This window comes from Streptomyces sp. NPDC002835 (assembly GCF_053591995.1).
In genome coordinates, this window is record NZ_JBSFUW010000020.1 from 1 (window position 1) to 112,169 (window position 112,169).

Consider the following 112,169-nt stretch of genomic DNA (forward strand, 5'->3'; position numbering starts at 1 on the left):
CGGGGGGCGGCCCCCCCCCCCGGGGGGCTGGGGCCCCGCCCCCCCCCCCCGGGCCCCCCCCCCCCGCCGGGGGCCCCCCCCCCCCCGCCCGCCCCCCCCCCCCCCCCGCCGGCGATCGAGGCGCGGGGGTCCGGGGGTGGAGCCTCCGGGAACAGGTCCGGGCGGAGCCCGGTTCGGGAAGGGGCGGGGTGGGGAAGCGGCTCCGCGCAGCACCCCCCCGTACCCCCCGGTAACCGCAAAACGCGCTCAAGCTCACCATCTCAAGCTACGGCCCCGCGTCCCGCCTCCCGTCAACAAGTGCGAAGATGGGTTCCCGGCAGGACAGGGCCCCCACCACAGGGCCGAAGAATCAGCGGCCGAACACCAGCCGACCGGCCGGCCATCTCCCGAGACGGGGGCCCGGCGAACGGCGCAGATGCATGGAGGACGTGACGTGGCGAACGACGCCAGCACCGTTTTCGACCTAGTGATCCTCGGCGGTGGTAGCGGCGGTTACGCTGCGGCGCTGCGCGGAGCTCAGCTGGGCCTGGACGTCGCACTGATCGAGAAGAACAAGCTGGGCGGCACCTGCCTGCACAACGGTTGCATCCCCACGAAGGCGCTGCTGCACGCCGGCGAGATCGCCGACCAGGCCCGCGAGGCCGACCAGTTCGGCGTCAAGACCTCTTTCGAGGGCATCGACATCGCGGGCGTGCACAAGTACAAGGACGAGGTCGTCTCCGGCCTCTACAAGGGGCTGCAGGGTCTGGTCGCCTCCCGCAAGGTGACCTACATCGAGGGTGAGGGCCGGCTGTCCTCCCCGACCTCCGTCGACGTGAACGGCAGCCGCGTGCAGGGCCGCCACGTCCTGCTGGCAACCGGTTCCGTGCCGAAGTCGCTGCCGGGCCTGGAGATCGACGGCAACCGCATCATCTCCTCGGACCACGCGCTGACACTGGACCGCGTCCCGCAGTCGGCGATCATCCTGGGCGGCGGCGTCATCGGCGTCGAGTTCGCCTCCGCGTGGAAGTCCTTCGGTACCGACGTCACGATCGTCGAGGGCCTCAAGCACCTGGTCCCGGTCGAGGACGAGAACAGCTCGAAGCTGCTGGAGCGCGCGTTCCGCAAGCGCGGCATCAAGTTCAACCTGGGCACCTTCTTCGAGAAGGCCGAGTACACCCAGGACGGCGTGCGGGTCACCCTCGCCGACGGCAAGACCTTCGAGGCCGAGGTCCTCCTGGTCGCCATCGGCCGCGGTCCGGTCTCCCAGGGCCTCGGCTACGAGGAGCAGGGCGTCGCGATGGACCGCGGCTACGTCGTGGTCGACGAGTACATGCAGACCAACGTGCCCACCGTCTCCGCCGTCGGCGACCTGGTGCCGACCCTCCAGCTCGCGCACGTCGGCTTCGCCGAGGGCATCCTGGTGGCGGAGCGGCTGGCCGGTCTGAAGACCGTCCCGATCGACTACGACGGTGTGCCGAAGGTGACGTACTGCCACCCCGAGGTCGCCTCCGTCGGCATCACCGAGGCCAAGGCCAAGGAGATCTACGGTGCGGACAAGGTCGTCGCCCTGAAGTACAACCTCGCGGGCAACGGCAAGAGCAAGATCCTGAAGACCGCGGGCGAGATCAAGCTCGTCCAGGTCAAGGACGGCGCCGTGGTCGGCGTCCACATGGTCGGTGACCGTATGGGCGAGCAGGTCGGCGAAGCTCAGCTGATCTACAACTGGGAGGCTCTGCCGGCCGAGGTCGCGCAGCTCATCCACGCGCACCCGACGCAGAACGAAGCCCTCGGCGAGGCCCACCTGGCCCTGGCCGGCAAGCCGCTGCACTCCCACGACTGATCAGTCACGGGCGCGACAGACCACTTCCGCACATCGTTAAGGAGCAACTGAAACCATGGCGGTTTCCGTAACCCTTCCGGCGCTCGGCGAGAGCGTCACCGAGGGCACTGTCACCCGCTGGCTGAAGGCCGAGGGAGAGCGCGTCGAGGCTGACGAGCCGCTGCTCGAGGTGTCGACCGACAAGGTCGACACTGAGATCCCCGCCCCTGCTTCCGGCGTGCTGGCGTCCATCAAGGTCGCCGAGGACGAGACCGTAGAGGTCGGCGCCGAGCTGGCCGTCATCGACGACGGCTCCGGCGCTCCGGCCGAGGCTCCGGCCCCGGCCGCCGCCGAGGCTGCCGCCCCCGCCCCGGCCCCGGCCCAGGAGGCGCCGCAGGCTGCGCCCTCCACCGAGGCCGCCGCCCCGGCACCCGCCCCGACCGCGGAGGCCGCCGCAGGCGGTGGTTCCGCCGAGGGCACCGACGTCGTCCTTCCCGCGCTCGGCGAGAGCGTCACCGAGGGCACCGTCACCCGCTGGCTGAAGGAGGTCGGCGAGGAGGTCACGGAGGACGAGCCGCTGCTCGAGGTCTCCACCGACAAGGTCGACACCGAGATCCCCGCGCCGGCCTCCGGCGTGCTGCTGGAGATCGTTGTCGCCGAGGACGAGACGGCGGCGGTCGGCGCGAAGCTGGCCGTCATCGGTGCGAAGGGTGCGGCCCCGGCCGCCGCCCCCGCCCCGGCGGCGCCCGCCCCTGCCGCCGAGCCCGCGCCGGCTCCGGCTGCCGCTCCGGCCCCCGCGCCGGCGGCACCGGCTCCCGCGCCGGCGGCTCCCGCGCCCGCCGCCCCGGCCCCTGCCCCGGCTGCCGCTCCGGCTCCGGCCGCCCCTGCCCAGGCCCCGGCGGCTCCCGCCGCTCCGGCCGCGCCCGCCGCCCCGGCTCAGGTCGAGTCGAGCGACGCGTACGTGACCCCGCTGGTCCGCAAGCTCGCCGCCGAGAACGGCGTCGACCTCGGCTCGGTCAAGGGCTCCGGCGTCGGTGGCCGCATCCGCAAGCAGGACGTCATCGCGGCCGCGGAGGCTGCCAAGGCCGCCGCACCGGCACCTGCCGCTGCCGCCCCGGCTGCGGCGAAGGCGCCGAAGCTCGAGGTGTCCCCGCTGCGCGGTCAGACGGTCAAGATGACCCGGATGCGCAAGGTCATCGGCGACAACATGATGAAGGCGCTGCACGACCAGGCCCAGCTGACCTCGGTCGTCGAGGTCGACATCACGAAGCTGATGAAGCTGCGCGCCCGTGCGAAGGACGCGTTCGCGGCACGTGAGGGCGTCAAGCTCTCCCCGATGCCGTTCTTCGTCAAGGCCGCCGCCCAGGCGCTGAAGGCCCACCCGGTCATCAACGCCCGGATCAACGAGGGCGAAGGCACCATCACGTACTTCGACTCGGAGAACATCGGCATCGCCGTGGACTCCGAGAAGGGTCTGATGACGCCGGTCATCAAGGGCGCGGGCGACCTGAACCTCGCCGGCATCGCCAAGAAGACCGCCGAGCTCGCGGGTGCGGTGCGCTCCAGCAAGATCACGCCGGACGACCTCGCCGGCGGGACCTTCACCATCAGCAACACCGGCTCGCGCGGGGTGCTGTTCGACACGATCATCGTCCCGCCGAACCAGGTCGCCATCCTGGGCGTCGGTGGCACGGTCCGCCGCCCCGTGGTCGTCAACCACCCGGACCTCGGCGAGACGATCGCGATCCGCGACATGACGTACATCGCGCTCTCCTACGACCACCGCCTGGTGGACGGCGCCGACGCCGCCCGCTACCTGTCGACGGTCAAGGCGATCCTGGAGGCCGGTGAGTTCGAGGTCGAGCTCGGCCTCTGAACCACGCGGCTGTAACCAGCCTCACCTGCTGCGCCCCTGCTCGGGAGTACTTCCGGGCGGGGGCGCAGCCGTATTGTCTAAGGGCCACAGGTCGACGCGGCTTTAAGGAGCGCTCCATGACCATCCCCGTCGTCCACTCGCTGCGCGATCAGATCCGCGAGCACATCGTGGAGGGGATCGTGAGCGGCCGCTGGAAGCCCGGGGAACGCATCGTCGAGCGCCGCATCGCCACCGAACTCGAGGTCTCCCAGACCCCCGTGCGCGAGGCGCTGCGCGAGCTGGAGTCCCTGCGGCTGATCGAGTCGGCCCCCAACAAGGGCGTACGGGTACGGAATCTGACGGCCGCGGACCTGGAGGAGAGCTACCCGGTCCGGGCCGGCCTGGAGCAGATCGCCGCGGAGCTCGCGGCGGCGCGGCTGGCGGCCGACTGCTCGGCCCTCTCGCCCCATGTCACGGCCCTCTACGAGGCCGACCGCACCGGCGACTCCGCCGGCCAGGTCCGCCACACGGTCGCCTTCCACCGGGAGCTGGTCCGCGCCGCGGGCAACGCGGTCCTGCTGCACACGTGGGAGGGCCTGGGCATCGAGGTCTTCACGGCGCTGTCGATCCGCTGGCTGGGGACGGTGCAGAAGTCGTACGCGGAGGAGCACCAGGACCTGGTGGAGGCGTTCCGGCGGTCCGACCCGGAGATCGGCGCGCTCGTCAAGGCCCACGTCCTGGGCTGCGCGCCGCGCGCCTGACGGCGCGGTCTCCGGGCGTGGCCCGGTCCCGGTTGCGTCCCCCGGCCCGGCCCCGCCCGGACCGTGTCGCCTGGCGCCCGGGCGGAGCCCGGTCCGGTTGCTCGGGCGTCCGGGTGCCGCTCCGGTGGCCGTGTCCGGGACTGCTGTCCTCACCGCGCTTCGCGCGAGTTGCGACGCTTTACGTCCCGGACACGACCCCCTGCGCGTCCCCCTCCCTCGGGCCGACCCGTGTGCACCCGCCGGTGGGCAAGTGCAGGTAGGAGAAGTCCCCCACCCCGCCCCTTCCCGAAACTGGGGCTCCGCCCCAGACCCCGACGAGACGCGCCGGGAGCGGCCATCCGGTCCCGAACCGGGACTTCGCCCCAGACCTCGTCAGTGCGCCGGGAGCGATCATGCGGTCCCGAACCGGGGGCTCCGCCCCAGATCCCGATGAGCGCGCCAAGGGCAGCCGTGCCGGCCCCGAACCGGACCGAGGGAGGCGCGCGGGACGGCAGCCGGCCCTGCGGGCACCGAACGGGCCTCGCCCGGAACCCAACAAGAACGCGCCGCGCGGGCGGCCGCCCTGCCGGCCCCAACCGGGGACCTGCCCAAGGGACACGGGGCAGCAGCCCCGGCCGATGGCCACACACCGGCGTCCCCACCCAGCCCCCGCCAGCGGATCCGGCTCTACCGCGCGGACGATCAGTCGCCGGAGCGGGCACCAGCCCTGGCGGCAAGGGCCACCCGCCTGTGGGGCGACCACCGGGCGGGACGGGCCCCACGCGACAGGAGGGGGGCGGGGTCGGAGGAGGGGGGTGACCGGACGTAAAGCGACGCAACTCGCGCGAAGCGCGGTGAGGACAGCAGTCCGGGATCCCCCCTCCGGAGGCCCCGACCCCCGCACCCACCACCGGGCGGTGGCCCGGACCGGCCCCGGGCGACGCCGCACCCACCACCGGACCACCACGGGTCACGCCGCGCACGCCGCGCCCCACCGCAGAAGACGCCCGGAACACACCCCTTTGCACCGGCACCGCGTGCCCACTTTTGTGGCACCGGATGCCAATTTCTCCCCAGGCTTTGATCGATCATCGATCAGACACTTACAGTTCGGCCAAGGGCGTCACCCGCCCTTCGCCCTGTCCTGCCAGACACGGCAAACCCCCTTCTCCACCCCCCTCCTGTCCGGAAGGCGGCGATCATGACCGACCCCGTAGGCAAGCTTCCGAGCGAGCTCGACCAGCTCCCGGACCGCGACGCCGAGGAAACCGCCGAGTGGGCGGCGTCCCTCGATGCCGTCGCGGAGCACGCAGGCCCGCACCGCGCCGCGTACCTGATGCGCCGCACGCTCGAGCACGCCGAGAAGGCCGGTGTGGCCCTGCCCCGCCTGCTGGAGACGGACTACGTCAACACCATCCCGACCCCCGCCGAGCCCGCCTTCGACGGCGACGAGGCGATGGAAGCCCGCATCACGGCCTGGAACCGCTGGAACGCGGCCGCCATGGTGACCCGCGGCTCCAAGCACGGCGTCGGCGGCCACATCGCCACGTTCGCGTCGGCGGCCTGGCTGTACGAGACGGGCTTCAACCACTTCTTCCGCGGCAAGGAGGGGGACGGCTCCGGCGACCAGCTCTACATCCAGGGCCACGCCTCCCCCGGCATCTACGCCCGCGCGTTCCTCGACGGCCGCCTCACCGAGGAGCACCTGGACAACTTCCGCCAGGAGGCCGGCGGCAAGGGCCTGCCCTCGTACCCGCACCCGCGCCGGCTGCCCTGGCTGTGGGAGTTCCCCACCGTCTCGATGGGGCTCGGCCCGCTGTCCGCGATCTACCAGGCGCGCTTCAACCGGTATCTGCACAACCGCGGGATCAAGGACACGGCCAACTCGCACGTGTGGGCGTTCCTCGGTGACGGCGAGATGGACGAGCCGGAGTCGACGGCGGCGCTCGCACTGGCCTCGCGCGAGCAGCTCGACAACCTGACCTTCGTGATCAACTGCAATCTGCAGCGTCTCGACGGCCCGGTCCGCGCCAACTTCAAGATCGTGCAGGAGCTGGAGTCCCAGTTCCGCGGCGCCGGCTGGAACGTCGTCAAGTCGCTGTGGGGCTCGGCCTGGGACGAGCTGTTCCAGCTCGACACCACGGGCGCGCTGGTCCGCCGGCTGCGCGAGGTGCCGGACGCGCAGTTCCAGACGTACGCGACGCGCGACGTGGCGTACATCCGCGAGCACTTCTTCGGCGCGGAGCCCGCGCTCGTCGAGCTCGCCAGGCTGCTCTCCGACGCGAAGATCGCCGAGTGCTTCTACACCTCCCGCGGCGGCCACGAGGCCCGCAAGGTGTACGCGGCTTACCGCGCGGCGCTCGCCCACAAGGGCGCGCCGACGGTGATCCTGGCGCAGACGGTGAAGGGCTACACGCTCGGCAAGGGCTTCGAGTCCAAGAACGCCAACCACCAGATGAAGAAGCTGACGACCGACGAGTTCAAGGGCATGCGCGATCTGCTCGGGCTCCCGATCGCCGACAGCGCCTTCGAGGACGGCGTGGTGCCGTACGGCCACCCGGGCGCCGACTCCCCGGAGGTGCGCTACCTCCAGGAGCGCCGTGCCGCTCTCGGCGGCCCCGCGCCGGCCCGCCGGATGCACGCCTCGGCCCCGCTGCCGCAGCCGGAGGAGCGCGCGTTCCAGGCGCTCTACAAGGGGTCCGGCAAGCAGGAGATGGCCACGACCATGGCGTTCGTCCGCCTGGTCAAGGACCTGATGCGGGACAAGCAGACCGGTCGCCGCTGGGTGCCGATCGTCCCGGACGAGGCCCGCACCTTCGGCATGGAGTCGCTGTTCCCGTCGGCGGGCATCTACTCGCCGCTGGGCCAGACGTACGAGCCGGTCGACCGCGACCAGCTGATGTACTACAAGGAGGCCAAGGACGGCCAGATCCTCAACGAGGGGATCACCGAGGCCGGCGCCATGGCCGACTTCATCGCCGCCGCGACGTCGTACGCGACGCACGGCGAGACGATGATCCCGTTCTACATCTTCTACTCGATGTTCGGCTGGCAGCGGACCGGCGACCAGATGTGGCAGCTCGCCGACCAGCTCGGCAAGGGCTTCATCGTGGGCGCGACCGCGGGCCGTACGACGCTGACCGGTGAGGGTCTGCAGCACGCCGACGGCCACTCGCACCTGATCGCGGCCACCAACCCGGCGTCGCTCAACTACGACCCGGCGTTCGCGTACGAGATCGCGGTGATCGTCAAGGACGGTCTGCGCAGGATGTACGGCCCCGACGCCGAGGACGTCTTCTACTACCTCACGGTCTACAACGAGCCGAAGGTGCAGCCCGCGATGCCGGAGGGCGTCGAGGAGGGCATCGTCAAGGGCCTCTACCGCTTCAACGAGGGCTCGGCGGGCGCGGACGCGCCGCGTCTGCAGCTCCTCGCCTCGGGTACGGCCATCCACTGGGCGCTCGAGGCCCAGCGGCTGCTGGCCGCCGACTGGAACGTGGCGGCCGATGTGTGGTCCGCGACGTCGTGGGGCGAGCTGCGCCGCGACGCCCTGGAGGCCGACGAGGCCCTCCTGCGCGGAGAGCAGCGCACGCCGTACGTCACGCAGGCGCTGGAAGGCGCGCCGGGCCCGGTGCTGGCGGTCTCCGACTGGATGCGGCAGGTGCCGGACCAGATCAGCCAGTGGGTGGAGCAGGACTGGTCCTCGCTCGGCACGGACGGCTTCGGCATCTCGGACACGCGTGACGCGGCCCGCCGCCACTTCGGCGTCGACCCGCAGTCGATCACGGTCGCCGCGCTGGCCCAGCTCGCCAGGCGCGGTGAGGTCCCGGCCTCGGCCGTGAAGGAGGCGCGCGAGCGCTACGGCCTGTAGGACCGGCCGGGTGAACGAAGGCGTGGCCCCTGCCGTACGGATGCGTACGGCAGGGGCCACGCCTTTTTCTGATGGTGCGCCGGACCGGCGCCTCACTCGGCCGGACGGACTCCCGGCGGCGGCTCCTCGGGCTCGGGGGCGTGCCGCCGCAGCCGGACGATGGCGGCGACCAGACCGCCCCACACGACCGCGATGGCGATGATCATCATGATGACGGCGCCGGTCGACATCAGCGCTCCTTCCTGTCGGCGGGTGACTCCATGTCGAGGTCGATGTCCTCACCGCCGGCCTTCCAGGGCAGCAGGGTGAGGATGACGGCGACGACGAGCGCGCCGATGGCGACACCCCATCCGGCGGTGAGCAGGAAGCCGGTCGAGTAGCCCTCGTAGTTCTCGTCGAATTCCGTGCGCAGGCTGTCGACCATCATCCAGCCCAGGACCAGGGGGGTGATGATGCCGAGGCAGATGCGCCACCAGTGGCCGAGGCGGATGGCGGACGTGGCGTCCGCGTTCTGCTGGAGCTCCGGCAGCTTCCGCAGCAGCCAGGCGATGACGACCAGGGCGACCAGGGCCGCCAGCGCGATGCCGTACTGGTTGATGAAGTGGTCGGAGGCGTCCAGCAGGAACAGCCCGTCGTCGGTCGGGAACAGCAGGATGGAGACCAGGGCCACCAGGCCGCCGATGCCGAACACGGCGGGCATCCGGCGCATCCCGGTGCGGTCCTGCACCGCGGAGACGACCACCTGCACGATGGAGATCAGCGAGGAGAGACCCGCGATCACCAGGGAGCTGAAGAACAGCACTCCGAAGAGGCCGCCGAGCGGCATCTCCGAGATGACCGCGGGGAACGCGACGAACGCCAGTCCGATGCCGGCGCTCGCGACCTCGCCGACCGGTACCCCCGCGGCGGTGGCCAGATAGCCGAGCGTCGCGAAGACGCCGATGCCCGCGAGGATCTCGAAGGAGCTGTTGGCGAAGCCCGCGACCATGGCGGAGCCGGTGAGGTCCGCGCGCCGCCCCAGGTACGAGGCGTACGTGACCATGATGCCGAAGCCGATCGACAGCGAGAAGAAGATCTGGCCGTACGCGGCGACCCAGACACTTCCGTTGGTCAGTTCCGACCAATCGGGTGAGAACAGGGCGTCCAGCCCGCTCGCCGCGCCGTCCAGGGTGAGGGCCCGGATCACCAGGGCCACGAAGAAGATCACCAGCAGCGGGATGAAGACCTTGTTGGCGCGTTCGATGCCGCGCCGGATGCCGAACGCCAGGATGGCCAGCACGACCACCCACACGGCGATCAGCGGCCAGAGCACGCCGGGCACATAGCTGGAGATGGCTCCGGGGGTTTCCGCGGTCTCGAGGAAGTCGCCGAAGAGGAAGCTCTCAGGGTCGTCGCCCCACTGCTGCCCGACGGAGAAGCCGACGTAGCGGATCGCCCACGCGATGATGACGGCGTAGTAGGTCGCGATGACGAAGGAGATGACGACCTGCCACCAGCCGATGACCTCGGCGGGCCTCGACATCCGGCGCAGCGCGGCCGGCGGTGACAACCGGTACTTGCGGCCGATCGTGTACTCCATGATGAGCAACGGGATGCCGGCGGTCAGGAGGGCGATCAGGTACGGCAGCAGGAAGGCGCCGCCGCCGTTCTCGTAGGCGATGGCCGGAAAGCGCCAGATGTTGCCGAGCCCGATGGCCGAACCGATGGCGGCCATCAGGAACCCGGCACGCGTGGCCCACTGTTCACGTGGCTGCTGCGTCATATGCGTTCCTCGGGTCTGCTGATGGGGACGTGCTCCAGAACTGGCCTGTTTTGCACGGTAGCCCGCGAAGCACATCCCGGCGACAGCGTCGCAGGGTCCTCACGGGTGATGCTTGACCCTGACACCGTGTGAAGCCGTGCACTGGGAGACGTCATGTTCACCATCGGAGACTTCGCCAGGCACGGCCGTGTGTCCGCCCGGATGCTGCGTCACTACGACGCGGTCGGGCTGCTCCGGCCGGAGCACACCGACCCGTTCACCGGCTACCGCTACTACTCCGCGGCGCAGCTCGCCACGCTCAACCGCGTCATCGCCCTCAAGGACCTCGGCTTCACCCTCGCGCAGGTGCGGCAGATCCTCGAGGAGCGGGTGACCACGGAGGAACTGCGCGGGATGCTCAAGCTGCGGCAGGCGGAGCTGGAGGAGTCGATGGCCGCGGCGGCCGCCAGGCTGGCCCAGGTCGAGGCGAGGCTCCGGTCGATCGAGAGCGAGGGCCACATGCCCACCCAGGACGTCATCGTCAAGAGCACTCCGGCCGTACGGGTCGCCGTGCTGTCCGCCGTCGCGGCCAGTTACGCCCCCGAGCACATCGGACCGGTCATCAGCCCGCTGTACGACCAGCTGTTCACCCGGCTGACGGCCGCCGGGGTCACCCCGGCGGGTCCCGGCATCGCCTATTACGAGGACGCGCCGGACGGCGGCGGCGCGGTTCTGGTGCACGCCGGGTGCACCGTCGCGGCCGACCAGCGGCCCGTCCCCGGCGAGGACTTCGAGATCGTCGAACTGCCCTCCGTCGAACGGGCGGCGACGATCGTCCACCGCGGCCCGATGGACACGGTCATGCCCACCGAGCAGACCCTGGCCCGCTGGATCGACGCGGGCGGCCACAGCTCGGCCGGCTACGCCCGTGAGGTCTATCTGGAGTGCCCTCCGGACAAGGAGAAGTGGGTGACGGAACTCCAGGTACCGCTGCGCCCGCCTGCGCGATGATGAGGTAATGCGCGCTGCCCGGCTGATCAAGATGGTGCTCCTGCTGCAGGCCCGGCCCTCGATGACCGGGGCGGAGCTGGCCCGGGAACTCGAGGTGTCCGAGCGGACGGTCACCCGGGACGCGCTCGCCCTGTCGGAGGCCGGTGTCCCGGTCTACGCCGACCGGGGGCGGGCCGGCGGCTACCGGCTGGTCGGCGGGTACCGGACCCGGCTCACCGGGCTGGGCCGCAGCGAGGCGGAGGCGCTGTTCCTCTCCGGGCTGCCGGGAGCGCTGCGCGACATGGGGCTCGAGGACGCGGCGTCCGCGGCACGGCTGAAGGTGTCCGCGGCGCTGCTCCCCTCGCTCAGCGACGCGCCGGAGTCCGCGGCCGGGCGCTTCCATCTGGACGCGCCCGGCTGGTACCAGGAGCCGGAGACACCGGCGCTGCTGCCGGTGATCGCCGAGGCGGTGTGGGAGGACCGCCGTGTCCGGGCCGTGTACCGCCGCCGGGACGCGGAGGTGGAGCGGGAGCTGGAGCCGTACGGGCTCGTACTCAAGGCGGGCGTCTGGTACCTCTGCGCGCGGCCGGAAGGCGGCTTCCGGGTGTACCGGATCGACCGGTTCACCTCCGTGACCGGGGACGGTGAACTCTTCGAGCGGGACCCGGAGTTCGACCTTCCGGCCTTCTGGGCGGAGCGGGCCGCGCAGTTCGCGCGGTCCATCCTGCGCGCCGAGGTCGTCGTCCGTCTGACCGGGGACGGGGCGCGCCGGCTGCCGCATGTCACGGACCGGGCGGCGGCCGAGGAGGCGCTGGCCGCCGCGGATCCGCCCGACGCCGCCGGACGGGTGACCTGCACGCTGCGGGTGGAGTCGCCGGACGTGGCGTACGGCCAACTCCTCGCGCTCGGCCCCGAGGTGGAGGTCCTCGCCCCCGCGGAGCTGCGCGAGCGCTTCGCCCGGACGGCGGCCCGGCTGGCCGAGGTGTACGCCGGGACCGGCACGGGGCCGGACCCGGCGTAGGCCCCCGGCCCGGGGTCAGCGGTGGTCCTCGATCCGCGGGGTGCCGCCCGCCTGCTCCGCCATCATGTATCCCCACACGTCGGGCCTGCTGCCGTCCGCGTCGGTGACGCCGTACTCCCTGGCCAGCCGGCCGCTGTCGAGGGAGCGGCCGTTCCAGCGGGCCCGGTCCGGGTCGGCGGCGAGGGCGGCGACGCCCCGGCCCACGTACACGGGTGACTCGGACAGTGCCCAGTGCTTCTGCTTCGTCACACCGTCGCGCCAGTTCTCCTCGGTGAGGCCGAAGATGTCGAGCATCTCCTCCGACCGGAGGAAGCCGGGGGTGACCGCGACCGCCGTGCAGCCGACGTGCTTCAGCTCCTCGCCGAGGGTGAAGGCCATCCGGATCGGGCCGTTCTTGGCCAGGTCGTAGTAGAAGTTCTCGCGGAAGCCCTTGTTCGTCTCCGCGGTGCCGTCCGTGACCTCGACGACCAGGCCGCCGGGCTGCCGGACCAGCAGGGGCAGCGCGATGCTGCTGGTGATGATGTGGCTCTTCACGCCGAGGTCGAGCATCCGCAGCCCGCGCTCCAGGTCGACGTCCCACATCCGGGTGTCGAAGTCGAGCAGGAAGTTCCCGCCCCAGATGTCGTTGACGAGGATGTCGAGACGGCTCTGCTCGCGGTCGATCCGCTCCACCAGGGCCCGTACCTGTTCCGGCTTCAGATGGTCGGTGGGGACGGCGATGCCCTCGCCGCCCGCCGCGGTGACCAGTTCCGCGGTCTCCTCGATCGTCTCTGTGGCGCGGCCGACCTCGCTGACGTGTCCGCGGGTGGTGCGCCCCGTCACGTACACCGTCGCCCCCTGGACGCCGAGTTGTACGGCGATGGCGCGGCCCGCTCCCCGGGTGGCGCCTGCGACCAGTGCGATGGAGCCGTCGAGCGGCTTGTTCTCCGTCATGGACCGACCGTCGCACGGAAACCGGACACCTTCTGTCCGGCTTGCGCGGCCGTGTTCCGTGCGAAGGCCCCGGATTGCGAAACAGCCGCTTTTCGGCTGCTCCGCGTGCGCGGGCCGGTGCCAGCCACGATGCTGGACCCGTGATGGACGAGACGGAGTTCTGGGAGATCATCGACAGCACCCGCGAGGCCGCCGAGGGCGACCCCGAGGACCACGCAGAGCTGCTCGTGGAGCGGCTGCTGCAGCTCGACCCCGACTCCGTGCTCGACTTCGCACGCCACTTCGAGTCCCGCTACAACCGCGCGTACACCTGGGACCTGTGGGGCGCGGCGGCGGTTCTGCTGGGCGGGGCGAGCGACGACGCGTTCGACTACTTCCGGTGCTGGCTGATCGGCCAGGGCCGGGAGGTCTTCGAGGGCGGGGTGCACGACCCGGACTCGCTGGCCGAGCTGCTGGACGAGTTCGACGAGGACATCGACGGCGACGGCGAGGAGCTCGGTTACGCGGCGGACGAGGCGTACGAGCAGCTGACCGGCGCCGACTCTCCCGATCTGGGCATCCCCGTGCAGTCTGCCGAACCGGCCGGCACGCCGTTCGACTTCGACGACGACATGGCGCTGGCGGCGCGCTTCCCGAAACTGTGGGAACGGTTCGGCGGTCTCTGACGGGCCGTCGGCGAGCCTACCGGTCCGCTTCGGCGGGCCCGAGGGAGCGACCCATCAGCACGTCGTCCACGTACCGCCCGTCGAGGTGGAACTCGCCCGGCAGGACTCCCTCGACGGTGAAGCCCTCCGCCTCGTAGAGCGTCCGCGCCGGGGTGTTGTGGGCGAGCACCCGCAGGGTGATGCGCAGGGCGCCCTGCCGCCGCGCCTCGTCGCACGCCGCCCGAACCAGGGCGCGCCCGACGCCGCGGCCGCGGGCCCGGTCGTCCACGGCGAGGCCCTGGATCTGGCGGACGTGCCGGTTGCAGGCCAGCGGGGTCGGCGGGACGAGGCGGACGTAGCCCACGACCGTGCCGTGGGCGTCCTCGGCGACGAGGAACTGGTCGGGGTGGTGTTTCTGGTCGAAGAACGGGTCGTACGGCGGCTGCGGCCGGGGCGTCACAGCGTGCAGCGGCGACCAGGCGGCGCGGTCGAGTTCGCCGAGTTCCGCCTCGTCGGAGCGGCGTGCGGGACGTATGTGCGATTCGGGCATGGCGTCACTGTGCCATGAAGGCGGCCGGGGGCAGGATGGGGCCCATGCAGAGATCTCGAATCGCCGTCACCGGCGCCTCCGGCCTCATCGGCAGGGCGCTGACGCACTCCCTGCGCGTCGACGGGCACGAGGTGGTGCGCCTGGTGCGGCGAGCCCCAGAGGCCGCGGACGAGGTCCGGTGGGACCCGGCGCGGCAGTACGTCGACGTGGCCGGCCTGGCCGGCTGCGACGCCGTCGTGCACCTGGCGGGGGCGGGGGTGGGCGACCACCGGTGGACGGAGGCGTACCGCAAGGAGATCCGCGACAGCCGCGTCCTCGGCACGGCCGCGATCGCGGAGGCCGTCGCCGCCATGGAGGTGCGGCCGCGGGTGCTGGTGAGCGGCAGCGCGGTCGGCTACTACGGCGACACCGGCGGCCGGGCCGTCGACGAGAGCGCGCCGCCCGGGGACGGCTTCCTGCCCGACGTGTGCGTCCAGTGGGAGGAGGCCACGGCCGCCGCGCAGGAGGCGGGGGTACGCACGGCCATGGCGCGCACGGGGCTCGTGGTGGCGCGGCACGGGGGTGCGTGGGGGCGGATGTTCCCCCTGTTCAAGGCGGGGCTCGGGGGGCGGCTGGGCAGCGGCCGGCAGTACTGGAGCTTCATCTCCCTGCACGACACCGTGGCGGCGCTGCGGCACATCGTGGACACGGAGTCCTTGTCGGGGCCGGTGAACCTGACGGCGCCGGAGCCGGTGACCAACCGGGAGGTCACCGCGGCGATGGGCCGGGTGCTGCGCCGCCCGACACCGTTCGCGGTGCCGGAGCCGGCGCTGCGGGTGGTGCTCGGCGGACTGGCGGAGGACGTACTGAGCAGCGCGCGGGTGCTGCCGGGGGCGCTGCTGGGGTCGGGCTTCTCGTTCGCCTTTCCCCGTATCGACGACGCGGTCGGGGCGGCGCTCGTCTAGCGGTGGGGGGCGTGGTCCTTCCGCCGGGCGGGGCATGGCCGGGCAGCGGGTGGTGTGCGCCCCCGCGCTCCGGTGCTCCGCAATGTGCGCTACCTCCACGGGCCGCACATCTCTTTAGTCTCGAACCGAACTCGGGTATTCCTCGGTCCTGTTGGGGGCATGAGCTTCCCACCGGCCGCGCCGACCTCGGGGAGGGGCACGTGCTCAGCACCGCTCATGATGCGGACGTCGTCATCGTCGGGGGCGGCCTCGCCGGCCTCTCGGCGGCCCACCGGCTGACCGGCGCGGGGGTCACCGTCAGCGTCCTGGAGGCCGCCCCCGCGATCGGCAGAACGGCCACCGCACAGCTCGACGGCTTCCGGCTCGACCGTACGGGCCGGCTGCTCTGCACCTCGTACCCGGAGCTGCGCCGCACGGCGGTGCTCCGGGACGCGGATCTGCGGATGTTCTCCCCCGGTGTGCTCGTCCACAGCGCGGGCCGGCTGCAGCGGACCGGCGAGGTCGGCGCGCGGTGGGGCTCCGTCCACGGCCGCCGGAGCGTGGGACGGGGATCGCCGCCGGGCGCCCAGGGCGCGGGGGTCGCGTTCAGTGTGGCGCGTGCTCTCGCGAGCGCCCCTCGGCCCCGGCAGCTCGACCAGGCCCGGCTGGGGGCCTGTCTGGCCCGCCTCGCCGCGACGCCCGTGGACCGCGTCCTCGCCCGGCCGGAACGTTCCGCCGCGGAGGCGCTGTACGGGCGCGGGCTGTCCCCGCGTACGGTGCACGGCTTTCTGCGCCCGCTGCTGTCCGCGCTGCTGGGCGACCCGGAGCTGACCGGCACCTCCAGCCGGTGCGCCGACCTGGCGCTGCTCGGGTACGCACGCGGCCGCCTGTGCGTGCCGGCGGGCGGCGCGGCGACCCTGCACGAACTGCTGGCGGCCGCGCTGCCGGTGGGCTCCGTACGGACGGGGGTCCGCGTCACCGACGTCTCCACGACGTCCGTGACCACGGAGGAGTTCGGGCAGATCCGCTGCCGGTCCGTACTGCTGGCCACCGGGGCGCGGGCGGCGGCCGCGCTGCTGCCGGGGCTGCGGGTGCCGTCGTACCACCCGGTGACGGTCCTCCACCACACCGCGCCCGAATCCCCGCTCAGGGAGCCGGCGCTGGTGCTGGACGCCGACCGAAGCGGGCCGGTGTCTCACACGGCGGTGATGAGCGAGGTCGATCCGTCGCGGGCGTCGGACGGACGGGTGCTCATCTCGTCCACGGTTCTCGGCTCGCCGCCGGACGATCTGGACCGCCGGGTGCGGCGGCAGCTGGCAACGCTGTACGGCCGGCCGACGGACGCCTGGGAGCTGCTCGCCGTCCACCACGCCCCGGATGCGATCCCCGCGATGCCGGCCCCGCACGACCTGCGCCGCCCGGTCCGGGTCCTCTCCGGCCTCTACGTCTGCGGCGACCACCGCGACACGGGCACGGTCCAGGGCGCGCTCTTCTCTGGCCGCAGGGCGGCGCACGCGATCCTGAACGACTTCGGCATCCGGGTGGGGCCGCCGGCGCCCTTGGCGGCGGCGGCCTGATCCCTGGCAGGCGGGGCCGTTCCCCCACCCCGCCCCTTCCCGAAACCGGGGCGGGCCCCGGACCCCGGGCCCGCGCGGTGCCGGCCGACCCTGCCCTGCACCGTCGCCGAGGCCAAGCCTCCGGGATCGCCCGGCAGGGCACGTCCCAGGCCCGTCGCCGGCGGAACGCCCGTACCCGGCGGGGCACGTGCGAAGCCTGTCGGCCGCAGTCCCCCAGGGAGTCACCCGCCCGGGTTCCCCGCCGACGTACCCCCAAGCGCACCGTGCCCACGAGGGAGCCGCCCCGAGCCCCGCCAAGCCCGGCAGGTCGACGTGCCAGGTCCACCGGCGACAGACCCCCGGCGGCACCGTGCCGGCAACAGGACCACCCCAGCCCCGCCGGCGCTTGAGGCGCAGGACTCGGGACAGCGCCCCGACGCGAGGGCCGCGCCTCAACCCGGGCCAACAACAGGACCACCACCGAACCGCGCTCGACGCCCCCCGGCCGCCAGGCCATAGGGGGAACTCGGGGACGGCGCCCCGACGGGCCGTGCCCGGCAGGGCACCCACCCAGACCCCGGCCGCACCCGTGCCCACGGCAACCCCGTTGCCCTTTTCGTGGGCCTGACGACTCCACCGTCCTTACCCTCCAGGCCCCATCACGCCCGCGCACCGGCAAGGCCACTCCGGCCCTGCCGGCCACCGGGCTGCCCATCAGCCACCCGATCCGCCGGGAACGTCCCGCGAAGCGGGACGTTCCCGAAAACCAGGATCAACCCCTACAAGCCGACCCGACCGGGGTTGACGAAACAGATAGGGGCACCCCCCGGGCCCGGCGCCCGAACAGCCCGTGTCGGGGCACAAACCACCTGGGCAGGGCCGTAAGACCCAACCGGCCGAGGGTAGTTGGGTTCGCCCGGCAGCAGGGGTGGAGGTCACGGCCTCAGTACAGGCGGTGAGACCGCACACGTACCCCTGTTCGGATTCGTTACGCGCCAGTACGCTGCTCCGCGTCACGGACTGTCGCGGAGGCGCGCATGGGGGAGCCGACGTTCGGAGTGCTGGGGGCACTCCAGGTGCGGGCGGGGGTCGTGAGCGTACGCGTCGGCGGACCCAAGCCCCGGGCCGTCCTCGCCACCCTCCTCCTTCAGCCGGGCGGCTTCGTCTCGCTCGACCTCCTGACCGAGGTGCTGTGGCCCGGCGGCGCTCCCCGGTCCGCAGTCGCCAACGTTCGTACATATGTACGCATGCTGCGAAGTGCCTTGTCGACTGCGGGAGTCGACACCAGCGGGCTGTTCACGCGGCCCTCCGGATATGCGCTGGACGTCGGCCCCGAGGACGTAGACACGCTGCTCTTCGAGCGGCGTCTGGACCGGGCCCGCGCGGAGCGAGACCGGGGCAGGGACGCGGCGGCGCTGCGCGCCTACGAGTCGGCGCTCGGCCTGTGGCGCGGCAGCGTGCTCCAGGACGTGCCGTCCAGCGTGGTGTGGGACCCGGTCGTCACCCGCCTCGAGGAGCTGCGCTCGGTCGCGGTCGGCGAATGCCTCGAAGTACGGCTGCGTCTTGGGGACTTCGCGCCGTTGGTCGCCGAGCTGAGGGCCCGGCTGACCGAGGACCCGCTGCGAGAGGACCTGTGGCAGATGCTGGTGCGCGCACTGCACGGCTCGGGCCGCACCACTGAGGCCAGGTCCGCGTACACCGAGGCCGAGCAGGTCCTCGCCGCCGAGCTCGGCATCGAGCCGAGCGCACCGCTGCGCGCCCTGGGGGAAGAGCCGGGCGGGTACGGGTACGTCGGCCGGAGCCGGGCGGCGGCGCCTGCGCCGGTGTGCCAACTCCCCATGGACATCTGTGACTTCAGTGGCCGTACCGAGGAGATCGGGGTACTGGAGGGGCTGCTGTCGGGGACCCGGCGGCAGCCGGTCGTCGCGGTGCTCTCGGGTCCACCGGGCTCGGGTAAGTCCACGCTCGCGGTCCATGTCGCGCACCGGGTGCGCGAGGCCTTCCCTGACGGGCAGCTCTTCGTGGACCTGGGCGGGCTGAGCGGCCAGCCGCGTGAGCCCGGTGACGTCCTGGCGGAGATGCTGCGCGGCCTCGGCGTCCTGGACAGCGCCGTCCCGGTCGAACTCAGCGAGCGGGCCGCGCTGTTCCGCTCGCGCCTGGCGCAGCGACGGTTCCTGGTCGTCCTGGACGACGCCGCGGGTGCCGCCCAGGTGCGCCCGCTGCTCCCGGGCACCGGCGGCTCGGCCGTGCTTGTCAGCTCACGTCGCCGGATGCCGGGCCTTCCCGCGTACCACTGCCCGCTCGGCCTGATGAAGCACGAGGAGGCCCGCGCGCTGTTCGGCGCGATCGTCGGGGCGGACCGGCTGCGCAATGAGGGCGCGGACGCCGACCGGGTCCTGGCCGGCTGCGGCTCACTGCCGCTGGCCGTACGGATCGCCGGCTCCCGCCTGGCGAACCGGCCAGGCTGGACCGTGGGCACCCTTGCCGACTTCTTGGACGACGAACGCGGACGCCTCGACCAGCTCCAGGCCGGGGAGATGGAGGTACGGGCGAGCGCCGAGCTCAGCCACCGGCATCTGCCTGTGTCGGCGGCGACCGCCTTCCGGGCGTTCGGCCGCCTTGCCGACGAGGCGGTGGCGGGCTGGCTGGTCGCGGTGGCGGCGGGCCTTTCCGACGGCGCTGCCGCGGAGCTGGAGACGCTGCTCGACGAGCACCTGGTCGAGGTGGTGGGCACCGACGTCCTGGGCCTTCAGCGGTACCGCATGCACGACCTGCTCCGCAGCTACGCCCAGGAGTTGTCCGAGGCGGACGACCCCGGGGTGCGCCGCGCGAGTCGCCTTCGGGTGGTCGACGCCCTGATCGCGCTGGCCCGGTTCGCAAACTCGGCGATGCCGACGCGTTTCCTCGGCGTCCTCGGCGAGCCGGTCCGCCCGGCCGGACCTGCCGCTGCCCTCGTGCCCCTGGTGCGGGCCCGGCCGGTGGAGTGGTTCGAGACCGAACGCCGCACGCTGGTCGCCGCGGTGGAGTCCGCGCTGCGGCTCGGCTCCGTCGCCGGCGCCGCCGACCTGGCGATCGAGCTGGCCGGCTTCTTCGACATGCGCTTCTACTACGACGACTGGCTGCGCACCCATCAGCTGGTGCTCGAAGCGATGCCCGACCCCTCCGACGCGCGCGCCGCCGCGCTGCTGCGCAACCTCGGCCAACTCCACCTCTACCAGGCCCGGTACGCCGACGCGCTGGCCTGCTTCGACCGGGCCCGTGGGATCTTCGCGTTGCTCGGGCACCTGTCCGGCGAGGCGGTCGCCGGGCTCGGCGCCGGGTCGGTGTACCGGATGGTGGGCGAGCCCGAAGCCGCCCTGGAGGTGTTCGCCGACGCCCTGCAGCGCTTCGGCAAGGCCGGTGACCGGCACGGCGAGGCGGTCGCCTACAACGCCATCGCCTCGGTGTGGCTCCAGCGGCAGGACCCTCAGGCGGCGGCGCCCTGGCTGGACGGTGCGCTTCAGCTGGCCCGCGAGGTGGGCGACCGGCACCGGGAGGCACAGGTGCGCCGCAGGATCGCCGTACTGCACGAGCAGCGGGGCGAAACGCACCGTGCACAGGCCGAGTTGGAGCAGGCCCTGGGCATCTTCGACGACCTTGGCGACATGCACTGCGCGGCCTATGTGCGGCAGGCGCTCGGGGAGCTGTTCCTGCGGCAGGGCATGGCCGGACGGGCCTCGGCGCCGCTGGTCGACGCGCTCGCGGTGCAGCAGCAGCTCGGTGACCGCCCCGCCGAGGCGCGCGTCGCCTGCCTGCTCGGCGAGGTGCACCGGGCGACCGGCCGGGAGCAGACCGCGCTGCGCTACTTCCATCGTTCCCTGTCCACCTGGCGCCGCCTGGGAGCCCGCGACCAGGCCGAACTCGTGGGCGCCAGGCTGCGGTCACCGCGCTGAACCGCCACCGCGCGGACGGCATGCAGCGGCCGGGGCGGGTACGCGGAGGTCCGTCGGGCCCGCCCCGGCCGTGCTGCGTGGTCAGTGGACCCGCAGGTGGTTGCTGTCGATGTTGAGCGTGTAGCCGCCGTGGGTCTCGTTGTGGTCGCCGCGGTACTGGTGCACCCGCTGCCGCGCGTCCCGCTGGCCGTCGGGCATGTACGGCTTGAAGTCCACGTTGCGCTCGCCGTTCCACCAGGCGGCCCAGATGTGGTTGGGCCGGGTCAAACTCGTCGAACCGTAGGTGTCGGAGAGGTCCGAGATACCCGAGCTGATGCTGGAGTAGACGCCCGGCCGGTAGCCCGCCTCGCGCAGCTCGTTGGTCCAGCCGCTCAGGAAGTTGAGTACGGCCTTGCGGCACCGGCTGTTGATGTTGTCGTATCCCTCGATGTCGTAGTAGACGACCGAGCCGCGCCCGATGGCCAGCGACTGCGCCTTGTTGACGGCGGCTCCGGCCGCACTGCGGCCCTGGCCGCACGCGGACGCGGCGTCGCCGGACCGGGTGTGTGCGAAGCGGTCTGCCTCGCAGGGAGCCTGGAGCCCGACATAGATCGGCAGCGGGTGCCAGCCGCCGGCCACGCGGTGGCGCACCCAGTCCACGGTGAGGTTCGGCTGGGCGCAGGCCCGGCTGATGCCGCCGATGCAGATGCCGACCGAGCGGAAGTCGGAGTGCTGCCGCCAGGCGCTCATCGCCCCGCCGCCAGGCGCCGTGCAGGTGTCGAAGCCGTGGCCGGTGAAGGCGCCAGGCACCTCGACCGCCGCGGTCGCGGTCGGTACGGTGTCGGCGGTCGCCCGCGTGTCGGCGGTCGCGGGGCGGGCGTCGGTGGTGAGTCGGGCCGAGCCGAGGACGTCGGCGGCTTCCCTGCCGCCGAAGGACGACGCCTGGACTCCGGCTGGCCGTACGACGACATGGCCCTCGCCGTCGGCGTCTGGGGTCACCGAGGCCGCGGCCCCCGGTCGAGGACCCGGGCACCGGCCGGCGCCACGGAGTCCAGCGGGCGGATCCAGACGCCGGGCCCCGCCGACGGCGTACGCCGGGCAGTCCTGCTGGCTGCCGGGCCGGCCGACGTACACCGACGGAGTGTCGAAGATGACGCAGGCCGTGGGGTTGCGCTCCAGGCAGACCACGCGCCAGGAGGCGGGCACCGTGACCGCGTACCCGCGGTGCACCACCTACTGTGTCGTCGGCTGCGGTGGGACCGGGGCGGCGGACACCGAGGGGACGGCGGCGGCCGCGGCCGCGGCCGCGGCTGCCGTCACCGGCTTGAGGCGCCGCATCTCAGCACCTGTTGTTGCTGGTCTGGTACCGCACGGTGAAGTCGGGGTACGACAGGCCCTGGACGACCGCGACCACGACCGAGCCATCGCGGATCTGCTCGTAGTGCAGGTGCGGGGACAGGTCGTAGATCGCGGACGAGGCGCCGACCTCGCCAATGACCTGGCCCTGGCTGACGTGGGCGCCGCGCTGGACGGTGCGGGTCTTCAGGTGTGCGTAGCGGGTGCGCCAGCCGTTGCCGTGCGCGATCACGATGGTGTTGCCGTAACCGGTGTTGGTGGCATAGTGCGAGGCGACGACCTCGCCGCCCGCGCTGGCGAGCACCCGGCGCCCGAAGTCGTCAGGGTTGCCGTTCGCGTCGTAGTGGTTCCAGTCGATCGAGTGCGCCGGGCTGTGTCCGTTCCAGTTGCTGCCGCGCCACTTCTGGCCGCAGCGGAACGGGAGCTTGAAGTTGGGACGGCTCGCGATCAGCGCGGCGTCCGACGTGCTGTCCTGCGGCGCGGCGACAGCGACCGGAGCCGTGACGGCGAAGGCCGTGGCCATACCGATGGCGGCCAGAAGCCGGCGTGAACGTCTCTGCATGGTGCTCCCCTTGTCCTCGGATGTCCTCGGTGACCGAGCGATTCAAGGCGGCGGGCATACAAAGCGGATACAAACCGCGGCGGCCCGCTCCGGGCGGCCGCTCCCTGAGCCGCCCGCGGACGAGCCAGGGCATGCTGCTGATGAGGGCGAGGCGGCGCCCCTGGGTGTGCCGTACGCGCTCAACGGCGGCGGGCAGGGCGGGCGGAGCTGACTCGCGGCCTGCGCCCCCGCCCCGCCGCTGATCGACACAGCGCCCGAGACGCGGACATCCCCCGGATTGTCGAGGCCCTGCACGGCCACGGTCACTGCTCCAGCAGCTACTTGGTCAGCTGCTGGAGCAGCCCGCTCTCATCGATCGACTGCAGGCCCTCGACTTGGGCCCCAGTTCGTCGATTCGGTCGTCAGGTAGCCACCCCAGGTCGGACCGGCTCGTCAAACCAGGCGCGTGTGACTCGTCGGCAGAATTGGCCGGCCCCGGTCCTTACGGGGCGGCCGCTCCCCGCCGGCAATCGAGGCGCAGGACTCGGAACAGCGCCCCGACAAGAAGGCCGCGCCTCAACCCGGGCCAACAACAGGACCACCACCGAGCCGCGCTCGAGCCTCTCCCATCGCCGCCAAGCCGTAGGGCGTGAACGCACGGGCTTGGGCAGGGCGCCTGCCCACGGCCAGAACCACCCCCAGCCCGCCGGCGATTGAGGCGCAGGGTTCGGGGCGGTGGCGCCCCGGGACAACGGGTGGGCTCAGTTCAGGGCCGAGACGCGGTCGCGGTACGTGCGGACCGGCGGTGCGTCCCGGTAGGGCTCCAGGCGGCGTTCGAACTCGCGGACGTACTCCGTCGCCCGCGCCGACCGCATCTCCGACGCCTGGAGCGCCGCCTCCGCCCCCAGCGCGCACGCCTGGTCCAGCTCCCCCAGCCCGAGCCGGGCCGACGCCAGGACGACCCGGCAGAAGAGGCGGCTGCGGGCAAAGGCGGGGGCCCGTAACTGCAGGGAGCGTTCCGCGTGCTGCGCCGCACTCCGGTACTGCCGCAGGTCCCGGTGGCAGTGGCTGAACTCGTCCGCGAGCTGCGCCTCGTCGAAGGCGCGCGCCCAGTACGGCACGTCGTCCCCGGGCCGCGCCTCCTCGAGCGCGCGCTCCGCCCGTACGAGCGCGGACGTGCAGGCCCGCGCGTCGCCCAGGACCCCGTGCCCGCGGGCCTCGGCGCTGTGGAGCAGCGCCTGGACCAGCGGCGGCGCCGAGGGGCCCACGCCCTGCTGGGCGACCCGGGTCAGCTGCACGGCCTCGCGGCCGTGGCCGAGGTAGACGGCCTGCCGGCTCATGGTGACCAGCACGTACGAGCCGTAGGCCCGGTCCCCCGCCGCCTGGGAGAGCCGCAGGGCCTGGACGAAGTACCGCTGCGCGAGCCCGTGCGCCGCGATGTCGTACGAGGTCCAACCCGCGAGCCTGGTCAGGTCGGCGGCCGCCGCGAACAGCCGCCGACCGGTCGTCTCGCCGTATCTGCCGCGCAGCATCGGTTCGGCCTCGTGCTCCAGGTAGCGCACCAGGGCCTGCCGGGCGTGCCCCCCGCCGTACGCGTGGTCGAGGGCGCGGAACAGCTCGCCCACCGAGCGCAGCGCGGCGATGTCGCCCCCGGAGACCTTCTGGCCGGGCCCCCGGTCGTTAGCGCCGCGCTGCCGCGGCACGGCCATCCTGGTGCCCTGCTGGGAGACGCGCCCGGGGCCGGTGGGCGGGCCCGCCTCGACACGGCCCACGCTCTCGTCGGCGCCGCCGATCAGCCAGTCGCGGCTCGGCACGACCAGCCCGGCCGGGGTGAACGCGATCTTGCGGAGTTCGGCGTGGCTGCCGGAGTCCTTGCGCCACAGCCCGCTGACGATGTCCACGGCCTCCCCGGGCGTGGCGGCGAACTCCAGCCCCGCGTAGACGGGGGCGCAGGCGTCGAGCCCCAGGTCCTGGGCGGAGAGCCGGCGGCCGAGTCTGCGGGTGAACACCTCTGCGATCAGCGCGGGCGTCGTGCCGCGCGGTTGCTGCCCGCGGAGCCAGCGGGTCACGGACGTCTTGTCGTACCGGAGGTCCAGGCCGTGTTCGAGGCCCAGCTGGTCCACTCTGCGGGCGAGACCGGCGTGCGAGAAGCCGGCCTCCGCGATGAGCGCGGCGAGCTGCCGGTTGGGGGTGCGCTGGATGGTCCGTTCCGTCATCGGTTGTGGCGTCTCCTGCCTTCCGGGCCGGGAGCAGCCCTCAAGGAACGGCGCGAATTTAGCGGGCCTCCACGGCTGTTCCGCCACCTTCGCCCCAGATTCATCCGATCGTGTGAGGATTGACGGCAGCACTGACCGCTGCGCTGACGGGTACGAACGGGTTACGACCTGCCCGGCCGCGGCGTTCACACCCGCCGTACAGTGGCTGGGTCCCGGTCACCACCGGGCAGACGTTCGAGGGAGGCACAGCCGTGAGTGAGCTGCGGTTCGTCCGACTGGGATTCGGCGAGGACGCCGTCGAGTACCGGGAGGCGTGGCAGAAGCAGCGCGAGGTCCACGCCGCCCGCTTCGCGGACGAGATCCCGGACACGTGTCTGCTGCTGGAGCACCTGCCGGTCTACACGGCGGGCCGGCGCACCGAGGACAGCGAGCGCCCGCTGGACGGGACGCCGGTCATCGACGTGGACCGCGGCGGGAAGATCACCTGGCACGGCCCCGGCCAGCTGGTGGGCTACCCGATCCTCAAGCTCCCGCGCCCCGTGGACGTCATCGCGCACGTACGCCGCCTCGAGGACGCCCTGATCGCCACCTGCGCCGAGTTCGGTGTGGAGACGAGCCGGGTCGAGGGGCGCAGCGGTGTGTGGGTGCTCGGCGACCCCGTGGAGGAGCGTCCGTCGTTCGGCGGGCTGTCGCTGGACTTCGACCCCCGGCTGCAGGACGACGAGTTCGATCCGCGGCTGAACGGCCCGGAGTACGCCCCGTCCAACGCGGGCCAGCGCCGTGAGGACCGCAAGCTCGCGGCGATCGGCATCCGTATCGCCAAGGGCGTCTCGATGCACGGCTTCTCGCTGAACGTGAACCCGGACAACACCTGGTTCGACCGGATCGTGCCGTGCGGCATCCGCGACGCGGGCGTGGCCTCGCTGGCGAACGAGCTGGGCCGGGACATCACGATCGAGGAGGTGCTGCCCGTGGTGGAGCGCCAGCTGCGCGAGGTCATGGAGACCGCGGTGCTGCTGCCGCGCGAGGTCGGGACGGCGGAGCCGGGTACGCCGGGCACCGGGGTGCCGGCCGAGGCCGAGAAGGCCCCCGTCTGACGGCCGCCGGGCCCCGGCAGGAATGCCGACCGCGGGCCATAGGTTGGCCGAACGTAAGGCCGCACTTTTAACGGGCGTACCCTGGTGTTCGCCACAGAATCGAAGCTGTAGGGAGCCGGTCGTGTCCGCAGTCGCACCCGACGGACGCAAGATGCTGCGCCTGGAGGTCCGCAACAGCCAGACCCCCATCGAGCGCAAGCCCGAGTGGATCAAGACCCGGGCGAAGATGGGCCCCGAGTACAACCAGCTGCAGAAACTGGTCAAGAGCGAGGGTCTGCACACGGTCTGCCAGGAGGCGGGCTGTCCCAACATCTTCGAGTGCTGGGAGGACCGCGAGGCGACCTTCCTCATCGGTGGCGACCAGTGCACCCGTCGCTGCGACTTCTGCCAGATCGACACCGGCAAGCCGCAGGCACTCGACCGTGACGAGCCGCGCCGCGTCGGCGAGTCAGTCGTCACGATGGACCTGAACTACGCCACGATCACCGGCGTCGCCCGCGACGACCTGGACGACGGCGGCGCCTGGCTGTACGCGGAGACCGTGCGCCAGATCCACGGCCAGACGGCGGACCGCGAGGCGGGCCGTACCAAGGTCGAGCTGCTGATCCCGGACTTCAACGCGGTGCCCGAGCAGCTGGCCGAGGTCTTCTCCTCGCGCCCCGAGGTGCTCGCGCACAACGTCGAGACGGTGCCGCGGATCTTCAAGCGGATCCGCCCCGGTTTCCGTTACGAGCGCTCGCTCGAGGTCATCACCCGCGCCCGTGAGGCGGGCCTGGTGACCAAGTCGAACCTGATCCTCGGCATGGGCGAGACCCGCGAGGAGGTCAGCGACGCACTGCGGCACCTGTACGACGCCGGCTGCGAGCTGATCACCATCACCCAGTACCTGCGCCCGTCCGTGCGCCACCACCCCGTGGAGCGCTGGGTGAAGCCGCACGAGTTCGTGGAGCTGAAGGACGAGGCCGACGAGATCGGCTACTCCGGCGTGATGTCGGGTCCGCTGGTCCGTTCCTCGTACCGGGCCGGCCGGCTCTTCCAGCAGGCGATGGAGGCGCGCGCCGCCACGGGTACCGCCGACGCCGCCGCCCAGGGCGTGTGAATTCAGGCACAAGTGATTACCGGCTGGTAATGGCCGAATGGACGCGGTCCGCACTCTCCCCGCAGGTCGGGGCCGGGGTGCGGGCCGCGTCCTCGTCGTTGGAGCCCCACCGACCGGGAATTCGCCCTTCATCAGCGTTTGACCGGCCGGTCACGCACTGGTAACACCAGTCAGTGACGCTGAACTCACGCACAGCTCCCGCTCACCGCCACTCACCCCGAGGGGGAACCGCCACCATGCAGGCCGCGCCGGTACGTCATGTCAGGGCCAACCCGATCCCGTCCGTCACCGGCGCGCTGCGCGCCATGGAGGCCCTCCTGCTGAGCGGCGGCCAGCGCACGGCCCGCCGCAACGCGTGGTCGGCGGTGCTCGAGGACCGCCGCCGGGCAAAGGACCGGGTGGAGGCTCAGCACGTACTGGAGGCCGCGGCGACCCGCACCTCGCAGGCCACGTAAACTTCCGGTATGGCGAGGAAGGCAAATTCAGACAGCGCTGACGCTGCTGCGGAACCGGGGCGACTGAAGCAGATCGCCCTGACGTACAAGATGACCCGGAAGGCCGACCCGAAGGTCGGTCTTGTCGTCGCGGGTGTGGGAATCGTCACCTTCGGTGTCTTCCTCGGGATCGGCTTTCTGATCGGTCACCCCATTTACCTGGGCATCCTCGGCTTCGTGCTGGCTTTCCTGGCGATGGCGATCATCTTCGGGCGGCGCGCCGAGCGGGCGGCCTTCGGGCAGATGGAGGGCCAGCCGGGCGCGGCGGCCGCCGTGCTGCAGAACGTCGGCCGTGGCTGGAGCACGACCCCGGCGGTGGCGATGAACCGCAACCAGGACGTCGTGCACCGGGCGGTCGGCAAGGCCGGCATCGTGCTGGTGGCCGAGGGCAACCCGAACCGGCTGAGGTCGCTGCTGGCGGCCGAGAAGAAGAAGATGAACCGCATCGTCGTGGACGTCCCCGTGCACGACATCGTCGTCGGCAACGGCGAGGGTCAGGTGCCGCTGAAGAAGGTGCGCACCACGATGCTCAAGCTCCCGCGGGTGCTCACCGGTCCCCAGGTGACGGCGGCCAACGACCGGCTGCGCGCGATGGGCGACCTGATGAGCAACATGCCGCTTCCCAAGGGGCCGATGCCGAAGGGTATGCGGATGCCACGCGGCGGCAAGATGCGCTGACGCGCCCTACGACGACACATGAGGCGGGGCCCGGACGATCGTCCGGGCCCCGCCTCATGTGTCGTGTTCTTCATGAGACCGGCGGACCGGCCCGCGGGGACGGACCCGTAGCCGTACGGATCAGATCCGTACCTGGACCGCGCGGGCGAGGCGGTCGTGCAGACCGCGCCCGTCCCGGTCCCAGACGAGCGCCGGGATCGCGAGGCACAGCAGCACACTGCGTACGAGGGCCCACCCGAAGCCGAGGCGGCCGCCGTTCTCGGACACGAGCCGCAGGCCGAGGAGCCGCTTGCCGGGCGTGAACCCCACGGTGCCGACGGTGAGCACGCTCAGCGTGAAGAAGACGATGAGCGCCCAGTTGCCGGCCGCCTGCTGATCACGCCCCGCGAGCAGTTGGTATGCGATCAGGAAACAGAGTCCCCAGTCGATGAAGATCGCTCCGAAGCGGCGCCCGACGGGGGCGACGGAGCCCGGCCCCTCCTCGGGCAGACCGAGCCGCTGGCCCCGGTATCCGAAGTCGACGCCCATGTCCTCCGCGGCCGCGCGGGGCCCGGAGAGCCACGATCCGATTGCTTGCCTGTTGTCCACCCGTCCACGGTACTGCGCCCCGTTTCACCCGCCTGCGCCTGGGGCCGTTCCCACACTGTGACCCTCGTCCGGTTAACTTCGTCGAAACAAATGGGTCATGCTGGAGAAATGCCGTCCGCCTACGGTCGAGACCAGCGTGTGCCACCGCACTGGCCTCACGGACGAGCTGCAACCCCGCCCCTCCCGGGTGGGAGTAGGAGGAGTTGGATGTTCCAGAACGCCGATGACGTCAAGAAGTTCATCGCGGACGAGGACGTCAAGTTCATCGATGTCCGCTTCTGCGACCTGCCCGGTGTGATGCAGCACTTCACGATCCCGGCAGCGGCGTTCGACCCGACCGAGGAGCTCGCCTTCGACGGCTCGTCGATCCGCGGCTTCCAGGCCATCCACGAGTCCGACATGGCGCTCCGTGCCGACCTGTCGACGGCCCGTGTCGACCCGTTCCGCCGCGACAAGACGGTCAACATCAACTTCTTCATCCACGACCCGATCACCGGCGAGCAGTACAGCCGTGACCCGCGGAACGTGGCGAAGAAGGCCGAGGTCTACCTCGCCTCCACCGGCATCGCCGACACGGCGTACTTCGGCCCCGAGGCCGAGTTCTACGTCTTCGACAACGTGCGCTTCCAGACCTCGGCGAACGAGTCGTTCTACCACATCGACTCCGAGGCGGGCGCCTGGAACACCGGCGCCATCGAGAACAACCGCGGCTACAAGGTCCGCTACAAGGGCGGCTACTTCCCGGCCCCGCCGGTCGACCACTTCGCCGACCTGCGTGCGGAGATCTCCCTGGAGCTGGACAAGAACGGCCTCCAGGTCGAGCGCCAGCACCACGAGGTCGGCACCGCCGGCCAGGCCGAGATCAACTACAAGTTCAACACGCTGCTCGCCGCGGCCGACGACCTGATGCTCTTCAAGTACATCGTGAAGAACGTCGCCTGGCGCAACGGCAAGACCGCGACCTTCATGCCGAAGCCGATCTTCGGCGACAACGGCTCGGGCATGCACGTCCACCAGTCGCTGTGGGCCGGCGGCGACCCGCTGTTCTACGACGAGCAGGGCTACGCGGGCCTCTCGGACACCGCCCGGTACTACATCGGCGGCATCCTCAAGCACGCCCCGTCGCTGCTGGCCTTCACCAACCCGACGGTGAACTCGTACCACCGCCTGGTCCCCGGCTTCGAGGCCCCGGTCAACCTGGTCTACTCGCAGCGCAACCGTTCCGCCGCGATGCGTATCCCGATCACCGGCTCGAACCCGAAGGCCAAGCGCGTCGAGTTCCGCGCCCCGGACCCGTCGTCCAACCCGTACCTGGCCTTCTCGGCGCTGCTCCTCGCGGGCCTCGACGGCGTCAAGAACAAGATCGAGCCGGCCGAGCCGATCGACAAGGACCTCTACGAGCTGGCCCCCGAGGAGCACGCGGGCGTCCCCCAGGTCCCGACCTCCCTCCCGGCCGTCCTCGACGCCCTCGAGGCGGACAACGAGTACCTGCTCGCCGGCGGCGTCTTCACGTCCGACCTGATCGAGACGTGGATCGACTACAAGCGCACGAACGAGATCGCCCCGATCCAGCTGCGCCCGCACCCGCACGAGTTCGAGCTGTACTTCGACATCTAGGAGGCGGGTCGGGCGACTGTCACCGAGTGCGCGTCGCCCGGCCGATTCTCTGACGTGATGCCAGCAGCGCCGCGAGGGCCGCTACCCCATGGTCGGGGTAGCGGCCCTCGCTGGTTTGGCCAGGGCCTCGTTCGCCGGCGATGGGGTGCGAGGGTCCTGATCGGGTGTCCTGCGGACTGTGCGAGAGGGGTGATCGGGCTCACTTTCACGGCTACGTATCCGACGCGAGGGCTGTCCCGTCGTACTGATGTGTACAGCCGTTCGCCATGCAAGGAGCCGTGAAGTGACGCCTCAACCCGATCCGTCCCCCCGCTCGACGTGCTGCCACAGCCTCTGCTGGCAGCTGCCCAGGCCGCGCGCCGTGAGTTCCTGGTCGCACTGGAACCGCTGCGGGGTGAGCTGTTCCGGTACTGCCGTCGCCTGACCGGCAGCGTGTGGGACGCCGAGGATCTGGCCCAGGAGACGCTCGCCCGAGCGCTCAACCGGGCAGCACAGTCCCACCAGCCCGTCGAGCGCCCGATGGCGTGGCTGGCGCGGATCGCGACGAACGCCTACCTCGACCAGGTCCGCCGCCCCGCCCCGCTTCTCGTGGAGCCGTCCGAACGCGCGGCCCCGCTGGTCGCCGACCCCGCCGAGGTCAGGGACGCGCTCGCGGAGATGGCCACACTGCTGGCACCACAGGAGCGCGCCGCTGTCGTTCTCAAGGACGTCTTCAACCTGCCGTTGAAGGAGATCGCCGCCATGCTGAGCACCACCGAGGGGGCGGTGAAGGCCGCACTGCACCGTGGCCGCGGACGCCTCGCCGACCCTGAGCGGGCTACCGCGCTCGCCCGCCGCACTGCTCCCGACCGGGACACGCTCGATGCCCTCGCAATGGCGTTCACCGCGTACGACCTCGACAAGTTGGCCAAGCTCTTCGTCGACGATGCGGTCAGCGACGTCATCGGGATGGCCCATGAAGTCGGGCGGCGCCAGATCACCGCCGGCTCGCTGCACCACGCCCTGCACGTGGAGACCTCGGTCCGGTGGCGAGCCGAAGTCCGAGAACTGGACGGGGACCCGCTGGTCCTGATGTGGGCCGGCCCGACCGACGGCGACGGACCCGAGGCAGTCGAGGACATCCTCCGAGCGGAGACAGCCGACGGCGGGATCACCCGCCTGCGCTGGTACTACTTCTGCCCGGATCTGCTCGCCGAGGTCGGCGACCGGCTGGGCGTCCCGTACCGAACCCATGGCCACGGTCTGTAGGCCGGACGAGAACTACGTCTCACGCCACGAGGAGTCGATGCATGCGCTCGGCCGGGGCTCCCAGCCGAGCGTTCTGCGTGGCCGGCCGTTGAGTTCGGCCGCGACGGCGTCCAAGTCCTCGCGGGTGTGCCGGGACGCTGCGCTGCTGCCTAGTGCCGCATCAGGCAACGTTCGCCCTGTCAACCACGGCTCGTAGTCGTTGATCGTCGGCGTGACGGTTTCGCCAGATGATGTAGCGGCGGATCATGCTGCCCTGCTCTTTGTGGCTGGCGTGGTCGGTGCCGTCGAGGGTGAAGTAGCGCAGGGCGGTGAACTGGGCCTCGATGCGGTTCAGCCACGAGCTGTTCGTAGGCGTATAGGCGAACTCGACGTTGCTGGCCGCGGCCCAGTCGCCGACCCGGCCGTCCTTCTTCGTCGTCAGGTGCGGGGAGAAGTTGTCGAGCACGATCGCGATGCGGATCTCCGGCGGGTAGAGGCTGCGCAGGTAGCGGCAGAGCTCCAGGAACCTCGTCCGGTTCTTTCTCGGCTTGATGTGGCCGTAGAGCTTGTCCTTGCCGAGGTCGTAGGCGGCGAACAGGTGCCTGACCCCGTGCGGACGGGTGTAGGTCGCCCGCCTGCGGGGCCTCGGCTCCCGGTCGGGGTCCTTGTGCCGTCCTCCGCGCTCGGCCCACTGCCGGCCGGGGCGGGGCTGAAGGTTGAGCGGGCCGAACTCGTCCAGGCATAAGACGACTGCGGGTTCGCCGTCCTCGGGTATGACCTCGCTGTCGGCGATCGAGTAGAGGTGCTCGACGCGAGCTTTCTTGGCGGCGTAATCGGGATCGCGGGAGGTCTTCCAGGTCTTTATGCGTTGAAACGACACGCCCTCCTCGCGGAGCAGGACCCGCAGGCCCTCGTGGCTGATGTCGTCGGCCACCCCCTCGGCGACCAGGAAGTCGGCCAGCTTGGCCAGGCTCCAGGTCGAGAACGGCAGGCCGTGCTCGGTCGACCTGGACTTGGCGATCTTCTTGATCTCCCGGCGTTCGGGGAGGGTGAAGGTTCTCGGACGGCCGGCCTCGGTGACGGACCGGTAGACGGTGGCGGCCCGGACGCCGAAGGCGACGACGTATACAGATATCGCCGCACCGCAGGTGCTGCCGCCCGGCTGGCAGTCGTCGTCGGCGGGTTGCCGATCCGGAGCCGCTGCGCGGTCAGTGCTCGGGGGAGCAGCCGAGTTGCGGCTGTTGGACAGATCGATCGTGGAACGGATAGACAAACACAAGGAGCCCCTGGTCGGTCGGCCATCTGGTTGGTCGGGGATGTGGGATGAGGATCGGCGCGCCTAGACCCGCACTCGATGTCGACGGAGTCGTCCCTTGTGGGAGGCGCTGACTGACGTGGTGAGGAGAAATGGTGTCGCGAGGGATGAAGCGATTCGCCGTGGTGATATGGGCCGTGCTCGTCATTACTGGCGGCGGGCTGACGGTGCTGCTTGACGAGTCGTGGGGGCCGGTCGGCTGGGACGACTGGGGGCGGGACGAGCCGACGCCGACGTCCTGCTCTTCTCCCGGTGCCGTTGCCGAGAAGACAGAAGCCGCTCCGTGGCCCACACCGGCCATGCCCCAGCCCTCGCCCGAGCCGACGCGAGAGGCCGTCATAATCGCGTGCGCATACCGCGTGGAGGACTGATCCGCAGCAGGCGCTGCCCTCGTCGCCATCGACCCCGCGGGCACGTACTCGCCGCCCGAACCAGCATCCGAACGGCGCATCACGTCACCACAGGGCAAAGGTTCTCTGATGCGGCACTAGTTCCAGCCGTTCAGGGAGACCTGCGGCCCGCCTCCGAGGTAGCCGTGGAGGGCGATGGCAGTCGTCTCCACGAATTCCTCGGGGATGGCGTCGGCGTCGACCCAGCGGACTTGGGAGTGCTTGCGGGGTTCGCGGTTTTCGGGTTCGCCCGTCCAGTCGTGGGCGGCGAACACGACCGTGAGGAAGCCGTTGGGGGCTTCGACGCCCCAGGCGCCGTGGATGATGTGGGCGACCTTGAGGGACTCGGGCTTCACCGTCAGGCCGGTCTCCTCGTAGAGCTCGCGAACCGCGGTCTCGGTGATGGGCTCACCCGGTTCGCTCTTGCCGACGGGGAGGTCCCACATTCCCTGGGCGAACTTGGCGTTCTCGCTGCGCTGGAGGAGGACGACGCGGTTGGTGGCCTTGTCGTGGACGATGACGGCCGCGACCAGCAGGGTCATCGATTCGAGCGCCGGCTTGAGGGCTTGGGAGCGGTCGTCGGTCTGCTGGGCCACGGTGTTCCCTTCGTCGGGCGGGTTGTCGGGCATGTTAGGCGAGGGCTTCGCGGGCGCGGCGGGCGAGATCGGCTGCGCCGGGCACCTTACGCCGCTGGTAGATGGCGAGGGTGGAGCGGATCGAGGTGATGGCCTTGTGGGTCCGGTCGGAGGTCATGCCCTCCATGAGGTCCAGGGCCTGGGTCCAGGCGGCGACGGCTTCGTCGGCGCGGGCCTGGGCGGCGAGGCTGTCGCCGAGGTCGGCGTGGGTGAGGGCATGGACGCGCCTGTACTTCTCGGGATCCCAGCGGGTGAGGGCGTCCCGGTGCTGCTGCTCGGTGCCGACGTGGTCGGCGAGGTCGGTCAGGGTGCGGGCGGTGTGGCTGGCCACCGTGCCGGCGGCGGGACCGCTGACGCGGGAGTAGCTGGGCTGGGGGTCGTCGTCACGGAAGAGGGCGTCTTCGGCGGCGAGCAGGGCGCGTGCGGCCGACGAGTTCTCGTCGATGGCGGCGTAGGCGCGGGCGTGGGTGATGTGGAGGAGGGCCTCGGTCTGGCCGTCGACGTATCACGGTCGAGCTGCCCGGGGCGTTCGACCCGCGCTGGAGCCGCCTGCCCGGCATCCAGGTCGACGGCCGGCGCATCACCATCGACCCGGCCGAGTACTTCTTCCGCTTCGAGTCGACAACGTGGCTCGTCGCCGACAGGGAGTTGGTCAAGTCCCAGCTCCTGAACGTGGACGAGACGACCGAGAGCGCGGTCGAGCAGCTCGCGCTCGACTTCATCAAGCAGCACAGCGAGTCCACCTCCGACGCGGCCCGCGTCCTGGCCACCGCGTACGAGGTGTACGCGTACCTGTTCCGCGACGAGCACCTGGCCGGCCTCGGCCTTCCGCAGATCACCGCCGAGCACCTGCGGATGCTCCGCGGGGCCGCCACGCTCATGGCGCTCAACAAGGTCGAGCTGGACGGGCACATCTCCAACGTCGGCCCGTGTTGGTTCTTCCTCGCCGCCACCTCCGTCGTCTTCGACCTGGACGACGAGGTGGGCGGGATGCTCGACGAGGTCTACCACGGCGGCTGGTTCAACGAGCACCGCCGGATCGAGTCCATCAAGGCCCACACGGCGCTCGGCGGCCGGCTCGTGCACGGCTGCCAGTCCGTGCCGGACCAGTCCGGCGGTGTGGTCGCGCCCTACGGTGCCTCGATGGCGAACTTCCGTGACGACCTCGCCGCGTTCAAGGCGGGCTGGATCGAGCAGGTCTACGCCCACCGCGTGAACCCCTCCGCGTACCCACCCGATCAGGCTCCGGGGCGGGCCGGCATCCCTCGCCCGCCCCGGACGCCGCCACCCCTCTCCGGAGCCCCGACGTGACCACGAACCCCGGCGCCGAACTTCTCGACAACCTGCTCACCGTGGCCGGGCAGGCCACCGGCACGCGTGAGGAGGTGCGCGTGTGGTCCATGTCCGGCGTCGAGCGCGTGACCTTCCCCGACGGTGCCACGGCCATCTTCAAGTACGCCAAGAGACCCTTCGACAACGAGGACCAGGCCCTCCGCCTTGCCCGCACCCTCGGCGTCTACAGCCTGAGCACCTGACCGAGGTCACGACATGGGTCTCGCGGTTACCCACACCCCGCGCTGCCTGACGACTGATGCCCTCGCTGCCGCGAGCAGCGAGGGCATCAGGGTGCGCTGCGGGCCCTGCCTGCCTGTGATGGGGATCTGTTCAAACGGCCAGGACTCTTCTCTCCACTCGGCAGGCGCTCAACGGAGTGGGGATTTTCAAGGTTGTGACCGCTCTTCCATGACTGCTGCATCCTTTGACCAAAGCGCGCCGCAGGTGGCTGATCAGGCTTCGCTGGATGACCTGCCCCGTACCGGAATTGGGGACCTCAGGGGCGCCCGGAGGGGGGTCGTAGGCGGCTTCGGCGGGCCCCCGGACACGTTCGGGCCGCCGTGCATGGGACCTTGGCCGGCCGCTTCCCGGCAGCCCTCACCCGTCCGTTCCGCGGCGTCAGCGAAGCGGCGCTGACCTGGTGTTTTCCGGGATTCGGCCTAGGCTGGGGAGGTCTGCCGGACGCCATGGGAGGGGTCTTCGTGAGTGGGGAAGGAACGGGGTACGACGCTGCCCGAATCGAGGTGCTGGAGGGGCGGGAAGCCGTTCGCAAACGGCCCGGGATGTGGGTCGGCTCGATCGGCGAACGCGGTCTGCATCAGCTGGTGTTCGAGGTCGTCGGCCGGGCGGTGAACCAGGTCCTGGCTGGCCGCAGCGGCTCCGTCGACGTCACGCTCACGTCCGACGGCGGCGTGCGGGTCGCGGACGACGGGCCGGGGGGTCCCTTCGGGGCCGCCGGGGACACCGGCCGCCCGGGCCTCGAAGCGCTGCTGACCAGCCTCTCAGCCGGGGCCGAGCCCAGTGGCCGACACATCGCGGCCGTGGGCCATTTCGGTGTGGGGCTCTTCGTCGCCAACGCCCTGTCGAGCCGGCTGACGGCCGAGGTGCGGTGCGAGGGGGTCCGCCGGGTCCAGGAGTACGCGCGCGGTGTCGCGGTCGCCCCGCCCGCCGCCGTGGGGCCCGCGACCGGAAGCGGAACGACCATCGCTTTCTGGCCCGACACCGAGATCTTCGAGGCGACGCACTGCTCGTTCGCCGTGCTGGCGGAGCGTTTCCGGCAGGTGGCATTCCTCAACCGGGGACTGGGGATCTCGCTGACAGACGAATGCCCGGCGGGAGAAGCTCGGGCGGTACGGTTCCGGTTCCCGGACGGAGTACGGGACTTCGTGGCCGCCCTCGACGCGGAGACAGGGACGGCGCTCCATTCGGACGTCATCGGCTTCGAGCGGGAGGACCCGCGGATGGCGGGGACGATGGAGGTGGCCCTCCTGTGGAGCGGCTCCCGCGAGGAGCGGTTGCGCAGCTTTGCCAACAGCCGGGCCACTCCCCAGGGCGGCACGCACCTGGACGGCTTCCGCGACGGAGTGGCGGCCGCGGTCACCGCGTACGCGCGGGACAGGGGGTTGCTGGCGGCGGCGGGGCCCCGATCTCGGCGCCGACCGGATCAGTGACGGCCTCATGGCAGTCGTGTCGGTGAAACTCGACCGTCCCGAATTCCTCGGCGCCACGCACGGGCTGCTGGGCAACAGCGACGTGCGGGTCTGTGTCGCGGAGGCCGTCCGGGAGCACCTCGGCGCCTGGTTCGAGGAGCAGCCGGAGCGGGCCACGGAAGTCGTCGACCGGATCGTCCGGGACAACCACCAGGACTGAACAGCAACGGCCGGCCCCGGCGGAAGGCCGCTCGAAAGCGTTGCCGGTTGTGACTGAGCACTGCGGTCGGCTGTGACCTCGACTCAGTGACCAATCGACTCGACGCAGGGCGGGCAGATGATGCAGTGGTCGTAGCCGTCACGGAAGAGCGGTCACAACCATTTCCAACGAGCGTCGCGCGGCGTCGGCCGGGGCCGCTTGCTAGGACTTGTCCCCGGTCGATCTCTGAGACAGCGGCGCGTGAGCCCCCCGTGAATCTAGTTGTCGAAGGTCTCGTCGAGTGAGGTAGAAGGGCGGCATGGATACTGCCGTACTTGAACAGATGCTGGACGAAACCTTCGATCACGCTGTCGTGCACCACGGATACACCAACTACATGCGCGACTACGAGGTCATCGTCTATGCAACGGCCGATCCCCGTACCGGCATCGCGCCGGTCCACCTGCGGTATCTCTTTCGGTACTGCGTTGAGGCGCGGTGCGAGACGTCGGTGCCGGCGGAGACGTGGCGGGGCTCTTTGGACGAGCGGCTCATCGACCACGAAACCGGTGTCGCTCTTGACGGATACGTCTGGGGGGTGAAGTGGCATGACCTGTATCCGGGAGCCAAGCTTCTGCCTGAGTCGGAAGCGACCCGCCGCTGGTCGAAGGCCGTCGGGATCGACTTCCACGAGGTACGCATCGAGACGAACGCACATAACGTGACCTTGATCTTCTCTGACCTACAGGTCAGTGAGGTCCCGGTTGGATATGCACCCTTCGCCGCCGAGAAGGATCAGGGCTTCGTGTGATCTTGTGACCAGCGAGTGGTCGGGGCGCTCCCGCCCTGACCAACGAGCCCGCCCCACGGGCCGTACCGAGCACTTTCTGCGGCAGGATGACGCCCGTGGATCAGGGGGTGGCGGCCGTCTTAGTGAGCCGTTCCGGGTTCGGTAGGGACTCGATCATTTGAGAGGATCGAGTCCCTACCGAACCCGGAACGGCTCAGCAAGACATTGGTGTATTGTATATGCGGCGCTGCTGCGGCAGCGTGTCTCGCTACATCCGGTCCCGGCGCCGGAGCGAGCAGTGGGCTCTTGAGAGTCACCCGCAGTTGGCAGTCACTACATCAGGACATCCGATCTGTCTCTCCTGTCGTCGCCGGGCGGCAAGTGGAAGGGGCGGCGCGGCGTATGTCCAGGTCACGTAACACCAACCGTCTGGCCAAGAAGATCCGGGACCAGACCTCATTCACGCTCTCGACTGCTTCAAGGCTGGCCCAACAGGCCAACGTCTATCTCGGGTCCTCGATCGCAGATTCCCCCGACCTACGTCAGCGTCGTCTGGAAGCACATATGGCCCACGTGTTGGCCAGCAGCTTCCAGGATCGACAGCTCAATGGCGCTCTTCTTGGTGTGCGAGAAGCAAAGCCAGTGAGTCAGGGGGTGGAGCTGACCCTGGACTCCGACATGGCCAACGCGGTTCTCTCTGAGCTCCTCCCGAGGTTCGATCACTTCTACGGTGGCATCCGCGGCGTCCCCGGGCTGCGAGTCCAGGGGATCGGAACGCGGTTGACTCTCCACGACGCGGTCAGCTCGGCTCACGTCACGGTGACGGGTTCCGATGGTCGCCCTCTCCGTCTGCCGTCCGCGCGTGACGGCGAGGTACTTCTGTGGAAGCGAGTTCCCGGTGGCCTCTCTCGCGACGAAAGGCAAGAGGCTCAGGAGTGGACAGACTCAAGAGGGATCGAGGACCTGCGAGTACGTGACTTGCTGTTGAGTCGAATTCTGCGCTGCCCTGGCTTGGTCAACAGAACTGCGGAGCCACACGGATTCGCCAACTGCTACACACATCACGCCGGTGATCTGGTGATCGAGTGGTGTTGCGGTGACACCGTGGAAGCGCTCTGCGCGGAACTCTTGGCCCACGGCTTCATTGAGGACGTACCCCGGGCGAACGCGATCGAGTTGATCTCCCGGCACTCTGCTCATCTCGGGGATCGCACAGTGATCTTGAATCGCCACGGATCATGTCTGTACGGCCGCAACGCGGCAGACATTGCGGAGTCCATCAGGGAGGGTTACAAGTCATGACCCTGACCGGGATGGCGCTCGTAGTACCGGCGTGCATGGTCCTGGGAGTTGTCGCATGCTACGTACGGGACCTGGCCGTGCTTCGCCGTCTGGAACGGCTTCTAGACGGCTGTGACCAAGGGCAACGAGTTGAGGTCTGCCGGATCCTTGCTGCCTCGTTGCACACGGTTGGGAGAACTGAGCCGCGGGACGAACAGCCACCCAGGGAGCCAGCGGAGCAGTGAGGCACCACCTCCGAGGGTCGAAGCGGGTTCCGCTCAACCGGACCGTTTGTGGGCAGACAGTCGGCTCATCCAGATGGAGGAGGCGGCTGACGGCCCTTCGGCGTCCGTGGGTCCGCGCGCCCCTCATTCCTCGGGAATGAGGTGTGCCCAAGCGGCGCGGAGTCGGGTGAGCAGGGCGCGCTGGTCGTCGATCCAGCCAGGGGGCATCGTCAGGGAGACGGCCAGTCTGGTGGTCTGCTGGTCGTCGACCGTGACCCTGATCTGGTCGTGGTCGTTCTCCCTCCAGGCCAAGTGGATGCCGATCTCGGCGACCCGGGCCGCCTCGCGCCAGACGGCGTCACGGCCGGCGGCGACCTCGTCCAGGACGTGGGCCCAGCCGGCCAGGTCCCTCGGATCGACGTAGATGTCCTGGATGCCCGTCACGAAGTCGTTGTGGACGGAGAGCTGTCCCACGATGTCCGGGATGCCCGGGGCGTACGAGGGGTTCAGCTCGACCACGACGCTTCCCCCGCCGTACTCGCCGATGATCCGCATCAGCGCGAACGGTTCGGTCTCCTCCATGGCCCGCCCCAACTGTCGATCTCCACCGATGTTCGGATCCTAGGAGCAGTTGTCCGCGCCGTGTCGTCCCGGGGCCGGCCGGCCGCGTGCGGGAGCGTGAAGTACCGGCGAAAACTCTGTGGAAGCGGTGTCGGTGGGGCCGTTTATGCTGCACCGGACGATCACGCGGGACCAGGGGAGGGCGCGGCATGTTCGGCAGGCTGTTCGGTGGTGACGGGGAGAGACCGGCGGCGGATCCGCATGCGCTTCCGGTCCCGCGCAGGCAGAAGAACGGGATGTACACACTGCGCGCGCTCGGGGACCGGCGGGTGCTCGCGCTGGTGGAAGCCGCCGACGCCGGGGACTGGGAGGCGGTCAAGGCGGCGCTGGTCCCCTTCGACATCGGGCGCGACCACCGGGTGCTGGGCGAGTTGGCCGACCTGGACGGGGTGCAGGACTGGATCGGCCCGGCCGTCGAGGAGGACAAGGAGCACCGGGCGACGGCCCTGCTGATATCCGGGACGCGCCACATCAGTTGGGGCTGGGAGGCACGTACCTCCGACCGTGCCGTGAACGTCACGCAGGAGCAGTGGCGCGTCTTCCACGAGCGGCTCCACATCGCCGAGGAGCAGCTCCTCGAGGCCGCCGAGCTGCGGCCGGACTGGGTCACGCCGTGGCGTCGTCTCCTCACCTCCGGCCGCGGCATGTCGCTGGGCCGGGCCGTCAACGAGACCCGGCTCGAGGCCGCCCTGCGCCGCGACCCGCTGGACCTGGAGACCCACGTCGAGTGGGTGTCGCAGTTGCAGCCCCGCTGGAGCGGCGAGCCCGGTCAGGCGCTGGCGTTCGCCCGCGAGGCGCTCGCCCGTGCCCCGCAGGGGCACCGCCTCGGCTGTGTGATCGCCATGGCGCACATCGAGGAATGGGTCGAGTCGGACGACGGGGACTGCCTGGAAACGCCGGAGATCCAGGCGGAGTTGCGCAACGCGGCCGATCACAGCATCCTCCACCCCGCCTACGTGCGGTGCCCGGGCTGGCAGCACGACTTCAACGTGTTCGCCATGGCCCTGTCGCTGGCCGGTGAGCGCCACACGGTCCGGCGCGTCTTCCAGGCGCTCGACGGCGCCTACACCAGCTGGCCCTGGACGTACTTCGCGGAGCCGGAGAAGCAGTTCGCCCGCCACCACCGCCGCGCCTGAGCAGCACGCGGGTCCCGCCGCCACCGCCCGCGCCAGCACCGCACGCCGGGCCCGGTTCCGGTAACGGTCGCGCCCCCGCCACCCGTCGCCCCTCCCACCCCCGGACTGCCCTGATGACACTGCCCGACACCGCCACGAACCCGGCCGGCGACGACCGCACCTTCCAGGTGGATCTGCGCGGCCTCGTCGATCTCCTCTCCCACCACCTCTACTCCAGCCCACGCGTCTATCTCCGCGAACTCCTGCAGAACGCGGTGGACGCGCTGACCGCCCGGCACAACCTCGAGGCGACCGCCCCCGCCGAACCCTTCGGCATCCGCCTGTACGCCGACGGCTCGGTCGTACGCGTCGAGGACGACGGCGTCGGTCTCACCGCGTCCGACGTGCACACCTTCCTCGCCACCATCGGCCGCAGCAGCAAGCGCGCCGAGAAGATCGCCGAGCAACGCGGCGACTTCATCGGCCAGTTCGGCATCGGACTGCTCTCCTGCTTCCTCGTCGCGGACGAGATCCACGTCCTCAGCCGCTCCGCCCGCACCCCCGACGCGCCCACCGTTGAGTGGAGGGGACGCGGCGACGGCAGTTACACCGTGCGCACCCTGCCCGTGTCCGCCCGCCCCCGGCCCGGCACGACCGTCACCCTGACGCCGCGCGCCGACGCGGGCGAGTGGACCCGCCCGGCGCAGGTGCACACGCTGGCCCGGCACTTCGGCTCGCTGCTGCGCCACCCGGTGACCTTCGACGACGGCACAGGCGGCGCGGGCGGTACGGGCGGCCCTGGCGCCCCCGTCAACCCCGAGCCCGCGCCCTGGGCCCGTACGTACCCCACGCCGGGGGCCCGTTCCCGCGCGCTGGCCGCGTACGGCCAGGAGACCTTCGGGTTCACACCGCTGGACACCATCGAGCTGGACCTGCCGGCCGTCGGCCTGAAGGGCATCGCGTGCGTGCTGCCGGAGACGGTGCCGGCGGGCCGTCGCCACGGCCACCGCGTGCACGTCAAGGGCATGCTGCTGTCCGAGCAGGCCGAGGAGATCCTGCCCGAGTGGGCGTTCTTCGTCCGTTGCGTCGTCGACGCGGAGAGCCTGCGCCCGACGGCGTCGCGCGAGGCGCTGTACGAGGACGACACGCTCGCCGCCGTCCGTGACGCGCTCGCCGAGCGGCTGCGCGCGTGGATCGCCCGGGCCGCCGCCAGCGACCCCGACCTGCTCGCCCGCTTCCTCCAGGCCCACCACCTGGCCGTGAAGTCGCTCGCGGTGCACGACGACGAGATCCTGCGGATGCTGCTGCCCTGGCTGCCGTTCGAGACGACCGACGGGCACACCACGCTCGACGAGTTCGCGCGCACCCACCGCACCGTACTCGTGACGTCGAGCGTGGAGGAGTTTCGGCAGGTCGCGGCGATCGCGTCGGCCGCCGGGCTCGGCGTCGTCAACGGCGGCTACACGTATGACCGGGAGCTGGTCCACCGGCTGCCGGAGATCAGGCCGGAGGTCGGCGTCGCCGACCTCGACCCGGCGACCCTGACCGCCCATCTCGACCCCGTCGACCGGGAGACGGAGCTGGCCGCCGCGGCCTACCTGGCCCTGGCCCGCGACGCCCTCGCCGTCTTCGACTGCGACGTCGCGCTGCGCACCTTCCAGCCGGCGTCCGCTCCCGCGCTGCTCGTCGACAGCCGCGAGGCCCGGCACGAGCGCACCCGCTCGCAGCTCGCCCGTGAGCAGGAGGGCGGCCTGTGGGGCGACATCCTCGGCGCCCTGCGCCAGGAGGCGCCGCGGGCGCAGCTGATCCTGAACCAGCTCAACCCGCTGGTCCGCACCGCCGTCGCCATCGACGAGCCCGAGCTGGCCCGTACCAGCGCCGAAGCGCTCTACGGGCAGGCCGCGCTGCTGTCCCGGCGGCCGCTGCGGCCTGCCGAGTCGAGCCTCATCAACCGCTCCTTCCTCGACCTCCTCGCCCACGCCCTCCGCAAGGACAGCTGACGATGCCTACCGCACCCCTTCCCCAGAGCACGGACGAGCTGTACCGGGCGCTCCAGGAGAACAGCGGGCTCCCCTACGGCCGCACCCGTACCGTCACCGCGGAGGAACTGGTCGACGCCGCCGAGCAGTTCGCGGAGCCCGTGCCGCTCATCCACGCGCTCCTCGAACTCCAGGAGGCGTACACCTACGGCTCCGAGCCCCGGAAGTCGCCCGTCGTCTTCGCCCGCCTGCTCACCCTCTTCGACGAGCAGCCCGACGTCTTCGACGAGCGTCTGCGGCACATGCTGTTCTGGCGGTTCAAGTGGGTCGCCAACGCCCTGCGCCAGCTTCCCGAGATACCGTTGACCAGTCTGCGCCAGTGGCTGACGGAGATGCGCGGCCGGTACGAGAAGGCCGGCCTCGGCCTCCAGCCGTACTACGGGCAGGCGTACCAGCTCGCCGCACACGTCGGCGAGGACACCTCTCTCGCGTACGAGTTGTGGGCGGGCCGCGCCCGCACCCGGCTCAGCGACTGCGAGGCGTGCGAGATCTGCGAGCGCGCCCTGTACCACCTCGCGGCGGGGGACGACGAGCGGGCGCTGCGCGCCTGGGAGCCCGTGCTGGCGGGGAAGGAGTCGTGCCAGGAGGAGCCGGCCCGCTCCGTCTCGTACGCGCTGCTGCCCCTGCTGCGGACCGGCCGCACCGACCAGGCCCGTGAACTGCACCTCGCCGGCTACCGCGGCTGCCGCCGCAACCCCTCGATGTCCGGGGAGATCGGCCGGCACCTGGAGTTCTGCGCGCTGACCGGCAACGAGGCACGCGGCCTGGAGCTGCTCGCCGAGAACCGGAACCTGTTCGAGGAGGTGGACTCGCCACTGGGCCTGTTCGATTTCCTCACCGGCGTGGAGGTCCTCCTCCAGCGGGTCGAGCTCCTCGGCCACGGCGAACTGCCCGCCGCCGGATACGCGGGCCGCACCTGGACGGTGGCCGGGCTGCGCGCCGAGGTGCGGGGCCGCGCCGACGACCTCGCCGCCCGTTTCGACGCCCGAAACGGGACCACGGCCCACACCGACCGCCGCAAGGTCCGCCTCGACCGTGCCCCGCTCCTGGACGCGCTGGAACTGACCCTGCGCCCGCGCCGCCTCGACGACGTGGCCCCGGCCGTCCCGGTTGCCGTGCCCGCCGCGCCGACGGCCGCCGCCGTCTCCGAATCGCTGCCCGAACTGATCCTCCGGGCACGGCAGTTGGACGAGCAGGGGCATCCGGACGCAGAGGCCTGCTGGGCGCTGCTGCGCACCCTCGTCGCGGCCCGCGGCTACACCCACCCCGACGACCCGGCCGTGGGCCCGTTCGTACAGCTCTGCGCGGATCTGCTGGCCGACGAGGCGGGCCGGGCGGGCGAGAAGGACGACTTCGCCGTCGCCGCCGACCTGTACGAGGAGGCCGCCGGGCTGTACGAGGACGCCGGCCTGCCGGGCCACGCGGCGCTCGCCCGGGCCGGCGTCCTGCTCGCCGCCGCAGAGGCTCCCCCGGAGAACGCCCGTGAGGCCGGCGCGGAGAACGGCACGGACAGCGCCGCCGAGGGTCCCGCGGAGAACGGCACGGACAGCGCCGCCGAGGGCGCCGCCCGGGCCGAGGCGCGGGTCGCCGCGCTGACCGCCGCCCACGCGGCCATGGTCCGTCTGCACGAGGAGACGTCCGGCCTCACCCCGTACCAGGAGGCCCGCCTGCTGCGGCTGCGGGCCACGTCGCTCGGCCTGCGCCTGCAGACGTCGGGGAGCAAGGAGCACGCCGCTCCGGTCCTCGCCGAGGCGGATCTGCTGCACGCGTTCGCCACCCGGCACGACATCGTCGGGCAGATCTCCGGCGCCCTGCTGGTGCGGGTCAGCGCCCACGCCATCTCCGGTGACCTGCCCGCCGCGGTCGCCGAGATCGACGCCCTCCTCGACCGGCTGAAGGAGCACGGGCCCGCCTGGCACCTGCCCCGTACACTCCGGCTGCGCGGCCGGCTCCGACTCGGCCTCCAGGACGCGCAGGCCGCGTACGAGGACATGGCCGAGGGCCTGCGCCTGGCCGCCGACTGGCCGGCCGACGCGGTCGACACCGCCCGCCTCCACAGCGAACTGGCCGAGGTCTGCATGCACTTGGGCCGCCCCGACGAGGCGCTGCGGCACCTGACGCGCTCGGCGGAGCTGGAGCTCCGCCGCGGCAGCCGGACGGACGCGTTCTGCACCTACAGCAACGCGGCGCAGCTCAGCCTGGACCTGGGCCGCGTCGAGGACTGCATCGCTCTGCTCGACTCCCTCCTGGCCGAACCGGACGTCGCCGCCGGCGAGCTGGACGACCGGCTCGTCGCTCAGCTGCGGCTGACCCGCGCCCGCGCGCTGCACGCCGGAGCGGATCTGAAGGCCGCCACGGCGGAGTTCGTCACTCTCGCCGCCGAGTCGGCGGGCTGGGACGACGACCCGGGAAGCCACGCCATGATCGCCGCGGAGACGGCCGTACTCCTCGGCGAGTCCGGCGAGTTCGGCCCGGCCCGTGAGGCCGCGGACCAGGCGCTCGCCGCCCACGCCCGCGACTCGCGATTCGAGCAGCTCAGCAACTGCCTGCGCGAACTCGCCCGCCTCCAGGCCCACCGGCAGGGCCCCGACGGCCTGGCCGGCGCGCTCGCGTTCCTCGCCGACGCCGCCAAGGTCGCCGACGAGGCGCGCGCCGCCGGGTACGAGGCCCGCGGCCGCTCCCTGGACAGCGCCCTGGCCTACGAACACGGGCGGGTCAACGCCTACGCCGGTGCGTACGAGGACGCCCTGGCCGCCCTGGACAAGGCCCTCGCCCTGGTCGGCGAACCGGGCGCGGACGAGGACCGCGCCGGCGAGTGGGCCGAGTGCGTCCGCCTCGCGGCCGCCGTGGAGGGCATCTACCTGGAGCGCACCGCCCCAGCCCTGACCCGCCTCGACGCGGCGGTCTCCCGCCTGACCGCCCTGGGCCACACCGAGGAGACCGAGCCGCTGACCTCGTTGGCGGCCCGGCTGCGCGACGAGGAGTGACGCGACGGGCCCGGCGCGGGGGCGGTCTGCCACCCCGGCGCCGGGTCGGCCGGGGCGCCCTCCCCCGGCCTGTGTGGCAGGGTCGCCAACATGCCGTTCGATCACAACGACCACTACCACCCGCTGCTGTTGCGGCAGGTGCCGCGCGACGCGGTCACGGCGCTCGACGTCGGGTGCGGGACGGGGCGGTTCGCGCGGCGGGTGGCGGCGCTCGGGTTGGACGTCGACGCCGTCGATCCGTCCGCCGAGGTGATCGCGGAGGCGCGTGCGCTGTCGGCGGGTGCGCTGTCGGCGGGTTCCAGAAGCCCGCGGTTCACACAGGCGGACGTCACCGGGATGGAACTGCCCACGGGGCACTACGACTTCGTGTCGTGTCTGGCGAGTCTGCACCACATGCCGTTCGGCACGGTCGCCGCACTGCGTGACGTGCTCGCTCCCGGGGGCGTGCTGGTGGTGCTGGGGTGCTACGCCGAGAGGACGCCGCTCGACCGGGCGTGGAGCCTCGCGGCCGTGCCGGTGAACGCCGTCGCCCGGCTCGGTGCCGCGGTCGCGGACCGGTTCCGGGGCGTGGCCGCGGACGGCGTGGTCAGGGCCCCGGTGCGGCAGCCGGAGACGGGGTTGGCCGAGATCCGGCGGGAGGCGGCGGTGCTGCTGCCGGGAGCGCGTGTCCGGCGGCTGCTCTTCTGGCGCTGCCTGATCGTCTTCCGCAACGGCGGCTGAACCGGCCGCCGAATAATCACGTGCGCCGTACGGGGGGCCGCTGTTACGAGACGTCGGGCACGGTTGACCTCGACCTGTCGGCCGCCATGTTCGACGCCGAGTGGCGGCCGGTCGGCTCCTGCGCGTACACCAGCCTGCGGTTCCTGGGTTCGGCGGCCGTGCACTCGGGCGATCTGCAGAACGCGCCGCCGCCGACCGGGGCGAGCGAGTTCGTCGACCTGGATCTGACGCTGCTGGCCGCGGCCGGGGTGCGGTACGTCGTCGCGGTCGTCTACTCGTACAACGACGTTCCCTTCGAGGAGCTGGCCGAGGGCTTCGCCGGTCTGATGGCGCGGAACGAGCCGGGGAACCGTGGGCCGGTGTTCGACCCGAGAGCGGTCGAGCAGCGCTTCGACCTGACCGGGGGGTCGAAGTCCGCCGTGCCCATGGTCATCGACGTGTCGGCGCGCACCATGCGGTGGCTGGACGTCGCCCACGGCGACTCCGGGTCCGAGCACGCGGTGTGGCGCCGCCAGGACGTCCTGGCGACGCTGGGGCACGGGCTGACCGGCCTCTCCGCCTCCGGGGCCCGCGTCAGCCTCGGTGAACTGGCGGTCTGGCGGTCGGCGGCGCGGGCGGCGACCGTGTTCGTCCGCCACCACGACGGGTCCTTCTCCTGCTACCGGCGGCGGGCGGGCGAGCCGGTCGCGGCGTTCGCCGACCGCATCGGGGCGCCGGACACCGACGCGCCGGGCACGGTCACCCCCGGAGGCGGCGGGTCTCGCGTACCTCGTGCGCGGCGATCTGCCGGCGGCCGACGGGAGCCAGGTCTACGCGCTGTACCGTTCCTGGTCAGTGAGCAGGAGTGGGTCTTGGACCCATTCCTGCTCACTGCGGACATCCCGAACGGTGTTGGGTGTCCTGGTCGCCCGCGTTCGCTCCGCGTCCGGCGGCACGCATCGGGTGCGTGGTCCGGGAATGCGGGGGCGGGGTTCCTCACGCCCGAGGGTGCCCGAGTCGACCTGGACGGTCCGATGCCCGTGCACATCGCTCTGGTGTGCACGGGGCGGTGTCGTCCGTCGCCGAATCGGGTATCCCTGGGCGCGTCTGCCGATTGCGATGCTTGCGGCATCGTGACGGCTGGTCTTGCGGGTGGTGCTGGTGAGGGGTTTCTGCCAGTGCTGGGCGCCCCACTTGCTGGTGTAGGCGGGGTCGACGGCGATGATCGCGATACCGGTGGCGTCGGCCATGGAGGTCAGTCGGGCGCGGAGCCGGCCGGTGGGCATGCCGGAGATGAGCTGCCGGAAGCGGCGCTTACGCCCGTGTTTCTCCCTGGTTTTCTCGGCCTGGAAGTCGAGGTCCTCGACCGCGATGGCCTTCACCCCGCAGGATCGGGCCCAGTGCAGGAGTCGGGTGAGGGCGTGCCGTACTTGGGCGTCGCGGTGGGGGGCGGTGCCGGTCAGGGTGTAGAGGAAGCGGTGGGGTTCACCGCACGGGTTGCCGTGGGGGTCGAGGCGCCAGGCGGCGAGGTGGTCGGCGTTCATGTCCACCCCGATCACACCGTCGGCCAGGGCGGCTTCGATCGGGACGGCCTGGGCGGGCGGGATCTGCCAGGAGGCGGTCAGGTACCAGCGGTCGCGCTCCACGTCGTGGTGGATGCGGTAGGCCACAGCCCGATGCGCTGCCACCCGGTCCGCCCACTCGCCTCCCCGGTGCACGAAGGAGACCTTCGCGCTGAGGACGTACCGGCCGTGCGCAGCGTTCGCCAGATCGGCGAGCGGTGTCGGGAGCTTGATGCCGACTTCGCCGTCGGGCGTGACGCGGATCGTCTCGTTGCCGAACCTCTTCCCCGACTCGCCGTCCGCCTGGAGGAACCAGCGCCCGGCCTCCCACCGCCGGCGCCACTCGGCCTCGCTCAACCCCGCCTCGGCAAGATGATGACGGGTGCCGAGCAGCCGTCTGCCGCCCCGCACCACACGCACCCGGCCCGCGTCCCGGTCGGCCCGCACCCTCGCCAGCCGGTCCTCCAGCACCCTCAAACGCCGCGACTTGGCACGCCACTCCCGCCGGGAGCGGTAGCCGCCAGGCGCCCGCCTCGAGCCCTTCGCCCCGACCGGCAGCGACAGCCGGTGCCGGATCGTCCTGACACCGGCCTCGAGGCTCTGGACATGGGCGGCCTGCCCGCGCCGAGCGAGCGCCCACTGGTCGTGCGTGGCCTTCGTGACCGACCCCGCCCACCGCGACGACGACACACCCGTCAACTCCCGCTTACGGACCGCCCACGACTCGCCACAGTGCCCCAACCCTTCCAGACAGCGCACTTTGAGGTCCTTCGAGGCGAGCGAGCCCAGATGCGCACCCACCAGCCGCAGCACCTTCTCGTCCTCCGGAGTGAGGCCCTTCAGCCGGGTGCGCACGGCGACACCCGAAGGCCCGGTCACCACGAACGAAGCCGCCACCTCCCGCAGACCACCCACAGCAAACACCCCCTCCACGCCGGACCACACACACCCGCCACCACCCCCAACGACCCACCACCCGCAAAGGTCACCCATTCGACAGACGAACCCCCGTCCACCACACCGAACCCCACACACAACAGCCCACAACGACCCACCCGCAAACGCCAGAACTCACACATACGAAATCAAACAACAGCAGTTCACAACCCCGGCGGCCTCGACGCGGGCCGGGTCCGGCTGCTGACGGCGGCCGACGTGGTGGCGGCGCTGGCGCCGCGCTGAGCGGGGCGGGGGCGTGCGGGGCGGGGGGCGGCTCGCCGTCGGGCCCCTCCGTCCGGCCCGGCGCGGGCGCTACGATCGGCCGTTATGGGGATGACTGTGCGGGAACTGACGTACTACCCGATCAAGGGCTGTGCCGGGACCGGTGCGGAGTCGGTACGGGTGGGGGCCACGGGGCTGGAGCACGACCGGACGTTCATGGTCGTCGACGCCGTCGACGGGGCCTTCCGCAGCCAGCGCAAGCTGCCGGCCATGGCGGCGGTCCGGCCCGAGGTCGTCGACGGCGGGCGGGCGCTGCGGCTGAGCGCCGACGGGGTCGAGAGCCTGGTCGTGGCCGTCGGCCCGGAGGGCGAGCGGCGGCCGGTGAGCCTGTTCGGCCGACGGGTCGGGAGCGCCGTCGACCAGGGCGGGGACGCGGCCGAGTGGTTCTCCGAGGTGCTCGGGGAGAAGTTGCGGCTGGTGCGGGTGCCGGACGGCTTCGACCGGGACGGCTGGGGCGATACGGCGGGCAAGGTCGCCTTCGCGGACGCGCACGCCGTGCTCGTGCTGTCCCGGGCCTCGCTGGACGGGCTGAACGAACGGATCGAGGCCGCGGGCGGAAAGCCGGTGCCGATGGACCGCTTCCGGCCCAACATCGTGCTGGACGGATGCGCCCGGCCGCACGACGAGGACCTGATGCGGCGGATCGGGTTCGCGGGCACGGCCGAGGACGCCGACGCCGGTGCGCAGACGACCCGGAGGGTCGAACTCGCCCACTCCGTACGGGCGCTGCGCTGCGCCGTACCGATGGTGGACCAGCGCACGGGGCTGCGGGGCGGGCCCGAACCGGTGCGCACCCTCGCCACGTACCGCAAGGAGCCCGTCTACGACAACAAGGTCAGCTTCGGCGCGAAGGCGGCCGTGGTGCGCGGCGGCACGCTGTCCGTCGGGGACGAGGTGCTCGCCGAGTGGTACGAGAACGGGGCGCCGGATCCCCGGCACCCCGCCTCGTAGGCCGGCCGCTGCAACGGCCGTGTCGGAACCGGTGGTCGCGTCGGGTCGGCGACCGACCGGTTCACGGGTCGTCCGGTTCAGCGGCCGTAGCGGATCAGGGCCCTGACCATCCGGCACGTCGTGTCGGACGGGGCGTGGGCGCCGATGCGCTCCGCCGTCGCCCGTATCCGGCGGTTGTCGGCGGTCGCCGGGTGGTAGACGCCGGAGTCGAGCAGCGCGATCGCGAGGCGCATGGCCTTCAGGCGGCGGTTGTGGGACACGTACCACTCGCGCGGCTGTCCGGCCGGGAGCGGCTTCTTCTTGGGCGGGGTCAGGGGCTTCGTCGTGAGTGTGGCAACGGCCATCGGCAACCTCCTGGCGCGGTGGCGGGACCATCCCGAACTACTGTTCATTCTACCGGTCGGCACTGACAATTTCGCCTGGCCAGACGGTGTTTGGGCGGTCTCCTGCCGGTACCGTGGAGCGCATGGAGATCTGGATCAACCCGGTCTGTTCCAAGTGCCGCAGCGCCATCGACCTGCTCGACGCGGAGGGCGCCGAATACACCGTGCGCCGCTACCTCGAGGATGTGCCGTCCGAGGACGAGATCCGCGCCGTCCTGGAGCGCCTCGGCCTCGAGCCGTGGGACATCACGCGCACGGGCGAGGCGGTCGCGAAGGAGCTGGGCGTCAAGGACTGGCCCAGGGACGCCGGTTCGCGCGACCGGTGGATCGGGGCGCTCTCCCGGCACCCGAAGCTCATCCAGCGGCCCATCATCACGGCGGAGGACGGCACCGCGGTGGTGGGGCGTACGGAGGAGGCGGTACGGGACGCGATGGGACGCGGCTGAGCGGAACCCGAGCGGCGGCCCGTCGTGACGGCGCGGCCGGTGGGCGCTTCGCCACCTTAAGGAACGTTAAGGAAGAGGCGAGTGGGGCCGGTGAGAACTCGGCGGCGGCTACTCGTACGTAAGGGCACAAGGAACCATCCGGCCGCCCCCGCGGCCGGGGACAGGAGCCCTTACGTGTCACGCAAGAAGACCCTCAGCGGCAAGAAGAAGATCGCCCTCCTCGTCGGCGCCGCGGCCATGGTCGGCGGTACCGCGATTGTCATGACCGGGACGAGCAACGCGTCTGTGGCGTGCGACGGGCTCGCTCAGGCGATCCAGAACAACGAGAACTTCATCGCCGGACAACGCGCCAACCCGGACGCCCAGTCGGCCGCTCGCATCGCCAACCGGGAGGCGGTGATCGCGCAGATCAAGGTCCAGGAGGAGGCGGCGGGCTGCGCCGGCGGTGGCGGTGACCAGGCCGCCGCGCCGCCGGCTGCGGAGCAGCCCCCGGCGGAGGAACCGCCCGCCGACGAGGGCGCGGGTCAGGACGCGGAACAAGGCGGCGACCAGGACGCCGGTGACGCCGGTGAGGAGGCCGGTGGCAACGCGGGCGACGACGCCGGCACCGGCGAGGTCGTCTGCGCCGGCTCCACCGTGACCGTCTCCGGCGAGGGCGGCGCGCCGGCCGCCTCCAGCAACGAGTTCCCCGTCGGCACCCGGCTCAAGGTGACCAACCTGGACAACGCCAAGTCCACGACCGTCGAGGTCACCTCGGCCTCCGGGAGCTGCGCCCTGCTGAACAACGCGGCCTTCGAACAGGTCCGTGAAGCGGGCAAGTTCCTGATCCGCAACGCGCGTATCGAGCGCGTCGGCTGACGGGCCGCCGCCGGACCCGGAGGACGTACGCCGTACCCGCTCCCCTTCCACTGTCCCAGGAGGAGCAGCCGCCGGGCCGCACACCCGGCGGCGCCGCGGCACCGTCCCGGTCCGGCGGCCGCCGTGCCGTCGTAGCCGCAGGCCCCGGTAACGCCCCCGCCGGTCCTGCGGCTACGGCCTTGTCCCCGCACGGCCCGACCGCGTTACGGCGCCGCCTGGACCAGCAGTTCCTCCGCCTCCGCCAGGATCTCGGTGAGCCGGACCCCGAAGTGGATGTCGCAGGCGTGCGGCCGGCCCGTACGTGCGGAATCGACGAGAGCGTCGACCGCCGCACGGAACGAGGTGACCGGGTCGCCCCAGCCCTCGGGCAGCTCGGCCCTCCCCTGCTCGCCCAGCAGGACCAGGCTCGTACCGGCCGCCTTCCCCGGTGCGCTCAGGCCCAGCGTCACGGTGCTGGACGCGCCGGAGACGTGCCGCAGCATCAGGTGCACGGTGTCGGCGGGGCCACGGCCCGCCGACAGCGTTGTCACGTCGCCGAGGACCGGGAGCAGCGCGGAGAGGGCGTGGGGGCCGACGTCCCACAGGCCGCCCTTCTCCCTGCGCCACGGCGACGCAGCGAACGGGCTGTCAGAGCCGTCCGAGTACAGCGAGCCGAGCCACTGCGCGTGCGCCGTGAACCACCCGTCGGCGGCAGCCTGTTCGGCGACCCACGCCTCGGTGTCCGCGGTGAACCGCAGCGTGCAGAACACCACCGACGCCACCTGGGCCTCGTCGGCCGCACGGGCCGCGGCGCGCGCGGCGGCGACGTTCGTCGCGACCGGCTTGTCCAGCAGCAGATGGCATCCCGCCGCGGCGGCCCTCGCGGCGAGCGGGGCCTGCACGTCCGGCGGCACGGCGAAGGCGACGGCGTCGCTGACGGCGAAGAGGGCGTCGATGCCCTCGTCGCCCGTGAACGCCGCCGTCCCGTGCTCGTCGGCGAGCTCGGCCGCCGCGTCGGGCCGCCTCCCCCACACCCCGCTGAACACGACGTCCGGGTGCCCGGCCAGCGCCGGTGCCTGCGTCATCCGCGCCCACGGCCCGGCTCCGAGGAGCCCGATACGCGGTTGCTGCGTCTGCTTCTTCATGCGCACCAGTGTGCACGGCGCCGGAATATGCCGGAGACCGCGGGGCACGAACGGTGTTACGTTTCTGACCGGCCGGCCGCGGGACTCCGGCGCGACTTCCGGGACTTGCCTCTGAAGCAGTGTTTTCGCTGATCGCGCCCCCATTCCCCGGCCGGCTCCGGCAGGTCGACGAGGGGCGGATCATGGGGGACGGACCGTGGCGGAGCAGGCCGGGCGCACCCGGCGTGCGGAGCACGACACCGGCCTGATCGCGGCGGAGGACGTGCTGCTGTTCGTGAACGCCGCAGTGACGGCCACCGGACAGCGGGAGTTCCTCTCGCGGGCGGAGGAGCAGCACCTGTCCCTGGCGTTCCTGCACGAGTACGTCCGGGTCAACTACCGGCCCCTGTACGCGGCCGCGCTCGCGCTCGACATCAACGACCACAACGCCGCCCGGATCGTCGAACAGCTGCTCCGCACGGCGGGCGAAGCGACCACGGACGAGAAGCGCACCGAGGGTGCGCTGATCGCCGCCCGTCTCGCCGTGCTGCCGCCGCAGCGGGTCTACCGGCTCTTCGGCGCGCTGCGCGCCGCCAGGGTCAACAACCGCCGCACCCGTGCGATCATGCGGGACTGGCTGGCGGCCCGGCCGGACCCGGGCCTCGACGCCGTGAAGTACCGCAGCGGCCTGAAGACCGCCACCCGTCATGCCCATCTGGCACCCGGCCCGGCCGAGCTGGGGGACTTCCTGTTCCGTCCGGGCAGGCGCGTGCGCTACGAGCACCGCTTCCTGGACGCCCACCGCCGGGCGCATTTCGAGCAGCGCGCGCTCTACGAGCTCCCGTACAGCGTCGCGGAGGGCTTCGCGGCCGGGCACGGCATCGACCGCCGGGTGTTCCTGGAGCGGATCGCGCCCCGGATGACCCGGCTGGAGCGGCTGCGCACCCAGCGCACCGGCCCCGATGCCGACCTCACCGTCATGCCGCTGACCAGGCTGGCCCTCTTCGTGCTGTCCCTGCCCACCGAGGACCGCGTGGCGCGCCGGGCGGAACTGACGGGTGCGCTGCGTGCGGCCGCCGCGCGGGCCGCCGGCCGGTACGCCGGGACGTGGGGGCGGGTGGCGGCCGTGCTGGACGACAGCTATTCGTCGTCCGGTTCGTCGGTGAAGCGCCGCCGTCCGCTCGCCGTCGCGCTCGGCTGCCACTTCCTGCTGGAGGCGCTGGCCGGGCCCGGCACCTACCGGGCCCACTGGACGTCGGGGGCACGCGATCCGCTCCTGGTACGGCCGTGGGGGCCGACGCCGCTGGGCGACCGCATCCTCGACGCGCTCGAGGACGGCCCCGAGCGCCTCGTCATCGTCTCGGACGGCTGGGACAACGCGCCGCCCGGCCTGGCGGGCGAGGTGCTGCGGGTGTGGCGCACCAGGCTGGATCCGCAGCGGCGGACCGGCGTGGTGCATCTGAACCCCGTATACGACGCGGTGGGGTTCGACGTCCGCAGGCTGGCGCCGAGCGTCCCGACCGCCGGCATCCGGGATGCGGAGGACCTGGCAGCGCTGGTGGAGGTCGCCCAGTTCACGGAGGGCCGCAGCGGGCTCGCCGAGCTGCGCGCGTACCTGGACGAGCGGATCGCGCACTTTCTGGGGGGAGCACCGTGACCACGCTGGACATGACCGGCCTGCGGGCGATGCCCGCCCAGGTGTGGGGCGGCATCCGCCTGGTTCCGCTGGTCCGTGCGGAGGCGGTGCCGGGCCTGCGACTGCACCACCGGGTCTACGGCGGCAACGGCCTGGTGACGGTCCGCCCGGGCACCCGCTACTGGTCGTACGTCCCGCACGGCATCGTCGCCGACTGGTCCGGCGGGGACGGCGAGGACGGCGGCGACGGTGAGGACGGCGAGTCCGCCGCGTACGGAACCCGGCTGGCGCCGGGCGGGGACACCGGCGTCCCGGACTGTGTCCCGGTGCGTCGCCACCACCGGATGGCCAAGCGGGTCCGTACCAAGGGCGTGGCCGAGAAGCGGATCCGTTTCCTGCCGCTCCATCTCGCGCTGGAGGGGTATCTGTCGCTGCACTTCGGCGGGCCGTCCGTGCTCTGGGACGACTGGTCCCGGCAGGCGGTGCGGCAGGGACTCTCGCCGCGCGCCGAGGCGGCGTACGGCGGATGGCAGGTGCCCGGCCTGGACGAGGCCCTGCGGATCTTCGAGATCCACCCGGACCAGTGCGGCCTGATGATCTACGCGGCGGACGCGCTCGCGGCCGCGTTCGTGGTGCCGCACCCCGACGACTACCGCGTGCTGCACCCGTCGCTGGTCGAGGACCTGTTCGGCGATCTGGTGCACCAGTACGCCCGTTTCGGCGCGCGCGTCCAGGATTTCACGGCGCGCATCGGCGACCACCCGGGCCTGCGGACGCTCGCCGATCTGCGGGCGGCGGCAGGGGCCCAGCAGCGCGCGTGGGAGGAGGCGCACGGCACGCTCCTCGCGGCCGGGCTGCTGGACTCGTCGTACGCCTTCGAGCGGGTGTACCGGATGGATCGCTTCGCCCTGTGGCGCTTCCTGCCGTCGTTCCGGCTCGGGCGGGGTGAGCAGCACATCGGCGAGGTGATCACGGACCACAAGGGGTGTGTCGCGTATCTCAAGACGTTCCGGCTCTCGGAGGCGCAGGTCCGGCGCGGGCATCTGCTGAGCGTTCTGGGGGAGCACGACTGGCACCTCACGAACACCGCTCAGACCCTCGGCACCAGCCGCGACGCGCTGGTCCGGCGCATCCGGGACGCCGGGTTCGGCGCGCTGCTGCGTGCGCGGGACCCGCGCCACACTCCCCGGGCGTGAGCTGCGGGCGGGGGGCGTAACGCGGGGTTCACAAACGGGCAACGGCTGGGAAATCGCGTGTTGCCAAGCTGCGCGGCATACCGCTGCACCCGCAAAGGATGAGACCCCGTGACCTTCAAGGCTGAGTACATCTGGATCGACGGCACCGAGCCGACCGCCAAGCTTCGCTCGAAGACGAAGATCATGACGGGTTCGCCGGCCGGCCTCGCCGAGCTGCCCGTGTGGGGCTTCGACGGGTCAAGCACCAACCAGGCGAAGGGCCACGCGTCGGACCGTGTGCTCAAGCCGGTCTTCACCTGCCCGGACCCGATCCGCGGCGGCGACGACGTCCTGGTGCTGTGCGAGGTCCTCAACACGGACATGACCCCGCACGAGTCCAACACGCGTGCCGCGCTGGCCGAGGTGTACGGGCAGTTCGCCGCGCAGGAGCCGATCTTCGGCATCGAGCAGGAGTACACGTTCTTCAAGGGCGCCCGTCCGCTCGGCTTCCCCGAGGGCGGCTTCCCGGCCGCGCAGGGCGGCTACTACTGCGGTGTCGGCGCCGACGAGATCTTCGGCCGTGACGTCGTCGAGGCGCACCTGGAGAACTGCCTCGCGGCGGGCCTCGGGATCTCCGGCATCAACGCCGAGGTCATGCCCGGCCAGTGGGAGTTCCAGGTCGGCCCGCTCGCGCCGCTCGAGGTCGCGGACCAGCTGTGGGTGGCCCGCTGGCTGCTCTACCGCACCGCGGAGGACTTCGAGGTCTCCGCGACGCTGGACCCGAAGCCGGTGAAGGGCGACTGGAACGGCGCCGGTGCGCACACCAACTTCTCCACGAAGGCGATGCGCGAGGGCTACGAGGCGATCATCACCGCGTGCGAGTCGCTCGGCGAGGGCTCCAAGCCGCTGGACCACGTCAAGCACTACGGCGCGGGCATCGACGACCGTCTGACCGGTCTGCACGAGACCGCCCCGTGGAACGAGTACAGCTACGGCGTCTCCGACCGCGGCGCCTCCGTCCGTATCCCGTGGCAGGTCGAGCAGGACGGCAAGGGCTACATCGAGGACCGCCGCCCGAACGCCAACGTCGACCCGTACGTGGTGACCCGCCTGCTGGTGGACACCTGCTGCTCGGCGCTGGAGAAGGCCGGCCAGGTCTGAGCATCCCAGTGTGCCGAGGAGGGCGTCCGCCGTGCACGGCGGACGCCCTCCTTTGTTGGTGATGCAGCACGGCCCCGGGGGGCGGTCTGGTTGAATGGGGGCATGGTCGGCACCCGTCGGAGCACCTCGGACACAGCAGGTCGCAGCGGCCTCGAGCCGTTCTGGCCGTCCCGTCAGCACCACGACTTCGACCGGGTGTGTTGTCGCGCGATGAACGCGCCCGCCCTCTAGAACCCACTAGGGACGCCCCCTCGGGCAGTACCCGCTCGGGCCTTCGGCCGGCGCGCACGACGTACGTCAGTCCGTCTCCCTCCGCGCGCGAAAGAGCTGACTCCTCATGGCGAACACCCGTGCCCTCCCCGCCGCCGCCCACCGGGACCGGCCGCGGCCGAGCGCCGACTTCCTTCCGCCGGGCGCCACGTGGCTGCCCGCTCCCCCACACGCCTTGCCCACTCTTCCGGGGCAGCCGCCGATGGTCGGCTACCTCGTGCTCGTACCGGCCGACCATCAGCCGCGGCCGGCACCGGACGAGGCCGCGGGCAGCGGCCCGGTGCGGATCGACCGGGACCGGCGCACCGCCCAGGTGGACGGGCGGCCGCTGGAGCTGACCTACCTGGAGTTCGAGCTGCTGGCCCACCTGGTGGCGCACCCGCACCGGGTGCACACGCGGGACCAGTTGGTCACGACGGTGTGGGGATACGGGCATGTGGGCGACGGCCGTACCGTCGACGTCCATGTGGCGCGGCTGCGCCGCAAGCTGGGTGCCGAGCACCGCCGCACGATCCGGACCGTGCGGCGGGTCGGCTACACGTACGCGCCCTAGGGGCGGGAGCGTGCCCTGGCCTTCGACAGGGCGCCGAGCGCGATGTCGAGGGCCAGGAACGCCAGCAGGCTGAGGCCGAGCAGGGGCAGGAACCAGCCGGTCAGGGCCGTCGCGGCGGCGAGCGGCAGCAACGTGGTCACGGGGACCTTGCGCCATGCGCCGCGCGCCATCGGGCGGCCGGCGCCCAGCCCGCGTTCCTTCGTCGGCCTGCGCAGCCACCACATGCGGTAGCCCCAGACGACGAGCAGGATCAGCGCGGCCATGAGGGCGGCCAGAGCGAGCTGGTTGGGCAGGCCGAAGAGCACGCCCATGTGGCCGTCGATGCCGAAGCGGGTCAGCTTCGCGAGCAACGGGTAGTCGGCGAAGCGCAGTTCGTCGACGACGCGGCCGTCGGCGGGGTCGACGGCGGCCGAGTCGAGGTGGACCGGGAACTGTGTGTCGGTCTCCTTGACGACGTAGCCGTTGCCGCCGGCGGGCAGGGTCACGGCGATCCGGCCGTCGACGCCGCCGGCGCGGGCGGCGGCCACCGCCCTGTCGATGCCGACGTCCGTGCCGTGGTGCGCCGTTCCGTGGCCGCTGCCGTGGCCCTCGTGCCCGCCGTCGCCGCCCGCGCCCGCCTCCAGCGCGGCGGACAGGGCGGGGGTGGAGCCGCCCAGCCGGTCCTGGACGGCGCCGATGTTCTCGCCCGCGTACCGGGACCAGGTGAGGCCGGTGGCGGAGAGCAGGACCAGGCCGGTGACGGTCCACAGGCCGACGGAGCCGTGCCAGGACAGGGTCCGGCGGCGGCCTTCGGCGCCGCGCTCGGGCAGCAGCAGGTCCCGCCGGGTGCGGCGCCGGCGGCCGAGCCAGAGCAGCAGTCCGCCGAGTGCTACGACCCACAGCCAGGCGGCGGCGAGTTCGCTGTAGTGGCGGCCGGCGTCGCCGAGGTGCAGATCGCGGTGGAGTTCGTCGAGCCAGGTCCGCAGCGGGAGGGCGCCGGAGCTGCCGTACGAGGTGAGTTCGCCCCGGATCTCGGCGGTGTACGGGTCGACGAAGACGGCGAGTGACCTGTCGTCCGGCACGTCGGGGGTGCGCATCAGGACGCGGGTGGTCGCCCCGTCCTCGTACGAGGGCCACACGGCGGTGACGGTGCCCTCGGGCACGGCGCCGCGGGCCGCATCGACCTGGGTGTCGAGCGGGAGCGAGGGGCCGGTGACGGGGGCGGTGAGTTCGTGGCGGTAGACGAACTTCTCCGCCTGGAACGACAGCGAGTACAGCAGGCCGCTCACGGCGGCGACGAGGAGCAGCGGGGCGATCAGCAGCCCCGCGTAGAAATGGAGCCGGAGCACGAGCGGTCGCAGCGCGCTCCATGTGGTCGTGGCCGGGGCGGTGCCGGCGGGATTCTGTGCGGTGCCCTGGTCGGGGGCGTCAACGGACATGGCGGTCCCAGGAGTTGTGTGTCGACATGGGGAAGGCGGCCCCCAGGTCAGACAGCGGCGGCTCCGGGGGCCGTGGCACGGGGAGAGCGCGGCACGGGCGGGCCTCGGCGTACGACGGTGTGCGCGAGGAAGGCGCCGTGAAGGGGTCGGGGGCGCGGGACCGGGCGGGGTGCGGGGCGTGTGTCCGGCAGCCGTACGACGGCGAGCAGCAGCCGCAGCGGGGCGAACGCGGTGCGCGCGAGGCGGAAGAACGCGGCCTCGCCGTGGGCGAGCCACAGGGCGCATCCGGCCGCGGCGGCGAGGTGCACGGCGACCATGCCGGCGTCCGTGGCGATGTCCGGGGGCGGCTGGGGCGGCCCGTGGTGGTGTGCGGCGGCCTGTTCGCCGCCCGCGAAGATCAGGTGCAGGACGCCCTGCACGGCGAGCAGTCCCGCTCCGATGGACCGGGTGCCGCGCTCGCGGCCGGCCGCGAGCCAGCCGGCGGCGGCGGTCGCGCCGAGCGCGGCGATCAGCGCGGCGGGCGGCATGTGGTGCGCGGACAGGGACCAGTGCCCCGTCGCGGCAAGGACGACCGCCACCGCCGCGAAGAGCGCGGCCCGCAGGGCGCGCATCGGCGACCGGGCATCCGTCATCGTCGGCACATGCTGCCAGCCCTCAGCCGCCTCCGGGAGAGTGACCCCGGGTACGGGACGTTATTCCGGCAGCAGAAGTGCTGTCCCCCTGCCCGCCCGACGGGGCAGAGTCGTGATCATGAGGCTTCTGATTCTGGGCGGTACACACTTCGCGGGACGTGCGGTGACGACGGCGGCGCTCGCCCGCGGCTGGGACGTCACGGTCTTCCACCGCGGGCACAACGCGGCGCCGGACGGCGCTGCCGTACGGATCGGCGACCGCACCGCGGAGGGCGGCCTGGCGGCGCTCGCGGACGGCACCTGGGACGTCGTCGTCGACACCTGGTCCGGGGCGCCGTCGGCGGTACGGGACACGGCGGCGCTGCTCGCCGGGCGGGCCGAGCGGTACGTCTACGTCTCCAGCTGCTCGGTGTACGTCTGGCCCCCGGCCGCCGGGTACGACGAGAGCACGGCCACGGTGGCCAGTTCGCCCGACGCGGGGGACGTGCCCTACGCCGAGGCCAAGCGGGGCGGTGAGCTGGCGGTGTCGGCCGCCTTCGGGGACAGCCGCTCGCTGCTGGTGCGCTCGGGGCTGATCCTCGGCCCGTGGGAGAACATCGGCCGGCTGCCGTGGTGGCTGGGCCGGATCGCGCGCGGCGGCGACGTGCTCGCGCCGGGCCCGCGGGAGACGCCGCTGCAGTACGTCGACGTCCGCGACCTCGCCGAGTGGACGCTCGACGCGGCCCTCGACGGGCGCGGCGGGCCGTACAACCTGGTGAGCCGGCCCGGCCACACGACGATGGGCGAACTCCTCGACACCTGCGTCGCGGTGACGGGTTCGCGCGCGCGGCTGCGGTGGACGCCGGCGGAGACGGTGCTCGCGGCGGGCGTGGAGCCGTGGACGGACCTGCCGATCTGGGTCCCGCCGACGCAGGAGGGGCACGCCGCGCTGCACGGCGTGGGCGTGGAGCGTGCCATGGCGGCGGGCCTGCGGTGCCGCCGGGTCGCGGACACGGTCCGCGACACGTGGGAGTGGCTCACGTCGCTGGGCGGTGCGGCGCCGCACCGGTCCGACCGGGCGCGGGTGGGGCTGGCGCGGGAGGTGGAGGAGCGGCTGCTGCGGGAGTTGTGAACGCCGACGGTGTAGCCGGCTACACCCCGCGTCCGGTGTCCCGCACCAGTGCGGCGGCCGGGCGGCGCCCCCGACACTGGTGATCGACACCGGACGACGAGGGGGACCCTACGACGCGGTGGACTCGTCGGCGGCCGAACTGCGCCGTATCGAACGGGATCTGCACGACGGGGCGCGGGCCCGGCTGGTCGCGGTGGGGATGAGCCTGGGCACCGTCGAGGCGCTGATCGAGAAGGACCCGGCCCAGGCGAAGGAGCTGATCTCGAAGGCCCGTGAGTCGTCGGCGGAGGCGCTGACGGAGCTGCGTGACCTGGTGCGCGGCATCCATCCGCCGGTGCTGGCCGAACGTGGCCTCGGTGACGCGGTGAAGGCGCTGGCGCTGCGGCTGCCGGTACCGGCCGAGGTGGAGGTGGATCTGCCGGGCCGTGCGGACGCGCCGGTCGAGTCGGCCGCGTACTTCGCGGTGAGCGAGTCGCTGACCAACGCGGTGAAGCACTCGGGCGCCGACCGCGTCTGGGTGGACATCACGTACACCGGGGGCGCGCTGCGCGTCTCGGTGACCGACAACGGCAGGGGCGGGGCGGTGATCGGGGCGGGCTCCGGCCTGAGCGGCGTCGAACGGCGGCTCGGTACATTCGACGGAGTCCTGGCCGTCAGCAGTCCCGCGGGCGGTCCCACCATGGTCACCATGGGGATCCCTTGCGAGTTGTTCTAGCCGAAGACCTGTTCCTGCTGCGGGACGGGCTGGTCCGGATGCTCGAGGCGTTCGGCTTCGAGATCCTGGCCGCCGTGGAGAGCGGGCCCGAACTGGCCAAGGCGCTCGCCGAGTTGGAGCCGGACGTCGCCGTCGTCGACGTCCGGCTCCCGCCGTCCCACACGGACGAGGGCCTGCAGTGCGCGCTGGCGGCGCGGCGGGCGAGACCGGGACTGCCGGTGCTGGTGCTGTCGCAGCACGTGGAGCAGTTGTACGCGCGGGAGCTGCTGGCGGACGGGAACGGCGGCGTGGGCTATCTGCTGAAGGACCGGGTCTTCGACGCGGAGCAGTTCATCGACGCGGTGCGCCGGGTCGCGGCCGGTGGCACGGCGATGGATCCGCAGGTGATCTCGCAGCTGCTGTCACGGCGTTCGCTCGACAAGCCGATGGGCGGCCTGACGCCGCGTGAGCGGGACGTCATGGAGCTGATGGCGCAGGGCCGTTCGAACGTGGCGATCGCGGAGCGGCTGGTGGTCACCGAACGGGCGGTGTCCAGGCACACGTCGAACATCTTCGCAAAGCTGAACCTGCCGGTGTCCGACGACGACAACCGCCGGGTACTCGCCGTACTCGCTTATCTCGATCACGGCCGGACGCTGCAGAACTGAGCGGCGAGATACCCCATTTCTCCGTAGTCCAAACGGTTTTGGCCTCGGCCACTTCTACAACTTCCGCACACCGCTGAACGCCCCACCGACGGTTCCCGTATGGAACGACGCGCTACTTCCCTCCCCCGGGATTGGAGTTCCATGGGACGCAAATCGAGAAAACGCTCAACTCTGGCCAACCGGGCGATCGCTGCTTCGGCTGCCCTCCTGCTGGGCGGGGGCGGGCTGATCGCGGCCAATTTCTACGCGTCAGCCCACGAAAGCTGGGGCGGCGACCGGGACGGGCCGAGAACCCAGAGTGCGGGCCAGTCGGTCTCGACCATCGACTGTCCGGAGGTCGTCAATTCCATCAAGGAGATCCCCGACGACCAGCGGATCGCCGTCGACCGCGAACTGGCCACCCTGGACAACCAGATCACCACGTACTATCAGCGGTTCGCCGACAACAAGGAGCGGGTGCAGAGCGACCGCACCTTCGCCCAGAACCAGATTCTGTCGCCGCTGAAGAACGAACGGCTGGTGACTATCCAGCGGATCGTCGCCCTGATCGACCGCTCGGCCGAACGCCCGCAGGGCCTGGAGGCGACGGCGCCGTGCACGCTGCGCGGCGACGACAACGACCAGAACAACGACGGGGACCAGAACGACGGCCAGAACGACGGTCAGAACAACGACGGCGGCCAGGACCAGGACGGCGGTGACCAGAACAACGACAACAACGACAATGACAACGGCGACAACAACGGGGACGGCGACGGCGACAACAACGACGGCGGGAACAACGAGGACAACGGCGGGCAGGCCGGCAACGGCCCCGAGGCCGGCGACTTCGTGGAGATCGAGTCCGTCGAGCCGAACGTGCAGGAACCGCGCCAGCGCCGGGGAGCCTCACGGGGCACCTTCGTCACCGACTGCGGCGTGAACGAGAACGGCAAGTTCAATTCCGACAACGTCATTGCCGCCCCCGGCGTCAGCAACGGCGCGCACCACATGCACGACTACGTCGGCAATCAGGCCAATGACGCCTTCGCCAGCGACGACGATTTCGCGAACGGAGACACCACGTGCGACAACCAGGGTGACAAGTCGACGTACTACTGGCCCGTGCTGCGGGTGCAGAACGGCCAGAACGAGTTCGACGCCGATCAGGACGGCGGCGGCAACGACCAGAACGTCGGCGAGATCCAGCAGCCGTCGGAGGTCACGCTGACGTTCGAGGGCAATCCGCGGAGCAAGGTCACCGCGATGCCGAAATTCCTGCGCATCATCACCGGTGACGCCAAGTCCTTCACCAACGGTGACGCGAACGCCAACGCCTCCTGGAGCTGCACCGGATTCGAGGACCGGCAGCTGAAGGACAAGTATCCGATCTGCCCCCAGGGCAGCCAGGTCGTGCGGAGCTTCAAGTTCCAGAGCTGCTGGGACGGGGAGAACACCGACAGCGCGAACCACCGCACGCATGTGGCCTTCGCGGAGGACGACGGCAGCTGCCCGGACGGCTTCCAGGCCATCCCGCAGCTCGTGCAGCGGATCGTCTACGACGTGCCGCCGCCGGTCTTCGAGGGGAACAACGTCTCGGCCTTCGCGGTCGACTCGTTCCCCGAGCAGCTGCACAAGCCGATCACCGACCACGGTGACTTCATCAACGTCTTCGACGAGGACCTGATGAACGAGATGGTGGACTGCATCAACGACGGCCGTCGTTGCCAGTGATCCACTGAACCTCAAGAGGCCGGGCCGGCCTGGGAGTTCCCCAGGGCGGCCCGGCCTCCTGCCGTCTGCGGACGGTCGGTGCGGACTGTACGGCTGTACGGCCATCGGCCTTTCCCGGGCCGGTCCGGGAGTACCCGGACCGGCCCGGTGGTGATCGGCGCGTCAGGTCAGCTGCCGCTGTGCGAGCCGTGCTCCTCGTGGCCCTCCTCGTGGCCGCCGTCCTCGCCGCCGCCGTCGCCGCCCGAGCCGTGCTGCGCCCCGGTCTCCACCTCGCCGCCGAGCCGGCCGCGAAGGGCCTCGACGACCTTCTCGTCACCGACCGCGACCCATCTGCGCCCGACCAGATACGTGCCGCCGTAGTCGTTGGCCTCGTTGATCCACTCGCGCTGGCCGCGGTCGGTGCTGAAGGTCGCGAGGATGTATTTGCCGTCGGCCGTCCGGCAGTTGGCCTGGCGCAGTTCGTCGGCGTCCGTCTGGATGTTGGGCTCGCAGTCGGCCTGGCGTGCGAGTTCCTCGAGGCTGCCGGTCGCCGTTCTCGGCTCCGGCGCTCCGTCCTTGCCGTCGTCGGCGTCGCCGCCGGCTCCGCAGGCCGCCGTCAGGACCAGGACGGCGACCGCCAGTCCCGCCCGGGTCACCGCCCGCCTGTTTCCGGGGCGCTCGCCCGCGCCCGTACCCGTATCCGTACTCGCATTCGTACTCGTCCGCATCGGGCCATGGTGCCCGCCCCGCCCCTCTCCGCGCGGCCGAACCACGGGTAACGCGCGGGGCGCACAGGACGGTTCGCGGTGCCCGGCGGTGTCGCGGCCGCCGCTCGCGGGCCGGTGGGCCTAGGGTCCGCTCATGAACGCGATCCCCTCCACCACCGTCGCGAACCTTCGCGATCTCGGCGGCACGCCCCTCGCCGGTGGCCGGTCGGTGCGCAGCGGTCTGCTGTTCCGTTCCGGCCAGCTGGACCGGATGGACGCCGCGTCCGATCCGGCCGTCGCCGCCCTGGGCCTCCGTACCGTCGTGGACTTCCGCACCCGGGCGGAGCGCGAGGCCCGCCCCGACCGGCTCCCCGAAGGCGGGCGACTGCTGCTCGCGGACGTGCTGGCCGACCAGGTCGACTCCGGCCGGATGCCGGCGGCGGCCCGGCTGCGCAGGCTGCTGGCCGATCCGGCCGTCGCGGAGCGGGAACTCGGCGGCGGCCGGGGCGGCGAGATGTTCGCCGACATCTACCGGGCCTTTGTGACGACGGACTCGGCGCGCTCCTCGTACCGGGCGTTCCTGAACGAGGTCGCGGACCCCGACGCCGGTCCGCTGCTGTTCCACTGCACGGCGGGGAAGGACCGAACGGGCTGGGCGGCGACCGTCGTGCTGACCCTGCTCGGTGCGACACAGGAGACCGTCGAGACCGAGTACCTGTCGGTCAACGCGGCGGTGCGCGAGGCGTTCGCACCGCTGGTCGAGGGGTTCACCCTGCAGGGCGGCCAGCCGGAGACGGCGCTGTCCATCATCGGTGTGGTGCCCGAGTACCTGGCCGCCGCCCTGGACGAGGTCGACGCCCGCTACGGCTCCATGGAGAAGTACGTCCGCGAGGGCCTCGGCGTCACGTCGGCGGCGCTGGAGCGCATCCGCGAGCGGCTGATCGTGGAGAGCTGAACGGGGGCTTCCGGCGCGCCGGGTGACCATAGGACGATTCGCTCGTTCTGCTGAACGTGCGCCCACACGACGTCGTCTCCTCCCAGGACCCCATTCCGAGCCCCTCCACGCCCGGCCCGTCGCCGCTGAACACGTCCACGGCCGAGGACGCGGCCGGAGACGCGGGCAGGGGCGCGGGCAGGAAGGGTGCGGGCGTCGGACTGGGGCAGGCGGAGGCGGCGCTCGTCGAGCACTACCCACGCCTGGTGCGGATCGCCTACCTGGTGCTGCCCGCCTCCCTCGGCCAGGGCCGCCGCGTCCTGACCGCCCACGCCCTGGTGCAGCGTTCCCTCCCCCGCGGCGAGCCCGCGTCCGGTGCGCCCACCCCGGCCGTGCCCCGCGCCCGCCGCCCGGAGGAGGCCCGCGACCCCGGCTACGCGTATGTACGGGACCGGGTGGTGCGCCAGGCGCTGGAGGCGTCACTGCCGCTGCGCCGCTGGGCACGGCCCCGGCGGGCGCAGCTCCCGCCGCTGCTGCCGCACGTGTGGGGCGTGCGGGTCTTCCCGCGGTCCGGCGGCGCCGGTGAACTCGCCCTGGACCAGCGGCTGTCGACGCTGTCCGGTCCGGCCAGGGCCGCGTATGTGCTGCGCGGTCTGGAGAGGCTGTCCGACCGCGAGGTGTGCGAGGCGCTGGAGCGGGCCGGTACGCCGGACCCCGAAGGAGCGCTGGCGGAGGCCGGCGGCGTACAGGGCGGGCAGGGCGGCGCGGAGTTGCTCGGCTCCTCCGAGTTCGACGCGTGCTCGCTCCAGGTGCGGCCCACCGATCTGCTGCGCCGTCGCCGGCACGGCAGGGCGGCCGTGGTCGCGGCGGCGGCGCTCGCGGTGTGCGGGACGCTGCTCCTGCTGCCGGGCGGCGTGCAGGCCGACGCCTGGGACGGGCCGTATCCCCGTAACGCCGCGGCTCGGGCGGCGCTCGACCCTGGGAGGCTGGTCCGGGTCCCGGCGACGGCGTGGCGGGAGTCGGTCCGCAGGGACTTCTCGGTGTGGCCGGCCCGGGGGCCCCTCACCGGGGACCGGCCGCTGCTGCGGCGGGCGCTGGCCGCCTGGGCGGACCCGGGCGACGGGGTACGGGTCAGCGCGACGCCCGGGACGTCGTCCGGTCCCCCGGCGGGGCCGCCGCAACTGCTGTTCGCGGGCGACGTGGGCCGGGCGCGGGTGGTCATGCTGTACGACGGGCTGCGGGTCGTGCGTTACGCGGAGCCGGCCGTGCCGCGGGGCACGCCGGCCGACGTGGCCCTCGACTTCACGCGCACGGACGCCGCGGACGCCACCGCGTCCGGCGCACTCGTGGCCGGGCGCTCGCAGGCGTACGTCCGCTATCTGACGGCCCCCTGGGTGCGTGACGTCTCGGTGCGGGACCTGCTGGACCCGTCCGGTGAGCCGCGCCCGCTGCGCCGGGACGCGAGTGGCCTCACCGAGCGGCTGGAGAGCCCGGCGCAGGGACACGGGTGCCGGTCGTGGCAGGCGATTGAGCTGGCCGACGGCAGCACGACGGCGCTGATGACGGACCTCGGCGAGCTGACGCCCGCGCATCTGACCTACGGCCCGCCCGACGCGCCCGCCGAGGTCGAGGGCGCCGCGGCCCGCGCCTCCTGGGCACGTACGGCCTGTCTGCTGCCGGGGGTGCGGGCGCACGGCGTGCGCAGCGTCAACTCGTGGCGCTACGCCCGGCAGCGGCTGCCGGAGGCGAACGGCACGGCCTCCTGGGTCTGCACCCGCGCGGAGACCTGGCGGGGTACGGGCAGCAGGGTCCTGGCCCAGTTCCAGCCGCCCGCCGCGCCTGCCGGCACGCCGGGCACGGTGGTGGCGCGGGCGGAGGACTCCCCGTCGTGCGGGGTGCGCGAGCCGAGGGTGCTGGCGGGTGTGCTGTGGCAGTCGCGGGCGGGCCAGTGGTACGTGCTGGCGGCAGGCAGCCGGCAACTCGAATCGGTCAGCGTCCTCGGCGACGGGGTGGAGGGCGGGGCGGCGGGCAGCACGGTGGCGGTCCGTGCCCGCGAGGGCGTACGACCCGAGCTGAACGGCCGCCTGGCCGACGGTACTTCGGTCGGCTCCCTGCGCTGAGCCGGCCGCGTCGCCGTGGCGGCTGTGCACCCGCAGCTGTGCGGCAGCCCGGTCCTGGGCCGCCGCACAGCGGCCGCTGCCTTCGTGTCTCGCACGGAGCACGGTGGGTAGGGTGTCGGCATGACGACCGGGGTACGGCGCAGGATGGGCGTCGAGGAGCGCAGACAGCAGCTGATCGGTGTGGCGCTGGAGCTGTTCAGCCATCGCTCCCCCGACGAGGTCTCGATCGACGAGATCGCGGCCGCCGCGGGCATCTCGCGCCCGTTGGTCTACCACTACTTCCCCGGCAAACAGAGCCTGTACGAGGCGGCGTTGCGGCGGGCCGCCGACGAACTCGCCGCCCGTTTCCGCGAACCGCGCGAGGGCCCGCTCGGCGCGCGGCTGCTGCGGGTGATGGGGCGGTTCTTCGACTTCGTCGACGAACACGGCCCCGGTTTCTCCGCGTTGATGCGGGGCGGCCCCGCGGTCGGCTCCTCCACGACCACCGCGATGATCGACGGCGTGCGGCAGGCGGCGTACGACCAGATCCTGGCCCACCTGGGCGTCGACGACCCGTCGCCGCGACTCGCCCTGGTCGTGCGCTCCTGGGTGTCACTCGCCGAGTCGACGGCCCTGCTCTGGCTCGACGGACGCCGGATCCCGCGCGCGGAGCTGGAGTTGCAGCTCGTGCACGACTTCGCGGCACTCGCGGCGGTGAGCGCCGCCTACGACGAGGAGATGGCCGCCCTGCTCGTCCGCATCCTCGGGGACGAGCCGATGGACGGCCCGTTCGGCGACCTCGTGGGCCGGCTCGTGCATCTGGCGCCGGCGATCGCGAAGGTGCCCGCTCAGCGCCTCCGGTAGGACGTTTCGAGGTCCCGCACCTCGGCCGACAGGATCGGCATCGGCCCGCCTGCGGCCTCCAGCCGGCCGGCCAGCAGGTCGAGCACCGCCTCCGACAGCTCGGCCTTGAGCTCGGGGGACCGGCCGGGAAGCAGCGCGATCGCGATGTGCACGACGGCGTCCTCCGCACCGCCCGCGCCGAGCACCGTGTCCTCGATCCGGCGGAACCGGGTCCTGCACGCGTCCAGTTTGGTGTCGACCGTCCGCACGACCAGTTCGTGCAGTTCGCGGGCGAAGCCCTGCCGGTCGAAGGTGGGGTCCACGGGCTGCGAGTAGTCGACGGTGATCTGCGGCATGGGAAGTCTCCGGTCGTCGGTCGTTTCGTTGATCTCGGTCGCTTCGTTGATCGTCGGCCGCCCGGCGGCGCCCGCGCCATCATTGCCCCATGATCCCCGACTTCGCCTTCCGTGCCGCCGCCGCGTCCGACGCGGATGTGCACGACCTCGTCTCCCTCTACGACGGCGCCGCCCGCTGGATGCTGTGCCACGGCATCGACCAGTGGCGGCCCGGCGACAAGGACGCCGCCCACTTCCGGCGCCGGATCGCCGAGGGCGAGGTGTGGCTGCTGCGGCACGGCGGCCGGACGGCCGGGGCGTACGAGATGTGGTGGGACGACCTGCCGGCCTGGGGCGCACAGCCGCCGGTCGCCGGCTATGTGCACCGGCTGATGACCGCTCGCGGCGCGGACACGCCGCCCGGCGCCGGCCGGTCGCTGCTCGCCCACGCCGAGGGCCGTATCACCGCCGCCGGACGGCAACTGGCCCGGCTGGACTGCCTGAGCAGCAACCCCCGGCTGCGCGCCTACTACGAGGCCGCCGGATACCGGGTGGTGGGCGAGGAACCCGCCAAGTCCGCGGCGGACGGCAGCAGTTACGGCGTACTGCTGCTGGAGAAGCGCCTCTGGCGGGCGGTTCCGGCGTCAACTCCCGCCGCTGCCACGCCCGGTGGGCAGTCACGAGTGTGACGGGTACAGTCCGGTGCGTGACCGCACCCGCACGCCTGGCCGACATCGCGACCCAGGCGGGGGTCAGCGAAGCGACGGTGAGCCGGGTCCTCAACGGAAAGCCAGGCGTCGCCGCGACCACCCGCCAGTCGGTGCTCGCCGCCCTCGACGTCCTCGGTTACGAGCGGCCCGTCCGGTTGCGCCGGCGCAGCGCGGGCCTGGTGGGACTGATCACGCCGGGGCTCGACAACCCGATCTTCCCGGCCCTCGCGCAGGTCGTCGGCCAGGCGCTGACCCGGCAGGGCTACACCCCGGTACTCGCCACCCAGACCCCCGGCGGGTCGACGGAGGACGAGCTGACCGGGATGCTGGTGGACCGCGGCGTCGGCGGGATCATCTTCGTCTCCGGACTGCACGCCGACACCACGGCCGACATGGACCGCTACGACCGGCTCCGCGCCAAGGGCGTTCCCTTCGTCCTCGTCGACGGATACGCGCCCGGCGTGCGCGCACCGTTCATCTCGGCGGACGACCGCGGCGCGATGCGGCTCGCGGTCACCCACCTCGTCTCGCTCGGGCACACCCGGATCGGCCTCGCGCTCGGCCCGCGCCGGTTCGTGCCCGTGGTGCGCAAGATCGAGGGTTTCCGGCTCGCCGTGCAGGAACAGCTCGGCCTCACGCCGGAGGCGAGCGGCGAGCTGGTCCAGCACTCCCTCTACACCCTCGAAGGCGGCCAGGCGGCGGCCTCGGCCCTGCTGGACCGCGGGTGCACGGCCGTCGTCTGCGCCAGCGACATGATGGCGCTCGGGGCGATACGGGCGGCCCGCCGACGGGGCCTCGACGTGCCGGACGACATCTCCGTCGTGGGATTCGACGACTCGCCCCTGATCGCGTTCACCGACCCGCCGCTGACCACCGTCCGCAAACCGGTGCAGGCGATGGGGCAGGCGTCGGTGCGCGCGCTCCTGGAGGAGACGGGCGACAGCCACTCGGCGGCCGCGGCTCCGGAGCGGCGCCGGGCTCCCGTGCACGGCGAATTCGTCTTCATGCCGGAGCTGGTGGTACGCGGTTCAACCGCTTCCGCACGGGGACGGGACGCCGGACGGGACGGTGGGGGCCGCCCGTAGTCCGTAAGAGGGAGAGTGTGCGGGACGAACCCGTCGGAGGGATGATCGTAGGGTGCCGTTCATCTGGCAAACTCCTCTCTCATGGGTGAAGCGACCGTGAAGACTCTCGAAGGACGGACGGCGACCCCGTCATCCACGATGGAGGACGAGGCCGCTGCTTCACCTGCCCGTTCGCGGCCCCGGCCGCGGGGGCCGCGGACGACCGCCCGCCCCAGCATCTGGTTCGAAGTGATGCTGATCGCGGTGAGTTACTGGACGTACTCGCTCATCCGCAACGCCGTGCCCGAGCAGAAGAGCCAGGCGCTCCGCAACGCCGACTGGATCTGGCAGGCGGAGCAGACCATGGGCATAGCGGTGGAGGAATCCGTCAACCGCGCCGTCAACTCGGTGACATGGCTCATCGTGTCGATGAATTACTACTACGCCACCCTGCACTTCATCGTCACCATCGGTGTGCTGGTCTGGCTCTACCGTACGCATCCGGGCCGTTACGCTGCCGCCCGGCTCGTCCTTTTCGCCACGACCGGTGTGGCTCTGGTCGGTTACTACCTGTACCCGCTCGCACCGCCCCGGTTGATGAACGGCCAGAATTTCATCGACACCGTCCTGGTCCACGACACCTGGGGCTCGATGGCCTCCGGCGACCTGAAGAACATGTCGAACCAGTACGCGGCGATGCCGTCCATGCACATCGGCTGGTCGGTGTGGTGCGGTGTGATCATCTTCGCCGTGGCGGCGGCGCCGTGGGCCAAGATCCTCGGCCTGCTGTACCCGACCCTGACCCTGGTCGTCATCGTCGCCACCGCCAACCATTTCTGGCTGGACGCGGTGGGGGGCGTCATCTGCCTGGCGTTCGGCTTCGGCGTCTCGTACGTGTGGTACCGGGCGCTGCCGCATCAGCTCCCCCAGCTCGTCGTCGCCCTCCCCCGTGACCCGTCATCGGGCCTCCGCCGCTTCCTCCCGACGGCCCGCGGCTGACTCCTGCCTGAACGGGGCTCCGCCCCGTTGCCCCCGCGCCTCAATCGCCGGCGGGGCTTGGTCGGCCGGTCTTGTCGGGGCGCTGCCCCGAGCCCCGCGCCTCAATCGCCGGCGGGGCTGAAGTTGCCCAAGCCGGCGGGACCGGGAGTGCGACGGCCTCCTCAGGGCTCCGCCCCGAACCCGGCGCCTCAAACTCCCCCTACGGCCTGGCGGCCGTGGGAGGTGCCCCCAGCGAGGCTGAATGTGCCCGGCAACTCAAGCCTGGTCGGCGGGACGCCCCCAGCGGGGCTGGCTGACCCGGGCAAACTCAAGCCCGGCCGGCGTTTGAGGCCACCGCGCGGTACCGGGCCCGGGCGGAGCCCGGTGTCCGCCCCCCGCCCGCAGGCGCATCGGGGTCCGGGGCCTGCCCCGGTTACGGGAAGGCGGGGGTCCCCCCGCGGCCGCCAGGCCGCAGGGGGAGGGTAGGGGAAAAGCCCGCCGCAGGCGCCACGCGCACCCGCCGCCGCCCGCCCAAGGGCTACGCGTCGTAGAAGACCGACTCCATAACCCCCCGCGCCCTCCGCGTCACCCTCCGGTAGTCGTCCAGCATGTCCCCCACGTGCCCCGGCCCGTACCCCAGGTAGCGCCCCACCGCCGCCAGTTCCCGCGCGTCCGCGGGGAACGTGTCGCCCGCCCGGCCGCGGACCAGCATCACGCCGTTGCGGACGCGGGTCGCGAGGACCCAGGCCTCGTCGAGGGTGCGGGCGTCGTCCTCGGTGAGGAGGTCCGCCGCGCGCGCCGCGGCCAGCGCCTCGCGGGTGCGGGTGGTCCGCAGCGCCGGCTCGGCCGCGCCGTGCCGCATCTGCAGCAGTTGGACGGTCCACTCGACGTCGCTCAGGCCGCCCCGCCCGAGCTTGGTGTGCAGCGTCGGGTCGGCGCCCCTCGGCATCCGTTCGGACTCCATGCGCGCCTTGAGCCGGCGGATGTCGCGCACCGCGTCGTCGCCGAGCCCCTGCCGCGGGTAGCGCAGCGGGTCGGCCAGCTCGACGAACGCCGCGCCGAGCTCGGCGTCGCCCGCCATCGGCCGGGCCCGCAGCAGCGCCTGGCTCTCCCAGGTGAGGGACCACCGGCGGTAGTACGCCTCGTACGAGGCGAGCGTGCGCACCAGCGGCCCGTTGCGTCCCTCGGGCCGCAGGTCGGCGTCGATGAGGAGCGGCGGGTCGGCGGTCGGCAGCTGGAGCAGCCGGCGCATCTCGGCGACGACGCTGTTCGCGGCCCGTGCCGCTTCCTGTTCGTCGACGCCCTCGCGGGGTTCGTGGACGAAGAGGACGTCCGCGTCGGAGCCGTAGCCCAGCTCGTACCCGCCGAAGCGGCCGACGCCGATGACGGCGAAGCGGGTCGGCAGGGTGTCGCCCCACTGTTCGCGTACGGCGGCGCGCAAGGCGCCCGAGATGGTGGCGGCGGTCAGTTCGGTGACGGCGTCGCCGACGCGGTCGACCAGCGCGCCGGGGTCGCCCTCCGCCGGGTTCTCCTCGGTGCCGTAGGAGCCGATGAGGTCGGCGGCGGCGGTACGGAACAGTTCCCGGCGCCGTACTCCGCGGGCCGCGGCGACCGCCGCCTCCGCGGTGTCGGCGCGGCCGACGGCGGCGAGGACCTCCTGCTCGAGGTGGTCGCGGCCGCGCGGCCGCAGCCCGCCGGGGTCGCCGAGGATGGCGACGGCCTCGGGCGCGCGCAGCAGCAGGTCGGGCGCGAGCCGCCCGGCGGACAGCACCCGCGCCAGGTTCTCCGCCGCGGCGCCCTCGTCGCGCAGCAGCCGCAGGTACCAGGGCGTCTTGCCGAGCGCGTCGGAGACCTTGCGGAAGCCGAGGAGGCCCGCGTCGGGGTCGGCCGAGTCGGCGAACCAGCCGAGCAGGACGGGCAGCAGGGTGCGCTGGATGGCGGCCTTGCGGCTGACCCCGGAGGCGAGCGCCTCGAGGTGGCGCAGCGCGCCTGCGGGGTCGGCGTATCCGAGGGCCTCGAGGCGCTGGCCGGCGGCCTTGGGGCTGAGCCGGGTCTCGCCGGTGGCGAGCTGGGCAACGGCGTCGAGCAGCGGCCGGTAGAAAATCTTCTCGTGCAGCCGGCGGACGACGGAGGCGTGCCGCTTCCACTCGCGGCTCAGCGTGGTGACGGGGTCGGTGCGCAGTCCGAGCGAGCGCGCCAGCCGGCGCAGGTCGGCCTCGTCCTCGGGCACGAGGTGGGTGCGGCGCAGCTTGTAGAGCTGGATGCGGTGCTCCATGGCCCGCAGGAAGCGGTACGCCTCGTCGAGTTGCGCGGCATCGGCCCGGCCGACGTACCCGCCGGCGGCGAGCGCCTGGAGTGCTTCCAGGGTGGTGCCGCTGTGCAGGCTGGCGTCGCTGCGGCCATGGACGAGTTGCAGGAGCTGTACGGCGAATTCGACGTCGCGCAGGCCGCCGGGGCCGAGCTTGAGTTCGCGTTCGATCTCGGCGGCGGGGATGTTGTCGACGACGCGGCGGCGCATCTTCTGCACGTCGGCGACGAAGTTCTCGCGTTCCGCCGCCTGCCAGACCAGCGGCGCGACGGCCTCCGCGTACGCCTGGCCGAGCGCGGCGTCGCCGGCGACGGGCCGGGCCTTGAGGAGCGCCTGGAACTCCCAGGTCTTGGCCCAGCGCTGGTAGTAGGCGAGATGGCTGGAGAGCGTGCGCACCAGGGGCCCGTTGCGTCCCTCGGGCCGCAGATTGGCATCGACGGGCCAGATGGTGCCCTCGACGGTGGTCTCCGAGCAGATGCGCATCAGATGGGAGGCGAGCCGGGTCGCGGCCTGCAGAGCCTTGGCCTCCTCGGTGCCGTTCACGGGCTCGGCGACGAAGATGACGTCGACGTCGGAGACGTAGTTGAGCTCGTGGCCGCCGCATTTGCCCATGGCGACGACGGCCAGCCGGCAGATCGCGGCGTCGTCGGGGGCGGCGGCCCCGGCGATGGCGAGGGCGGCCCGCAGGGTGGCGGTGGCGAGGTCGGCCAGTTCGGCGGCGGCCTGGGCCACGTCGGTGGTGCCGCACACGTCGCGGGCGGCGATGGCCAGCAGGCAGCGGCGGTAGGAGACGCGCAGCGAGACGGCGTCGGTGGCGTCGGCCAGCCCGCGTTCGAAGTCGGCGACGCCCGGGTGCAGGTCGGCCGACTCGTAGGTGGCCAGGGCGTGCCAGTCGCGGGGGTGGCGGACGAGGTGGTCGCCGAGGGCCTCGGACGCGCCGAGGACGCCGAGCAGCCGGTCGCGCAGCGGCTTCGCGGTGATCAGGTTGTCCAGGAACCGACGCCTCTCGCCCGCCTCGTGTGCTTCGACGAGGCGGACCAGAGAGCGCAGCGCGAGGTCGGGGTCGGCGGTGGCGCCGAGGGCGTCGAGGAGGACCGGGTCGTCGCGCACCGCCGCCATGTCGGGCAGGTCGAGGAGCCGTGACGCGTCGGAGGGGTCGGTGAAGCCGTGCTTCAGCAACCGGGTGAACGTACTGCTCCTGCGCCCCGGAACCGTCATCCCGGCCTCCCGTCGTCCTGCCGTGCCCGCCATGTCGCCGTGTGTGCGCCGTCCGCCGCGTGCGCCCGAGCGTAGCCGCAGGCCAGGGCGGGCTGCCCGGCGGGCGCGTAGGGACCGATGAGTACGCGGACGTGATGCGGTCCACACATATGTCGACCGTGCCGACCACAGATGGAAAGGACCAGCGCCATGCCCCCGACCGCCCATCCCCTGTCCGAGCTCGATCCCCGCTTCAGCGATCCGGGGGCGTCGGCGGCCCACTGGTCGGACGCGGTCGCTCAGCTCCGCGACGCCGAGGTGTTCTGGCTGACGACCGTACGGCCGGACGGCCGCCCGCACGTCACGCCGCTGATCGCCGTCTGGCACGACGACGCCCTGCACTTCTGCACCGGCCCCGGGGAACGCAAGGCCAAGAACCTCCGGGAGAACCAGGAGGTCGTCCTCACCACCGGCGTCCCGTCGCTGGGCGAGGGCCACGACCTGGTCGTGGAGGGAGAGGCGGTGCGCGTGACCGACGAGGCGGCGTTGCGCGCCCTGGCGGCGCTCTATGTGGAAAAGTACGGACAGGACTGGGCGTTCGAAGTCAGGGACGGCGTGTTCGCGCACGAGGCGGGCGAAGCCCTGGTCTTCCGGGTCGCGCCACGAACGGTCTTCGGCTTCGCGAAAGGCGCCTTGTTCGGACAGACCCGCTGGCGATTCACCACCGACGTGTCCCGTTGAAAGGATTCCCCCCGTGGAAATGACCCTCGAAGTCGTCCCCGTCCCGGTCGCCGATCTGGACCGCTCGAAGACCTTCTACGCAGAGGCGTGCGGCTTCAAGGTCGACCTCGACTCCGAGGTCGCCCCCGGTATGCGGATCATCCAGCTGACCCCGCCCGGGTCGCGCTGCTCCATCGCCCTGCTGAGCGGCATGCCCCCGCATCCCGACCAGCCCACGATGTCCCCCGGCACCCTGCACGGCCTCCAGCTCTGCGTCACGGACATCGCGAAGGCGCACTCCGAGCTGATGTCGCGCGGAGTTCCGGTGACGTCGATCCAGCACGTGGGCGCGACGGGCTGGGAGGAGGGCACGGGCGAGGAGTGGAACTCGTTCATGTTCTTCAAGGACCCGGACGGCAACACCTGGTGCGTCCAGGAGGCCCCGGCCCCGCTGTCGCAGCGCTGACGGCGTCCATGGCGGCGGGCACGTGTGTCGCGTGCCCGCCGCGAGGTCGGGCGGGCGTACGCCGCCGTGGGTGTGGGTGGGGCGTCAACCGCTCCAGTACGTCGGAAGGGAACCGAGATACAGCGCCCCACCACCGAGCAGCACCACCTGCGTCGCAGCCGTCGCCCACCCGCGGCACACCAACGCGAGACCCACGGTCACCGCACACGCCCACGTCGTGAACTCGACCACCCCCGCCTGATAGGTCGCCCCCTCGGGGTGCATCGGCCCTGGATAGCCCATCCAGTCCGCGGTGAAGATGCCATCCATCCCGAGCGCCAGCTGCCCGCCGACCAACAACAGATCCAACAGCGCCATGACCGCTGCCGCGGCGAAGTCCGCATGGCGGTGCTCAACGGTTCGACTCAACATACGGAAGCAGACAAGTCGGCGGGCAGTACGGTTGCCCGACTCGAAGCGGCTCCCCGCATACACGCCTTCATCGCGTACGCACTCGTCAGGCAGCGACCGCCACGGAAGCCGCCGTGTTCGCCACGCACTCGGGGCAGCACCCGGGTTCGGCCGCGCGGAACGCCTGTCGCACGCGTCGCAGTTCTGCAGCGGGTCGGGCCGGGCGGTGACCGGTGCGGCGGGGAACAGGGCGGTGAAGTTGCGTACGGGGGTGCCGATTCGGGTGATTTCCTTGTTCAGGTCACTCAGGCCACAGTCCGGGCTCGTACGCGTGTTGATGCGGAGGTCACCATGGAGCAGCCGACCGACGGCTACGACGACGAGACGAGCGCCGTGCTCAAAAGCAATCGGGTTGCAGTGGTCGAAGAGCAGCTACAGCAGCAGCGAACCCGATTCCAGCTGCGTCGAGGTCGCCGCCACCCCCGTCACCGTCCATGTGCGCGACTCCAAGGACGCGGCCGTCCCCGGCCTCGCCCTCGGCCCCACCGCCTGGGCCGCGTTCGTCGCGTACGCCGCCGAGGGCTGACCGGGCGGCGGCGTTGTCAGTGCCGCCTGGTATCCCTGGACGGCATGGATACCGATCACGCGACCCCCGCCGAGATCGCCGCCCTGCGCGCGGCGTTCGGCGTGGACGACGGGGGCGAGTCCGCCCTCGGATGGGAGGCGGTGCGCGCCTTCGAGGCGGAGCACGGCGTTGTGCTGCCCGAGCCGTACCGCACGTTCGTCGCGGAGGTGACGGACGGCTCGTACCAGGGCCCGCCGGACTACGGGCTGGTGCCGCTCGCCGAGTTGCCCGACGACTGGGGCGACGGCCGGCCGGTGCGGGATCTGAGCCGGCCGTTCCCGCTGACCTCGGCGTGGCTCTGGGAGGATGACGAGGACGACGACCGGTCCGAGGAGGAGTTGGCGGAGCTCGAGGACGCCGTCTTCGACCACGGATCCGTCGTACTGGGCACCGACGGCTGCGGCATGTACTGGCATCTGATCGTCACCGGCCCCCACCGCGGCCATATATGGAACATCTCCGGCGAGGGCGCGGCGCCCTTCGGCGCGGAGTTCGGCCACACCACGGCGGAGTCCGGTTTCGCCGGCTGGGTCGCGCACTGGGCGGCCGCCAAGGACTGGTTCGATGCCGCATGACGACACGACGTGAAGAGGCAGCGTTCCTGCGCGACACCCGCGACTCGTACGACGCGATCGCCGTCGACTACGCGGAGACGTTCAAGACCGAGCCGGAGGCCAAGCCGCTGACCCTGGCCGTGCTCACCGCCTTCGCGCAGAGCGTGGTGCGGGACGGCGGCGGGCCCGTCGCGGAGTTCGGGTCCGGGCCGGGGCGGGTGACGGCGTATCTCGACGGGCTCGGGGTGGACGTCAGGGGGGTCGACCTGTCGCCCGCGATGGTGTCGCTGGCACGGCGGACGTTTCCGGATCTGCGGTTCGACGAAGGGTCGATGACGGAGCTCGGCGGCTTCGCGGACGGCTCGCTGCGCGGAATCGTCGCGTGGTACTCGCTGATCCACATACCGCCCGCCGAGGTTCCCGGAGTGCTCGCGGAGTTCCACCGCGTCCTGGCGCCCGGCGGGTACCTGGCGCTGGCCTTCCAGGTCGGTGAGGAGGTGACGCGGTACACCGAGGGGTTCGGGCACGCCGTGGCGCTCGACTTCCACCGGATGCGGCCGGATCGGGTGACCGAGCAGCTGCGGGAGGCCGGTTTCGAGCCGAGGGCGACCATGGTGCGGGAGGCGGAGCCGGACGAGAAGACGCCGCAGGCCAGTCTGTTGGCCCGCAAGCCGGTGCAGGCGTAGACGCACGGCGCCCGGGCCGGAGGGCGGCGCCCCCGGTCCGGGCCGGGCCGTTCACACGGGTGAGGTCACTGCTGCGGCGGCTCGTCGCGGCGTTCCGTCCCGCCCGTGCCGCCACCTCCGAACTGGTCCCTCATCTTGTCCTGGCCCGTGTCCACGCGGCGGCTGTGCTTGCCCTGGGTCCTGCCGTCCACGTAGTCGCCGGCCTTCTCGATGCCCTGGTTCGTCTGGTCAGGGTGGCCTTTGAGCATGCTCTTGAGCTTGTCCATCATGGACATGGGGTTTTCCTCCTCGACGCAGGGTCCCCCGTCACTCCAGGGTCACCGCCCCGGGCGCGTTTCGCATCCGCACAGCCTGCCGTGGCGGACAGTTCCTGACCTGGATGAGCCTGTGGGCGGGTCGCGGGCCCTACTGGCGGCTCAGGGACCGGGTGACCCCCGCCGCGATTGTGGTGGCCAGAACCCAGCCGCCGATGATCAGCAGATACGCCAGCCACTGGTACGCCCCCTGGGGCGCGTACGCCGTCTCCTGGCCGAAGCCGATGATCGGCAGGAGCAGATCGAGGGTGTAGAAGGCGGGATTGAAGTCGGGGGCCTCGTCGGGCTTCAGCGCGGGCGGATACTTCAGGGCGAAGGCGACGGTCCCGGTGAGCAGCAGCGCCGCCAGCCATCCGGCGGCGCGCAGCGGGCGGAAGCCGTAGCCGACGGTCACGTCCTGGAGGGTGCCCCAGACCCTGCCCTGCCACGGGAGTGTGCGGCGATGGCGGCGGAGCTTGGCGAACTGGACGGTGCGGGCGGCGGCCTCGTCGCCGACCGTGCGGTAGGCGGTGGCCAGCTGTTCGTAGGTGAACGGCAGATAGTCCGTCTGTCCGTGTTCCAGCAGTGGCAGCCGCTGCTCGGCCGGCAGGTGGGGAGTGAGCCTGCGGTAGCTGAGGCCGTCGATCATGACCTGGTCGGGCCAGACCTCCGGGGATATGTGCAGCAGCTCCAGCTGGGAGCGGCGCAGATTCACGGCGCCCTCGATCGGTGCCGCTTCTCCTAGCCACAGTTCGCCGGCGACGCAGCTGCTGGCGCGCAGGGCCTGGCCGCCGGGGTTCGACAGCCTGGCGTGCGCCAGATTCAGCTGACCGGGGACGGTCGCGCCCGTCAGGTTGATCCGGCCCTCGGCCCGCAGCCGCATCGCCCGCAGGTCGGCCCCGACGGACAGGTTCTCGGCGTGCAGCGCGGTACCGCCCGGGCAGCGCAGGGTGGCGTCGTCGAGGTTGATCTGACCGCCGACGGTGGCCCCGTTCAGCCCGGTCTGACCGTCCACGACGAGGCCGACCGCCCAGATGTCGGCGCCGATCGTCGCGTGGTTGAGCGACAGCACGGGTGCGCCGGGCTCCTGGTCGCCGTCCCCGGCGTCCAGGCGGGCCCCGTCGAGGAAGACGGCGCCGCCGATCTGCGAGCCCGCCAGCCGTACGGGCCCGGTGACGCGGCAGCCGGTCATCCGCAGCACGAGGTCGACGCGCAGGGTGCCGGCGGTGAGCCCCGGCAGCTCGGAGTCGGTCAGTGCGAGGAGACGGATCTGGGCGCCGTAGAGATCCGGCGGCTCCTCGAAGTGACACGACCGCAGCCGGACGGGGCTGTGGATCGTCCCGAACTTGAGGTTCAGCACGCCGGTGATACGCGCGCCCCACACCTTCATCCCCGCGATCTCGCCGTCCTGCCGCGGCCCGTCCACGAGCAGCGCCCGAAGCACCTCGGCGCGTACGGTCCGCTCGGGCCCCCAGGAAGCCCCGGGCCCGGGTTCCTCGCCGGCGCCCTCGCGGAAGTCGACCCCCTCACCCCGCGGGAACGCCTCGACGACACGTCGCTCGGCCGGCGTCAGATCGTTGATCTCCACCGCCCGGATGCTGTCGCGAGCCCGTTCGAACTGTCAACTCCCGCCGGGCGTAACCGCCTTGTGCGCGGCGGAGTGCGCCAACGGGGGTGGACAAGCCCTCAGCCCAGGACGAGCGATTCATCGCCGAAGTCGGCCACGAGCTTGAGCTGCCCTCCCAGGGCTGCAACGTACGCGGCGAGGGTTTCGACCTCGGACCGGCTGATCGCACCCTTCTCTATGGCCGACACGCGCCCCTGCGTGACACCCAGAACCTTCGCCACTGCCGTCTGCGTCATCTTCTGGCGCTTACGCACCTCGGCGAGCCGATGCGCGCGGACCTCGGACAGCAACGCAGCAGTGCGGTGCTCGACGTCCTTGCGCTCTTCGGGAGTGAAGTCGAGTTCACGCTTGAGGTCGTCCCAGTCGACGGCGGCGGCCGTGTTCGGCTTGCTTGCGCTCATGACTCCCCATTCCTCGTCTTCATTCCTGAGATTCCAGATACGCCTCGTAAGCGCCTTCGGCTGCCTTGATCGCTGTTCGATACCACGTGGACCAGTTGCCCGCCTTGTTGCCACCCACCAGGATCACTGCGTTTCGGCCTGGATCGAATACGAACAGGACGCGCACTTCGCTCGCCCCTGACGATCCCGTCCGAAGTCCCTTGAGGTTCGCGATACGCGACCCGGAGATGTGGTCGACCAGCGGGCGGCCGAGCGCCGGCCCTTCCTGCTGAAGCACGTTGATGGCGGCACTGACCTGCAGAATCGTGTCCCTGTCGCCGTGGCGCAGCTCGTGTAACAGCTTCGCGCAGGCTCCACGACAATGATCCTGAAGGGCATCCGCACTCCCACCCCACCGAGATATTACTCCTGCATGATATCATGCAGGAGTAATATCCGAGAGTACCCGCCTACAGCACCGGCAGGGACTTGCGCAGCTCGAAGGCCGTGACCTCGCTGCGGTACTCCTCCCACTCCTGCTTCTTGTTGCGGAGGAAGAAGTCGAAGACGTGCTCGCCCAGCGTCTCGGCCACCAGCTCGCTGCGTTCCATCAGGTCGATCGCCTCCCCCAGGTTCTGCGGGAGCGGGGTGATGCCCATCGCGCGGCGTTCGGCGTCGGAGAGGGCCCAGACGTCGTCGTCCGCGCCGGCCGGGAGTTCGTAGCCCTCCTCGATGCCCTTGAGGCCGGCGGCGAGGAGGACGGCGTACGAGAGGTACGGGTTGGCGCCGGAGTCGAGGGAGCGGACCTCGATGCGGGCGGAGCCGGTCTTGCCCGGCTTGTACATCGGGACGCGGATCAGGGCGGAGCGGTTGTTGTGGCCCCAGCAGATGTACGAGGGGGCCTCGCCGCCTGCGCCGGCGCTGCGGGTGGAGCCGCCCCAGATGCGCTTGTAGGAGTTCACCCACTGGTTGGTGACGGCAGAGATCTCGGCGGCGTGCCGCAGCAGGCCCGCGATGAAGGAGCGGCCGACCTTGGAGAGCTGGTACTCGGCGCCGGACTCGTAGAACGCGTTGCGGTCGCCCTCGAAGAGGGACAGGTGGGTGTGCATGCCCGAGCCGGGGTACTCCGAGAACGGCTTCGGCATGAAGGTGGCCTGCACGCCCTGCTCCAGCGCGACCTGCTTCATGACCAGGCGGAACGTCATGATGTTGTCGGCCGTGGACAGCGCGTCCGCGTACCGCAGGTCGATCTCCTGCTGGCCGGGCGCGCCCTCGTGGTGGCTGAACTCGACCGAGATGCCCATGGATTCGAGCATGGTGATCGCCTGGCGGCGGAAGTCCATGCCGACGTTCTGCGGGGTGTGGTCGAAGTAGCCCGAGCTGTCGGCGGGCGTGGGCCGGCTGCCGTCGACCGGCTTGTCCTTGAGCAGGAAGAACTCGATCTCGGGGTGGGTGTAGAACGTGAAGCCCAGGTCCGAGGTCTTGGCCAGGATCCGCTTCAGCACGAAACGCGGGTCCGCGAACGACGGAGAGCCGTCGGGCATCAGGATGTCGCAGAACATCCGGGCCGTGCCGGGGGCCTCGGCGCGCCACGGCAGGATCTGGAAGGTGCCGGGGTCCGGCTTGGCGATCATGTCGGACTCGTAGACCCGGGCGAAGCCCTCGATCGCGGAGCCGTCGAAGCCGATTCCTTCGTCGAATGCCTGTTCCAGCTCGGCGGGTGCCACTGCGACCGACTTCAGAAAGCCGAGCACATCGGTGAACCACAGGCGTACGAAGCGGATGTCGCGCTCCTCGAGCGTACGGAGCACGAATTCCTGCTGCTTGTCCATGTCTGAGTTCCTACCCATCCTTGCCGGTCACGGCGCGTGCCTGCTCCCTGGAGCATCCCATCCGCGGGTTTCGGGGAGGTTGCGCACGCGGCTTTGCCCATTGTGGGTCAGGGGCCGGCCGGAGACGACCCTGAAGGCCCCTTCACTGTCCCTGACCGGCCGGCGGCCGGTCGCGACGGGCCCCCGGCGGCGTCGCCCGGCGTCCCTTTTTCGCCGCCCGACTGCGGTGCCTGACAGCGGCGCCCACTACGATCTGCGGCCATGGGGGGTTCGCGGGTCCACCGCCTCTCGCACCACACGCGTCCCACGGCTCTGCTGAGCGCCGTGGCGACGTTCCTCGGCGCGCTCTTCTTCTGCCTGGGCCCGGGCGGTGCGCACGAGGCGACCGCCTCCCCGGCGTACGAGTCGGCCAACGAATCGGCCGGCGGGTCGGCCGGTGAATCGGCGTTCGGGCCGCTCTCGGCGACCGCGTACAGCTGCCCGTACGACGACGGCGGCTGCGGGCTGAGGCCGGTGCTGGGCCCCGCGGTGCTCACCGCGCCGCCGCTGGACGCCCCGCCGCCCGCGGGGGCCGCCCCCGCGTCCTTGGGGACGGACCCCGACGCCGCCCCGCCGTACCACTCGGGAGCGCAGGCACGCGCCCCGGACCTGCACGTCCTTCAGGTGATGCGGACGTGATAAGCGTCCGCGTCACCCTGCACATCGCTGAACCCCCCCATTCCGCAGACTTCACGAAGGACATCGCCACCATGGCTTCCCGTAACGCCACCAACGACCGCCGGGCCCGCATAGAGCAGATGCGCCGCGCCGAGCAGTCGCGAGAGCGCCGCAACCGCTTCCTCACCATCGGCATCAGCGGCGTCGTCGTCGCCGGCCTCGTCGGCTTCGGAATCTTCGTGCTCAACAAGGAGTCCGAGGAGAAGGAGCAGCGCGTCGCCGAGGCGAAGGCTCCCGTCAAGGACGAGCAGAGCTGGGACGCGAAGAAGCTCGGCCGCAACCACGTGGACACGCCGGTCACGTACGAGATGCAGCCGCCGGTCGGCGGCGACCACAACCAGGTGTGGATGAACTGCAACGGCGACGTCTACAAGGAGCCGATCCCCGACGCCAACGCCGTCCACTCGCTGGAGCACGGCGCGGTGTGGGTGACCTACACCGACAAGGCCGACAAGGCGGATGTGGACAAGCTCGCCGAGCGGGTCGAGAAGACGCCGTACTCGTTGATGAGCCCGTACAAGGATCAGGACGGCGCGATCGTGCTCAGCGCCTGGGGCAAGCAGGTCGCCGTCGACTCGGCCGACGACAAGCGGGTCAGCCAGTTCTTCACCAAGTACGTCCAGGGCCCGCAGACGCCCGAGCCGGGCGCTGCCTGCACGGGCGGACTGAGCGGCAAGTGAAGGGCGTGACGCGTACGCACTGGGTGGCCGTCACCGCGGTCGTCCTCGCCCTGCTGTTCGCGGGGGCCGCCACGGTGGCCTCCGCGGGCGACGGCGGCTCCCCCGCGGACCGTACGCCGACGGCGGCGTCCGCGGACGCCGGTTTCGCCCGGGACATGTCGGTGCACCACCAGCAGGCGGTGGAGATGTCGTTCATCGTCCGCGAGCGGACGCAGGGCGACGAGGTGCGCAGGCTCGCGTACGACATCGCCAACACGCAGGCGAACCAGCGCGGGATGATGCTCGGCTGGCTCGACCTGTGGGGGCTGCCGAAGGTGCAGGCCGACGCGGAGCCCATGGCGTGGATGGGCAGCACCTCCGGGCACGGCGGACACGGCGGACACGGCGGGCACGGCAGCCTCAAGGCCGAGGACGGTGCGCTGATGCCGGGCATGGCGACCAAGGCGGATGTGGAGCGGCTGTCCCGGCTCAGCGGCGAGCAGGCCGAGATCCTCTACCTCCAGCTGATGATCGTCCACCACAACGGCGGCATCGCCATGGCCAAGGGCTGCGTCGAGCAGTGCGAGGTCGGCGTGGAACGGGACCTGGCGCAGGGCATGGTGGACGCGCAGGTGTCGGAGGTCGAGCTGATGGTCGACCTGCTGCGCAAGCGGGGCGCGCAGCCCCGCACCTAAAGGCGCGTCCGACGCACGCCTCGTCCGGGTCCGACGCGCGTCCGGCCTGGACGGGGCACGCGGCCGCTGCGGTCGCGTGCCCCGGACGGCGCAACGAGAATGGGGTGGCTCGGGGCCTTACGGCATCCAGGAGGCAGGACCCATGACCACGGCGAAGGACATCATGCACGCGGGGGCCCGGTGGATCCCCGAACACGAGACCCTCGACCGCGCCGCCCAGCTGATGCGCGAGCTGGACGTGGGCGCGCTGCCGATCGCCGACGCCGACGAGCGCCTGTGCGGCATCCTGACCGACCGCGACATCGTCGTCGGCTGCGTGGCCATGGGCCACGACCCGTCGCGGGTCACGGCGGCCGACATGGCGAAGGGCACCCCGCGGTGGATCGACGCGGGCGCGGACGTCGAAGCGGTGCTGCGCGAGATGCAGAGCCACCAGATCCGGCGGCTGCCGGTCATCGAGAACAAGCGGCTGGTCGGCATGATCAGCGAGGCGGACCTGGCGCAGCACCTGAGCGAGGACCAGCTCGCGGGGTGGGCGGAACGGGTGTACGCGGAGAGCGGGACGGAGCGGTTGACGGGCGCGGGCGCGATGACCTGACGCCGCGCGGCACGCCGCGTCCCGGGACGCGTCCCCGACGGGCCGGCTCACGTCCTGGGCCGGCACAGTGGAAGGCCCCGGCCGGTACGAACCCGGACGGGGCCTTCTGCTGCTCCTGCGGACGCCGGGCCGGCCGGCCGGTCAGTCAGTCGGTCAGTCAGTCAGTCAGTCAGTCAGTCAGTCAGTCAGTCGACGAGGTACCGGACCGCGTCGACGACGTGCGGGCCGTGACCGAACGCCGCACTGAGGCGTTCGAGGCGGCTGTACGTCTCGGGCGACATGCGCGACCAGAACTGGTTGGCGGCATGCAGCAGGAAGCGGAACGCGAGCTCCGAGCAGACCGTTTCCGCGCAGCGCACCAGCGCCTCACGAGTCGCGGGCAGCGGCATGTGCCCCTCGGCCCGCTGGTCGATCAGACCGGTCAGCTCCACCACTTCCCCGGCCAGCCGCCGGTGCTCGACCGCCGCCGCACTCGTGCCGTCCGGAACGCAACCGGGGTAGCTCGTGCAGGACTCCTTCGACGCACCGCGTGCCTGCGCGAGCGGGACGACCACGCTCAGCAGCCGGTCCAGCCACGCGCGCTCGGCTCCCCGGATCTCCGGCGCACCGCCGTGCGGCGGGTCGGTGGCGTGCCAGAGCAGGCCCAGCTCGCCGCCGTCGAGGCCGGAGTCCCGCAGCCGCAGGATGTCCTCGACGAGGAGACTGAGGCCCGCCGGTTCGCCTTCCGTGCCCAGGTAGGTGAGGACGTGGTCCAGTTCGTCCTCGGCGTCGAGGCACCAGTCCCCGTGGAAGGAGGCGCCCAGCGCGGTCAGGCCGAAGTCGAAGACGATCTCGTCCCGCTGTGCTGCGGGATCGTGCATGGTGCGGCTCCTTACAGCGGGTAGGCGGTCAGGACGTAGAAGCCGCCGGGTTTGTGGCCCTTCTTGACGGCCAGGGTCTCCGCAGGACGTCCTTGATCAGCTTGTCGATATCGGCCTGTACGCCTGCGGCGGCCGCAAGGATCTGGTCTCGACCTTCTTGCGGTACTCGGGAAGCGCGGACGCGCGCAAAGCGTGGCGCGCGTCACCCGGAAGGGCATCGCGTCAGAAAGACGATTACACTGGCCCCCGTGCCTCAACTACGCCTCGCTCTGAATCAGATCGACTCGACCGTCGGCGACCTCACCGGCAACGCCGAGGCGATCGTGCACTGGACCCGGCACGCCGCCGAGCAGGGGGCGCATCTCGTCGCGTTCCCCGAGATGGTGCTGACCGGCTACCCCGTCGAGGACCTGGCCCTGCGGTCGTCCTTCGTCGAAGCGTCCCGTACCGCGCTGCGCTCCCTCGCCGCGCGGCTCGACGCCGAGGGGTTCGGTGAACTGCCCGTGGTCGTGGGGTATCTGGACCGTTCGGAGACGGGCCGCCCCAAGTACGGCCAGCCCGCCGGCGCCCCGCACAACGCCGGCGCCGTGCTGCACCGCGGCCGGGTCGTGCTGAGCTTCGCCAAGCACCACCTGCCGAACTACGGCGTCTTCGACGAGTTCCGCTACTTCATGCCGGGCGACACGATGCCCGTGATCCGTGTCCGCGGCGTCGACGTGGCGCTCGCGATCTGCGAGGACCTCTGGCAGGACGGCGGCCGGGTGCCGGCCGCCCGCAGCGCGAAGGCCGGACTGCTGATCTCGGTCAACGCCTCGCCGTACGAGCGCGAGAAGGACGACACCCGCCTGGAGCTGGTGCGCAAGCGCGCCCAGGAGGCCGGCTGCACCACGGCGTACGTCGCGATGATCGGCGGACAGGACGAGCTGGTCTTCGACGGCGACTCGATCGTCGTCGGCCCGGACGGCGAAGTCGTCGCCCGCGCCCCGCAGTTCGCCGAGGGCAGCGTCGTGGTCGACCTGGAGCTGCCCGCCGCCGCGGCCGACGCCCCGGACGGCGTGGTCGACGACGGGCTGCGGATCGACCGCGTCGTCCTGTCCGAGGAGCCGCTGCCCGCGTACGAGGCGAAGCTCACCGGCGGTTACGCCGACCGGCTCGACGACGACGAGGAGGTGTACTCGGCGCTGGTCGTCGGCCTGCGCGCGTACGCCGCGAAGAACGGTTTCCGTTCGGTGCTCATCGGCCTCTCCGGCGGTATCGACTCCGCCCTCGTGGCCGCCGTCGCCTGCGACGCGGTCGGCGCGGAGAACGTGTACGGCGTCTCGATGCCGTCCAAGTACAGCTCCGACCACTCCAAGGGCGACGCCGCCGAGCTGGCCCGCCGGACCGGGCTCAACTTCCGTACCGTGCCGATCGAGCCGATGTTCGACGCGTACATGGGCTCGCTCGGGCTCACCGGTCTCGCGGAGGAGAACCTGCAGTCGCGGCTGCGCGGCACGATGCTGATGGCGATCTCCAACCAGGAGGGGCACATCGTGCTCGCGCCGGGCAACAAGTCCGAGCTGGCCGTGGGGTATTCGACGCTGTACGGCGACTCGGTCGGCGCGTACGGGCCGATCAAGGACGTCTACAAGACGACCGTGTTCCGGCTGGCGAAGTGGCGCAACCGCGCCGCCGAGGAGCGCGGCGAGACCCCGCCGATCCCGGAGGCGTCGATCACCAAGCCGCCGAGCGCCGAACTGCGCCCCGGCCAGGTCGACACCGACTCGCTGCCGGACTACGACGTGCTGGACCGGATCCTGGAGCTGTACGTCGACCGGGACCAGGGCAAGGACGCGATCGTGGCGGCCGGTTTCGACGAGGAGCTGGTGACGAAGACGCTGCGGATGGTGGACACGGCGGAGTACAAGCGGCGCCAGTACCCGCCGGGCACCAAGATCTCGGCGAAGGGCTTCGGCAAGGACCGGCGGCTGCCGATCACGAACCGCTGGCGCGAGTCGACGAACCGGCCGAGCTGACCGGCTTCCCCGGTATGAGGGGGCTTCCCGCGACGACGCGGGAGGCCCCCTTCGCCGTACGCCCCCGGCCCCTGCCCCGGTCGCGGTCCAGGAGTCCGGCCGTCACGGCGATCGCGAGCCCCACGACCGTCAGGACCGCGCCGACCGTCGCCGGCGAGGTCCAGCCCCAGCCCGCCGCGATGGCAGAACCGCCGAGCCAGGCGCCGCCGGCGTTGGCGAGGTTGAACGCCGAGTGGTTGGAGGCGGAGGCCAGGGTAGGGGCGTCCTTCGCCTTGCGCATCACCAGCATCTGCAGCGGCGTGGTGGTCATGAAACCGACCGCGCCGAGGACGCCGACGGCCGTCAGGGCGAGCCAGGGCGTGCCGACCGTGAACGGGAAGGCGGCCAGGACGAGGGCGAGCGCGGTGAGGGAGCCGTAGAGCGTCGGGCGCAGCGCACGGTCGGTGAGCGGGCCGGCGGCCAGCGCCCCGAGGGTCATGCCGATGCCGAACAGCGCGAGGACGAGGGTGACGGACGTCTCGCCGAGCCCGATCGCCTCGGTCGTCATGGAGGCGAGGTACGAGTACACGGCGAAGACCCCGGCGAAGCCGAAGACCGCGGTCAGCAGGCCGAGCAGCACCTGCCGGTCGCCGAGGGCGCGCAGCTCGCGGCCGACGCTCTGGTGCGCGTCGAGCGGCATGTGCGGCACGAGTCGGGCGAGGGCGGCCATGGCGACGAGGCCGATGGCCGTCACGACGAGGAACGTCGAGCGCCAGCCGAGCTGCTGGCCGAGCGCGGTCGCGGCGGGGACGCCGACGATGGTGGCCACGGTGAGCCCGAGGAACATGGTGGCGACGGCCCGCGCCTGCCGGTGCTCCCGTACGAGGCGAGCCGCGACGACGGCCCCGACGCCGAAGAACGCGCCGTGCGGCAGCCCGGCGAGGACCCGTCCCGCGAGCAGGGTGCCGAAGCCGGGGGCAAGGGCGGAGGCCAGGTTGCCGACGGTGAACAGCGCCATCAGGAGCAGCAGCATCCGCTTGCGCGGGACGCGGGAGCCGAGGCCGGTGAGCAGCGGGGCTCCGATGACGACGCCGACGGCGTAGGCGGAGACGAGGTGGCCGGCGGTGGGGACGGAGATGCCGAGATCGTCGGCGACGTTGGGCAGCAGGCCCATCATGACGAATTCGGTGGTTCCGATGCCGAAGGCGGACACGGCGAGGGCGAGGAGCGCCAGGGGCATGGAGGGTTGGCCTTTCCGAGTAAGTTCGTTCTCGGAACAAATACTCGCAGACGTTTTCCTCTGGGCGGTGAACGGCGGATTGCCGCGACGTTTTCCCACCGGGACCTGTGGTAACGCGCCGCCGGCGCGGGAGGCGCTCCCAGCAGAGCTGGAACCTGCCCGCCCCGTCGGGGCTCCGCCCCGAACCCCGCGCCTCAATCTCCCCCCTACGGCCTGGGGGCCGTGGGAGGTGCCCCCAGCGAGGCTGAAGTTGCCCGGCAGAGACCGGCACGGGCCGGGACGCCCCGGCCCCGGAGCGGTGCGTTTCAGCCCGCCGGGGCCGACGCGTACCAGCACCGCCGGGGGGCGGAGCGCCCCGGAAGGCGGTATACGAGCCCCGCGGCAGCCCCCAGCAGGGCTGGAGAATCCAGCCCGGCCGGCGTTTGAGGCCGCCGCGCGGAGCGCGGTATCTGGAACTGCCCCCGTCGAAGAAGGCGTGGCGTGGGGAAGGTCACAGCGTGACGCTCGCCGCGATCGGGAGGTGGTCGCTCGGGGTGCGCGGCAGGGTCCACGACGACAGCGGCTCGACGCCCCGCACCATGATCTGGTCGATCCGCGCCATCGGGAACGCCGCCGGCCAGCTGAAGCCGAAGCCGTCGCCCGCCGCGCCCTGGGTGGAGCGCATCTGGGACGTGACGGCGTTGAGGGAGCGGTCGTTCATCGTGCCGTTGAGGTCGCCGAGCAGCACGACCCGGTCGACCCGCTCGCGGGCGATCGCCTCGCCCAGCGCGTCGGCGCTGTTGTCACGCTGGTTGGCGGTGAACCCGGCGTGGAGCTTCACACGCACCGACGGCATGTGTGCGACGTACACCGCCACGTCCCCCTCCGGCACCGCCACCGTCGCGCGCATGGCGCGGACCCAGCCCATCCGGATGTCGACGGGGACCGTGCCGGTCAGCGGGTACTTGCTCCACAGGCCGACCGTGCCCTCCACCGCGTGGTAGCGGTACGTACCGGCCAGGGCCTCCTCGTACGCCGCGACCTGCCCGGCGGGCAGCTCCTGCAGGGCCAGGACGTCCGCCCCCGAGGCGGCGACGTCCCGCGCGGTGCCCGCCGGGTCCGGGTTGTCGGCGTTCACGTTGTGCGTGGCGACCGTCAGATCGCCACGGTCGTGGCCCGCCTCCGCGGACTTGCCGGTCAGCAGCCCGCCGAAGAGATTGAGCCACACCGCCAGCGGCAGCACCGCGGCGATCAGCGCGGTCGCGGAGCGCCGCAGCAGCGCCCCGACCGCGATCAGCGGGACGAGGACGCCGAACCACGGCAGGAACGTCTCGGTCAGACTGCCGAGGTTGCCGATCCGGTTGGGGATCCGCGCGTGCAGCGCCATCAGCAGGGCGATCAGCACGGCACACACCGCGAGGACGACGCCGCGCCGCCAGACTCCCCGGTCCTCGCGCCACCGCGCGGGCAGGAGACTCCCCAGTCTCCCGGCGAGGGAGCCGGTGGACGTCCGGGCCGCGTCGTTCCCCTTTTCCGCCGTGTACGCCTGCGCCATGAATGCGTTCCTCACTGCCTTGCCGTCCCACCGACCTCGCCGCCGTCCTATGGACCCTAGGCGATGGCCGGTGGTCACTCTGCCGTCCGGGGACGGCCGTACTGCCACGATGACGACAGGGCGGCACGCCGGGTTCCTGGAGGGGGCGCCGGCGGCCACGCTGTGACAGAACGGGCACACTTCACCGCCCCGGGCGCGGCGACGGACGCGGCGACTCGGCCGTGTGACGGGGTCCTCTTTCCCGGGGCGGCATGTAGTGCCACCATGGAGGCGGTCCGGGGACGCCGTGAGGGCGCCTCGAGATGACGAAGGAGCCGAATTCTCATGACGCTTCAGCCTGCGCGGAACGCTCCCGACAGCAGCAAGGCGCTGTACGGCGGCAAGCAGACGCGCCGCATCACCGTCCACGACATCGCCGCCGCCAAGGAGCGCGGCGAGAAGTGGCCGATGCTCACCGCCTACGACGCGATGACCGCGTCCGTGTTCGACGAGGCCGGCATCCCCGTGGTGCTCGTGGGCGACTCGATGGGCAACTGCCACCTGGGCTACGAGACCACCGTGCCGGTCACGATGGACGAGATGACCCTGCTGTCGGCGGCCGTCGTACGGGGCACCAGGCGCGCCCTCGTCGTCGGCGACCTGCCCTTCGGCGCGTACCAGGAGGGCCCGGTCCAGGCGCTGCGCAACGCGACCCGGCTGGTCAAGGAGGCCGGTGTCGGCGCGGTCAAGCTGGAGGGCGGCGAGCGTTCGCTGGCCCAGACCGAGCTGATCGTGCAGTCCGGCATCCCGGTCATGTCGCACCTGGGTCTGACCCCGCAGTCCGTGAACACCATGGGCTACCGGGTGCAGGGCCGCAGCGACGAGGCCGCGCACAAGCTGATCCGCGACGCCAAGGCCGCCCAGGACGCGGGCGCGTTCGCCGTGGTCCTCGAGCTGGTCCCGGCCGAGCTCGCCGCGGAGGTCACCTGCTCCCTGCACATCCCCACCATCGGCATCGGCGCCGGCCCGGACACCGACGCGCAGGTCCTGGTGTGGACCGACATGGCCGGTCTGACGGGCGGCAAGGTGCCGCGCTTCACCAAGCAGTACGCGAACCTCCGGCAGACCCTCGGCGACGCGGCGAAGGCGTTCGCGGACGACGTCGCGGGCGGCGCGTTCCCCGCCGAGGAGCACAGCTTCCACTGAGTTCCGCCTGAGACCCCGTGCCTTCCCACTGAGGCACGCGCACAGCGCCCCGAGCCACTCCCGGCACAGACGACAGCCCGCCGACCGTCCCCCGTCGGCGGGCTGTCGGCGTAACGTGAGAAGTGGCCTCGGGGACCGCAGCACACCGCCGGGAGGCGGAATCATGGCCGCAATCATGAGCAGGAAATTCGACTCGGCCGACGAGACCCGTGCGTTCGAGGACGGGAAGGGAAAGCTGGACCTCATCAACACCGAGCACGGGCCGGTCGGCCGGGCAGTGTTCGAACCGGGCTGGCGCTGGTCGACCCACGTCAAGCCGATCGCAGGCACCGACAGCTGCGAGGCCGCGCACATGGGCTACGCCGTCAGCGGCCGGATGAAGGTCGCCATGGACAGCGGCGAGACACTCGAGATCGGCCCCGGCGACCTCATCTCCGTCCCGCCGGGCCACGACGCCTGGACCGTCGGCGACGAGCCGTGCGTGATGCTCGACTGGGCCGGATTCGGCGACTACGCCAAGCCCTGACCTGCGATAACGACAGGCCGCCGACCTCTCGTCGGCGGCCTGTCGACGCTCTGTCGGCCGTCTGTCGGCGGGCCCCGGCACCGTGGCGGCATGACGCGAACCGACAAGAACGCCGTCGAGGTACGGGGCCTCGTGAAGCATTACGGCGAGACGAAGGCGCTCGACGGGGTGGACCTCGACGTCCGTGAGGGAACGGTCCTCGGGGTCCTCGGCCCCAACGGCGCCGGCAAGACCACCCTCGTACGCTGCCTGTCCACCCTGGTCGCCCCCGACGCCGGCCGGGCGACGGTCGCCGGCTACGACGTGGTGAAGCAGCCCCGGCAGCTGCGCCGCACCATCGGGCTCACCGGCCAGTACGCCTCGGTCGACGAGAAGCTCTCCGGCCGGGAGAACCTGTACATGATCGGGCGGCTGCTGGACCTGTCCCGCAAGGACGCCCGCCGCCGCGCGGACGAGCTGCTGGAGCGCTTCTCCCTCACCGAGGCCGCCAAGCGGCCCGCCGCGCAGTACTCGGGCGGGATGCGGCGCCGGCTCGACCTCGCCGCCTCCATGATCGGCCGGCCGGCCGTGCTCTATCTGGACGAGCCGACGACCGGGCTCGACCCCCGTACCCGGGGCGAGGTCTGGGACGAGGTGCGGCGGATGGTCGCGGAGGGCGCGACCGTGCTGCTCACCACCCAGTACATGGAGGAGGCGGAGCAGCTCGCCGGCGAGCTGACCGTCATCGACCGGGGCCGGGTCATCGCGGGCGGCGCCGTGGAGGAGCTGAAGGCCAGGGTCGGCGGGCGCACGCTGCGGATCCGGCCGAGCGATCCGGCCCAACTCGCCGCCATGGCACGGGCGGTGGCCGAGGCCGGGCTCGACGGCGTCGCAGGGGCGTCGGCCGTCCCGGACGAAGGGCAGCTGTACGTACCGATCATGAGCGACGAGCAACTCACCGCCGTCGTCGGCCTGCTGAGCGGCCGGGGACTGTCCATCGCGCACATCGACACCCATCTGCCCAGCCTGGACGAGGTGTTCCTCGCCCTCACCGGCGAGAAGACCTCGCCCGTCCTTGCCGAGAAAGCCGGCACGATCCCCGAGGAGGTCGCGGCATGAGCGCGGCAGCACCCACCGCCCCCGCCGCCGCCCGCACGGAGGGACGGATCGGCCTGCGGGCCAACCTGCGGCACATCGGCGCCCTGGTGCGCCGCAACGCCCTGCAGATCAAGCAGGACCCGGAGTCGATGTTCGACGTCCTGCTGATGCCCATCATGTTCACGCTGCTGTTCGTGTACGTCTTCGGCGGCGCGATCTCCGGCAAGGGCAACCAGGACGCGTACGTCAACTACGTGGTCCCCGGCCTGATGGCGATGATGGGCCTGAACATCGCCATGGCCGTCGGCACGGGCATCAACGACGACTTCAGGAAGGGTGTGATGGACCGGTTCCGGACGATGCCCATCGCCCGGTCGTCGGTGCTCATCGCCAAAATCGTGGTCGAGGTCGGCCGGATGGTGATCGCCATCGTCATCCTGCTCGGCATGGGCTTCCTGCTGGGGATGGAGATCAAGACCTCCGTGCCCGCGCTGCTGGCGGCCGTCGGGCTCTCGCTGCTCTTCGGCGCCTCGCTGACGTGGATCTTCATGCTGCTGGGGCTGACGATGAAGACGGCGCAGGCCGTCCAGGGGATGGCCATGCTGGTGCTGGTGCCGCTGCAGTTCGGGTCGTCGATCTTCTCGCCGCCGTCGACCATGCCGGGCTGGCTGAAGACGTTCACCGACTACAACCCGCTCTCCAACCTCGCCGACGCCGCCCGCGCGCTGATCAACGGCGGGCCGGTCGCCGAGTCGGTGTGGATGACGATCGGCTGGACGGCCGCAATCACCGTGGTGACGGCGCCGCTGGCCGTCGCCAAGTTCCGCAGCAAGACCTGACGGCCGGTGCTCGACGCTCAGCCCGTGGCGTGCACCAGGGCGGCGGCCTCCTCCAGGGTGAGGCCGCCGCCGTCGGCGTAGGCGTCCTCGAAGGCGGCGGCGCCGAGGGCCGTGCGGGCGGCGTCCTCGGTGAGACCGCGGCTCTCCCGCTCCAGCGCGGTCATGAAGTGGCCCTGTGGAAGCAGCCCTTGGTACGCACCGAGCAGCCGCGCCGCGAGGAGGGCCTCTCCGGCGCCCGCGAGCGCGCGGGCCGCCGTCAGGATGTGCGCGGCCGGCATCTGCGGCGCGACCATCATGGACAGCGGCTCCATGGCGTACGCGAGCGCCGTACGGACTCCGGCGCACGCCTCTGCATGGCGGCCGTCGACCGCGTCCAGCCAGGCCAGGAAGCCGATGACCATGCCCTCGAAGATGGCGAGCGTGTCGGTCGTGAGGTCCTGGCGCAGCGCAGCCAGTTCGCCGCGCGCCTCTTCGATGCGGCCCGAGCGGCCCAGCCGCGTCGCGAGCACCATCCGGGCCAGTGGCCTGGCCTCGTACCCGGCGTCGTGTCCCGCGGCCAGCACCTCGCGCACGATCGCCTCGGCCTCGGCCCCGCGGCCCTGCTCCAGCAGGGCGTTGGCGAGGCGGCCGCGAAGCAGGTGGGCCTGGCCATGGGCGCCGAGCGTGGCGGTGTGCTCGACGGCCGCCCGGTAGTCGGCGACGGCCTCCTCGTACGCTCCCTGACGCTCGTGGGCCTCGCCGCGGGACGCGAGCGCCTCGGCCACGCCCCAGGCGTCCCCGAGCCGTTCGAAGATCCGCAGGCTGCGGTCGGCGTCGCGGTGGGCGTCACCTGCCCACATGCCGCGGTTGGCGAGGATGTTGGCCCGCCACTGGAGGGCGTTGGCAAGTTCCCACTCCGGGCCGTGCTCCTCCGCGGTCCGCACGGTCAGGTCGAGGACGTGGCGCACCCGGTCGCCGTCGCCGGTGATCAGTACGGCGTAGAACCAGAGGGACGTGGGGAAGCGGCAGATCTGCGGCGGTCCCGCAGCGTAGACGGCGACGACGCGGCTCAGCCACTCGAGTTTCTGCGGGGTGGTCCACTCCTCGACGCCGTGGTCCATGCTGACCATCCGGATCAGCGCGGCCTGCCGCCGGGCCTCGGCGAGCAACTCGGGCCGCATCGGCGGGGGCGCGTCGGTGCAGCGCTCGGTGACCGGGGGCGCCGGGCGCACGGGAGGCGCGAAGGGGTCGGGGTACAGGGTGGACACGGCTTGGGTCCACTGGCGGGCGTCGGTGCGCAGATCCTGCATGTGCCAGTACCAGGACAGGGAGACGACGAGGCACAGGGCCTCGTGCTCGTCGCGGGCGGCGACGGCCCGCCGCAGGGCGGTGCGCAGGTTCTCGTACTCGCGCCGCAGCAGGGCGAGGGCGGTGTGCTGACCCCGGTCGCGGAGCCGGGGGTCGGTGGTGCGGGCGAGTTCCCGGTAGTGCACGAGGTGCCGCCGCTCGGCCGCGGCCCGCTCCCCTGCCTCGTCGAGCCGTTCCGCGGCGTACTCGGCGACGGTCTCGAGCAGCCGGTACCGCATCTGCCCGTCGGTGGCGGGCTCGGCGACGACGAGCGACTTGTCGACAAGAGCGCCGACCACGGCGGCGATGTCACCCGGGGGCAGGTCACCTGCGGGCAGGGGGCCGGACTCGGCGGACGGCCCGGCGGAGCAGACGGCCTCGGCGGCGGCGAGGTCGCAGCCGCCGGCGAAGACCGACAGGCGGCGGAGCACGGCCCGTTCCGGCGCGGTCAGCAGGTCCCAGGACCAGTCGACGACCGCGCGCAGCGTCTGCTGGCGCGGCAGAACCGTACGGGCGCCGCTGGTCAGCAGGCGGAACCGGTCGTCGAGACGGTCGGCGATCTGCCGCGGGGTGAGCATCCGCAGCCGCGCCGCGGCCAGTTCGACGGCGAGCGGCAGGCCGTCGAGACGGCGGCAGATCTCCGCGGCGGCGGTGGCCGTCTCCTCGTCCGCGTCGACGCGGAACCCCGGCCGCGCCGCCGCGCCCCGGTCGGCCAGCAGCCGCAGGGCCATCGGCTCCGGCAACGGGTCGACCGGGCGGACCTGTTCGCCGGGGACGCCGAGCGGTTCGCGGCTGGTGGCGAGGACCGTCACACCGGGGCAGGTCTCGAGCAGCCGCTCCGCCAGTGCCGCCGCGGCCCCGACGACGTGTTCGCAGTTGTCGAGCAGCACCAGCATCCGGCGCCGGGCGCAGTGCTCGGTGAGGCCGACCAGCGGGTCGTCGCCGTGCGGGTCGGCGGCGCGCAACTCCTCCGCGCCGGCGCCGCGCAGCACCGTCTTCCGTGCGCCGAGCGCGGTGAGGACCGCCTCCGGTACGGCCGACGGGTCGCTCACCGGCGCGAGTTCGGCGATCCAGACGCCGTCCGGCCAGGGGTGGCCGGGGTGGTCGGCGGCCCGCTCCGCGGCCTCCTGGGAGAGCCGGGTCTTGCCCGCGCCGCCGGGGCCGAGCAGCGTCACCAGCCGGGTGCGGGCCAGGTCGTCGCGGATCTCGCGGAGTTCGGGCTCGCGGCCGACGAAGCTGGTGAGCCGGGCGCGCAGATTGCCGGCAGGGGCGGCGGGCGCTGCCGGAGGTTTCAGCAACTCGGCGTGCAGCGCGGCCAGTTCGGGGCCGGGGTCGGCGCCGAGCCGGCCGGCCAGTTCGCGGCGTACCTCCTCGTACGCGGCCAGCGCCTGCGCGGCCCGGCCGGTGTCGCGCAGGGCGCGGATGCGCAGGGCCTGGAGCCGCTCGTCGAGCGGATGCGCCTCGCACAGCGCGGCGAGCTCCGGCAGGGCGTCCGGTGCGCCGCCGAGGGCGAGCGCCGCCGCGAGGCGCGCACGGCGGGCGTCCAGCCGGCGGGCCTCCCACCGTGCCTGTGCCGCCGTGCGGTCCGGCAGGTCGGCCAGGACCGGGCCGCGCCACAGTCCGAGCGCGTCGTCGAGGAGGGCCGCGGCCTTCGCCGCGTCGCCGTCCTCCAGCGCCCGCGCCCCGTCCCCGGTGAGCCGGTCGAAGCGGTGGAGGTCCACGTCGTCGGCGTCGGCTCGGAGCCGGTAGCCGCCGTCGGCGGAGTCGACGGCGGCGTGCCCCAGGGCCCGCCGCAGCCGGCCGACGAGCGCCTGCACGGCGCCGGTCGCGTCGGCGGGCGGGTCGCCGTCCCACACCTCGTCGACCAGGACGTGCACCGGGACCGCGCGCCCCGCGCGGAGCGCGAGCACCGCCAGCAGGGCGCGCAGCCGGGCGCCGCCGAGCCGGACGGGCGTGCCGTCGTCGTGGACGGCCTGGGTGGTGCCGAGCAGGAGATAGCGCACCGGCCCATTGTCCCTGCGGCGGCCGCGGTCCCAGCACCGCGTGGGCCGGGACGAGGAACCGTGACCGGCCTCCTGGACGTTTCACCCCGTGTCACCGGTACGGTCTACAGCGCACCTGTCCCGCCGTGCCGGCCCGGCACGCCCGCAGCCCTCCAGGAGTCACGTCCATGACCACCGCCGCCAGGCGCCACAGCGACCGCGCCGTCAGTCCCGTCTTCCTCGGGATCGCCGCGGTGATGGCGGTCACCGGCTGGGCGGTGTGGACCGGTTTCTCGGCCAACCCCGGGCTCGCCGTCTTCCTGTTCGTCGTCTCCGCGTGGATCGTCTCGCTGTGTCTGCACGAGTACGCGCACGCCCGCACCGCGCTGCACGGCGGCGACATCTCGATCGGCGCCAAGGGCTATCTGACGCTGAACCCGCTGAAGTACACGCACGCGCTGCTGAGCATCGTGCTGCCGGTGGTCTTCGTGATCATGGGCGGCATCGGTCTGCCGGGCGGCGCTGTCTTCATCGAGCGGAACCGCATCAGCGGCCGCTGGAAGCACAGCGTGATCTCGGCCGCCGGCCCGCTGACGAACGTGCTGTTCGCCGCCGTGTGCACCGCGCCGTTCTGGCTGGACGCGCTGGACGGGGTGCCGGTCGAGTTCCGGTTCGCGCTCGCGTTCCTCGCGATGCTCCAGGTCACCGCGGCGATCCTGAACTTCCTGCCGATCCCGGGCCTGGACGGCTACGGCGTGATCGAGCCCTGGCTCTCGTACAAGGTGCGCCGGCAGGTGGAGCCGATCGCGCCGTTCGGGCTGATCATCGTCTTCGTGATCCTGTTCATCCCCGAGGTCAACGCCGTGTTCTTCGACACGATCTACGCGATCATGGAGTCGCTCGGCGTGGACGAGCTCGGCATCTACTGCGGCCGGGACCTGTTCGAGTTCTGGAACGGGCAGATTGCGCCGTGCGCGTCCGCGGCCTGACGCCTCAGGCGCCGGCCGCCGCGCGCTCCGCCTTCGCCCGGCGCAGGTAGTACCAGGCCATGTTCGACGACACCCCGGCGAGCAGCACCCAGACGATCCCGAGCCACATGCCCTGCACGAAGGAGATCACCGCCGCGACGACGGCGAGGGCGCAGACGGCGAGCGAGTAGAGAGCGAGGCGGGGCATGGGGTACGGCTCCTGTCGTGTCCTTCAGGGGTGATACGTCCCCTCCAGTGTCCCCCATGCCCCGCGGGCCCCCGCACCCGCCGCGCGTCCCCCGCTACACGTCGGTGACGCGCAGCCCCGCGTGCGCCTTGTAACGGCGGTTCACCGAGATCAGGTTGGCCACCAGCGACTCCACCTGGTGGGCGCCCCGCAGCCGTCCGGCGAAGACGCCCCGCATACCCGGGATACGGGCGGCCAGCGCCTGCACGATGTCGGTGTCGGCGCGGACCTCGCCGAGCACCATCACATCGGTGTCGATCTCCTCGATCGTCTCGTCCTGCAGCAGCACGGCCGACAGATGGTGGAAGGCGGCCGTGACCCGCGAGTCGGGCAGCAGGACAGCGGCCTGCTCGGCGGCGCTGCCCTCCTCCGGCTTCAGCGCGTACGCGCCCTTCTTGTCGAAGCCGAGCGGGTTGACGCAGTCGACGACGAGCTTGCCGACGAGCTCCTTCTGCAGCGTCTCCAGTGTCTTGGCGTGCCCGTCCCACGGCACCGCCACGATCACCACGTCGCTGCGCCGCGCGCACTCGGCGTTGTCGGCGCCCTCGATGCCGAGGCCCAGTTCCTCCGCGGCGGCCTCGGCGCGCTCCACGGAACGCGACCCGATGATCACCTTCTGGCCGGCCCTGGCCAGCCGGTAGGCGAGCCCGCGCCCCTGATCGCCGGTCCCGCCGAGGACTCCGACGACGAGGTCCGAAACGTCGGGAAGCTCCCAGGGGTCCTTCGCCGGGGCCTTGGGCGCGGCGCCGGAACTGTCAGTACCAGTAGTAGTCATGGGCCGACCCTACTTCGCGGGCCGCGGGGTCCCGTTCGGGTGAGACCCGGCCGACCCGGCCCCGCGCGGCCCCCCTCCGGTGCAGGATGCGCGCCATGGATGCCGTACGCGTCGCGCTGCTGCGCGAAGTCCTCGCCGGAACCCAGTGGCCCGCGGCGACCCGGCGGTTCGCCCGGGCGCTGCGGTCCTCCGTGGTGCCCCGGGGCGGCGGGCTGCTGCTGGTGGGGACGGAGGAGTACGAGCCGTGGCACATGGCCGCGCACCTCGTCGACGAGGCGGCGTGGTCGGGGCAGCCGGAGCTGGCGCCGACGCTCGTACGGCACCGGGTGCGGGCCGCGGACCCGGCGCACCTGGCGGTCGGCCTCGGCCGGCTCGAGGCGGCCAGACGCGGCGAGACCCTGCTGGTGGTGGCGCCCGCGCCGCCGGGCGAAGGCCTGCTGGAGCGGGTCCACGACGCACGGCGGGCGGGTGCGACGGTCCTGGCGCTCGACGACGGCGACCCCGAGGTGCACGGCCTGGCGCACGAGGCGCTGACGGTACCGGGCGCGGACCACGCGGACGGTGCGGCGGAGATCGACATCGACACGGTGCAGCACCTGGTGAGCGCGGCGGCGGGCGAGAACTGCCTGCCCGCGCCGCGCGGCCGCTCCCGGCTGCGGGACCGGCTCTCCCGGCTGGCGGACCAGCTCACGGCGCCCCCGCCCGCGCGCTGGTAATCCGGTTGCCCGGGGCTCCTGCGTCTCGACGGCGCCGCCGGCCCACGACGCCGAGAAGCCGTCCCTGCGCGGCATCGCGGAGGGCACGCGGTACGCGTGGTCGCGCCCGGTCCTGCTGGGGACGTACGCGGTCGACCCGGTGGCGATGCTGCTCGCCTTCCCCCACACGATCTTTCCGTTCCTGGCGGACGACCTGGACGCCGAGTGGTCGCTGGGTCTGGGGCCACCTCCCACGCCCGCCAGGGCGTAGGGGGAGTACGCGGCGGGCTCGGCCGGGTCCGTCCTGCTCAGCCTCACCAGCGGCTGGACCTCCCGGGTACGCCGGCACGGCCTCCTCGTGGTCTTCGGCGCGGCGGGCTGGGGCCTGGCGGTGGCGGCGGCCGGCCTGCTGACGAACGTCTGGCTGGTGCTGCTGTGCCTGGCCTTCGCGGGCGCCGGCGACATGCTCAGCGGCCTGGGCCGCTCGACGATCTGGAACCAGACCATCCCCGACGGCCTGCGCGGCCGCCTGGCCGGCATCGAGGTCCTCTCCTACAGCGTCGGCCCCCAGCTGGGCCACGTCCGCGCCGGCGCGACGGCGGGCTGGACGGGGACCGGCCGGCGATCTGAGGCGGCGGGGTGGCGTGCGTGGCGGCGGTGGGGGTGTTGGCGGCGGTGCTGCCGAAGCTGGTCACGTACGACGCGGACACGGACCCGGCCGCGAGGGCACGGCGGGAGGCGGCGGAGACGTCTTGAGGGGGCGGGGGCGCGCGGGGTGGGGTGCGTGGCGCCTGCGGCGGGCGTGTTCCCCTCCCCCCTTCCCGAAACCGGGGCAGGCCCCGGACCCCGATACGCCCTGCGGGCGGGGGGTGGGCGGGCCGGGCTCCGCCCGGGCCCGGTACCGCGCTCCGCGCGGTGGCCTCAATCGCCGGCCGGGCTTGAGTTGCCCGGCAACTTCAGCCTCGCCGGCGATTGAGGCGCGGGGCCCCCGGGGGCGCTGCGCCCCCGGACGCGGGCGCGTCAGTCGTCGTCCGGGGTGCGGGGCGACCCGTCGTGCCAGCGCGGGTCGTTCTCCCACTCCAGGTTCCGTTCCCGCGCCGTCTCCATCGCCTGTGTCGCCTCCGACCGCGACGCGTACGGGCCGAAGCGGTCCTTCGCCGGGCACTCGGGGCCTTCCTCGACCTTCTTGTGCTGCAGGCAGTAGTACCACTCGCCCGGCTTGCCCACCGTGCGCTTCTTGAACAGGGCCATCGTCGGCTCCTTCCTCTCAGGCCATGCTGCCCCAGCAGGGCTGGTTAGACTCGCTGCCATGTCTGGCCAGTCGCTGCTCGTACCAGGGGAGCTCTCTCCCACCCGTTCCGTCCCCGGCAACATCCGGCGTCCCGAGTATGTCGGGAAGCCGGCGCCGACCCCGTACTCGGGACCGGAGGTCCAGGACTCGGACACCGTCGAGCGGATGCGCATCGCGGGCCGCATCGCCGCGCAGGCGATGGAGGAGGCCGCCAAGCACATCGCGCCGGGGGTGACGACGGACGAACTGGACCGCGTCGCGCACGAGTTCATGTGCGATCACGGCGCCTATCCGTCGACGCTCGGCTACCGCGGGTTCCCGAAGTCGCTGTGCGCCTCGATCAACGAGGTCATCTGCCACGGCATCCCGGACTCCACGGTGCTGCGGGACGGTGACATCGTGAACCTCGACGTCACCGCGTACATCAACGGCGTGCACGGCGACAACAACGCCACCTACCTCTGCGGCGACGTCGACGAGGAGTCGCGGCTGCTCATCGAGCGCACCCGGGAGTCGCTGAACCGCGCGATCAAGGCTGTCAAGCCGGGCCGTCAGGTCAATGTCATCGGCCGGGTCATCGAGTCGTACGCCAAGCGGTTCGGCTACGGGGTGGTCCGCGACTTCACGGGTCACGGGATCAACTCGTCGTTCCACTCCGGGCTGATCATCCCGCACTACGACGCGGCGCACGCCACCACCGTGATCCAGCCGGGGATGACCTTCACCATCGAGCCGATGCTCACTCTCGGTACATACGAGTACGACATGTGGGACGACGGCTGGACCGTGGTCACGAGGGACCGCAAGCGCACGGCGCAGTTCGAGCACACGCTCGTGGTGACGGACACCGGGGCCGAGATTCTGACGTTGCCCTGAGCCCGTGGGCGGGTAGCGTCTTTACCGACAGGACGTCGGGAACACCTGGCGGCGACAGCCGTCGCCGTCACGTTCCCGTTCCCGCCCCTTCGGTCTCGGGAGGCCAGCCTTGGACGCCACCGGCACACCCTTCTCCACGCAGATCCGTCTCGCCTCGCAGGAGCGGCACACCACGGTGCAGACGTCCCACTTCATGGACCACCTGCTCGCGGGCCGCCTCGGCGTCGAGGCGTACGCGCGGTACACCGAGGAGCTGTGGTTCGTCTACCGGGCGCTGGAGGGCGCGGGCGAGGCGCTGCGGGGCGACCCGGTCGCCGGCCCGTTCATCAGGCCCGAGCTGACGCGCACCGCGGAGCTGGAGCGCGACCTCGGGCACCTGCGGGGCGCGGACGTCCGGCCCGGCGACCTCGTACCGCTGCCGGCCACCGCCGCGTACGCCGCCCGGATCGAGGAGTGCGCGCGCACCTGGCCCGCCGGGTATGTGGCGCACCACTACACCCGCTACCTCGGCGACCTCTCCGGCGGCCAGGTGCTGCGCGACGTGGCGGAGAAGACCTGGGGCTTCGACCGCAAGGGCGACGGCGTCCGGTTCTACGTCTTCGAGCGGATCCCGAACCCGGCGGCCTTCAAGCGCGACTACCGCCGGCTGCTGGACGACGTGAGGGCCGACGACCTGGAGAGACAGCGCATGGTCGACGAATGCCGGCGGGCCTTCGACCACAACGTGGCCGTCCTGCGGGAGCTGGAGCGGGAGTTCCCGCTCAGCGCCTGACCCCCGCTCCGGGCCCGGCGGGTCACGGCAGCAGGAGCGCCGCCGGGACCCGCCCGGTCGGCCCCTGGACGGCGGGGACGCGTACGGCCGGCCGGTCGGCCGTAGCCCCCTCCGGCCGGGGCGCGTCCGCGGCCCGCGGCACCAGGCGTACGCGGCCGCCGATCTCGACGATGCCGTCGGGCCCGGGGGCGGTCAGGATCTGCGAACCCCGGCCCTGCCTGATGTTCAGCGCACGGCCGAGCCGGTCGGTCAGCAGCAGCGCGGCCGTGCCGGTCGCCTCGTCCTCTGCGGCGCCCCCGGGGAAGGCGCGGGCCCGTACCCGGCCCGCCGCCTCGTCCTCCCACGCCCACGCGTAGAGCCCGCCCTCGCCGGGCGGCGGGGCGGGCAGCGCGTCGACCTCCGCCGGTGACGCGTACTGTCCGAGCCGCCACGGCGCCGCCCACTCGGCGCGGGCCGTGATCCAGGTGAACTCGCCGTCGTCGCGCGTCCACACCTCCCCCACGGGCGGGTTGACGGCCTCCAGGTCGAGCAGCCACGCGGCGCCGACGAGCGGGTTCCCCGCGAAGGGCAGGTGCTGCGCCGGGGTGTGGATGTCGAGGACGCCGCGCTCGGGGTCGTCGACGAACACCGTCTCGCCGAAGCCCAGTTCGGCGGCGAGCGCCTGCCGGGACCCGCGGTCCGGGTGGCGGCCGGGGTCGCGTACGACGCCGAGGGCGCTGCCGTGCCGCCCGTCGCCGTCGCAGAAGACGTGCAGGACGTCGAGTTCGCCGCTCGCGCCGGGCCGGTCGAGTTCGTTCACGCACGCATTCAAGCATCCCGGGCCGGGGCCGTCCCCGAGGTCACGGTGTGAGCGCTGTACCCGGTCCCGGCGCTCGGCCTGCTCCCGGTCCCGGTAGGGTTCGGACGGTCCATGGGGGTCGAGGAGCAGAAGGCAACCGATGAGAAGGCTGGGTCGGGCGGCGACAGGGCTCGCGGTGACGGCGGTGCTGTCCCTGACGGCGAGCGCGTGCGTGACGGTGCACGGAGAACTGGCGGTGGTCCCGTCGGCGACGAACGACGAGGCGGCGCAGGCACTCGCCGCGTTCACCGAGGCGTACAACAAGGCCGACAAGGCGTACGATCCCGCTCTCGACGCGGCGCAGGTCACCGGTGCGCTGGGGGCGATCAACCAGGCCGGTCTCAAGGCCCGCCAGGTCAACTTCCCGAACGGCAACCCGGATCACTCGCCGCTGGAGCTGTCCGACGCGAAGTTCACCGTCCCGAAGAAGGCCGGCTGGCCGCGCTGGTTCGTCGCCGACACCGACTCCAACCGCGACCAGGACGCCGGCCCACAGGACAACCGCTGGGTGCTCCTCTTCGTGCGGACGGGCCCCGACGCCGACTGGCGGGCCGCCTACCTGGCGATCCTGTCCCCCCAGGAGATCCCGCCCTTCAAGACGGACAAGGACGGCCACGGCGAGGCCGTCGCGCCGGACAGCGCCGAACTCGCCGTCGCTCCGCGGAACTTGAGCGAGGAGTACTCCTCGTATCTGCAGGACGGGAAGCCCGACCACTTCAAGGCCGGTCCGCACACCTCGGAGTGGCGGACGGACCGTGCGAAGCGGGCGAACGTGCCCGGGATGAGCACCCAGTACCGCGACCAGCCGCTGGACACGGGCGACTTCGCGCCGCTGGGCCTGGTCACCCAGGACGGCGGCGGATTCGTGTTCTTCTCGGTGCGCAACTTCGAACGGCAGACGGCCGCGAAGGGCGTCCAGCTGAAGGTCGTGCCGGACGTGAAGGCGCTGATGACCGGCGAGGTGAAGTCCTCGCTCACCAAGGAGCGGGTCTCGAACCTCGTGGCCGTCGTACCGCCCAGCAACGGGGGCGAGCCCGGCCAGGTCGTGGAGGTACGGGGCCGGCTGACGGGCCTGACGTCGGCGAAGGGCTCGTAGCGTCGGGGCACACGCCTCGGACGGGTGCCCCCGGTGTCAGCGGCCCAGCGGCCAGGCCACCGCGTGGTGGTCCATGTCCGTGTTCTCGCCCGCGTACTTCGCGCACGCGTCGGTCAGCGTCTCCAGCAGCGTCAGCGGGTCCGGCAGCGGGTGCTCCAGGCCGCGGACCCAGGCGACGCCCAAGTCACCGTCGCCGGGGAGCCGGGCCGGGGGCACCAGGACGTAGCTGCCGCGGCAGTGCCAGCGCAGGCCGGGGTGCTCGTCCATCGTCTCGGGGTGGCAGTCCAGCGCGCAGGGCCACCACTCGTCCTCGTCCTCCGGGGTGCCTCGGGTGGCGGTGAAGAAGAGCATCCGGTCCGTGCCGACCTCGGCGACCGGGCCGACGTCGATCCCCCGCTCCAGGAGCCGGGCGAGCGCGCCGCGGCCGGCCTCGAGAGGCACGTCGAGCACGTCGTGCACCATGCCGGTGGCGGTGATGAAGTTCGCCTCCGGCTGGCCCTGGGCCCAGCGCTGGACCTGTGCCCGGTCGGTCGTGGACTGGGTCTGCCAGGCGAACGAGAGCGGATGGGTGGCCGGCGTCGGGCAGCCGATGCGCTCGCAGGAGCAGCGGTAGCCGATCGGGTGCGCGGCGGGTGCGAGCGGCAGTCCCACTGCGGCGGCGGCCAGCAGCAGCTCCTCGCGGCGCGAGTCCTCCGCACCGGGGTCGGCGCTCCGGCGGCGCAGCCACTGCGTCAGCCGGCTCTCCCGGGAAGGCCTGCTCGCCGTGTTGCGGTAGCGGCCGATACCGTCGCCCATCTATCCCCTCACACCTCACGCTAGCCCCACGCGGACACTGCCATGCTCCCACCATCCTGCGCCCTGGGTGGCCACAGTCCTCAACCGGGGTGGGGCACGTCGCCCTCCGGGGTGTGCACAGCCGCCGCACAGGGGCGCGCGGGAGCATGCACGGGGCGCGCGGATCGTCCGCCGGCGGCCGGGGTCAGGCGCGGGGCGCGAGGCCGTGCACGGCGTAGTCCACGACCAGGTCGGCGTACTCGTGGGTGAGCGGCAGGGTGCGCAGCAGCCAGCGGTGCGTGAGGGGTCCGACGAACAGTTCGAGGGCGATACGCGGGTCGATCCCGGCCCGCACCTGTCCCGCCCGCTGCGCGGCGCGCAGCCGTGTGACATACAACTCGAGCTGCGGTTCGAGCAGCTTTTCGACGAACCGGGCCCCGACCTCCGCATTGACCACGCCCTCCGCGGCGAGCGCGCGGGCCGGTGCGTCGTAGCCGGGGGTGTTCATCTCGTCGACGGTGGCGCGCAGGACCAGGCGGAGGTCTGCGGCGAGGTCGCCGGTGTCGGGGATCTCGTAGCCGCCGGAACCGGCCGCTTCTGCGGCCTGCTCCGCGAGGTCGAGGAACGCCTCGAGGAGGACGGCGGCCTTGGAGGGCCACCAGCGGTAGATCGTCTGCTTGCCGACGCCGGCGCGGGAGGCGATGCCCTCGATGGTGGTCTTCGCGTAGCCGATCTCGCCGACGAGGGTGAGGGCGGCGTCGTAGATCGCGCGGCGGGAGCGCTCGCTGCGGCGGGAGGAGTCGGGGGCCTTCGTGTCGGTCATGCGGTCAAGCTACCAACCGGTGAACCGAGACGTCTCGTCTCAGCCCTCGTCTCAGCCCTCGTCGCTGACGGCGTCGCGGGGCGGCCAGGCGTCGCCCCACTCCGCGTCCCTGGCGTCCTTGTAGCGGGCGCCGTGGCGCTTGGTCACCGTGTCCCGGCCCAGCCCCTCGTCCCTGGTGCACACGTCGAGCAGGACAAGGCCCTTGCGGATCTGCGGCTTGCGGGTGACGCGGGCGGCGGCCGGCTCGGGCTCCAGGGGCGGGTGGGTGGCGGCGACGTAGCTGAACTTCTCGTCCTCGTACGGCAGCGAGCCGCCCTTGATCTGGCGGTGCAGGGAGGAGCGGGAGACCCGGGCGGCGAAGTGGCACCAGTCGGAGCCCGGCTCGATGGGGCAGGCGGCGCTGTGCGGGCAGGGCGCGGCGATCCGCAGTCCGGCGGCGACCAGGGCGTCGCGGGCCTCGATGATCCGCGCGTAGCCGTCGGGGGTGCCGGGCTCCACGACGACGACGGCCCGGGCGGCGCGGGCGGCCTCGGCGACGACGGCGGCGCGGTCGGCGGGGGTGAGTTCGTTGAGGACGTACGAGACGGTCACGAGATCGGTGCTCTCGATGCGGAGCGTCGAACTGATACGGGAGCGCTGCCAGTGCGCGTCGCGGAGCGCGGGCACCTGGGAGGCCGCGGCCAGCTCCCGCCCGAGCGCGAGCGCGGGCTCGGCCCAGTCCAGCACGGTCGTCGCCGGCGCCCCGTCCCACACGTCGGCCACCGCCCAGCTCGCGGCGCCGGTGCCGCCGCCGATGTCGGTGTGCGTCCCGGGCACCCACCCCGGCACCGCGGCCCGCAACGCGTCGAGCGCGGCCCGCACCGCCTCGAACGTCGCCGGCATCCGGTACGCGGCGTAGGCGACGACGTCACCGCGGTCCCGGAGGATGGGCGCGGCGGTGGGCGTCTCCCCCCGGTAATTGGCGATCAGCCGCTCGACGGCCCGCGCGGCCTGCGTGGGCGGCAGCCCGTCCAGCAGCCGCGCGAGGGCGACGCGGAGGGTGTCGGCGGTGGGGGTGGAGGGGGTCACCGAGAGAGTGTACGTGGGGGTGGGTGGTCGCTGCGCGGGGCCGTTCCCCTCCCCGCCCCTTCCCGAACCGGGGCAAGCCCCGGACCCCGTACCACGCTCCGCGCGGTGGCCTCAAACGCCGGCCGGGCTGGAGTTGCCGGGCACATCCAGCCCCCGCCGGCGATTGAGGCGCGGGGCTCGGGGCAGCGCCCCGACGAGACCGGCACGCTTCCAGCCCGCCGGCGATTGAGGCGCGGGTCCGGGCAGAGCCCGGTTCGGGAAGGGGCGGGTAGGGGACAAGCCCGCCGCAGGCGCCGCGCGTACCCCCGCCCGCCCCCTCAGACCGACTCCGCCCTCCGCTGCCACGGCCTGCAAAGGCCGACGAAGCACCCCACCGCCCCCACACCGCAGACCAGCTGCACCACAGCCATCGGCACCGCCGTCCCCTCCCCCGCGATACCGACCAGCGGTGACGCGACCGCGCCGATCAGGAACGACGCCGTGCCGATCAGCGCCGACGCCGAGCCGGCCGCGTGCGGCGTGCGCATCAGGGCGAGCGCGTTCGTGTTCGGCATCGCCAGTCCCATCGCGGACATCAGCACGAACAGCCCCGCCGCGACCGGGAACAGCCCCACCTCGCCGAAGACGCCCGCCGTCATGAGAAGCAGCGCGGTCGCCGACAGGACGATGACCGCGAGGCCGAAGCCGAGCGCCTTGTCCAGGCTGACCCGGCCGACGAGGAGCCGGCCGTTGATCTGGCCGACGGCGATCAGACCGATCGAGTTGACGCCGAAGAGCAGGCTGAACATCTGCGGCGAGCCGCCGTAGATCTCCTGCACCACGAACGGCGACGCCGCGACGTACGCGAACAGCGCGGCGAAGGCGAGCCCACCGGTGAGCATGTAGCCGGCGAAGACCCGGTCGGCGAGCAGGCCGCGCATGGTGCGCAGCGCCTGGCCGACTCCGCCGCTGTGCCGCTTCTCCACCGGCAGGGTCTCGTGGAGCCACTTGACGACGACGAGCGTGAGCAGCGCGCCCACAGCGGTGAGGACGACGAAGATGCCGCGCCAGTCGGTGACGCGCAGCACCCCGCCGCCGATGACCGGCGCGATGATCGGTGCGACGCCCGATATCAGCATCAGGGTGGAGAAGAACCGGGCCATGTCCACGCCGTCGTAGAGGTCGCGCACCACCGCGCGGGCGATGACGATGCCGGCCGCGCCGGCGAGACCCTGCAACAGCCGGAAACCGATGAGCATTTCGACGGTCGGCGCGAACGCGCAGATCGCGGTGGCGACGACGTAGACGAGCATCCCGGCAAGCAGCGGCCGGCGGCGCCCCCACTTGTCGCTCATGGGGCCGACGACGAGCTGGCCGAGGGCCATGCCGGCGAGGCATGCGGTGAGCGTGAGTTGGACGGTCGCGGCGGGCGCGTTCAGGGAGTGGGTGACGGCGGGCAGCGCCGGGAGGTACATGTCCATGGACAGCGGCGGAAGCGCGGTGAGTCCGCCGAGGACCAGCGTGACGAGGAGCCCGGACCGGCGGGCCGCGACAACACCGGTGGAAGTGGGGCGCACCGCCGAGGGTGCGGGCCCGGATGCCGGTCCGGAGTGAGTGGTCTGTCCCTGTTTGCGCTGGCCGCTCTCCGGCATCTACCGCTCCTGTTCCTATTTTCAACATCTATGCTCTCAGCTCGTCCGGACTGATCGAGACCTTTTCTGCGTGAACATTCGGCATGGACAGGGGTGGGCGAACAATGAGCGACACCGTGCGGTGGGGCGTACTGGCGACCGGAGGCATGGCCGCCCGGTTCGTCGAGGACCTGAAGAACATGCCGGACGCCGAGGTCGTGGCGGTGGCGTCGCGTACGGAGGCGTCCGCCAAGGCCTTCGCCGACCGGTTCGGAATACCCCGGGCGTACGGCGATCAGGCATCGCTCGCGGCCGACGCGGACGTCGATGTGGTGTACGTCGCAACGCCGCACTCCGCGCACCGGGCCGCGGCCGGGCTGTGCCTGGAGGCCGGGAAGCCGGTGCTCTGCGAGAAGCCGTTCACCCTGAACGCGGCGGAGGCCGCGGAGCTCGTCGAACTGGCCCGCGCCCGCGGCGTGTTCCTCATGGAGGCCATGTGGATGTACTGCCACCCGGCCGTCCGCCGTATCGCCGAGCTGGTGCACGAAGGGGCGATCGGTGAAGTGCGCACCGTGCAGGCGGACTTCGGGCTGGCGGGCCCATTCGCCCCGGAGCACCGGCTGCGGGACCCCGCGCTCGGCGGCGGCGCCCTGCTCGATCTCGGCGTCTACCCGGTCTCCTTCGCCCAACTGCTGCTCGGTGAGCCGGACCGGGTGCAGGCCGACGCGCTGCTGTCGCCCGAGGGCGTGGACCTCAACACCGGGATGCTGCTCGGCTGGTCGGACCGGGGCGCGACGGCGCTGCTGTCCTGCTCGATCACGGCCGCCACTCCGGTGACCGCGTCCGTGACCGGCACGGCGGGCCGGATCGACGTGCCCGACGGCTTCTTCTTCCCCGAGCGATTCGTCCTGCACCGCGACGGCGAGGAGCCCGAGGAGTTCCTCTTCGACGGCCGCCGGGACTCGCTGGAGCACGAGGCGGCGGAGGTGATGCGCGCCGTGCGGGCGGGCGAGAAGGAGTCGCCCCTCGTTCCGCTGGACGGCACGCTCGCCGTGATGCGGACGCTCGACGCGGTCCGTGACCGCATCGGCGTCCGCTTCCCGAGCGAGACGGTCCCCGCCCAGGCCGGCGCTTAGACCGACTGCAGACCGGGGTTGCCCGCCTCGGTCACGAACGAGGCCGTCGTGGTGACCGGCGCGTAGGCGCCGTCGAGGACGCGGTCGCGGGAGGCGGGGCAGCCGCCCCAGGCGTCCATGCTGAGCCTGGGGTCGGCGTTGAGGTCGAGCCTGCGCCTGGAGAAGTTGACCCGCTGCGGCACGACGTTCCAGGTGGCGGTGGAGGCGCGCCAGCCGTCGATCAGCACACCGTTCTCCGGCGTCCGGTCGGCGTAGTTGCTCTCCGTCTCGTGGTCGTCCCAGGTGACGACGAAGGGGTGGGCGACGGCCGCCCTCAGCTCGGGTGAGTGGGTGGTGTGCACGGGTGTCATGTGGCCCTCCCCTGTCGGCTGTTGTCAGTCGCATTGGAGTCGGAGCCGACGAATCCGTGTTGTCGCAGACACGACATCCGCATGGCGGTCGGACGAGTTCCGTGCAGGGCACAGGCGCGTACGCTGCGGGCCATGGACGGAGCACTGAGGATCGCGGTGGTGACGGGCGCGGGTTCCGGCATCGGCCGGAGCGTCGCACTCGAACTGGCACGAACGGGACAGGATGCGGCCGCCGGTCCGGGGGTTGGCCCGAAGTGGGCAGTGGCACTGGCCGGTCGGCGCAACGAGACGCTCGAGGAGACCGCGGCGCTGATCCGCGACGTCCGGCCGGACGCGGAGGTGCTGTGCGTCCCGGCGGACGTGACGGACCCCGGGGCGGTGGCCGCGCTGTTCTCCGCCGTCCGGGAGCGCTACGGCCGGCTGGACCTGCTGTTCAACAACGCGGGCACGTTCGGCCCCGGTGGCGTCCGCTTCGAGGACCTGCCGTACGAGGCGTGGCGCAAGGTCGTCGACACCAATCTGACGGGCGCGTTCCTGTGCGCGCAGGCGGCGTTCCGCCAGATGAAGGAGCAGACGCCCCAGGGCGGCCGGATCATCAACAACGGCTCC

Annotated in this window: 98 protein-coding genes and 7 pseudogenes (1 of these 105 running past the window's edge); 65 read left to right on the forward strand and 40 right to left on the reverse strand. The window is 72.1% G+C overall.

Annotated features, from left to right (window positions below; translation table 11 throughout):
• Window positions 1-433: 433 nt before the first annotated feature.
• The 4 genes from lpdA to aceE all read left to right on the forward strand — a co-directional run bounded on the left by lpdA (window position 434) and on the right by aceE (window position 8,267).
• Window positions 434-1,822 carry a dihydrolipoyl dehydrogenase gene (gene lpdA, locus ACWD01_RS21585; protein ID WP_451164159.1) on the forward strand — a complete coding sequence of 463 codons (1,389 nt, stop codon included), beginning with the start codon at window positions 434-436 and terminating at the stop codon, window positions 1,820-1,822.
• A gap of 55 nt (window positions 1,823-1,877) precedes the next feature.
• Window positions 1,878-3,677 carry a 2-oxoglutarate dehydrogenase, E2 component, dihydrolipoamide succinyltransferase gene (gene sucB / locus ACWD01_RS21590; RefSeq protein ID WP_451164161.1) on the forward strand — a complete coding sequence of 600 codons (1,800 nt, stop codon included), beginning with the start codon at window positions 1,878-1,880 and terminating at the stop codon, window positions 3,675-3,677.
• 116 nt (window positions 3,678-3,793) lie between these two features.
• Window positions 3,794-4,417, forward strand: a complete 624-nt coding sequence (locus ACWD01_RS21595; RefSeq protein ID WP_451164163.1) for a GntR family transcriptional regulator — start codon at window positions 3,794-3,796, stop codon at window positions 4,415-4,417.
• A gap of 1,180 nt (window positions 4,418-5,597) precedes the next feature.
• Window positions 5,598-8,267, forward strand: coding sequence for a pyruvate dehydrogenase (acetyl-transferring), homodimeric type (gene aceE, locus ACWD01_RS21600; protein WP_451164165.1), 2,670 nt, complete (start codon window positions 5,598-5,600; stop codon window positions 8,265-8,267).
• 92 nt (window positions 8,268-8,359) lie between these two features.
• Here the strand turns inward: aceE and ACWD01_RS21605 are convergent, their stop codons facing one another.
• Both ACWD01_RS21605 and ACWD01_RS21610 read right to left on the reverse strand, forming a co-directional pair.
• Window positions 8,360-8,497 carry a methionine/alanine import family NSS transporter small subunit gene (locus ACWD01_RS21605; RefSeq protein ID WP_451164167.1) on the reverse strand — a complete coding sequence of 46 codons (138 nt, stop codon included), beginning with the start codon at window positions 8,495-8,497 and terminating at the stop codon, window positions 8,360-8,362.
• A complete protein-coding gene (locus ACWD01_RS21610; RefSeq protein ID WP_451164169.1) occupies window positions 8,497-10,029 on the reverse strand; it encodes a sodium-dependent transporter in 1,533 nt (510 codons plus the stop codon). The genes ACWD01_RS21605 and ACWD01_RS21610 overlap by 1 nt, the downstream gene beginning before the upstream one ends.
• Before the next feature lie 153 nt (window positions 10,030-10,182).
• Between ACWD01_RS21610 and ACWD01_RS21615 the strand changes: the two genes are divergently transcribed.
• Window positions 10,183-11,019: a MerR family transcriptional regulator gene (locus tag ACWD01_RS21615; protein WP_451164171.1), complete on the forward strand. Its 837-nt coding sequence runs from the start codon at window positions 10,183-10,185 to the stop codon at window positions 11,017-11,019.
• 7 nt (window positions 11,020-11,026) lie between these two features.
• The gene (locus tag ACWD01_RS21620; RefSeq protein ID WP_451164173.1) at window positions 11,027-12,019 is read left to right on the forward strand and encodes a helix-turn-helix transcriptional regulator; all 993 of its coding nucleotides are present in this window, start codon (window positions 11,027-11,029) and stop codon (window positions 12,017-12,019) included.
• A 15-nt stretch (window positions 12,020-12,034) separates the two neighbouring features.
• On the opposite strand, the gene ACWD01_RS21625 is transcribed toward ACWD01_RS21620, so the two are convergent.
• Complete coding sequence (locus ACWD01_RS21625) at window positions 12,035-12,952, reverse strand: SDR family oxidoreductase (protein WP_451164175.1); 918 nt, start codon at window positions 12,950-12,952, stop codon at window positions 12,035-12,037.
• A gap of 143 nt (window positions 12,953-13,095) precedes the next feature.
• Between ACWD01_RS21625 and ACWD01_RS21630 the strand changes: the two genes are divergently transcribed.
• Entirely contained in the window at window positions 13,096-13,617 is a 522-nt protein-coding gene (locus ACWD01_RS21630; RefSeq protein WP_451164390.1) for a DUF4240 domain-containing protein, read from the forward strand.
• A gap of 16 nt (window positions 13,618-13,633) precedes the next feature.
• Here ACWD01_RS21630 and ACWD01_RS21635 read toward each other — a convergent pair whose 3' ends face one another.
• Entirely contained in the window at window positions 13,634-14,146 is a 513-nt protein-coding gene (locus ACWD01_RS21635) for an N-acetyltransferase family protein (protein ID WP_451164177.1), read from the reverse strand.
• Window positions 14,147-14,190: 44 nt separating this feature from the next.
• Here ACWD01_RS21635 and ACWD01_RS21640 point away from each other — a divergent pair, with 44 nt between their 5' ends.
• From ACWD01_RS21640 to ACWD01_RS21650, 3 genes are all read left to right on the forward strand, one after another.
• Complete coding sequence (locus ACWD01_RS21640) at window positions 14,191-15,090, forward strand: TIGR01777 family oxidoreductase (protein ID WP_451164179.1); 900 nt, start codon at window positions 14,191-14,193, stop codon at window positions 15,088-15,090.
• Window positions 15,091-15,290: 200 nt separating this feature from the next.
• Complete coding sequence (locus ACWD01_RS21645) at window positions 15,291-16,646, forward strand: FAD-dependent oxidoreductase (protein ID WP_451164181.1); 1,356 nt, start codon at window positions 15,291-15,293, stop codon at window positions 16,644-16,646.
• Between the two features lie 1,016 nt (window positions 16,647-17,662).
• The gene (locus ACWD01_RS21650) at window positions 17,663-20,557 is read left to right on the forward strand and encodes a BTAD domain-containing putative transcriptional regulator (RefSeq protein ID WP_451164183.1); all 2,895 of its coding nucleotides are present in this window, start codon (window positions 17,663-17,665) and stop codon (window positions 20,555-20,557) included.
• An 81-nt stretch (window positions 20,558-20,638) separates the two neighbouring features.
• On the opposite strand, the gene ACWD01_RS21655 is transcribed toward ACWD01_RS21650, so the two are convergent.
• The 3 genes from ACWD01_RS21655 to ACWD01_RS21665 form a co-directional block, all read right to left on the reverse strand.
• A complete protein-coding gene (locus ACWD01_RS21655; protein ID WP_451164185.1) occupies window positions 20,639-21,769 on the reverse strand; it encodes a glycoside hydrolase domain-containing protein in 1,131 nt (376 codons plus the stop codon).
• A 106-nt stretch (window positions 21,770-21,875) separates the two neighbouring features.
• Complete coding sequence (locus ACWD01_RS21660; protein ID WP_451164187.1) at window positions 21,876-22,454, reverse strand: M23 family metallopeptidase; 579 nt, start codon at window positions 22,452-22,454, stop codon at window positions 21,876-21,878.
• A gap of 740 nt (window positions 22,455-23,194) precedes the next feature.
• A complete protein-coding gene (locus ACWD01_RS21665) occupies window positions 23,195-24,649 on the reverse strand; it encodes a regulator (protein WP_451164189.1) in 1,455 nt (484 codons plus the stop codon).
• Between the two features lie 251 nt (window positions 24,650-24,900).
• Between ACWD01_RS21665 and lipB the strand changes: the two genes are divergently transcribed.
• The 4 genes from lipB (at window position 24,901) to ACWD01_RS21685 (ending at window position 28,017) form a co-directional block, all read left to right on the forward strand.
• Window positions 24,901-25,746, forward strand: a complete 846-nt coding sequence (gene lipB, locus ACWD01_RS21670; RefSeq protein WP_451164191.1) for a lipoyl(octanoyl) transferase LipB — start codon at window positions 24,901-24,903, stop codon at window positions 25,744-25,746.
• Window positions 25,747-25,867: 121 nt separating this feature from the next.
• Window positions 25,868-26,845 (forward strand): lipoyl synthase, encoded by a 978-nt coding sequence (gene lipA, locus ACWD01_RS21675; RefSeq protein WP_451164193.1) that lies wholly within the window; start codon window positions 25,868-25,870, stop codon window positions 26,843-26,845.
• A 236-nt stretch (window positions 26,846-27,081) separates the two neighbouring features.
• Complete coding sequence (locus ACWD01_RS21680; RefSeq protein WP_356891593.1) at window positions 27,082-27,300, forward strand: SCO2195 family GlnR-regulated protein; 219 nt, start codon at window positions 27,082-27,084, stop codon at window positions 27,298-27,300.
• Window positions 27,301-27,309: 9 nt separating this feature from the next.
• Window positions 27,310-28,017 (forward strand): DUF4191 domain-containing protein, encoded by a 708-nt coding sequence (locus tag ACWD01_RS21685; RefSeq protein WP_451164196.1) that lies wholly within the window; start codon window positions 27,310-27,312, stop codon window positions 28,015-28,017.
• Window positions 28,018-28,137: 120 nt separating this feature from the next.
• Here the strand turns inward: ACWD01_RS21685 and ACWD01_RS21690 are convergent, their stop codons facing one another.
• The gene (locus ACWD01_RS21690; protein ID WP_451164198.1) at window positions 28,138-28,605 is read right to left on the reverse strand and encodes an RDD family protein; all 468 of its coding nucleotides are present in this window, start codon (window positions 28,603-28,605) and stop codon (window positions 28,138-28,140) included.
• A gap of 207 nt (window positions 28,606-28,812) precedes the next feature.
• Between ACWD01_RS21690 and glnA the strand changes: the two genes are divergently transcribed.
• Together glnA and ACWD01_RS21700 are read left to right on the forward strand one after the other, a co-directional pair.
• Window positions 28,813-30,222, forward strand: a complete 1,410-nt coding sequence (glnA, locus tag ACWD01_RS21695) for a type I glutamate--ammonia ligase (protein ID WP_451164200.1) — start codon at window positions 28,813-28,815, stop codon at window positions 30,220-30,222.
• 318 nt (window positions 30,223-30,540) lie between these two features.
• Complete coding sequence (locus ACWD01_RS21700) at window positions 30,541-31,470, forward strand: sigma-70 family RNA polymerase sigma factor (RefSeq protein WP_451164202.1); 930 nt, start codon at window positions 30,541-30,543, stop codon at window positions 31,468-31,470.
• A gap of 19 nt (window positions 31,471-31,489) precedes the next feature.
• Here ACWD01_RS21700 and ACWD01_RS21705 read toward each other — a convergent pair.
• The 4 genes and pseudogenes from ACWD01_RS21705 to ACWD01_RS21720 form a co-directional block, all read right to left on the reverse strand.
• Window positions 31,490-31,605, reverse strand: a pseudogene (locus ACWD01_RS21705) (IS30 family transposase); the annotation flags it as partial.
• A 25-nt stretch (window positions 31,606-31,630) separates the two neighbouring features.
• Window positions 31,631-32,722: an IS630 family transposase gene (locus ACWD01_RS21710; protein ID WP_451164204.1), complete on the reverse strand. Its 1,092-nt coding sequence runs from the start codon at window positions 32,720-32,722 to the stop codon at window positions 31,631-31,633.
• Window positions 32,723-33,251: 529 nt separating this feature from the next.
• Complete coding sequence (locus ACWD01_RS21715; RefSeq protein ID WP_451164206.1) at window positions 33,252-33,782, reverse strand: NUDIX domain-containing protein; 531 nt, start codon at window positions 33,780-33,782, stop codon at window positions 33,252-33,254.
• 1 nt (window position 33,783) lies between these two features.
• Window positions 33,784-34,293: pseudogene (locus tag ACWD01_RS21720) on the reverse strand (tetratricopeptide repeat protein); the annotation flags it as partial.
• Between ACWD01_RS21720 and ACWD01_RS21725 the strand changes: the two are divergent.
• The 6 genes and pseudogenes from ACWD01_RS21725 to ACWD01_RS21750 all read left to right on the forward strand — a co-directional run.
• Window positions 34,293-35,015 (forward strand): annotated as a pseudogene (locus ACWD01_RS21725) (hypothetical protein); the annotation flags it as partial. The pseudogenes ACWD01_RS21720 and ACWD01_RS21725 overlap by 1 nt on opposite strands.
• An 80-nt stretch (window positions 35,016-35,095) precedes the next feature.
• Window positions 35,096-35,305, forward strand: a pseudogene (locus ACWD01_RS21730) (aminoglycoside phosphotransferase family protein); the annotation flags it as partial.
• 519 nt (window positions 35,306-35,824) lie between these two features.
• Complete coding sequence (locus tag ACWD01_RS21735) at window positions 35,825-36,793, forward strand: DNA gyrase subunit B (protein WP_451164208.1); 969 nt, start codon at window positions 35,825-35,827, stop codon at window positions 36,791-36,793.
• A gap of 7 nt (window positions 36,794-36,800) precedes the next feature.
• Window positions 36,801-36,992 (forward strand): hypothetical protein, encoded by a 192-nt coding sequence (locus ACWD01_RS21740; protein WP_451164210.1) that lies wholly within the window; start codon window positions 36,801-36,803, stop codon window positions 36,990-36,992.
• Window positions 36,993-37,290: 298 nt separating this feature from the next.
• Window positions 37,291-37,782, forward strand: a complete 492-nt coding sequence (locus tag ACWD01_RS21745; protein WP_451164212.1) for a YxiG-like protein — start codon at window positions 37,291-37,293, stop codon at window positions 37,780-37,782.
• A gap of 381 nt (window positions 37,783-38,163) precedes the next feature.
• Window positions 38,164-39,063 (forward strand): hypothetical protein, encoded by a 900-nt coding sequence (locus tag ACWD01_RS21750; RefSeq protein ID WP_451164214.1) that lies wholly within the window; start codon window positions 38,164-38,166, stop codon window positions 39,061-39,063.
• A gap of 347 nt (window positions 39,064-39,410) precedes the next feature.
• Here the strand turns inward: ACWD01_RS21750 and ACWD01_RS21755 are convergent, their stop codons facing one another.
• A complete protein-coding gene (locus ACWD01_RS21755) occupies window positions 39,411-39,848 on the reverse strand; it encodes a DUF5959 family protein (protein WP_451164216.1) in 438 nt (145 codons plus the stop codon).
• A gap of 188 nt (window positions 39,849-40,036) precedes the next feature.
• On the opposite strand from ACWD01_RS21755, the gene ACWD01_RS21760 reads away from it, so the two are divergent.
• The 4 genes from ACWD01_RS21760 (at window position 40,037) to ACWD01_RS21775 (ending at window position 46,748) form a co-directional block, all read left to right on the forward strand.
• Window positions 40,037-41,023, forward strand: a complete 987-nt coding sequence (locus tag ACWD01_RS21760; RefSeq protein WP_451164218.1) for a hypothetical protein — start codon at window positions 40,037-40,039, stop codon at window positions 41,021-41,023.
• Between the two features lie 113 nt (window positions 41,024-41,136).
• Entirely contained in the window at window positions 41,137-43,002 is a 1,866-nt protein-coding gene (locus ACWD01_RS21765; RefSeq protein ID WP_451164220.1) for an HSP90 family protein, read from the forward strand.
• 2 nt (window positions 43,003-43,004) lie between these two features.
• Window positions 43,005-46,028 carry a hypothetical protein gene (locus ACWD01_RS21770; RefSeq protein WP_451164222.1) on the forward strand — a complete coding sequence of 1,008 codons (3,024 nt, stop codon included), beginning with the start codon at window positions 43,005-43,007 and terminating at the stop codon, window positions 46,026-46,028.
• Between the two features lie 90 nt (window positions 46,029-46,118).
• Window positions 46,119-46,748, forward strand: coding sequence for a class I SAM-dependent methyltransferase (locus tag ACWD01_RS21775; protein WP_451164224.1), 630 nt, complete (start codon window positions 46,119-46,121; stop codon window positions 46,746-46,748).
• Window positions 46,749-47,557: 809 nt separating this feature from the next.
• On the opposite strand, the gene ACWD01_RS21780 is transcribed toward ACWD01_RS21775, so the two are convergent.
• Window positions 47,558-49,204, reverse strand: a complete 1,647-nt coding sequence (locus tag ACWD01_RS21780) for an IS200/IS605 family accessory protein TnpB-related protein (RefSeq protein WP_451164226.1) — start codon at window positions 49,202-49,204, stop codon at window positions 47,558-47,560.
• A gap of 351 nt (window positions 49,205-49,555) precedes the next feature.
• On the opposite strand from ACWD01_RS21780, the gene ACWD01_RS21785 reads away from it, so the two are divergent.
• Window positions 49,556-50,461 carry an MOSC domain-containing protein gene (locus tag ACWD01_RS21785; protein ID WP_451164228.1) on the forward strand — a complete coding sequence of 302 codons (906 nt, stop codon included), beginning with the start codon at window positions 49,556-49,558 and terminating at the stop codon, window positions 50,459-50,461.
• 77 nt (window positions 50,462-50,538) lie between these two features.
• Here ACWD01_RS21785 and ACWD01_RS21790 read toward each other — a convergent pair whose 3' ends face one another.
• Entirely contained in the window at window positions 50,539-50,805 is a 267-nt protein-coding gene (locus tag ACWD01_RS21790; protein WP_451164230.1) for a hypothetical protein, read from the reverse strand.
• Between the two features lie 122 nt (window positions 50,806-50,927).
• On the opposite strand from ACWD01_RS21790, the gene ACWD01_RS21795 reads away from it, so the two are divergent.
• A complete protein-coding gene (locus ACWD01_RS21795; RefSeq protein ID WP_451164232.1) occupies window positions 50,928-51,290 on the forward strand; it encodes an arsenate reductase family protein in 363 nt (120 codons plus the stop codon).
• Between the two features lie 174 nt (window positions 51,291-51,464).
• The gene (locus tag ACWD01_RS21800) at window positions 51,465-52,148 is read left to right on the forward strand and encodes a hypothetical protein (protein ID WP_451164234.1); all 684 of its coding nucleotides are present in this window, start codon (window positions 51,465-51,467) and stop codon (window positions 52,146-52,148) included.
• 203 nt (window positions 52,149-52,351) lie between these two features.
• Here ACWD01_RS21800 and ACWD01_RS21805 read toward each other — a convergent pair whose 3' ends face one another.
• The gene (locus ACWD01_RS21805) at window positions 52,352-53,272 is read right to left on the reverse strand and encodes a Gfo/Idh/MocA family protein (protein WP_451164236.1); all 921 of its coding nucleotides are present in this window, start codon (window positions 53,270-53,272) and stop codon (window positions 52,352-52,354) included.
• A gap of 196 nt (window positions 53,273-53,468) precedes the next feature.
• Between ACWD01_RS21805 and ACWD01_RS21810 the strand changes: the two genes are divergently transcribed.
• From ACWD01_RS21810 to ACWD01_RS21825, 4 genes are all read left to right on the forward strand, one after another.
• Window positions 53,469-54,908 (forward strand): hypothetical protein, encoded by a 1,440-nt coding sequence (locus ACWD01_RS21810; protein WP_451164238.1) that lies wholly within the window; start codon window positions 53,469-53,471, stop codon window positions 54,906-54,908.
• Complete coding sequence (locus tag ACWD01_RS21815; RefSeq protein WP_451164240.1) at window positions 54,905-56,083, forward strand: ARPP-2 domain-containing protein; 1,179 nt, start codon at window positions 54,905-54,907, stop codon at window positions 56,081-56,083. The genes ACWD01_RS21810 and ACWD01_RS21815 overlap by 4 nt, the downstream gene beginning before the upstream one ends.
• Window positions 56,084-56,191: 108 nt before the next feature.
• Entirely contained in the window at window positions 56,192-57,223 is a 1,032-nt protein-coding gene (glnII, locus tag ACWD01_RS21820) for a glutamine synthetase (protein ID WP_451164242.1), read from the forward strand.
• A gap of 337 nt (window positions 57,224-57,560) precedes the next feature.
• Entirely contained in the window at window positions 57,561-58,046 is a 486-nt protein-coding gene (locus ACWD01_RS21825; protein ID WP_451164244.1) for a winged helix-turn-helix domain-containing protein, read from the forward strand.
• On the opposite strand, the gene ACWD01_RS21830 is transcribed toward ACWD01_RS21825, so the two are convergent.
• A complete protein-coding gene (locus ACWD01_RS21830; RefSeq protein WP_451164246.1) occupies window positions 58,043-59,464 on the reverse strand; it encodes a PepSY-associated TM helix domain-containing protein in 1,422 nt (473 codons plus the stop codon). The two genes, ACWD01_RS21825 and ACWD01_RS21830, sit on opposite strands and share 4 nt — an antisense overlap.
• Window positions 59,465-59,511: 47 nt before the next feature.
• A complete protein-coding gene (locus ACWD01_RS21835; RefSeq protein WP_451164248.1) occupies window positions 59,512-60,096 on the reverse strand; it encodes a hypothetical protein in 585 nt (194 codons plus the stop codon).
• Between the two features lie 118 nt (window positions 60,097-60,214).
• On the opposite strand from ACWD01_RS21835, the gene ACWD01_RS21840 reads away from it, so the two are divergent.
• The 4 genes and pseudogenes from ACWD01_RS21840 to ACWD01_RS21855 all read left to right on the forward strand — a co-directional run bounded on the left by ACWD01_RS21840 (window position 60,215) and on the right by ACWD01_RS21855 (window position 64,282).
• Window positions 60,215-61,207, forward strand: a complete 993-nt coding sequence (locus ACWD01_RS21840) for an NAD-dependent epimerase/dehydratase family protein (protein ID WP_451164250.1) — start codon at window positions 60,215-60,217, stop codon at window positions 61,205-61,207.
• A 112-nt stretch (window positions 61,208-61,319) separates the two neighbouring features.
• Window positions 61,320-61,922, forward strand: a pseudogene (locus ACWD01_RS21845) (sensor histidine kinase); the annotation flags it as partial.
• Window positions 61,907-62,569: a LuxR C-terminal-related transcriptional regulator gene (locus ACWD01_RS21850; RefSeq protein ID WP_451164252.1), complete on the forward strand. Its 663-nt coding sequence runs from the start codon at window positions 61,907-61,909 to the stop codon at window positions 62,567-62,569. The pseudogene ACWD01_RS21845 and the gene ACWD01_RS21850, both read left to right, overlap by 16 nt.
• 141 nt (window positions 62,570-62,710) lie before the next feature.
• Complete coding sequence (locus ACWD01_RS21855) at window positions 62,711-64,282, forward strand: DUF1996 domain-containing protein (protein WP_451164254.1); 1,572 nt, start codon at window positions 62,711-62,713, stop codon at window positions 64,280-64,282.
• Window positions 64,283-64,449: 167 nt separating this feature from the next.
• On the opposite strand, the gene ACWD01_RS21860 is transcribed toward ACWD01_RS21855, so the two are convergent.
• Entirely contained in the window at window positions 64,450-64,989 is a 540-nt protein-coding gene (locus ACWD01_RS21860; RefSeq protein ID WP_451164256.1) for a hypothetical protein, read from the reverse strand.
• A gap of 133 nt (window positions 64,990-65,122) precedes the next feature.
• On the opposite strand from ACWD01_RS21860, the gene ACWD01_RS21865 reads away from it, so the two are divergent.
• From ACWD01_RS21865 to ACWD01_RS21875, 3 genes are all read left to right on the forward strand, one after another.
• Window positions 65,123-65,923 carry a tyrosine-protein phosphatase gene (locus tag ACWD01_RS21865; protein ID WP_451164258.1) on the forward strand — a complete coding sequence of 267 codons (801 nt, stop codon included), beginning with the start codon at window positions 65,123-65,125 and terminating at the stop codon, window positions 65,921-65,923.
• A 200-nt stretch (window positions 65,924-66,123) separates the two neighbouring features.
• Window positions 66,124-68,022: a hypothetical protein gene (locus ACWD01_RS21870; RefSeq protein WP_451164392.1), complete on the forward strand. Its 1,899-nt coding sequence runs from the start codon at window positions 66,124-66,126 to the stop codon at window positions 68,020-68,022.
• Window positions 68,023-68,142: 120 nt separating this feature from the next.
• Window positions 68,143-68,865, forward strand: coding sequence for a TetR/AcrR family transcriptional regulator (locus tag ACWD01_RS21875; RefSeq protein WP_451164260.1), 723 nt, complete (start codon window positions 68,143-68,145; stop codon window positions 68,863-68,865).
• Here the strand turns inward: ACWD01_RS21875 and ACWD01_RS21880 are convergent.
• The gene (locus tag ACWD01_RS21880) at window positions 68,850-69,200 is read right to left on the reverse strand and encodes a 5-carboxymethyl-2-hydroxymuconate Delta-isomerase (RefSeq protein ID WP_451164262.1); all 351 of its coding nucleotides are present in this window, start codon (window positions 69,198-69,200) and stop codon (window positions 68,850-68,852) included. The genes ACWD01_RS21875 and ACWD01_RS21880 overlap by 16 nt on opposite strands.
• A gap of 89 nt (window positions 69,201-69,289) precedes the next feature.
• Here ACWD01_RS21880 and ACWD01_RS21885 point away from each other — a divergent pair, with 89 nt between their 5' ends.
• The 3 genes from ACWD01_RS21885 (at window position 69,290) to ACWD01_RS21895 (ending at window position 71,952) form a co-directional block, all read left to right on the forward strand.
• Window positions 69,290-69,868, forward strand: a complete 579-nt coding sequence (locus tag ACWD01_RS21885) for a GNAT family N-acetyltransferase (RefSeq protein WP_451164264.1) — start codon at window positions 69,290-69,292, stop codon at window positions 69,866-69,868.
• Window positions 69,869-69,885: 17 nt separating this feature from the next.
• Complete coding sequence (locus ACWD01_RS21890) at window positions 69,886-70,974, forward strand: LacI family DNA-binding transcriptional regulator (protein ID WP_451164266.1); 1,089 nt, start codon at window positions 69,886-69,888, stop codon at window positions 70,972-70,974.
• Window positions 70,975-71,055: 81 nt separating this feature from the next.
• Window positions 71,056-71,952, forward strand: a complete 897-nt coding sequence (locus ACWD01_RS21895; protein WP_451164268.1) for a phosphatase PAP2 family protein — start codon at window positions 71,056-71,058, stop codon at window positions 71,950-71,952.
• A gap of 517 nt (window positions 71,953-72,469) precedes the next feature.
• Here ACWD01_RS21895 and ACWD01_RS21900 read toward each other — a convergent pair.
• Window positions 72,470-75,457, reverse strand: coding sequence for a bifunctional [glutamine synthetase] adenylyltransferase/[glutamine synthetase]-adenylyl-L-tyrosine phosphorylase (locus tag ACWD01_RS21900; protein WP_451164270.1), 2,988 nt, complete (start codon window positions 75,455-75,457; stop codon window positions 72,470-72,472).
• A gap of 189 nt (window positions 75,458-75,646) precedes the next feature.
• On the opposite strand from ACWD01_RS21900, the gene ACWD01_RS21905 reads away from it, so the two are divergent.
• The gene (locus tag ACWD01_RS21905; RefSeq protein WP_451164272.1) at window positions 75,647-76,177 is read left to right on the forward strand and encodes a pyridoxamine 5'-phosphate oxidase family protein; all 531 of its coding nucleotides are present in this window, start codon (window positions 75,647-75,649) and stop codon (window positions 76,175-76,177) included.
• 13 nt (window positions 76,178-76,190) lie between these two features.
• The gene (locus tag ACWD01_RS21910) at window positions 76,191-76,622 is read left to right on the forward strand and encodes a VOC family protein (RefSeq protein WP_451164274.1); all 432 of its coding nucleotides are present in this window, start codon (window positions 76,191-76,193) and stop codon (window positions 76,620-76,622) included.
• 84 nt (window positions 76,623-76,706) lie between these two features.
• On the opposite strand, the gene ACWD01_RS21915 is transcribed toward ACWD01_RS21910, so the two are convergent.
• Window positions 76,707-77,033 carry a hypothetical protein gene (locus ACWD01_RS21915; RefSeq protein WP_451164276.1) on the reverse strand — a complete coding sequence of 109 codons (327 nt, stop codon included), beginning with the start codon at window positions 77,031-77,033 and terminating at the stop codon, window positions 76,707-76,709.
• A 391-nt stretch (window positions 77,034-77,424) separates the two neighbouring features.
• Between ACWD01_RS21915 and ACWD01_RS21920 the strand changes: the two genes are divergently transcribed.
• The 3 genes from ACWD01_RS21920 to ACWD01_RS21930 are packed head-to-tail and all read left to right on the forward strand — an operon-like array spanning window position 77,425 to window position 78,877.
• Entirely contained in the window at window positions 77,425-77,598 is a 174-nt protein-coding gene (locus tag ACWD01_RS21920; protein WP_451164278.1) for a DUF397 domain-containing protein, read from the forward strand.
• 44 nt (window positions 77,599-77,642) lie between these two features.
• On the forward strand, window positions 77,643-78,212 hold the full coding sequence (locus ACWD01_RS21925; protein WP_451164280.1) for an SMI1/KNR4 family protein: 570 nt from the start codon (window positions 77,643-77,645) through the stop codon (window positions 78,210-78,212).
• On the forward strand, window positions 78,209-78,877 hold the full coding sequence (locus ACWD01_RS21930; RefSeq protein ID WP_451164282.1) for a class I SAM-dependent DNA methyltransferase: 669 nt from the start codon (window positions 78,209-78,211) through the stop codon (window positions 78,875-78,877). The genes ACWD01_RS21925 and ACWD01_RS21930 overlap by 4 nt, the downstream gene beginning before the upstream one ends.
• 65 nt (window positions 78,878-78,942) lie before the next feature.
• On the opposite strand, the gene ACWD01_RS21935 is transcribed toward ACWD01_RS21930, so the two are convergent.
• From ACWD01_RS21935 to ACWD01_RS21955, 5 genes are all read right to left on the reverse strand, one after another.
• Entirely contained in the window at window positions 78,943-79,152 is a 210-nt protein-coding gene (locus tag ACWD01_RS21935; RefSeq protein ID WP_451164284.1) for an antitoxin, read from the reverse strand.
• A gap of 130 nt (window positions 79,153-79,282) precedes the next feature.
• Window positions 79,283-80,758: a membrane-associated oxidoreductase gene (locus ACWD01_RS21940; RefSeq protein ID WP_451164286.1), complete on the reverse strand. Its 1,476-nt coding sequence runs from the start codon at window positions 80,756-80,758 to the stop codon at window positions 79,283-79,285.
• Window positions 80,759-80,856: 98 nt separating this feature from the next.
• Window positions 80,857-81,198, reverse strand: a complete 342-nt coding sequence (locus ACWD01_RS21945; protein WP_451164288.1) for a helix-turn-helix domain-containing protein — start codon at window positions 81,196-81,198, stop codon at window positions 80,857-80,859.
• Between the two features lie 19 nt (window positions 81,199-81,217).
• The gene (locus ACWD01_RS21950) at window positions 81,218-81,475 is read right to left on the reverse strand and encodes a type II toxin-antitoxin system RelE/ParE family toxin (protein ID WP_451164290.1); all 258 of its coding nucleotides are present in this window, start codon (window positions 81,473-81,475) and stop codon (window positions 81,218-81,220) included.
• 172 nt (window positions 81,476-81,647) lie between these two features.
• Window positions 81,648-83,009 carry a glutamine synthetase family protein gene (locus ACWD01_RS21955; RefSeq protein ID WP_356891490.1) on the reverse strand — a complete coding sequence of 454 codons (1,362 nt, stop codon included), beginning with the start codon at window positions 83,007-83,009 and terminating at the stop codon, window positions 81,648-81,650.
• A 261-nt stretch (window positions 83,010-83,270) separates the two neighbouring features.
• Between ACWD01_RS21955 and ACWD01_RS21960 the strand changes: the two genes are divergently transcribed.
• The 4 genes from ACWD01_RS21960 to ACWD01_RS21975 all read left to right on the forward strand — a co-directional run bounded on the left by ACWD01_RS21960 (window position 83,271) and on the right by ACWD01_RS21975 (window position 85,678).
• A complete protein-coding gene (locus tag ACWD01_RS21960) occupies window positions 83,271-83,687 on the forward strand; it encodes a hypothetical protein (RefSeq protein WP_451164292.1) in 417 nt (138 codons plus the stop codon).
• A 71-nt stretch (window positions 83,688-83,758) separates the two neighbouring features.
• Window positions 83,759-84,406, forward strand: coding sequence for a DUF3105 domain-containing protein (locus ACWD01_RS21965; RefSeq protein WP_451164294.1), 648 nt, complete (start codon window positions 83,759-83,761; stop codon window positions 84,404-84,406).
• 5 nt (window positions 84,407-84,411) lie between these two features.
• The gene (locus tag ACWD01_RS21970; RefSeq protein ID WP_451164296.1) at window positions 84,412-85,080 is read left to right on the forward strand and encodes a DUF305 domain-containing protein; all 669 of its coding nucleotides are present in this window, start codon (window positions 84,412-84,414) and stop codon (window positions 85,078-85,080) included.
• Between the two features lie 142 nt (window positions 85,081-85,222).
• Window positions 85,223-85,678: a CBS domain-containing protein gene (locus ACWD01_RS21975; protein ID WP_451164298.1), complete on the forward strand. Its 456-nt coding sequence runs from the start codon at window positions 85,223-85,225 to the stop codon at window positions 85,676-85,678.
• A gap of 185 nt (window positions 85,679-85,863) precedes the next feature.
• Here ACWD01_RS21975 and ACWD01_RS21980 read toward each other — a convergent pair whose 3' ends face one another.
• The gene (locus tag ACWD01_RS21980) at window positions 85,864-86,538 is read right to left on the reverse strand and encodes a hypothetical protein (protein ID WP_451164300.1); all 675 of its coding nucleotides are present in this window, start codon (window positions 86,536-86,538) and stop codon (window positions 85,864-85,866) included.
• 248 nt (window positions 86,539-86,786) lie between these two features.
• On the opposite strand from ACWD01_RS21980, the gene ACWD01_RS21985 reads away from it, so the two are divergent.
• A complete protein-coding gene (locus ACWD01_RS21985) occupies window positions 86,787-88,553 on the forward strand; it encodes an NAD+ synthase (RefSeq protein ID WP_451164302.1) in 1,767 nt (588 codons plus the stop codon).
• On the opposite strand, the gene ACWD01_RS21990 is transcribed toward ACWD01_RS21985, so the two are convergent.
• Window positions 88,513-89,772 carry an MFS transporter gene (locus ACWD01_RS21990; protein ID WP_451164304.1) on the reverse strand — a complete coding sequence of 420 codons (1,260 nt, stop codon included), beginning with the start codon at window positions 89,770-89,772 and terminating at the stop codon, window positions 88,513-88,515. The genes ACWD01_RS21985 and ACWD01_RS21990 overlap by 41 nt on opposite strands.
• Before the next feature lie 490 nt (window positions 89,773-90,262).
• A complete protein-coding gene (locus tag ACWD01_RS21995; RefSeq protein WP_451164306.1) occupies window positions 90,263-91,306 on the reverse strand; it encodes an endonuclease/exonuclease/phosphatase family protein in 1,044 nt (347 codons plus the stop codon).
• A gap of 324 nt (window positions 91,307-91,630) precedes the next feature.
• Between ACWD01_RS21995 and panB the strand changes: the two genes are divergently transcribed.
• The 4 genes from panB (at window position 91,631) to ACWD01_RS22015 (ending at window position 94,933) form a co-directional block, all read left to right on the forward strand.
• Window positions 91,631-92,491 (forward strand): 3-methyl-2-oxobutanoate hydroxymethyltransferase, encoded by an 861-nt coding sequence (gene panB / locus ACWD01_RS22000; RefSeq protein WP_451164308.1) that lies wholly within the window; start codon window positions 91,631-91,633, stop codon window positions 92,489-92,491.
• Between the two features lie 163 nt (window positions 92,492-92,654).
• A complete protein-coding gene (locus ACWD01_RS22005; protein WP_451164310.1) occupies window positions 92,655-93,017 on the forward strand; it encodes a cupin domain-containing protein in 363 nt (120 codons plus the stop codon).
• Window positions 93,018-93,107: 90 nt separating this feature from the next.
• The gene (locus tag ACWD01_RS22010) at window positions 93,108-94,115 is read left to right on the forward strand and encodes an ATP-binding cassette domain-containing protein (protein ID WP_451164312.1); all 1,008 of its coding nucleotides are present in this window, start codon (window positions 93,108-93,110) and stop codon (window positions 94,113-94,115) included.
• Window positions 94,112-94,933 (forward strand): ABC transporter permease, encoded by an 822-nt coding sequence (locus tag ACWD01_RS22015; RefSeq protein WP_451164314.1) that lies wholly within the window; start codon window positions 94,112-94,114, stop codon window positions 94,931-94,933. Before ACWD01_RS22010 ends, ACWD01_RS22015 begins: the two co-directional genes overlap by 4 nt.
• A gap of 17 nt (window positions 94,934-94,950) precedes the next feature.
• Here ACWD01_RS22015 and ACWD01_RS22020 read toward each other — a convergent pair whose 3' ends face one another.
• On the reverse strand, window positions 94,951-98,262 hold the full coding sequence (locus ACWD01_RS22020; RefSeq protein WP_451164316.1) for an ATP-binding protein: 3,312 nt from the start codon (window positions 98,260-98,262) through the stop codon (window positions 94,951-94,953).
• Between the two features lie 167 nt (window positions 98,263-98,429).
• Between ACWD01_RS22020 and ACWD01_RS22025 the strand changes: the two genes are divergently transcribed.
• Window positions 98,430-99,230, forward strand: coding sequence for a site-2 protease family protein (locus tag ACWD01_RS22025; protein WP_451164318.1), 801 nt, complete (start codon window positions 98,430-98,432; stop codon window positions 99,228-99,230).
• Window positions 99,231-99,234: 4 nt separating this feature from the next.
• Here the strand turns inward: ACWD01_RS22025 and ACWD01_RS22030 are convergent, their stop codons facing one another.
• Complete coding sequence (locus tag ACWD01_RS22030) at window positions 99,235-99,417, reverse strand: hypothetical protein (RefSeq protein WP_356891465.1); 183 nt, start codon at window positions 99,415-99,417, stop codon at window positions 99,235-99,237.
• 94 nt (window positions 99,418-99,511) lie between these two features.
• Window positions 99,512-100,231, reverse strand: coding sequence for an NADPH-dependent F420 reductase (gene npdG, locus ACWD01_RS22035; RefSeq protein WP_451164320.1), 720 nt, complete (start codon window positions 100,229-100,231; stop codon window positions 99,512-99,514).
• A gap of 95 nt (window positions 100,232-100,326) precedes the next feature.
• On the opposite strand from npdG, the gene ACWD01_RS22040 reads away from it, so the two are divergent.
• Entirely contained in the window at window positions 100,327-100,947 is a 621-nt protein-coding gene (locus ACWD01_RS22040; protein ID WP_451164322.1) for a hypothetical protein, read from the forward strand.
• A gap of 22 nt (window positions 100,948-100,969) precedes the next feature.
• Window positions 100,970-101,682: pseudogene (locus ACWD01_RS22045) on the forward strand (MFS transporter); the annotation flags it as partial.
• Between the two features lie 264 nt (window positions 101,683-101,946).
• Here the strand turns inward: ACWD01_RS22045 and ACWD01_RS22050 are convergent.
• Complete coding sequence (locus ACWD01_RS22050) at window positions 101,947-102,177, reverse strand: hypothetical protein (RefSeq protein WP_451164324.1); 231 nt, start codon at window positions 102,175-102,177, stop codon at window positions 101,947-101,949.
• 58 nt (window positions 102,178-102,235) lie between these two features.
• Between ACWD01_RS22050 and map the strand changes: the two genes are divergently transcribed.
• Entirely contained in the window at window positions 102,236-103,093 is an 858-nt protein-coding gene (gene map / locus ACWD01_RS22055; protein ID WP_451164326.1) for a type I methionyl aminopeptidase, read from the forward strand.
• A gap of 109 nt (window positions 103,094-103,202) precedes the next feature.
• On the forward strand, window positions 103,203-103,865 hold the full coding sequence (locus tag ACWD01_RS22060; RefSeq protein WP_451164328.1) for a biliverdin-producing heme oxygenase: 663 nt from the start codon (window positions 103,203-103,205) through the stop codon (window positions 103,863-103,865).
• Window positions 103,866-103,887: 22 nt separating this feature from the next.
• On the opposite strand, the gene ACWD01_RS22065 is transcribed toward ACWD01_RS22060, so the two are convergent.
• The gene (locus ACWD01_RS22065) at window positions 103,888-104,664 is read right to left on the reverse strand and encodes a PhzF family phenazine biosynthesis protein (RefSeq protein WP_451164330.1); all 777 of its coding nucleotides are present in this window, start codon (window positions 104,662-104,664) and stop codon (window positions 103,888-103,890) included.
• A 139-nt stretch (window positions 104,665-104,803) separates the two neighbouring features.
• Here ACWD01_RS22065 and ACWD01_RS22070 point away from each other — a divergent pair, with 139 nt between their 5' ends.
• Window positions 104,804-105,799 (forward strand): hypothetical protein, encoded by a 996-nt coding sequence (locus ACWD01_RS22070; protein ID WP_451164332.1) that lies wholly within the window; start codon window positions 104,804-104,806, stop codon window positions 105,797-105,799.
• Between the two features lie 36 nt (window positions 105,800-105,835).
• Here ACWD01_RS22070 and ACWD01_RS22075 read toward each other — a convergent pair whose 3' ends face one another.
• The 4 genes from ACWD01_RS22075 to ACWD01_RS22090 form a co-directional block, all read right to left on the reverse strand.
• Window positions 105,836-106,594 (reverse strand): bifunctional DNA primase/polymerase, encoded by a 759-nt coding sequence (locus tag ACWD01_RS22075; protein ID WP_451164334.1) that lies wholly within the window; start codon window positions 106,592-106,594, stop codon window positions 105,836-105,838.
• Window positions 106,595-106,778: 184 nt separating this feature from the next.
• On the reverse strand, window positions 106,779-107,396 hold the full coding sequence (locus ACWD01_RS22080) for a TetR/AcrR family transcriptional regulator (RefSeq protein WP_451164336.1): 618 nt from the start codon (window positions 107,394-107,396) through the stop codon (window positions 106,779-106,781).
• 51 nt (window positions 107,397-107,447) lie between these two features.
• Window positions 107,448-108,464: a small ribosomal subunit Rsm22 family protein gene (locus ACWD01_RS22085; RefSeq protein WP_451164338.1), complete on the reverse strand. Its 1,017-nt coding sequence runs from the start codon at window positions 108,462-108,464 to the stop codon at window positions 107,448-107,450.
• A 317-nt stretch (window positions 108,465-108,781) separates the two neighbouring features.
• Window positions 108,782-110,095: a multidrug effflux MFS transporter gene (locus ACWD01_RS22090; RefSeq protein WP_451164340.1), complete on the reverse strand. Its 1,314-nt coding sequence runs from the start codon at window positions 110,093-110,095 to the stop codon at window positions 108,782-108,784.
• A gap of 104 nt (window positions 110,096-110,199) precedes the next feature.
• Between ACWD01_RS22090 and ACWD01_RS22095 the strand changes: the two genes are divergently transcribed.
• A complete protein-coding gene (locus ACWD01_RS22095) occupies window positions 110,200-111,210 on the forward strand; it encodes a Gfo/Idh/MocA family protein (protein WP_451164342.1) in 1,011 nt (336 codons plus the stop codon).
• Between the two features lie 59 nt (window positions 111,211-111,269).
• Here the strand turns inward: ACWD01_RS22095 and ACWD01_RS22100 are convergent.
• Window positions 111,270-111,533, reverse strand: a pseudogene (locus tag ACWD01_RS22100) (alkaline phosphatase D family protein); the annotation flags it as partial.
• Window positions 111,534-111,692: 159 nt separating this feature from the next.
• Here ACWD01_RS22100 and ACWD01_RS22105 point away from each other — a divergent pair.
• Window positions 111,693-112,169: the 5' portion of an SDR family oxidoreductase gene (locus ACWD01_RS22105; protein WP_451164344.1), read on the forward strand. It continues 327 nt past the right edge of the window; only the first 477 of its 804 coding nucleotides appear in the window; it begins with the start codon at window positions 111,693-111,695; its stop codon lies off the right edge, out of view.

Bases quoted from the DNA above. Each gene is read 5' to 3' on its own strand.
- sucB (WP_451164161.1), top strand. From the start codon at position 1,878: ATGGCGGTTTCCGTAACCCTTCCGGCGCTCGGCGAGAGCGTCACCGAG.
- ACWD01_RS21595 (WP_451164163.1), top strand. From the start codon at position 3,794: ATGACCATCCCCGTCGTCCACTCGCTGCGCGATCAGATCCGCGAGCAC.
- aceE (WP_451164165.1), top strand. From the start codon at position 5,598: ATGACCGACCCCGTAGGCAAGCTTCCGAGCGAGCTCGACCAGCTCCCG.
- ACWD01_RS21605 (WP_451164167.1), bottom strand. From the start codon at position 8,497: ATGTCGACCGGCGCCGTCATCATGATGATCATCGCCATCGCGGTCGTG.
- ACWD01_RS21610 (WP_451164169.1), bottom strand. From the start codon at position 10,029: ATGACGCAGCAGCCACGTGAACAGTGGGCCACGCGTGCCGGGTTCCTG.
- ACWD01_RS21615 (WP_451164171.1), top strand. From the start codon at position 10,183: ATGTTCACCATCGGAGACTTCGCCAGGCACGGCCGTGTGTCCGCCCGG.
- ACWD01_RS21620 (WP_451164173.1), top strand. From the start codon at position 11,027: ATGCGCGCTGCCCGGCTGATCAAGATGGTGCTCCTGCTGCAGGCCCGG.
- ACWD01_RS21625 (WP_451164175.1), bottom strand. From the start codon at position 12,952: ATGACGGAGAACAAGCCGCTCGACGGCTCCATCGCACTGGTCGCAGGC.
- ACWD01_RS21630 (WP_451164390.1), top strand. From the start codon at position 13,096: ATGGACGAGACGGAGTTCTGGGAGATCATCGACAGCACCCGCGAGGCC.
- ACWD01_RS21635 (WP_451164177.1), bottom strand. From the start codon at position 14,146: ATGCCCGAATCGCACATACGTCCCGCACGCCGCTCCGACGAGGCGGAA.
- ACWD01_RS21640 (WP_451164179.1), top strand. From the start codon at position 14,191: ATGCAGAGATCTCGAATCGCCGTCACCGGCGCCTCCGGCCTCATCGGC.
- ACWD01_RS21650 (WP_451164183.1), top strand. From the start codon at position 17,663: ATGGGGGAGCCGACGTTCGGAGTGCTGGGGGCACTCCAGGTGCGGGCG.
- ACWD01_RS21660 (WP_451164187.1), bottom strand. From the start codon at position 22,454: ATGCAGAGACGTTCACGCCGGCTTCTGGCCGCCATCGGTATGGCCACG.
- ACWD01_RS21665 (WP_451164189.1), bottom strand. From the start codon at position 24,649: ATGACGGAACGGACCATCCAGCGCACCCCCAACCGGCAGCTCGCCGCG.
- ACWD01_RS21680 (WP_356891593.1), top strand. From the start codon at position 27,082: ATGCAGGCCGCGCCGGTACGTCATGTCAGGGCCAACCCGATCCCGTCC.
- ACWD01_RS21685 (WP_451164196.1), top strand. From the start codon at position 27,310: ATGGCGAGGAAGGCAAATTCAGACAGCGCTGACGCTGCTGCGGAACCG.
- glnA (WP_451164200.1), top strand. From the start codon at position 28,813: ATGTTCCAGAACGCCGATGACGTCAAGAAGTTCATCGCGGACGAGGAC.
- ACWD01_RS21715 (WP_451164206.1), bottom strand. From the start codon at position 33,782: ATGCCCGACAACCCGCCCGACGAAGGGAACACCGTGGCCCAGCAGACC.
- ACWD01_RS21740 (WP_451164210.1), top strand. From the start codon at position 36,801: ATGGCAGTCGTGTCGGTGAAACTCGACCGTCCCGAATTCCTCGGCGCC.
- ACWD01_RS21745 (WP_451164212.1), top strand. From the start codon at position 37,291: ATGGATACTGCCGTACTTGAACAGATGCTGGACGAAACCTTCGATCAC.
- ACWD01_RS21750 (WP_451164214.1), top strand. From the start codon at position 38,164: ATGTCCAGGTCACGTAACACCAACCGTCTGGCCAAGAAGATCCGGGAC.
- ACWD01_RS21755 (WP_451164216.1), bottom strand. From the start codon at position 39,848: ATGGAGGAGACCGAACCGTTCGCGCTGATGCGGATCATCGGCGAGTAC.
- ACWD01_RS21760 (WP_451164218.1), top strand. From the start codon at position 40,037: ATGTTCGGCAGGCTGTTCGGTGGTGACGGGGAGAGACCGGCGGCGGAT.
- ACWD01_RS21765 (WP_451164220.1), top strand. From the start codon at position 41,137: ATGACACTGCCCGACACCGCCACGAACCCGGCCGGCGACGACCGCACC.
- ACWD01_RS21770 (WP_451164222.1), top strand. From the start codon at position 43,005: ATGCCTACCGCACCCCTTCCCCAGAGCACGGACGAGCTGTACCGGGCG.
- ACWD01_RS21775 (WP_451164224.1), top strand. From the start codon at position 46,119: ATGCCGTTCGATCACAACGACCACTACCACCCGCTGCTGTTGCGGCAG.
- ACWD01_RS21785 (WP_451164228.1), top strand. From the start codon at position 49,556: ATGGGGATGACTGTGCGGGAACTGACGTACTACCCGATCAAGGGCTGT.
- ACWD01_RS21790 (WP_451164230.1), bottom strand. From the start codon at position 50,805: ATGGCCGTTGCCACACTCACGACGAAGCCCCTGACCCCGCCCAAGAAG.
- ACWD01_RS21795 (WP_451164232.1), top strand. From the start codon at position 50,928: ATGGAGATCTGGATCAACCCGGTCTGTTCCAAGTGCCGCAGCGCCATC.
- ACWD01_RS21805 (WP_451164236.1), bottom strand. From the start codon at position 53,272: ATGAAGAAGCAGACGCAGCAACCGCGTATCGGGCTCCTCGGAGCCGGG.
- ACWD01_RS21825 (WP_451164244.1), top strand. From the start codon at position 57,561: ATGGCGAACACCCGTGCCCTCCCCGCCGCCGCCCACCGGGACCGGCCG.
- ACWD01_RS21830 (WP_451164246.1), bottom strand. From the start codon at position 59,464: ATGTCCGTTGACGCCCCCGACCAGGGCACCGCACAGAATCCCGCCGGC.
- ACWD01_RS21835 (WP_451164248.1), bottom strand. From the start codon at position 60,096: ATGACGGATGCCCGGTCGCCGATGCGCGCCCTGCGGGCCGCGCTCTTC.
- ACWD01_RS21840 (WP_451164250.1), top strand. From the start codon at position 60,215: ATGAGGCTTCTGATTCTGGGCGGTACACACTTCGCGGGACGTGCGGTG.
- ACWD01_RS21855 (WP_451164254.1), top strand. From the start codon at position 62,711: ATGGGACGCAAATCGAGAAAACGCTCAACTCTGGCCAACCGGGCGATC.
- ACWD01_RS21860 (WP_451164256.1), bottom strand. From the start codon at position 64,989: ATGCGGACGAGTACGAATGCGAGTACGGATACGGGTACGGGCGCGGGC.
- ACWD01_RS21865 (WP_451164258.1), top strand. From the start codon at position 65,123: ATGAACGCGATCCCCTCCACCACCGTCGCGAACCTTCGCGATCTCGGC.
- ACWD01_RS21875 (WP_451164260.1), top strand. From the start codon at position 68,143: ATGACGACCGGGGTACGGCGCAGGATGGGCGTCGAGGAGCGCAGACAG.
- ACWD01_RS21880 (WP_451164262.1), bottom strand. From the start codon at position 69,200: ATGCCGCAGATCACCGTCGACTACTCGCAGCCCGTGGACCCCACCTTC.
- ACWD01_RS21885 (WP_451164264.1), top strand. From the start codon at position 69,290: ATGATCCCCGACTTCGCCTTCCGTGCCGCCGCCGCGTCCGACGCGGAT.
- ACWD01_RS21895 (WP_451164268.1), top strand. From the start codon at position 71,056: ATGGGTGAAGCGACCGTGAAGACTCTCGAAGGACGGACGGCGACCCCG.
- ACWD01_RS21900 (WP_451164270.1), bottom strand. From the start codon at position 75,457: ATGACGGTTCCGGGGCGCAGGAGCAGTACGTTCACCCGGTTGCTGAAG.
- ACWD01_RS21905 (WP_451164272.1), top strand. From the start codon at position 75,647: ATGCCCCCGACCGCCCATCCCCTGTCCGAGCTCGATCCCCGCTTCAGC.
- ACWD01_RS21915 (WP_451164276.1), bottom strand. From the start codon at position 77,033: ATGTTGAGTCGAACCGTTGAGCACCGCCATGCGGACTTCGCCGCGGCA.
- ACWD01_RS21925 (WP_451164280.1), top strand. From the start codon at position 77,643: ATGGATACCGATCACGCGACCCCCGCCGAGATCGCCGCCCTGCGCGCG.
- ACWD01_RS21930 (WP_451164282.1), top strand. From the start codon at position 78,209: ATGACGACACGACGTGAAGAGGCAGCGTTCCTGCGCGACACCCGCGAC.
- ACWD01_RS21935 (WP_451164284.1), bottom strand. From the start codon at position 79,152: ATGTCCATGATGGACAAGCTCAAGAGCATGCTCAAAGGCCACCCTGAC.
- ACWD01_RS21945 (WP_451164288.1), bottom strand. From the start codon at position 81,198: ATGAGCGCAAGCAAGCCGAACACGGCCGCCGCCGTCGACTGGGACGAC.
- ACWD01_RS21955 (WP_356891490.1), bottom strand. From the start codon at position 83,009: ATGGACAAGCAGCAGGAATTCGTGCTCCGTACGCTCGAGGAGCGCGAC.
- ACWD01_RS21960 (WP_451164292.1), top strand. From the start codon at position 83,271: ATGGGGGGTTCGCGGGTCCACCGCCTCTCGCACCACACGCGTCCCACG.
- ACWD01_RS21965 (WP_451164294.1), top strand. From the start codon at position 83,759: ATGGCTTCCCGTAACGCCACCAACGACCGCCGGGCCCGCATAGAGCAG.
- ACWD01_RS21975 (WP_451164298.1), top strand. From the start codon at position 85,223: ATGACCACGGCGAAGGACATCATGCACGCGGGGGCCCGGTGGATCCCC.
- ACWD01_RS21980 (WP_451164300.1), bottom strand. From the start codon at position 86,538: ATGCACGATCCCGCAGCACAGCGGGACGAGATCGTCTTCGACTTCGGC.
- ACWD01_RS21990 (WP_451164304.1), bottom strand. From the start codon at position 89,772: ATGCCCCTGGCGCTCCTCGCCCTCGCCGTGTCCGCCTTCGGCATCGGA.
- ACWD01_RS21995 (WP_451164306.1), bottom strand. From the start codon at position 91,306: ATGGCGCAGGCGTACACGGCGGAAAAGGGGAACGACGCGGCCCGGACG.
- panB (WP_451164308.1), top strand. From the start codon at position 91,631: ATGACGCTTCAGCCTGCGCGGAACGCTCCCGACAGCAGCAAGGCGCTG.
- ACWD01_RS22005 (WP_451164310.1), top strand. From the start codon at position 92,655: ATGGCCGCAATCATGAGCAGGAAATTCGACTCGGCCGACGAGACCCGT.
- ACWD01_RS22010 (WP_451164312.1), top strand. From the start codon at position 93,108: ATGACGCGAACCGACAAGAACGCCGTCGAGGTACGGGGCCTCGTGAAG.
- ACWD01_RS22015 (WP_451164314.1), top strand. From the start codon at position 94,112: ATGAGCGCGGCAGCACCCACCGCCCCCGCCGCCGCCCGCACGGAGGGA.
- ACWD01_RS22025 (WP_451164318.1), top strand. From the start codon at position 98,430: ATGACCACCGCCGCCAGGCGCCACAGCGACCGCGCCGTCAGTCCCGTC.
- ACWD01_RS22030 (WP_356891465.1), bottom strand. From the start codon at position 99,417: ATGCCCCGCCTCGCTCTCTACTCGCTCGCCGTCTGCGCCCTCGCCGTC.
- npdG (WP_451164320.1), bottom strand. From the start codon at position 100,231: ATGACTACTACTGGTACTGACAGTTCCGGCGCCGCGCCCAAGGCCCCG.
- ACWD01_RS22040 (WP_451164322.1), top strand. From the start codon at position 100,327: ATGGATGCCGTACGCGTCGCGCTGCTGCGCGAAGTCCTCGCCGGAACC.
- ACWD01_RS22050 (WP_451164324.1), bottom strand. From the start codon at position 102,177: ATGGCCCTGTTCAAGAAGCGCACGGTGGGCAAGCCGGGCGAGTGGTAC.
- map (WP_451164326.1), top strand. From the start codon at position 102,236: ATGTCTGGCCAGTCGCTGCTCGTACCAGGGGAGCTCTCTCCCACCCGT.
- ACWD01_RS22070 (WP_451164332.1), top strand. From the start codon at position 104,804: ATGAGAAGGCTGGGTCGGGCGGCGACAGGGCTCGCGGTGACGGCGGTG.
- ACWD01_RS22075 (WP_451164334.1), bottom strand. From the start codon at position 106,594: ATGGGCGACGGTATCGGCCGCTACCGCAACACGGCGAGCAGGCCTTCC.
- ACWD01_RS22080 (WP_451164336.1), bottom strand. From the start codon at position 107,396: ATGACCGACACGAAGGCCCCCGACTCCTCCCGCCGCAGCGAGCGCTCC.
- ACWD01_RS22090 (WP_451164340.1), bottom strand. From the start codon at position 110,095: ATGCCGGAGAGCGGCCAGCGCAAACAGGGACAGACCACTCACTCCGGA.
- ACWD01_RS22095 (WP_451164342.1), top strand. From the start codon at position 110,200: ATGAGCGACACCGTGCGGTGGGGCGTACTGGCGACCGGAGGCATGGCC.